At 66.9% G+C, this 111,318-nt stretch carries 111 protein-coding genes, 4 tRNA genes, 6 pseudogenes and 1 riboswitch (1 of these 122 only partly in view); of the genes and pseudogenes, 67 read left to right on the top strand and 54 right to left on the bottom strand.

From position 1 onward, the window contains the following. The 4 genes and pseudogenes from L632_RS0116205 to L632_RS25180 all read left to right on the top strand — a co-directional run. Positions 1-118 carry the 3' end of a hypothetical protein gene (locus L632_RS0116205; RefSeq protein ID WP_156933675.1) on the top strand. The gene continues 962 nt to the left of window position 1, outside the view, so only the last 118 of its 1,080 coding nucleotides appear in the window; the start codon falls outside the window, past its left edge; the stop codon is at positions 116-118. Next, positions 118-210 (top strand): annotated as a pseudogene (locus L632_RS25190) (hypothetical protein); the annotation flags it as partial. The gene L632_RS0116205 and the pseudogene L632_RS25190, both read left to right, overlap by 1 nt. Positions 211-650: 440 nt before the next feature. Next, a pseudogene (locus tag L632_RS25185) lies at positions 651-1,022 on the top strand (WD40 repeat domain-containing protein); the annotation flags it as partial. Between the two features lie 92 nt (positions 1,023-1,114). Next, complete coding sequence (locus tag L632_RS25180) at positions 1,115-1,456, top strand: WD40 repeat domain-containing protein (RefSeq protein ID WP_371255995.1); 342 nt, start codon at positions 1,115-1,117, stop codon at positions 1,454-1,456. Here the strand turns inward: L632_RS25180 and L632_RS0116195 are convergent. Both L632_RS0116195 and L632_RS22885 read right to left on the bottom strand, forming a co-directional pair. After that, positions 1,362-2,309 (bottom strand): SLATT domain-containing protein, encoded by a 948-nt coding sequence (locus L632_RS0116195; protein WP_028717130.1) that lies wholly within the window; start codon positions 2,307-2,309, stop codon positions 1,362-1,364. The two genes, L632_RS25180 and L632_RS0116195, sit on opposite strands and share 95 nt — an antisense overlap. A gap of 470 nt (positions 2,310-2,779) precedes the next feature. After that, positions 2,780-3,663, bottom strand: a pseudogene (locus L632_RS22885) (IS5 family transposase). A gap of 82 nt (positions 3,664-3,745) precedes the next feature. Here L632_RS22885 and L632_RS22880 point away from each other — a divergent pair. Then, entirely contained in the window at positions 3,746-3,997 is a 252-nt protein-coding gene (locus L632_RS22880; RefSeq protein WP_156929559.1) for a c-type cytochrome, read from the top strand. A 68-nt stretch (positions 3,998-4,065) separates the two neighbouring features. On the opposite strand, the gene L632_RS0116180 is transcribed toward L632_RS22880, so the two are convergent. The 3 genes from L632_RS0116180 to L632_RS0116170 form a co-directional block, all read right to left on the bottom strand. After that, positions 4,066-5,070 (bottom strand): ABC transporter substrate-binding protein, encoded by a 1,005-nt coding sequence (locus tag L632_RS0116180; protein WP_028714734.1) that lies wholly within the window; start codon positions 5,068-5,070, stop codon positions 4,066-4,068. A gap of 67 nt (positions 5,071-5,137) precedes the next feature. Further along, complete coding sequence (locus L632_RS0116175) at positions 5,138-6,040, bottom strand: ABC transporter permease (RefSeq protein WP_028714735.1); 903 nt, start codon at positions 6,038-6,040, stop codon at positions 5,138-5,140. Beyond that, positions 6,033-6,803, bottom strand: a complete 771-nt coding sequence (locus tag L632_RS0116170) for an ABC transporter ATP-binding protein (protein ID WP_028714736.1) — start codon at positions 6,801-6,803, stop codon at positions 6,033-6,035. The genes L632_RS0116175 and L632_RS0116170 overlap by 8 nt, the downstream gene beginning before the upstream one ends. A 566-nt stretch (positions 6,804-7,369) precedes the next feature. On the opposite strand from L632_RS0116170, the gene L632_RS0116165 reads away from it, so the two are divergent. Genes L632_RS0116165 through L632_RS0116130 form a run of 8 tightly spaced genes read left to right on the top strand, consistent with a single transcriptional unit; the run spans position 7,370 to position 13,552 of the window. Continuing rightward, positions 7,370-8,098 (top strand): succinate dehydrogenase/fumarate reductase iron-sulfur subunit, encoded by a 729-nt coding sequence (locus tag L632_RS0116165; RefSeq protein ID WP_028717128.1) that lies wholly within the window; start codon positions 7,370-7,372, stop codon positions 8,096-8,098. 1 nt (position 8,099) lies between these two features. Further along, on the top strand, positions 8,100-8,432 hold the full coding sequence (locus tag L632_RS0116160; RefSeq protein WP_028714738.1) for a succinate dehydrogenase: 333 nt from the start codon (positions 8,100-8,102) through the stop codon (positions 8,430-8,432). Then, a complete protein-coding gene (sdhC, locus tag L632_RS0116155; RefSeq protein ID WP_036698527.1) occupies positions 8,432-8,773 on the top strand; it encodes a succinate dehydrogenase, cytochrome b556 subunit in 342 nt (113 codons plus the stop codon). Before L632_RS0116160 ends, sdhC begins: the two co-directional genes overlap by 1 nt. 3 nt (positions 8,774-8,776) lie before the next feature. Further along, complete coding sequence (locus L632_RS0116150) at positions 8,777-10,540, top strand: FAD-binding protein (RefSeq protein WP_036698525.1); 1,764 nt, start codon at positions 8,777-8,779, stop codon at positions 10,538-10,540. Between the two features lie 23 nt (positions 10,541-10,563). After that, positions 10,564-11,535, top strand: a complete 972-nt coding sequence (locus L632_RS0116145; RefSeq protein ID WP_028717126.1) for a fumarate hydratase — start codon at positions 10,564-10,566, stop codon at positions 11,533-11,535. Next, complete coding sequence (locus L632_RS0116140; protein WP_028714742.1) at positions 11,532-12,200, top strand: fumarate hydratase C-terminal domain-containing protein; 669 nt, start codon at positions 11,532-11,534, stop codon at positions 12,198-12,200. The genes L632_RS0116145 and L632_RS0116140 overlap by 4 nt, the downstream gene beginning before the upstream one ends. Continuing rightward, a complete protein-coding gene (locus L632_RS0116135) occupies positions 12,197-13,210 on the top strand; it encodes a YeiH family protein (protein ID WP_028717125.1) in 1,014 nt (337 codons plus the stop codon). Before L632_RS0116140 ends, L632_RS0116135 begins: the two co-directional genes overlap by 4 nt. Before the next feature lie 27 nt (positions 13,211-13,237). Beyond that, positions 13,238-13,552 (top strand): NIPSNAP family protein, encoded by a 315-nt coding sequence (locus L632_RS0116130; protein WP_028714744.1) that lies wholly within the window; start codon positions 13,238-13,240, stop codon positions 13,550-13,552. A gap of 55 nt (positions 13,553-13,607) precedes the next feature. Here the strand turns inward: L632_RS0116130 and L632_RS0116125 are convergent, their stop codons facing one another. The 15 genes and pseudogenes from L632_RS0116125 to L632_RS0116060 all read right to left on the bottom strand — a co-directional run bounded on the left by L632_RS0116125 (position 13,608) and on the right by L632_RS0116060 (position 28,228). Beyond that, complete coding sequence (locus L632_RS0116125) at positions 13,608-14,351, bottom strand: sulfite exporter TauE/SafE family protein (RefSeq protein ID WP_028714745.1); 744 nt, start codon at positions 14,349-14,351, stop codon at positions 13,608-13,610. Next, on the bottom strand, positions 14,348-15,265 hold the full coding sequence (locus tag L632_RS0116120) for a LysR family transcriptional regulator (protein ID WP_028717124.1): 918 nt from the start codon (positions 15,263-15,265) through the stop codon (positions 14,348-14,350). Before L632_RS0116120 ends, L632_RS0116125 begins: the two co-directional genes overlap by 4 nt. 144 nt (positions 15,266-15,409) lie before the next feature. Next, positions 15,410-16,321, bottom strand: coding sequence for a LysR family transcriptional regulator (locus L632_RS0116115; protein WP_028714747.1), 912 nt, complete (start codon positions 16,319-16,321; stop codon positions 15,410-15,412). Positions 16,322-16,584: 263 nt separating this feature from the next. Further along, positions 16,585-16,833, bottom strand: a pseudogene (locus tag L632_RS25175) (transposase); the annotation flags it as partial. A 245-nt stretch (positions 16,834-17,078) separates the two neighbouring features. Continuing rightward, positions 17,079-17,984 (bottom strand): AEC family transporter, encoded by a 906-nt coding sequence (locus L632_RS0116110; protein WP_028714748.1) that lies wholly within the window; start codon positions 17,982-17,984, stop codon positions 17,079-17,081. A gap of 108 nt (positions 17,985-18,092) precedes the next feature. Further along, positions 18,093-18,668, bottom strand: coding sequence for a peroxidase-related enzyme (locus L632_RS0116105; protein WP_028714749.1), 576 nt, complete (start codon positions 18,666-18,668; stop codon positions 18,093-18,095). Positions 18,669-18,687: 19 nt separating this feature from the next. Continuing rightward, a complete protein-coding gene (locus L632_RS0116100; protein WP_028714750.1) occupies positions 18,688-19,674 on the bottom strand; it encodes an MDR family oxidoreductase in 987 nt (328 codons plus the stop codon). Between the two features lie 4 nt (positions 19,675-19,678). Continuing rightward, the gene (locus tag L632_RS0116095) at positions 19,679-20,338 is read right to left on the bottom strand and encodes a TetR/AcrR family transcriptional regulator (protein ID WP_028714751.1); all 660 of its coding nucleotides are present in this window, start codon (positions 20,336-20,338) and stop codon (positions 19,679-19,681) included. Positions 20,339-20,654: 316 nt separating this feature from the next. Then, the gene (locus L632_RS0116090; RefSeq protein WP_028714752.1) at positions 20,655-21,038 is read right to left on the bottom strand and encodes a RidA family protein; all 384 of its coding nucleotides are present in this window, start codon (positions 21,036-21,038) and stop codon (positions 20,655-20,657) included. A gap of 49 nt (positions 21,039-21,087) precedes the next feature. Next, positions 21,088-21,882 carry an ABC transporter permease gene (locus L632_RS0116085; RefSeq protein ID WP_028714753.1) on the bottom strand — a complete coding sequence of 265 codons (795 nt, stop codon included), beginning with the start codon at positions 21,880-21,882 and terminating at the stop codon, positions 21,088-21,090. After that, positions 21,879-22,739 (bottom strand): ABC transporter permease, encoded by an 861-nt coding sequence (locus L632_RS0116080; RefSeq protein WP_028714754.1) that lies wholly within the window; start codon positions 22,737-22,739, stop codon positions 21,879-21,881. Before L632_RS0116080 ends, L632_RS0116085 begins: the two co-directional genes overlap by 4 nt. 3 nt (positions 22,740-22,742) lie before the next feature. Beyond that, positions 22,743-23,795, bottom strand: a complete 1,053-nt coding sequence (locus L632_RS0116075) for an ABC transporter ATP-binding protein (RefSeq protein WP_232215771.1) — start codon at positions 23,793-23,795, stop codon at positions 22,743-22,745. 122 nt (positions 23,796-23,917) lie between these two features. Next, the gene (locus L632_RS0116070; RefSeq protein WP_028714756.1) at positions 23,918-24,940 is read right to left on the bottom strand and encodes an ABC transporter substrate-binding protein; all 1,023 of its coding nucleotides are present in this window, start codon (positions 24,938-24,940) and stop codon (positions 23,918-23,920) included. A gap of 97 nt (positions 24,941-25,037) precedes the next feature. Then, on the bottom strand, positions 25,038-26,732 hold the full coding sequence (locus tag L632_RS0116065; protein WP_028714757.1) for a thiamine pyrophosphate-binding protein: 1,695 nt from the start codon (positions 26,730-26,732) through the stop codon (positions 25,038-25,040). A 5-nt stretch (positions 26,733-26,737) separates the two neighbouring features. Next, a complete protein-coding gene (locus tag L632_RS0116060) occupies positions 26,738-28,228 on the bottom strand; it encodes an aldehyde dehydrogenase (protein ID WP_028714758.1) in 1,491 nt (496 codons plus the stop codon). Between the two features lie 296 nt (positions 28,229-28,524). On the opposite strand from L632_RS0116060, the gene hutC reads away from it, so the two are divergent. Genes hutC through L632_RS0116020 form a run of 8 tightly spaced genes read left to right on the top strand, consistent with a single transcriptional unit; the run spans position 28,525 to position 35,296 of the window. Continuing rightward, entirely contained in the window at positions 28,525-29,277 is a 753-nt protein-coding gene (hutC, locus tag L632_RS0116055) for a histidine utilization repressor (protein ID WP_028714759.1), read from the top strand. Positions 29,278-29,310: 33 nt separating this feature from the next. After that, positions 29,311-30,642 carry a UbiD family decarboxylase gene (locus L632_RS0116050; RefSeq protein ID WP_028717123.1) on the top strand — a complete coding sequence of 444 codons (1,332 nt, stop codon included), beginning with the start codon at positions 29,311-29,313 and terminating at the stop codon, positions 30,640-30,642. Position 30,643: 1 nt separating this feature from the next. Continuing rightward, a complete protein-coding gene (locus L632_RS0116045) occupies positions 30,644-31,237 on the top strand; it encodes a UbiX family flavin prenyltransferase (RefSeq protein WP_028714761.1) in 594 nt (197 codons plus the stop codon). Next, positions 31,234-31,947: an aspartate/glutamate racemase family protein gene (locus L632_RS0116040; protein ID WP_028714762.1), complete on the top strand. Its 714-nt coding sequence runs from the start codon at positions 31,234-31,236 to the stop codon at positions 31,945-31,947. The genes L632_RS0116045 and L632_RS0116040 overlap by 4 nt, the downstream gene beginning before the upstream one ends. Next, positions 31,944-33,059: an FAD-binding oxidoreductase gene (locus L632_RS0116035; protein WP_028714763.1), complete on the top strand. Its 1,116-nt coding sequence runs from the start codon at positions 31,944-31,946 to the stop codon at positions 33,057-33,059. Before L632_RS0116040 ends, L632_RS0116035 begins: the two co-directional genes overlap by 4 nt. Beyond that, a complete protein-coding gene (locus tag L632_RS0116030) occupies positions 33,031-33,354 on the top strand; it encodes a (2Fe-2S)-binding protein (RefSeq protein ID WP_371255994.1) in 324 nt (107 codons plus the stop codon). Before L632_RS0116035 ends, L632_RS0116030 begins: the two co-directional genes overlap by 29 nt. Further along, the gene (locus tag L632_RS0116025) at positions 33,351-34,733 is read left to right on the top strand and encodes an NAD(P)/FAD-dependent oxidoreductase (protein ID WP_028717122.1); all 1,383 of its coding nucleotides are present in this window, start codon (positions 33,351-33,353) and stop codon (positions 34,731-34,733) included. Before L632_RS0116030 ends, L632_RS0116025 begins: the two co-directional genes overlap by 4 nt. Positions 34,734-34,735: 2 nt before the next feature. Next, positions 34,736-35,296, top strand: a complete 561-nt coding sequence (locus L632_RS0116020) for a TIGR02444 family protein (RefSeq protein WP_084648125.1) — start codon at positions 34,736-34,738, stop codon at positions 35,294-35,296. Positions 35,297-35,396: 100 nt separating this feature from the next. Here the strand turns inward: L632_RS0116020 and L632_RS22875 are convergent, their stop codons facing one another. The 4 genes and pseudogenes from L632_RS22875 to L632_RS24705 form a co-directional block, all read right to left on the bottom strand. Beyond that, positions 35,397-35,732, bottom strand: coding sequence for an SDR family oxidoreductase (locus tag L632_RS22875; protein ID WP_028714766.1), 336 nt, complete (start codon positions 35,730-35,732; stop codon positions 35,397-35,399). After that, positions 35,713-36,036, bottom strand: a complete 324-nt coding sequence (locus L632_RS24715) for a hypothetical protein (protein WP_051416407.1) — start codon at positions 36,034-36,036, stop codon at positions 35,713-35,715. Before L632_RS24715 ends, L632_RS22875 begins: the two co-directional genes overlap by 20 nt. Next, on the bottom strand, positions 36,030-36,542 hold the full coding sequence (locus L632_RS24710; protein ID WP_051476469.1) for a DMT family transporter: 513 nt from the start codon (positions 36,540-36,542) through the stop codon (positions 36,030-36,032). The genes L632_RS24715 and L632_RS24710 overlap by 7 nt, the downstream gene beginning before the upstream one ends. A 47-nt stretch (positions 36,543-36,589) precedes the next feature. Next, positions 36,590-36,838, bottom strand: a pseudogene (locus tag L632_RS24705) (integrase); the annotation flags it as partial. Positions 36,839-37,067: 229 nt separating this feature from the next. Here L632_RS24705 and L632_RS0116000 point away from each other — a divergent pair. Beyond that, positions 37,068-37,310, top strand: a complete 243-nt coding sequence (locus L632_RS0116000; RefSeq protein ID WP_028714767.1) for a type II toxin-antitoxin system ParD family antitoxin — start codon at positions 37,068-37,070, stop codon at positions 37,308-37,310. An 8-nt stretch (positions 37,311-37,318) separates the two neighbouring features. Then, entirely contained in the window at positions 37,319-37,633 is a 315-nt protein-coding gene (locus tag L632_RS0115995) for a type II toxin-antitoxin system RelE/ParE family toxin (RefSeq protein WP_028714768.1), read from the top strand. Positions 37,634-37,834: 201 nt separating this feature from the next. Here L632_RS0115995 and L632_RS22860 read toward each other — a convergent pair whose 3' ends face one another. Continuing rightward, positions 37,835-38,356, bottom strand: a complete 522-nt coding sequence (locus tag L632_RS22860) for a hypothetical protein (RefSeq protein WP_232215773.1) — start codon at positions 38,354-38,356, stop codon at positions 37,835-37,837. A gap of 901 nt (positions 38,357-39,257) precedes the next feature. On the opposite strand from L632_RS22860, the gene L632_RS0115980 reads away from it, so the two are divergent. From L632_RS0115980 to L632_RS23950, 4 genes are all read left to right on the top strand, one after another. Further along, positions 39,258-39,902 (top strand): TetR/AcrR family transcriptional regulator, encoded by a 645-nt coding sequence (locus tag L632_RS0115980; protein ID WP_028717118.1) that lies wholly within the window; start codon positions 39,258-39,260, stop codon positions 39,900-39,902. 113 nt (positions 39,903-40,015) lie between these two features. Next, positions 40,016-40,354 (top strand): hypothetical protein, encoded by a 339-nt coding sequence (locus L632_RS0115975; protein ID WP_028714781.1) that lies wholly within the window; start codon positions 40,016-40,018, stop codon positions 40,352-40,354. Positions 40,355-40,357: 3 nt separating this feature from the next. Further along, complete coding sequence (locus tag L632_RS0115970; RefSeq protein WP_028714782.1) at positions 40,358-40,636, top strand: I78 family peptidase inhibitor; 279 nt, start codon at positions 40,358-40,360, stop codon at positions 40,634-40,636. Between the two features lie 768 nt (positions 40,637-41,404). Further along, the gene (locus L632_RS23950; protein WP_084648121.1) at positions 41,405-42,406 is read left to right on the top strand and encodes a CRISPR-associated endonuclease Cas3''; all 1,002 of its coding nucleotides are present in this window, start codon (positions 41,405-41,407) and stop codon (positions 42,404-42,406) included. 62 nt (positions 42,407-42,468) lie between these two features. Here the strand turns inward: L632_RS23950 and L632_RS0115955 are convergent. The 3 genes from L632_RS0115955 to L632_RS0115945 form a co-directional block, all read right to left on the bottom strand. Then, positions 42,469-42,542, bottom strand: a tRNA-Cys gene (locus L632_RS0115955). Between the two features lie 106 nt (positions 42,543-42,648). Then, positions 42,649-43,911 carry a class I SAM-dependent methyltransferase gene (locus tag L632_RS0115950; protein WP_028714167.1) on the bottom strand — a complete coding sequence of 421 codons (1,263 nt, stop codon included), beginning with the start codon at positions 43,909-43,911 and terminating at the stop codon, positions 42,649-42,651. A 251-nt stretch (positions 43,912-44,162) separates the two neighbouring features. Further along, positions 44,163-44,237: transfer RNA gene (locus L632_RS0115945), tRNA-Gly, on the bottom strand. A 197-nt stretch (positions 44,238-44,434) separates the two neighbouring features. Between L632_RS0115945 and L632_RS0115940 the strand changes: the two genes are divergently transcribed. Further along, positions 44,435-45,055 (top strand): DUF5671 domain-containing protein, encoded by a 621-nt coding sequence (locus tag L632_RS0115940; RefSeq protein ID WP_028714166.1) that lies wholly within the window; start codon positions 44,435-44,437, stop codon positions 45,053-45,055. Then, positions 45,048-45,482: a hypothetical protein gene (locus L632_RS0115935; RefSeq protein ID WP_028714165.1), complete on the top strand. Its 435-nt coding sequence runs from the start codon at positions 45,048-45,050 to the stop codon at positions 45,480-45,482. Before L632_RS0115940 ends, L632_RS0115935 begins: the two co-directional genes overlap by 8 nt. On the opposite strand, the gene L632_RS0115930 is transcribed toward L632_RS0115935, so the two are convergent. Together L632_RS0115930 and L632_RS0115925 are read right to left on the bottom strand one after the other, a co-directional pair. Next, on the bottom strand, positions 45,479-45,934 hold the full coding sequence (locus tag L632_RS0115930; protein ID WP_028714164.1) for a GNAT family N-acetyltransferase: 456 nt from the start codon (positions 45,932-45,934) through the stop codon (positions 45,479-45,481). The genes L632_RS0115935 and L632_RS0115930 overlap by 4 nt on opposite strands. Positions 45,935-45,991: 57 nt before the next feature. Continuing rightward, positions 45,992-47,341 (bottom strand): condensation domain-containing protein, encoded by a 1,350-nt coding sequence (locus L632_RS0115925; protein WP_028714163.1) that lies wholly within the window; start codon positions 47,339-47,341, stop codon positions 45,992-45,994. A gap of 183 nt (positions 47,342-47,524) precedes the next feature. Between L632_RS0115925 and L632_RS0115920 the strand changes: the two genes are divergently transcribed. Next, on the top strand, positions 47,525-49,144 hold the full coding sequence (locus L632_RS0115920; protein ID WP_028714162.1) for a (2,3-dihydroxybenzoyl)adenylate synthase: 1,620 nt from the start codon (positions 47,525-47,527) through the stop codon (positions 49,142-49,144). 11 nt (positions 49,145-49,155) lie between these two features. Continuing rightward, entirely contained in the window at positions 49,156-49,398 is a 243-nt protein-coding gene (locus L632_RS0115915; RefSeq protein WP_230377962.1) for a phosphopantetheine-binding protein, read from the top strand. A gap of 6 nt (positions 49,399-49,404) precedes the next feature. Here L632_RS0115915 and L632_RS0115910 read toward each other — a convergent pair whose 3' ends face one another. The 3 genes from L632_RS0115910 to L632_RS0115900 are packed head-to-tail and all read right to left on the bottom strand — an operon-like array spanning position 49,405 to position 51,985. Beyond that, complete coding sequence (locus L632_RS0115910; RefSeq protein ID WP_028717116.1) at positions 49,405-50,175, bottom strand: 2,3-dihydro-2,3-dihydroxybenzoate dehydrogenase; 771 nt, start codon at positions 50,173-50,175, stop codon at positions 49,405-49,407. Beyond that, positions 50,166-50,822, bottom strand: a complete 657-nt coding sequence (locus L632_RS0115905; RefSeq protein ID WP_028714159.1) for an isochorismatase family protein — start codon at positions 50,820-50,822, stop codon at positions 50,166-50,168. The genes L632_RS0115910 and L632_RS0115905 overlap by 10 nt, the downstream gene beginning before the upstream one ends. Beyond that, on the bottom strand, positions 50,822-51,985 hold the full coding sequence (locus tag L632_RS0115900; protein WP_232220988.1) for an isochorismate synthase MenF: 1,164 nt from the start codon (positions 51,983-51,985) through the stop codon (positions 50,822-50,824). The genes L632_RS0115905 and L632_RS0115900 overlap by 1 nt, the downstream gene beginning before the upstream one ends. Before the next feature lie 415 nt (positions 51,986-52,400). Here L632_RS0115900 and L632_RS0115895 point away from each other — a divergent pair, with 415 nt between their 5' ends. Both L632_RS0115895 and L632_RS0115890 read left to right on the top strand, forming a co-directional pair. After that, positions 52,401-53,363 (top strand): diacylglycerol kinase family protein, encoded by a 963-nt coding sequence (locus L632_RS0115895; protein WP_028714157.1) that lies wholly within the window; start codon positions 52,401-52,403, stop codon positions 53,361-53,363. Further along, positions 53,360-54,148: a metallophosphoesterase gene (locus L632_RS0115890; protein ID WP_028714156.1), complete on the top strand. Its 789-nt coding sequence runs from the start codon at positions 53,360-53,362 to the stop codon at positions 54,146-54,148. Before L632_RS0115895 ends, L632_RS0115890 begins: the two co-directional genes overlap by 4 nt. Positions 54,149-54,237: 89 nt before the next feature. Here the strand turns inward: L632_RS0115890 and L632_RS0115885 are convergent, their stop codons facing one another. Beyond that, on the bottom strand, positions 54,238-55,032 hold the full coding sequence (locus L632_RS0115885; protein ID WP_036698561.1) for a VOC family protein: 795 nt from the start codon (positions 55,030-55,032) through the stop codon (positions 54,238-54,240). A 164-nt stretch (positions 55,033-55,196) separates the two neighbouring features. Between L632_RS0115885 and L632_RS0115880 the strand changes: the two genes are divergently transcribed. From L632_RS0115880 to L632_RS0115870, 3 genes are read left to right on the top strand one after another with little or no spacing between them, the layout of a single operon-like run. Beyond that, complete coding sequence (locus L632_RS0115880) at positions 55,197-56,408, top strand: class I SAM-dependent RNA methyltransferase (protein WP_084637896.1); 1,212 nt, start codon at positions 55,197-55,199, stop codon at positions 56,406-56,408. Next, a complete protein-coding gene (locus L632_RS0115875; protein ID WP_028717114.1) occupies positions 56,387-56,902 on the top strand; it encodes a hypothetical protein in 516 nt (171 codons plus the stop codon). The genes L632_RS0115880 and L632_RS0115875 overlap by 22 nt, the downstream gene beginning before the upstream one ends. A 3-nt stretch (positions 56,903-56,905) precedes the next feature. Further along, positions 56,906-57,391 (top strand): hypothetical protein, encoded by a 486-nt coding sequence (locus L632_RS0115870; RefSeq protein WP_028717113.1) that lies wholly within the window; start codon positions 56,906-56,908, stop codon positions 57,389-57,391. A gap of 4 nt (positions 57,392-57,395) precedes the next feature. Here the strand turns inward: L632_RS0115870 and L632_RS22850 are convergent, their stop codons facing one another. Together L632_RS22850 and ribA are read right to left on the bottom strand one after the other, a co-directional pair. Continuing rightward, the gene (locus L632_RS22850) at positions 57,396-57,929 is read right to left on the bottom strand and encodes a L,D-transpeptidase (protein WP_198021836.1); all 534 of its coding nucleotides are present in this window, start codon (positions 57,927-57,929) and stop codon (positions 57,396-57,398) included. Further along, positions 57,926-58,987, bottom strand: coding sequence for a GTP cyclohydrolase II (ribA, locus tag L632_RS0115860; protein ID WP_028714151.1), 1,062 nt, complete (start codon positions 58,985-58,987; stop codon positions 57,926-57,928). Before ribA ends, L632_RS22850 begins: the two co-directional genes overlap by 4 nt. 133 nt (positions 58,988-59,120) lie before the next feature. On the opposite strand from ribA, the gene L632_RS0115855 reads away from it, so the two are divergent. From L632_RS0115855 to L632_RS0115835, 5 genes are all read left to right on the top strand, one after another. Continuing rightward, positions 59,121-59,807 carry a response regulator transcription factor gene (locus L632_RS0115855; RefSeq protein WP_028714150.1) on the top strand — a complete coding sequence of 229 codons (687 nt, stop codon included), beginning with the start codon at positions 59,121-59,123 and terminating at the stop codon, positions 59,805-59,807. Positions 59,808-60,139: 332 nt separating this feature from the next. Continuing rightward, positions 60,140-60,925 carry an exodeoxyribonuclease III gene (locus L632_RS0115850; RefSeq protein WP_028717112.1) on the top strand — a complete coding sequence of 262 codons (786 nt, stop codon included), beginning with the start codon at positions 60,140-60,142 and terminating at the stop codon, positions 60,923-60,925. Positions 60,926-61,016: 91 nt separating this feature from the next. After that, positions 61,017-61,928: a co-chaperone YbbN gene (locus tag L632_RS0115845; protein WP_028714148.1), complete on the top strand. Its 912-nt coding sequence runs from the start codon at positions 61,017-61,019 to the stop codon at positions 61,926-61,928. 1 nt (position 61,929) lies between these two features. Next, complete coding sequence (locus L632_RS0115840) at positions 61,930-62,568, top strand: LON peptidase substrate-binding domain-containing protein (protein ID WP_028714147.1); 639 nt, start codon at positions 61,930-61,932, stop codon at positions 62,566-62,568. Continuing rightward, positions 62,565-62,756: a Trm112 family protein gene (locus tag L632_RS0115835; protein ID WP_028714146.1), complete on the top strand. Its 192-nt coding sequence runs from the start codon at positions 62,565-62,567 to the stop codon at positions 62,754-62,756. The genes L632_RS0115840 and L632_RS0115835 overlap by 4 nt, the downstream gene beginning before the upstream one ends. 53 nt (positions 62,757-62,809) lie before the next feature. Here the strand turns inward: L632_RS0115835 and L632_RS0115830 are convergent, their stop codons facing one another. The 6 genes from L632_RS0115830 to L632_RS0115805 all read right to left on the bottom strand — a co-directional run bounded on the left by L632_RS0115830 (position 62,810) and on the right by L632_RS0115805 (position 73,661). Continuing rightward, a complete protein-coding gene (locus L632_RS0115830) occupies positions 62,810-63,166 on the bottom strand; it encodes a DUF779 domain-containing protein (RefSeq protein WP_028714145.1) in 357 nt (118 codons plus the stop codon). A 2-nt stretch (positions 63,167-63,168) separates the two neighbouring features. After that, positions 63,169-64,203, bottom strand: coding sequence for an alcohol dehydrogenase AdhP (gene adhP, locus L632_RS0115825; protein WP_028717111.1), 1,035 nt, complete (start codon positions 64,201-64,203; stop codon positions 63,169-63,171). 80 nt (positions 64,204-64,283) lie between these two features. Next, the gene (adh, locus tag L632_RS0115820) at positions 64,284-65,810 is read right to left on the bottom strand and encodes an aldehyde dehydrogenase (RefSeq protein ID WP_036698515.1); all 1,527 of its coding nucleotides are present in this window, start codon (positions 65,808-65,810) and stop codon (positions 64,284-64,286) included. A gap of 105 nt (positions 65,811-65,915) precedes the next feature. Then, positions 65,916-66,914: a GAF domain-containing protein gene (locus L632_RS0115815; protein WP_051416329.1), complete on the bottom strand. Its 999-nt coding sequence runs from the start codon at positions 66,912-66,914 to the stop codon at positions 65,916-65,918. A gap of 129 nt (positions 66,915-67,043) precedes the next feature. Continuing rightward, complete coding sequence (locus L632_RS0115810; protein ID WP_051476468.1) at positions 67,044-72,545, bottom strand: alpha-2-macroglobulin family protein; 5,502 nt, start codon at positions 72,543-72,545, stop codon at positions 67,044-67,046. 57 nt (positions 72,546-72,602) lie between these two features. Beyond that, positions 72,603-73,661 carry a quinoprotein relay system zinc metallohydrolase 2 gene (locus L632_RS0115805; protein ID WP_028717109.1) on the bottom strand — a complete coding sequence of 353 codons (1,059 nt, stop codon included), beginning with the start codon at positions 73,659-73,661 and terminating at the stop codon, positions 72,603-72,605. Positions 73,662-73,800: 139 nt separating this feature from the next. Here L632_RS0115805 and pqqA point away from each other — a divergent pair, with 139 nt between their 5' ends. From pqqA to L632_RS0115775, 6 genes are all read left to right on the top strand, one after another. Next, complete coding sequence (gene pqqA / locus L632_RS0115800) at positions 73,801-73,893, top strand: pyrroloquinoline quinone precursor peptide PqqA (protein WP_024843519.1); 93 nt, start codon at positions 73,801-73,803, stop codon at positions 73,891-73,893. A gap of 65 nt (positions 73,894-73,958) precedes the next feature. Beyond that, complete coding sequence (pqqB, locus tag L632_RS0115795) at positions 73,959-74,849, top strand: pyrroloquinoline quinone biosynthesis protein PqqB (protein ID WP_028717108.1); 891 nt, start codon at positions 73,959-73,961, stop codon at positions 74,847-74,849. Continuing rightward, complete coding sequence (pqqC, locus tag L632_RS22845) at positions 74,846-75,664, top strand: pyrroloquinoline-quinone synthase PqqC (RefSeq protein WP_051416327.1); 819 nt, start codon at positions 74,846-74,848, stop codon at positions 75,662-75,664. The genes pqqB and pqqC overlap by 4 nt, the downstream gene beginning before the upstream one ends. Next, entirely contained in the window at positions 75,661-75,960 is a 300-nt protein-coding gene (gene pqqD, locus L632_RS0115785) for a pyrroloquinoline quinone biosynthesis peptide chaperone PqqD (protein ID WP_028714138.1), read from the top strand. Before pqqC ends, pqqD begins: the two co-directional genes overlap by 4 nt. Next, the gene (gene pqqE, locus L632_RS0115780) at positions 75,957-77,093 is read left to right on the top strand and encodes a pyrroloquinoline quinone biosynthesis protein PqqE (RefSeq protein WP_051416326.1); all 1,137 of its coding nucleotides are present in this window, start codon (positions 75,957-75,959) and stop codon (positions 77,091-77,093) included. Before pqqD ends, pqqE begins: the two co-directional genes overlap by 4 nt. Then, positions 77,090-77,866, top strand: coding sequence for a quinoprotein dehydrogenase-associated SoxYZ-like carrier (locus tag L632_RS0115775; RefSeq protein ID WP_028717107.1), 777 nt, complete (start codon positions 77,090-77,092; stop codon positions 77,864-77,866). The genes pqqE and L632_RS0115775 overlap by 4 nt, the downstream gene beginning before the upstream one ends. On the opposite strand, the gene L632_RS0115770 is transcribed toward L632_RS0115775, so the two are convergent. The 3 genes from L632_RS0115770 to L632_RS0115760 are packed head-to-tail and all read right to left on the bottom strand — an operon-like array spanning position 77,854 to position 80,225. Continuing rightward, positions 77,854-78,456 carry an ATP-binding cassette domain-containing protein gene (locus tag L632_RS0115770; protein ID WP_036698510.1) on the bottom strand — a complete coding sequence of 201 codons (603 nt, stop codon included), beginning with the start codon at positions 78,454-78,456 and terminating at the stop codon, positions 77,854-77,856. The two genes, L632_RS0115775 and L632_RS0115770, sit on opposite strands and share 13 nt — an antisense overlap. Then, positions 78,446-79,228, bottom strand: coding sequence for an ABC transporter permease (locus tag L632_RS0115765; protein ID WP_028717106.1), 783 nt, complete (start codon positions 79,226-79,228; stop codon positions 78,446-78,448). Before L632_RS0115765 ends, L632_RS0115770 begins: the two co-directional genes overlap by 11 nt. Positions 79,229-79,235: 7 nt before the next feature. Continuing rightward, positions 79,236-80,225, bottom strand: a complete 990-nt coding sequence (locus L632_RS0115760; protein ID WP_028717105.1) for an ABC transporter substrate-binding protein — start codon at positions 80,223-80,225, stop codon at positions 79,236-79,238. 190 nt (positions 80,226-80,415) lie between these two features. Between L632_RS0115760 and L632_RS0115755 the strand changes: the two genes are divergently transcribed. The 10 genes from L632_RS0115755 (at position 80,416) to L632_RS0115710 (ending at position 90,488) form a co-directional block, all read left to right on the top strand. Continuing rightward, the gene (locus tag L632_RS0115755) at positions 80,416-81,126 is read left to right on the top strand and encodes a response regulator transcription factor (RefSeq protein ID WP_028714132.1); all 711 of its coding nucleotides are present in this window, start codon (positions 80,416-80,418) and stop codon (positions 81,124-81,126) included. Continuing rightward, entirely contained in the window at positions 81,123-82,316 is a 1,194-nt protein-coding gene (locus tag L632_RS0115750) for an FIST N-terminal domain-containing protein (RefSeq protein ID WP_028717104.1), read from the top strand. Before L632_RS0115755 ends, L632_RS0115750 begins: the two co-directional genes overlap by 4 nt. 3 nt (positions 82,317-82,319) lie before the next feature. Beyond that, complete coding sequence (locus L632_RS0115745) at positions 82,320-83,645, top strand: hybrid sensor histidine kinase/response regulator (protein ID WP_028714130.1); 1,326 nt, start codon at positions 82,320-82,322, stop codon at positions 83,643-83,645. An 84-nt stretch (positions 83,646-83,729) separates the two neighbouring features. Beyond that, positions 83,730-84,344, top strand: a complete 615-nt coding sequence (locus tag L632_RS0115740) for a hypothetical protein (protein WP_028714129.1) — start codon at positions 83,730-83,732, stop codon at positions 84,342-84,344. Continuing rightward, positions 84,341-84,679: a hypothetical protein gene (locus tag L632_RS0115735; RefSeq protein WP_028714128.1), complete on the top strand. Its 339-nt coding sequence runs from the start codon at positions 84,341-84,343 to the stop codon at positions 84,677-84,679. The genes L632_RS0115740 and L632_RS0115735 overlap by 4 nt, the downstream gene beginning before the upstream one ends. A gap of 58 nt (positions 84,680-84,737) precedes the next feature. After that, entirely contained in the window at positions 84,738-85,520 is a 783-nt protein-coding gene (locus tag L632_RS0115730; protein ID WP_028714127.1) for an SDR family oxidoreductase, read from the top strand. A gap of 89 nt (positions 85,521-85,609) precedes the next feature. Then, positions 85,610-85,698, top strand: a riboswitch (glycine riboswitch). Positions 85,699-85,830: 132 nt separating this feature from the next. Continuing rightward, complete coding sequence (gene gcvT / locus L632_RS0115725) at positions 85,831-86,943, top strand: glycine cleavage system aminomethyltransferase GcvT (RefSeq protein ID WP_028714126.1); 1,113 nt, start codon at positions 85,831-85,833, stop codon at positions 86,941-86,943. Positions 86,944-86,953: 10 nt separating this feature from the next. Further along, entirely contained in the window at positions 86,954-87,310 is a 357-nt protein-coding gene (gene gcvH, locus L632_RS0115720) for a glycine cleavage system protein GcvH (protein ID WP_084637895.1), read from the top strand. A gap of 153 nt (positions 87,311-87,463) precedes the next feature. Continuing rightward, positions 87,464-90,292, top strand: coding sequence for an aminomethyl-transferring glycine dehydrogenase (gcvP, locus tag L632_RS0115715; RefSeq protein WP_028714124.1), 2,829 nt, complete (start codon positions 87,464-87,466; stop codon positions 90,290-90,292). A 120-nt stretch (positions 90,293-90,412) separates the two neighbouring features. Continuing rightward, a tRNA-Ala gene (locus L632_RS0115710) sits at positions 90,413-90,488 on the top strand. A gap of 457 nt (positions 90,489-90,945) precedes the next feature. Here L632_RS0115710 and L632_RS22840 read toward each other — a convergent pair. The 7 genes from L632_RS22840 to L632_RS23945 form a co-directional block, all read right to left on the bottom strand. Next, complete coding sequence (locus L632_RS22840) at positions 90,946-91,338, bottom strand: H-type lectin domain-containing protein (RefSeq protein ID WP_051416325.1); 393 nt, start codon at positions 91,336-91,338, stop codon at positions 90,946-90,948. A gap of 59 nt (positions 91,339-91,397) precedes the next feature. Further along, positions 91,398-91,676: a hypothetical protein gene (locus tag L632_RS22835; RefSeq protein WP_036698507.1), complete on the bottom strand. Its 279-nt coding sequence runs from the start codon at positions 91,674-91,676 to the stop codon at positions 91,398-91,400. A 123-nt stretch (positions 91,677-91,799) separates the two neighbouring features. After that, positions 91,800-92,015 carry a hypothetical protein gene (locus L632_RS0115695; RefSeq protein ID WP_028714123.1) on the bottom strand — a complete coding sequence of 72 codons (216 nt, stop codon included), beginning with the start codon at positions 92,013-92,015 and terminating at the stop codon, positions 91,800-91,802. Beyond that, complete coding sequence (locus L632_RS0115690) at positions 92,012-92,287, bottom strand: hypothetical protein (protein ID WP_028714122.1); 276 nt, start codon at positions 92,285-92,287, stop codon at positions 92,012-92,014. The genes L632_RS0115695 and L632_RS0115690 overlap by 4 nt, the downstream gene beginning before the upstream one ends. A gap of 131 nt (positions 92,288-92,418) precedes the next feature. After that, positions 92,419-93,138 (bottom strand): outer membrane protein, encoded by a 720-nt coding sequence (locus tag L632_RS0115685; RefSeq protein WP_051476466.1) that lies wholly within the window; start codon positions 93,136-93,138, stop codon positions 92,419-92,421. A gap of 16 nt (positions 93,139-93,154) precedes the next feature. Beyond that, a complete protein-coding gene (locus tag L632_RS24980; RefSeq protein ID WP_232220987.1) occupies positions 93,155-95,341 on the bottom strand; it encodes a Hint domain-containing protein in 2,187 nt (728 codons plus the stop codon). Between the two features lie 1,013 nt (positions 95,342-96,354). After that, positions 96,355-97,149: a helix-turn-helix transcriptional regulator gene (locus L632_RS23945; protein ID WP_084648120.1), complete on the bottom strand. Its 795-nt coding sequence runs from the start codon at positions 97,147-97,149 to the stop codon at positions 96,355-96,357. A 930-nt stretch (positions 97,150-98,079) separates the two neighbouring features. Here L632_RS23945 and L632_RS22830 point away from each other — a divergent pair. Beyond that, positions 98,080-98,891, top strand: a pseudogene (locus L632_RS22830) (IS110 family transposase); the annotation flags it as partial. A gap of 91 nt (positions 98,892-98,982) precedes the next feature. Beyond that, the gene (locus tag L632_RS24975) at positions 98,983-99,258 is read left to right on the top strand and encodes a hypothetical protein (protein WP_028714385.1); all 276 of its coding nucleotides are present in this window, start codon (positions 98,983-98,985) and stop codon (positions 99,256-99,258) included. 191 nt (positions 99,259-99,449) lie between these two features. On the opposite strand, the gene L632_RS0115655 is transcribed toward L632_RS24975, so the two are convergent. Then, positions 99,450-99,539 (bottom strand) — tRNA-Ser (locus tag L632_RS0115655). A gap of 936 nt (positions 99,540-100,475) precedes the next feature. Between L632_RS0115655 and L632_RS0115645 the strand changes: the two genes are divergently transcribed. The 7 genes from L632_RS0115645 (at position 100,476) to kynU (ending at position 109,757) form a co-directional block, all read left to right on the top strand. After that, positions 100,476-101,924 (top strand): putative nucleotidyltransferase substrate binding domain-containing protein, encoded by a 1,449-nt coding sequence (locus L632_RS0115645; RefSeq protein ID WP_028714394.1) that lies wholly within the window; start codon positions 100,476-100,478, stop codon positions 101,922-101,924. Then, positions 101,921-102,166 (top strand): hypothetical protein, encoded by a 246-nt coding sequence (locus tag L632_RS0115640; RefSeq protein WP_028714395.1) that lies wholly within the window; start codon positions 101,921-101,923, stop codon positions 102,164-102,166. The genes L632_RS0115645 and L632_RS0115640 overlap by 4 nt, the downstream gene beginning before the upstream one ends. After that, a complete protein-coding gene (locus L632_RS0115635; protein ID WP_028714396.1) occupies positions 102,163-104,868 on the top strand; it encodes an ATP-binding protein in 2,706 nt (901 codons plus the stop codon). The genes L632_RS0115640 and L632_RS0115635 overlap by 4 nt, the downstream gene beginning before the upstream one ends. Then, entirely contained in the window at positions 104,858-105,223 is a 366-nt protein-coding gene (locus L632_RS0115630; protein ID WP_028714397.1) for a response regulator transcription factor, read from the top strand. The genes L632_RS0115635 and L632_RS0115630 overlap by 11 nt, the downstream gene beginning before the upstream one ends. Beyond that, on the top strand, positions 105,220-107,352 hold the full coding sequence (locus L632_RS0115625) for an exonuclease domain-containing protein (protein ID WP_028717100.1): 2,133 nt from the start codon (positions 105,220-105,222) through the stop codon (positions 107,350-107,352). Before L632_RS0115630 ends, L632_RS0115625 begins: the two co-directional genes overlap by 4 nt. A 114-nt stretch (positions 107,353-107,466) precedes the next feature. Next, positions 107,467-108,495 (top strand): substrate-binding domain-containing protein, encoded by a 1,029-nt coding sequence (locus L632_RS0115620; RefSeq protein ID WP_028714399.1) that lies wholly within the window; start codon positions 107,467-107,469, stop codon positions 108,493-108,495. Positions 108,496-108,512: 17 nt separating this feature from the next. Next, a complete protein-coding gene (gene kynU / locus L632_RS0115615; protein WP_028714400.1) occupies positions 108,513-109,757 on the top strand; it encodes a kynureninase in 1,245 nt (414 codons plus the stop codon). A gap of 3 nt (positions 109,758-109,760) precedes the next feature. On the opposite strand, the gene L632_RS0115610 is transcribed toward kynU, so the two are convergent. Next, positions 109,761-110,534 (bottom strand): DeoR/GlpR family DNA-binding transcription regulator, encoded by a 774-nt coding sequence (locus L632_RS0115610; RefSeq protein ID WP_028714401.1) that lies wholly within the window; start codon positions 110,532-110,534, stop codon positions 109,761-109,763. A 190-nt stretch (positions 110,535-110,724) separates the two neighbouring features. On the opposite strand from L632_RS0115610, the gene L632_RS0115605 reads away from it, so the two are divergent. Further along, positions 110,725-111,318 (top strand): FGGY family carbohydrate kinase (locus tag L632_RS0115605; RefSeq protein WP_028717099.1); only part of this gene is annotated, 594 nt, incomplete at its 3' end.

The raw sequence follows: 111,318 nt of genomic DNA, 5'->3' as shown, positions 1-111,318 counted from the left end.
GATCCGGCTTGGCGATACCGGCGGCGCGATCGGGCGACAGGCGGCGCTGACGGAACTGGGGCCGGAGTGGGCGGCGCTGGCCCAGCGCCTCGGCAGCGAGGAGGGGGGCGGCTGCTGATGATCCGCGAAACTTCGGCCGAGATCGCCCATGAGGCGCTGATTACCCAATGGCCATGGTTACAGGAGCGGATACAGGAAAGCGCCGGTGATATCCGGGCCTTGGGGCGGTTGATCGACTCGGCTGGTTCATGGGAGGTAGACAAGCGCAATCCCTATGCGCTGCCGCATGCGGCGATGCGGGCAGAGTTCGAGGTGCTGCGCACCCGCCACCCCCGCTGGCTGTCCGCGTCCGAGACCGGCTTCCTCGACGCCGCCGGCCGCCGGGCGCGGCGCGAGTGGCTGATGTGGCGGGCGGTCGCGGCGGCGCTGGCGCTGTTGACGGTGGGCATGGGTGCCTTCGGGTGGCGCGAGGCCATGGCGCGGCAGGATGCTGAGATGGCACGGAAGGAGGCTGTGGAGGAGAAAAAACGGGCGGATGACGCTACTGCCGAAGCACAGAATCAGGCCGCACGGGCGCAGCAGGAAGCCGAATCTGCGCGACAAGCGCGGCAACAAGCCGAACACCAGACCGCACTGGCGCAGCGCGAGGCATGGCTTTCCCGGCGGAACCAGAACAGCGTGCTGACGGCATTGTCCACCGCCGCGTCGGCAGAAGGGCGACCTGTCGAGGCGGCCAAGCTGGCACTGATGGCATGGCCACGCAATGCGGCGGGGGAGAACCTCAACTTCGGCAGGCGATTTCAGCGGCGTCTCTGGCACTCCAGCACCTTCGAGAACGCTTTCGTCTCGAAGGCCATTTGCACGGGGTCACAAGCGTCGCCTTCTCCTTTGACGGGACGCTCCTTACCACCGGGTTCCGTGACCGGACGGCACGAGTGTGGAACCTCGCGACGGGGGCAGAGTTTCCCGGTCTCGAAGGCCATACCGTGGTCCCGGGCGTCGCCTTTTCTTCGGACAGGGCACGCCTCGCCGTCGGGTCCCAGGATGGGAACGTGCAGGTCTGGGACGTCGCCACAGCTGAGCTGATCGGCCCGCCGCTTGAAGGCCATGGAGGATCGGTCGGAAGCGTTGCCTTCCGCCGGACGGAATGCGCCTCGCCACTGGGTCCAGTGACAGGACAGCGCGGGTCTGGGATATCGCCACAGCTGGGCCGATCGGCCTGCCGCTTGAAGGCCATGGGAAAAGGGTTACGAGCGTCGCCTTCTCGCCGGACGGGACACGCCTCGTCACCGGGTCTGATGACAGGACGGCGCAGGTCTGGGACACCGCGACGGGAGTCGCGATCACCCGGCTCGACGGCCTTACATGCGATTGGCGCCGATCAGTTCGCTCCCGCTGGTTTTACCGTCCTCCTTCAGCCAGCTCGCCTGCCAGCTTCGGGTTTCCGCGCCGATGATCTCCTCCGCGATTGCCGCGATATCTGCGGCGGTTGCGTCCGGGTTCAGTGTGGCCCGGAGATTCGACAGTCGGTTGGCCGTTGCCCGATAGCTGAGGATCAACTCGTCATAGCGGCTCGCCTGGAGATGGGCGATGATCGTCCCCGACAGGGTGGTGAAGACCGCCGTCAGCGCGGCCAGATCGAAGGGGATCCACTTGCCGATAGCCGCAATCGCCGTAAGCGCCGCGGCGAGTGCAAGCACGAATTCCAGCCCGTGCAGCCGGCGGGATGGGACGATCATCCTGTTCGCGGCATTCTTGTAATACCCTATCTGCCCGTCCAGCCGCGTCGACAGATAGCCGCCGCGGTCGAGGGCATCGGGAGGCCAGAGGAAGAAGCGTGGGTCGAGGCCGGCCTTCGTGAGACCGACTTTCAGCTTCGTTAGTTCCGAGTTGGAAAAGGTGACATGCGCCTCGCGCCCATCGGGCAGGCTTGCGCGGAACATCCGATGATCTGTCCCACGGGCCAGTTGAACAATCTGCCGGCTGCCGGCCAGTTCTAGCGGCAATTCGCCGGTTGTCATCTCTTGGATCAGGACGCCGAATATCGGTTTGTTCAGCCGCAGGGCCAGCGTCATTTCTTTGCGGCACCAAGTCGAGGCAAGCCAGGCGCGGCTGATCAGAAGCACGACTGCTTCGCAGCGATTGACTGCCTCGTTCAGCGCCCGTTCCCAGCGCTCGCCGGCCAGGATGCCACGTACAGGGTCGAGACCGAGAAACAGGTCGTCAAAGCCTTGGCTCACCAGCCAATCCCGCAATGCCACTGCCGCAGCGTTGTCTGAAGGGGAGTGGCTCAGAAAGATGCGCGACATGACACCGCAGTTATTAAGGTGGAAAATGTATCAACGGAGAATACCTTAAGAAAAATTAGAGGCATATGTGCGAATCGTCAAGCTGAAGCGTCTTGGTGTGGCGACAATGGCAGTCGGGCAGCAGTGCAGTTGCGAGATCGTTGATCGAATAGGTAGACCGCGTTATTTTTGCCTAGCGCGGGGCAGAGGGTATGAACTTTTATACGCTATCACCCTTGCACTGGGTTGGTTAAGGGGATCCGATGGGCTATTAGTATTGTGATATAGTTGTTTTGCTCGGCGACAACTACGCAGCAGTTCGAAACAGACCATAACTGCCATATGGTGGAAGTGAGCCTTTGGTGAGATGATTGGCTGAAGTAAGTCGCATGGATTGATGCATGCGCACACCCGCAACCATCTTTACTTGCTCCCCGGCGGCTTTGTTGCGCGAATCGGCTAATGGCGGGAGTTCCCCTTCCCAGGCGGACTTATCCCACGGCTTCCGTAACGGGCATGCCGAGCGCGGTGTAGCCGTTCAGGACTGCGATACGGACCTGGATTTCGGCGGCCTGGCGGTCGAAGTCCCGCGCCATGAGGCGCTGCCCCAGCAGTTTCACACAGTGCATCTTGGTCTCGACGCGGCTTCGGCGGTGGTATCCACTCCATCGTCGCCACAATGCGCGCCCGAGGTATTTCGATGCCCGAAGGGTCTCATTGCGCGCCACGGCTCCGGCGGTGACGGTCTTCCACGGTTTCGCATTCTTGCGGGGCGGGATGACGGCATGAGCGCCGCGGTCGGCAATGGCATCGTGGCACTTGCGGGTGTCATAGGCACCATCTGCGGTGACACTTCCGATCTGCTCATCCTCCGGGATCTGGCTGAGCAGGTCGGGTAGAACCGGTGCGTCACCGATATGGCTCCCGGTGATTTCGACAGCGCGGATCTCCAGTGTTTGCTCGTCGATCCCAAGGTGGAGCTTGCGCCAGACCCGCCGGTTGGGGCCAGTGCTGTCGATCAGCAGGTGCAGTGGCCCCGCGGACCCACGATACGGGATATCCGCAGCGAGGGTCTTCTGGCGGCGCGACAGGGTGCTGAAGTCAGGCACCGTCTAATCCAGGCGAGGAGGCGAAGCAAACTCTCGACGAAGCCTGTCGTCTGTCGTAACGTCATGCCGAACAGCACCTTCATCGTCAGGCAGGTCTGAACGGCGGTGTCGCTGTAGGTCCGCTGGCGGCCACGCCTGCCTGTCGGCGTGGCATCCCAAGTCATGGCAGGATCGAACCAGATCGTCAGCGAGCCGCGACGCTCGAGCGCTTCATTGCAGGCTGGCCAGTTCCTGGTCTTGTAGGTCAGGGAGGAAGGTCTGCTCATGAATTACAGCTATCACTCTGGATCCACAGAATGAATCCCTCGAGGGATTTGTGCAACAAAGCCGCTGAACAGTGGCAAGCCCGTGAAAACCATCGGAAGTTATTGGGCATATTCCACCACGGTCTTTGACTATATACGTCGAGCGATGCCGTTGGATTCTCCGCAAAGCCTTACGCCCGACGAAGTTTATGCTGTTACCGCTTATCTGTTGGCGGAGAACGGGATCATCGGCGAACATGAAGTCATGAACGCCGGCACTCTTGCCAAGGTGCAGATGCCCAATCGCGGCGGTTTCGTTCCCGACGAGCGGCCTGATATCCAGACGAGTCGATGAGCCCAAGCCGCCTCGTCGATATTATGACGAGGCGGTGCAAGCTTGCCGACCAAACGAGGAACTCGCTATCAGCTCCCCTCGGTATTATGGACCGTGTCGAAGAACAGATCGCGCCAGTCGTCGGTATTGTGGGAAATGAGGCCCACCCGGGCCATGAAGTTCACATAGGGCAGCAGGCGCTCGGGCGTGGTCGTCCATTTGGTTTGCGGGTCCTTGATCAGGGCCACGATCTCGTCCTGGGTCAGGTTCGTGTTCTCGGCCTTTGCCCAGATCTGCGCCGCTTCCTCGGGATGTTCCTGGATGAAGGCGATGCCTTCCTCAAGTGCGACCATCAGCGCGCCGATGACCTCGGGATTGCCTTCAACGAAATCGTTCTTGGCCCAGATGGCGGTAAAGGTATGCGATCCGTCCAGAACGTCATAGCTGTCCAGCACCTTGTGGGCGCGCGAATCCTTGGCTTCGAGGTTCTGGAAGGGCGGTGAGCCGAAATGCGCGTTCACCTCGGACTGGCCACCAAGCAGCGCAAGCTGCGCATCGGGATGACCCATCGACACCGTGAAAGTATCAAGCGCCGCATGCTTGCCCTCGCCCAGGAATTTCTCCGCGCCCATTTGCAGGGTAATGGCCTGGATCGAGGTCTTGACGGCGGGCAGCGCGATCTTGTCCCCGCGCGAGAAATCCGCAAGCGACTTGATGTCCGGGTTGGTGGTCATCAGATGCAAGGGCATCGATGCCAGCGCCGCGACGCCCTTGATCTTGATATTGCCCTGCGTGCGCGCCCAGATCGTCAGCATCGGCGTGGTGCCGCCAGCGGCGATGTCCAGATTGCCCGAAAGCAGCGCCTCGTTCATCCCCGAGCCGCCGGTGAAGCGCAGCCATTCCGTGGTGACATCCACGCCGGCCGCTTTCGCGTGCTTTTCCAGCAGGCCCTGTTCCTGCACCAGCGTCAGGGGCATGTAGCCGATGCCGAATTGGCGGGCGAGCCGGACATGGACGGTTTCCGCCCAGGACGGCACAGCCGAAAATACCGAGACGGCAAGGCCCAGGACGACGGATAATTTGACGTTTTTCATTGCATTTCCTCCTAGAACCACGGCTGCGTGGTCAAAGGGCCCGCCCCTGCCTGGGCGGGCCCTGGTTTCAGTGCTGCACGCCCCAGCGCTGGATCGTGTAGCGCTCGATGGTGCGGAAGATCAGGTTCTCGACCACCAGGCCGATGATGATGACGGTCAGCAGGCCGGCAAAGACCATCGGGATGTCCAAGAGGTTCTTGTTTTCGAAGATGAACCAGCCCAGCCCGCCCGAGCCGGAGCTGACGCCGAACACCAGTTCGGCCGCGATCAGGGTCCGCCAGGCAAAGGCCCAGCCGATCTTCAGCCCGGTGAGGATGCTGGGAAAGGCCGCCGGGATCAGGATCTTGGTGATGAAGCTGAAGCCTTTCAGGCCATAGTTCCGCCCGACCATCTTCATGGTCTTGCTGACGCCCAGGAAACCCGAATGCGTGTTCAGCGCGATGGCCCAGGTGACAGAATGGACCAGCACGAAGACCAGGCTGGCATTGCCCAGGCCGAACCAGATCAGCGCCAGCGGCAGCAGCGCGATCGCCGGCAGTGGGTTGAACATCGAGGTCATGGTTTCCAGGAAATCGGTGCCGATCCGCGACGCCATCGCCAAGGCGGTCAGCGCGGCGGCAAGCCCGATGCCGAAGACATAGCCGGTGACGAGAACCTTGATCGAGACCCAGGCCGCCGAGGGCAGGGTGCCGTTCATCAATGACTTGAAGAGCGCCCCCGCTGTGGCCGTGAAGGTCGGAAACAGCAGGTCGTTGTTCAGCACCCGGCCATAGATTTCCCAGATGCAGGCCAGAACGACCAGAATGAACAGCTTGCGCAGCCACGGCTCGCGGTAGAGCAGTTCGAAGGTCGAAAGCGGTTGCTCGATAATCTTCAACTCGCCGCCGGCAACCTCTTCGTGATAGATTTCAGGGCGCTCGGTGGTGGCGCCGGGGCGCAGGGGCAGGACGCGCGCGGTGGCTTCAGGCATGCTCCATCTCCTCCGGCTCATGGGCAAAAAGCATCTGGTGGATGTGGCGCTCCAGCTCGGCCGCTTCGCGCGGGTCGGTGGTGCTGTTCAGCTCGGCCTTGACCCGGCCCGGATGCGGCGACAGCAGCAGGATGCGGTTGCCGATCTTGATTGCCTCGGCGATGGAGTGGGTGACGAACAGCACCGTGAAGCGCGTCTCGTCCCACAGCTTCAGCAACTCGTCCTGCATCTTGCGCCGGGTCAGGGCGTCCAGGGCGGCAAAGGGTTCGTCCATCAGCAGGATGTCGGGTTCCATCGCCATGCCGCGGGCGATGGCAACGCGCTGCTTCATGCCGCCCGAAAGCATATGCGGGTGGCTGTCGGCGAATTTTGCCAGCCCGACCTTTTCGACATACTCCATCGCCTTTTCCTCGGCCTGGCGGCGCGGCATGCGCTTGGCGCTTTGCAGGGCGAAGGCGACGTTCTGCTTGACGGTCTTCCAGGGCAGAAGCTGGTCGAACTCCTGGAACACCATCATCCGGTCGGGGCCGGGCTGAGTGATCTTGCGCCCCTTCAGCGACATTTCGCCCTCGGTCGGGGTAATGTAGCCGCCGACGGCCTTCTGAAGCGTGGATTTTCCGCAGCCCGAGGGGCCAAGCAGGATGAAACGATCACCCTGGTGGACATCGAAGCTGACGCGATAGGTTGCCGTTATCAGATGGTGCGGCGTCTTGTATTGCAACGTGACGCCCCTAACGGCAAGCAGCGGATCTTGATGCTGCATGTCTCCTCCCTATGGTTTCTGGCGTGCGCCCCGTCTCCGAAACGGGCCGCCGTGATGCTGGTTGCTCCCCCAGGGGAGAGGTTCGATACTGGTTCCTGCACCTCCTCCTTGCGGAACCTGTCCGGACGGCCACCACGGTCCGGCAAGAGCCAGGTGGTTTCATGAAGAGCACTGTATTTGAAAATTTTACTGCAACAAACGCATTAATTCTTATAATTACTGAAAACTTACCTTACGCTATTTCCCGGAACAACGGCGGGAAGCCAGGGGAATAGGCGTTGTTTCCTAATGCCTTGGAGGGCGGTTGCGGAAGTGCGCGGGGCCCCTCGATCCTCGCGCCGGCCTCGGACAGGGGCGGACGGCGAAAGCCGAAATCCCGGCACAGAGCCTGCATTGCGTCTTGTTCTGCCGTCGAAAGTGAATGAGGCGCGGCATGCCGCGATGCCTGCCGCAGATCCGCCTGCCGCATGCGTAAATTAATTTTACACAACAATTTAGAATTAGTTCCTTTGTGTTAGAAAAATTGCGTCATAGGGTGCATCATCAAGTAAGCCAACAGGTGCGCTGTGAGCGAGAATACAAAGACAATGCAGGTTTCGGTCTGGCGCGGATCAGGAGATCAGGGCGCTTACGAAACCTTCTCGGTGCCTGCCCATGACAACCAGACCGTGCTTGATGTCGTCAGCTGGATCCAGCAGGCCGTCGATCCGTCGCTGACCTATCGCTATGCCTGCCGGGTGGGCATGTGCGGTTCCTGCGCGATGATGGTCAACGGCCAGCCGCGCTGGACCTGCCGGACGCATGTCAAGCGCGTGCTGGAGGACGGCAGGCTTCAGATCGGGCCACTGCGCAATCTGCCGGTGATCAAGGATCTGGCGGCGGACATGGATCCGTTCTTCGACAAGTGGATCAAGGCAGGCGGTGTCCACAAGCCCAGCCGGACCCGCTCGGAGCCGATCCAGGAGGTCAGTCCGGAGGATCCCGGCCGGGTCGTCGCCAATACGGCGATCGAATGCATCAACTGCTCGGTCTGCTATGCCGCCTGCGATACGGTGGCGGGCAATCCCGACTATCTGGGCCCGGCGGCGCTGCAACGCGCCTGGACGCTTTACAACGACGTGAAGGTCCAGGACCGCCAGTCGATCCTGGATGCCGTCACCGGCTCGGACGGCTGCATGAACTGCCACACGCAGGGCAGTTGCACGCGCTTCTGCCCGAACGAGCTGGACCCGCTCAGCGCCATCGCCGGGCTCAAGCGGGCCGCCGCGCGGTCGTTCCTGAAGGGAAGGGGGTAGCATGTTGAATCTTCGTTACTACATGGCGCAGCGGTTGAGCGCGATGGTCATGGCTCCGCTGGTGCTGGGGCATCTGGCGGTCATGGCCTATGCCATCCAGGGCGGGCTGAGCAGCGCCGAGATCCTGGCCCGCACCCAAGGCAGCATCGCTTGGCTACTGTTCTACGGCAGTTTCGTGGTGGCGGTCTCGATCCATGCCGCCATCGGCTTGCGGGTGATCCTGCACGAGGCCACCGGCCTTCGGGGTCTGGCGCTGGAGCTTTTCACCTGGGGCACGGGCCTGGTCCTGCTGGTCATGGGGGCGCGCGCCGTGGCGGCCGTGACGGTGCTGTGATGATCAAGCCGCATCGCAAGCATCCGTTGTGGCTGGCCTATATGCTGCATCGCCTGTCCGGCCTGGCGCTGGCGCTGTTCCTGCCCGCGCATTTCTATGTCCTGTCCCTGGCGCTGACGCGGCCAGAGCGGCTGGACCGTTTCCTCGGCTTTGCCGAGAACCCCCTGGTCAAGCTGGCCGAGTTCGGGCTGGTCTTCCTGCTGGCGGTGCATTTCTTCGGCGGGCTGCGCCTGCTGGCGCTGGAGTTCCTGCCCTGGTCGCCGCGGCAGAAAAGCCTGGCCGCCGGCACCATCGCGGGCGCCTTCCTGATCTCTGGAACCTTTCTTCTGCGGGCGGTGTAGACCATGGCATTGAAATTCGACGTCGAACGGGACGAAACCGACATCCTGATCCTCGGCTCGGGGGGCGCGGGGCTGTTCGCGGCGCTGCACGCCCAGCAAAGCGCGCCCGAGGGCACCCGGATCACGCTGGCCGTCAAGGGGCTGATCGGCAAATGCGGCTGCACGCGCATGGTGCAGGGCGGCTATAACGTCGCGCTGGGCGGCGGCGACACGGTCGAGCGGCATTTCATGGACACGATCAACGGCGGCAAGTGGCTGCCGAACCAGGACATGGCCTGGAGGCTGTGCGAGCAAGCCGTGGTCCGCATCCGCGAGCTGGAAAACGAGATCGGCTGCTTCTTCGACCGCAATCCCGACGGCACGCTGCACCAGAAGGCCTTTGCCGGCCAGACCGCCGACCGCACCGTCCACAAGGGCGACCTGACGGGTATCGAGATCATCAGCCGGCTGATGGAGCAGGTGCTGGCCCGACCGATCCGCAAGTTGCAGGAACACCGCGCCATCGGGCTGATCCCGACCGCCGACGGGGCCTCGCTGGCGGGAGTGCTGTTCATCGACATGCGCACCGGCCGCTTTCGTTTCGTGCGGGCGAAATGCGTGATGATGGGCACCGGCGGCGGGCCGACCATGTACAAGTATCACACGCCCTCGGGCGACAAGACCATGGACGGGCTGGCCATGGCGCTGCGCATCGGCCTGCCGCTCCGCGACATGGAGATGGTGCAGTTCCATCCCACCGGCCTGCTGGCGGGCGACCATACCCGCATGACCGGGACGGTCCTGGAAGAGGGGCTGCGCGGCGCTGGCGGGCAATTGCTGAACGCGCGCGGCGACCGCTTCATGTTCGATTATGATGCGCGGGGCGAGCGGGCCACGCGCGACGTGGTCAGCCGCGGCATTTATGCCGAGATGCGCAAGAACAACGATCCCAGCCAGGTCGGCATGTTCATTTCCATGAGCCACCTCGGCCCCGAGAACGTGCGCAAGAAATTCGCCGGCATGGTCAAGCGTTGCGCCGATTCCGGCTTTGACCTGGCCGGCGGCAAGGTCGAGGTGGTGCCGACCGCGCATTACTTCATGGGCGGCGTGGTGGTCGATCCCGATACCCGCACCGAGATGGAGGGGCTTTACGTCGCGGGCGAGGATGCGGGCGGCGCGCATGGCTCGAACCGGTTGGGCGGCAACGGCGTGGCGAACTCGACCGTCTTCGGCGGCATCGCCGGCGACGTGATGGGCGCCGACATCCGCCGCATGGCTGCGTTGCGCGATCCCGACGAGGCGGTGCTGGCCTCGGAAATCGACCGCGCCTGCCGCCCGTTCTCGCAGGCTGCCGCGCCGATCCAGCCGCTGCGCCACAAGCTGCAGGAGGCGATGTGGGAGGATGTCGGCGTCATGCGCACCGGCGCCGGCTTGCAGCGTGGCCAGAAGCGCGTCGCGGAAATCCGCGAGGAACTGATGCAGACCGGGGTGGATCCGGCAAACCTGGCCTTCAACCTGACCTGGCACGACTGGCTGAACATGGCCTCGCTGGTCGAGGTGTCCGAGGTCATCGCCCGCGCCGGCGAGCTGCGCGAGAACTCGCGGGGGGCGCATTTCCGCGAGGATTTCCCTGAAAGCGGCGATCTGGAGGGCTCGTATTTCACTCTCGCACGCAAAAAGGGCGGTGACCTGACGCTGAGCCGGGAACAGGTCGCCTTCACCATCGTCCGTCCGGGCGAGTCGATCCTGTCCGAGGATGAACCCGAAACGCTGGTGGCCGCGCAATAGCCGACCCGAGGAGGAAGCGAAACGTGATACCGATCAACCTGATCCAGTCCACGGCCGAGGAACTGATGGCCAAGGCGGCCATCGAGATCCCCGAGGATTACCTGCACGGGCTGAAGGCGGCCGCCCAGACCGAAGATGGCGACCTGTCCTCCTTCGTGCTGCAAGCGATGCTGGAGAATTACGAGGCAGCCAAGCAGGACCGCCGCGCCATGTGTGGCGATACCGGCACGCCGCGCTGGTATGTCAAGATGGGCAACGACACCCGCCTCGAGGGCGGCCCCGTGGCGCTGGAAGAAGCGCTGCGCCGCGCCACCGCCAATGCGACGAACGGAGTTCCGCTGCGGCCGAACCGCGTGCATCCGCTTTGGCGCACCGACCACAACAACAATGTCGGCATCGGCGCGCCTGAGATCGAATACGGCTATGAGCCCGGCGGCGAATGGATCGACCTGATCACCGTCCACAAGGGCGGGCTGTTCGGCACCGATTACCGGATGCTGTTCCCCTCGGACGGGATCCAGGGGATCAAGCGGTTCTACCTCGACAGCCTGGTGGCCTTTGGCAAGCGCGGCCTGGCCTGCCAGCCGGCAATCATCGGCATCGGTCTGGGCGGCTGCAAGGACACTTGCATGGTGCTGGGCAAGCGCGCCGCCTGCCTGCGCACGGTGGGCAATCGCAACAGCGATCCGCGTATCGCCGCGCTGGAGGAGGAGTTCAAGGAACTGGGCAACTCCATCGGCATGGGCGCGATGGGCTTCGTCGGCAAGAACATGGTGATCGATACCCATATCGAGGTCGGCTATTGCCATACCGGCGGCATGCAGATGTCGGTTCATGCCTTCTGCCTGTCCTCGCGTCGCGCCGTCGCGCGCATCTTTCCCGACGGGCGGGTCGAGCATCGCACCGATCCCGACTGGTTCACCCCCTATCAGCGCCGCGAGACGGTCGGCTGGGAGATGGCCCAACAGCCTGCCACCACGGAGGCTGCCGAATGAAACCGCGCGAAATCATCCTGTCCACCACCCCGACCCCCGAGGAGATCGCGGAGTTGCGGCTTGGCGACATCGTCTATCTGAACGGGTTGATGTATACCGCGCGCGAAGGCGTCTACATGCGCGCGCTGGAGGACAAGGCGAATATCCCGATGGAACTGCCGTCGCAAAGCGCGGCGAATTTCCATTGCTCGCCCGCTGCCACCATCCGCGAGGATGGCAGTTTTGACATGGGCGCCGTGACCGCGACCGCGAGTTTCCGCTTTGCGAAATGGTTGCCCGAGTGGATGGCCAAGACCGGCGCCAAGCTGATCATCGGCAAGGGCGGCATGTCGTCCAGGGACTACAAGGAATATTTCGTCCCCAATGGCGCGGTCTACCTGTCCACTGTCGGCTACGGCACCGGCGCGCTTCTGGGCCGCGGGGTCGAGAATGTCGAGGCCGTGCATTGGAACGAGGAACTGGGTCTTGCACAGGCGATGTGGGTGATCCGCTGCAACCGGATGGGGCCGTTCCTGGTGGCCTCGGACCTCGAGGGCAATTGCCTGTTCGAGCGCGAGAATGCCAAGATCGCCGAGAACCTGGAGCGCGTCTATCAAGGCACCAAGCCCGCCGTCCTCAAGCGGTTCGGCGAGACGGACGACCGCCGCGACGAGCTCATCGGATGAGGCAGCTTGCCGCCACCATGCCCGGCAGCCTGCGCATCCTGTTTCCGGGGGTGGTTTCATCCATCACCGTGGCGCTTGCCGCCAGGTTCATCTCCGAGCATTACGGCGCGCCCGTGATGCTGATGGCCCTGCTGCTCGGCATGGCCTTCACCTTTCTGGCCGAGGCCGGATCGACCACCGCGCCGGGCATCGAGTTCGCCTCGAAGAAGCTCCTGCGTTTCGGGGTCGCGCTGCTGGGTCTGGGCATCACCGTTCAGCAGATCGCCTCGGCCGGGATCGAGGTGGTGCTTGTCACCTTCGCCGGCGTCGGGCTGACCATCGCGGGGGGCGTCGTGCTGGCGCGGATCCTGGGGCGGCCGCTGCCTTTCGGCCTGCTTGCCGGCGGGGCGGTCGCGATCTGCGGGGCCTCGGCGGCGCTGGCGATCTCATCGGTGCTGCCCAGGTCCGACGCGAACCACGAACGCGACACCATCTTCACCGTGATCGCCGTCACGGCGCTTTCGACGCTGGCGATGATCCTTTACCCGATGATCGGCGCGGCGCTCGGCCTGTCGGATCACGCTATGGGCGTGTTCTTCGGCGCGACGATCCACGACGTGGCGCAGGTGGTCGGTGCGGGCTATTCAGTCTCGGAGGAGGCCGGCGCGACGGCGACCTTCGTCAAGCTGCTGCGCGTGGCCCTGTTGGTGCCCATCGTCGTCGCCCTGTCCGTCATGTTCGGCAGGAACCCCGCGGCGGGACAGGCCGGCAGTCTGCCGATTCCGTTCTTCGTCATCGGCTTTGCCGCGCTGGTGCTGATCGGCAGCGCCAATCTCGTCCCGCCCGACGTGACGGCGATGCTGCTGGAACTGTCGCGCTGGTGCCTGATCACCGCTATCGCGGCGCTTGGCATGAAGACCTCGCTCAAGAAGCTGGGCGAGGTTGGTGGCAGCGCCATCGCCATCGTCTGCGGCCTGACCGTGCTTCTGGCGGGTTTTGCGCTGGGCGCGATTCATCTGCTGAAAATCTGAACCCCACCTGACCGAAGGAAGATCGCGATGTTCATCGACATGCGGACCTATACGCTGAAGAACGGCAATGTTTCCAAGTTCCTCAAGCTTTACGAGGAAGAGGGGCTGGCGGTGCAGACCCGCATCCTGGGCAATATGGTCGGATATTACTTCACCGATATCGGGCCCCTGAACCAGATCGTCCATATGTGGGGCTATGACAGCATGGACGACCGCTGGGAACGGCGCAAGGCGCTGCAAGCCTCGGACGAATGGCAGGCCTATGCCGTGCAGATGCGGCTGCTGGTCGATCACATCGAGAACAAGATCCTGGTCCCGGCGCCGTTCTTCCAGCAGGGCTGACCAGGGCGGAGCGGGGAAACCGAAAAAGGGGCCGGCGCCATCCGCCGGCCCCTTTTCAGATCAGCTCGCGCAGCGCCAGGGCCATGCCCGATGCGAACATCACCAGGATCAGCAGGCGGCGGAACTGCGTATCGCTTAGCCGGTGAAACAGGGCGATGCCGAATTGTGCACCGATCAGCGTGCCCGGCAGGGCCAGGGCGACCAGCAGCAGGGTGCCCCGGTCGTACAGTCCCTGCATGGCGAATAGCATGACGGCCATGCCCAGAATGCCGACGTTATAGGGTTGCAGCACGGCCCGGGTTTCCCGTTTGGGCCAGGGACGCATGGCGCACCACATTGTCGGCAGCGCCCCCGAAAGCGACGCGGCCCCGCCCAGCACGCCGCCCAGAAAGCCGATGCCGGCATCCATCACCGGCGTCGGCCGGTCGAAACGGGGCAGCGCGCGGCGCAGCGTGAAAAAGCCGCCATAGACGATCATGAAGCCGGCGATGATCAGTTTCAGGGCCAGCCCGCTGATCATGCTCAGCAACGTGACCCCCATGGGCAGCCCGATCAGCCCCGGCAGCAGGAACCGTGCCAGCCGTGCGGGCTGGTCGCTGATTTCCTGCCGGGTGATCCACAAACCCTGCAATCCGCTGGCGACCGACATCACCACCACGATGGCCACCGCCTGTTGCGGCGGCATGATCTGCAACCACAGCCCCAAGGCCAGCAGCGCCGTGCCGAAACCAGCCAGCCCGTTGATGAATCCGCCGGCCAATGCGCCGGCCATCAGCATCGCAATAAATTCCAGCGTCATGTCGCTTTCGCTTTTTCCAGGTTTTCAGGCGAGAATGTGCCGCTTGCCATTGCGCAGCCCATGGCCGCCATCATCTCGTCGATGACGCGGGCCTTGGTGCTGTCCTTGCGATGCACCAGCCCCAATTCGCGCCGAGGCGCGTGTTCCCTGGCCAGCGACAGGCGGCGCAGCGGCAAGGGGGGCGAGATTTCGACGCAGGGTTGCGGAATGATCGAGACGCCCAGGCCGGCCAGGACCATGCTGTAGATCGCGTCCAGCCCGCCCAGTTCCATGGTGTTGGCGACCGGGATGCCGTTTTCCTGAAGCCAGTTTTCGATGATCGTGCCCACGACTGCGTCGCGGGAAAAGCGGATGAAGGCGCAGCCCCGCAGGATGTCCAGCGGATCGGCAAGCCTCACCTTCTGCGAGGTGATCAGCACCAGCTCCTCCGATGCCAGGGAAAGCCAGGCCAGCCCGCGCGGCAGGATCGCGGGCTTGGACACCAGCGCCGCATCCAGGATGTCGCGCTCGACCTGGTGGATCAGGTGGGTGGTCAGGCCGGGATGCAGCCCGACCTGCAATTCGGGAAAGCGATCCTTCAGCAGGGCGGTGGCAAAGGGAACCAGCGCGGTCAGCGAGGTCGGGACAGCGCCCAGGGTGAAGGGGCCTTTCAACCCGTCATCGCCCAGCACCGAGGGGACGATGTTGTCATAGGCGCGCACCACCTCGCGAGCCTTGGCCAGCAGGGCCTGGCCGGTGGGCGTAAAGACCGGCGTCCGGTTGGAGCGGTCGAAGATCGCAACCTGCCACTTCTCCTCTAGGCTGCGCATCTGCTGGCTGACGGCGGCATGGGTGACGAAGACCGCCTCGGCGGCGGCGCTGAAGGTGCCGTGGTCGGCAATGGCGATCATGGTCTTGAGCAGGCGAATGGACATGGCGGTCCTTGGCTGCAGCAATTGGCCGTTGTTGGCGTTCTGAAATTTCAACTTACACAGATGGTAAGTTTTTACTATATTCGTTATTATTATTTACAATGACTGCCTTTTCGGATTTGTGCAAGCCCCTGCACGGTTGTCTGGCTAGCCGATCTGGTCGATGGTTTCGGGCGAGAAGGTTCCCACCGCGACCGCGCGTTCCATCGCCAGGGCGATCTCGCGGATCACCCGGCCTTTGGTGCTGTCCTTGCGCTGGACCAGGCCGAGATGCCGCGCCGGACCGTCCTTGGAGGCCAGAGGAATGCGGCGCAAGGCGGGCGGATTGGCGATCTTGACGCAGGGCTCGGGAATGATCGAGACGCCCAGATCCGCCAGAACCATGCTGTAGATCGCCTCCAACCCGGCCAGTTCCATGGTGTCGTTCACGGCGATGCCCTTGCCCTGCAACCATTTCTCGATGATAGAGCCGACGACCGCGTCGCGGGAAAACCGGATGAAGGGGTGTTCCTTGAGGATCTTGACCGGATCTTCCTCAACCAGCCTTTCCGAGCAGATCAGCACCAGCTCCTCGGCCGTCACGGGATGCCAGACGAGGCCGCGCGGCAGCATGTCGGGCCGCGAGACCAGCGCCGCGTCCAAGGCGTTGCGCTCGACCTGATGGATCAGCGGAATCGACAGCCCTGGAAACAGCCCGACATGCAATTGGGGGTATTTCGCCTTCAGGATCGCCGTCGCAAAGGGAACCAGCCCAGTCAGCGAGGTGGGGACCGCACCCAGGTTGAAATCCCCCTTGAGTCCGTCGTCGCCCAGGACCGAGGGCACGATGTCGTCATAGGCGCGCACCACCTCGCGCGCCTTGGCCAACAGGGCGCGGCCGATCGGCGTCAATTCGGGCGTGCGTGTGGAGCGGTCGAAAATCGCCACCTGCCATTCCGCTTCCAGCGCGCGCATTTGCTGGCTGACGGCGGCATGGGTGACAAAGACCGCATCCGCAGCGGCGCTAAACGTTCCGTGATCCGCGACCGCGATCAGCGTCCTGAGCATCCTTATCGACATGGTCCTGTCCATCCCCATGAAAATGCAGCTTGCCTAACATTATTGGCCAGGAAAGTCATTTTAATTTAGATATTCTTTCAAATATTGGCTTCATGCGTGGCGTGCGAAGGGATTGATAGCGATGGCGCTTCATGCTCATGTACGGTCGCCGCCATACGATCCGGCAAGCAGGCTATTCTTCCTCGCGATGGTCTGGGGCTTGTCCGGCCCCTTGCGAAAGTCGACCGGCTGGCTCGCCAGAAAGACTCGCACACCAGACGGGATCATGCCGAGCGCACCGCGCGAAGAAGCCGGCGCATCGCGGCCTCACTGAGGTCGGGGGTGACCCGGATCGTGACATCGCCCGCCATGATTTCCACCAGAGGGGCTGGCGAACCCGCAGGATCACTCTCACCTTGCTTGTTCAGGAAGGCCTTGCGCCCACCGAACAGCTGCGGCGGCGAAATCCCCAGGCGGCGGGCCAGCGCGGAAACATTGACGCCCGGTTCCAGAGCGGCGGTAACCGCCTGTGCCTTGAACTCATCCCATCACCGGCGACGCTCGCTGACCGGCGCACCGTCCCGCCGCTCGACGAACTGCAAGCTACCAGTCGCAGGCATAGGCGTAGAACTAGGCGTAGACATGGAATACCAGAGATCGGATCAATGCCCGAACCCTATCCGAGACCAGCCACGCCATTAACCCATGGGGTCTCCTTCCCGCTTACCAATCGGGTGTGGGACTGATCAGCTCTTTGTCAGGAAAATCGGTAACATGATCATGCAACGACGGCCATGACCAGAATGAGACTGATCGCAGAGAACAGCGTCTGGAACGTGATGATGCCGGCCATCAGATGGCTGTCGCCTCCCAGTTGTCTTGCGAGGACGTAGGAGGTCGGAGCGGTCGGTAGAGCAAAGAACAACACGAGAATGCCAGTTTCGAGGGCGGGCAGCGCCAGAGACGAGGCACTCAGAAATGCGATGCCCGGCATGACCAGCAGCCGAAACAGGCTATTTCCGATCATCGTCCCGTATTGCCCATGAAGCTCTTTCGGCCTCAGCGCGGCCCCTACACTGAGCAGGCCGAGCGGCAGGCTGGCAGATGCGAGCATCGGCAGCAGCTTCTCGGTTCCCCATCTCAACTCGATGCCTGCGAGATTGACCATCACTCCCCCGATACAGGCGATGATGAGCGGATTCTTCGCGACCGGCAGGATCAGCGCCGAAGGGCGCCTGCTGCTGTCGACCGACAGGGCAAGGATCGACAGCAGATTCACCGACGGGATCAGAATGGCAAGGATCGCGGCGGCGAACGGCATGCCAGCTTGGCCATAAAGGCCGCCCACAGCGGCGAGTCCAAGATAGGTATTGAAGCGAAGTGCCCCTTGGAGCAACACCCCGAACCGCGCCGCCGGCCATTTCCTGCACCACCGGGCAATAAGCAGTCCAGCGGTAGCGATGCCCAATGCCAACATGACCGCCGCGAGCAGGCGCGGCAATGCGGGGTGGTCCAGCGGTGCGGAAACAAGGCTGCTGAAAAGCAACGCCGGAAAGAGGATATAATAGTTGAGGCGCTCGGCTCCCGGCCAGAACTCCTCCCCCGGAAACCTGGCCCGCTGCATGGCGTAACCGACGAGGATCAGGAAGAAGAGCGGCCATAGCGAAGTCAGTATGTCGCTCATCCGGTCTCGGGTTCCTTGGTGTGGATCAGGCCGCCCAGATGGCCGGGCAGACCCAGGATCATGCAAGGCTCTGAATATCGCCTTCCGGAGTCCCGGCAGGAATGCGGTCTACCGCCCCATGCTGTAGAATTCATCATTGGGACGCATGCTGGTGACGTTGGCGAGCCGGTTCGACATGCCGAAGAAGGCCGAGATTGCCGCGATGTCCCACGCGTCCTCCTCGGTGAAACCGTGCGATTTCAGTGCTTGCAGATCATCCTCACCCACCTCCTGCGCCCGCTGCGAGACCTTGACGGCGAAGTCGATCATCGCCTTCTGGCGCGGCGTGATATCTGCCTTGCGGTAATTCACGGCGACCTGATCGGCGATCAGCGGGTTCTTGGCGCGGATGCGCAGGATGGCGCCATGAGCCACGACACAGTACTGGCATTGGTTGAGATTGCTGGTCGCCACCACGATCATCTCGCGCTCGGCCTTGCTGAGATTGCCGGGCTTGTCCATCAGCGCGTCGTGATAGGCGAAGAACGCCCGGAACTCGTCTGGACGATGCGCAAGCGTCAGAAAGACGTTCGGGACGAAGCCCGACTTCTCCTGCACCGCCAGGATGCGGTCCCGGATGTCGTCGGGCATCTCTGCCATGGTTGGAACCGGAAAGCGGCTGATGGCGGGTTGGTCTTCGGTCATTTCATTTCTCCAGAGAGTATCAGAGATCATTGATCGGAACGATGACGCGACCACGTACGGCACCGGCGATGAGTTGTTCGGAAACGCCGATGGCATCTTCGATCGCGATGCGGTTCGTCATGGCGTCCAGCACGCTCGGGTCGAGATCCTGGCCAAGGCGCCGCCAGGCTTCGCGCCGTTCGGCGGGCGGGCACATGACACTGTCGATGCCCGCCAGCGTGACGCCGCGCAGGATGAAGGGCGCGACCGTGGCTGGGAAATCCATGCCGCCTGCAAGACCGCAGGCCGCGACCACGCCCCGGTATTTCATCGAGGCGCAGACATTGGCCAATACGCGCCCGCCCGCCACGTCTACGGCGCCCGCCCATTGCTCGCGGCCAAGCGGTTTGCCCGGTTCGCTGAAATCGGAGCGCGGCAGGATGCGTTTCGCGCCCAGACCGGCCAGATAATCTGCTTCTTCGGGGCGGCCTGTCACCGCCACGACGTGATAGCCCAGTTTTGCCAGCACCGCGACTGCGACGCTGCCCACGCCCCCGGCGGCGCCCGTCACCAGCACCTCGCCGCTGTCGGGAGTGATGCCGTGGCGCTCCAGCGCCATCACGCACAGCATCGCGGTATAGCCCGCGGTACCGATGCTCATGGCCTGGGCGGGGGTGAAGGCGGGCTCCAGCGGGATCAGCCATTCGGCCTTCACCCGGGCCAGTTCGGCCAGCCCGCCCCAATGCACCTCGCCGACGCCCCAGCCGTTCAGCACGACCTTGTCGCCGGCCCGGAAGGCGGCGTTGTCCGAATGCTCCACCACGCCCGCGAAATCGATGCCGGGAACCATGGGAAAGCGCCTGACCACCGGCCCCTTTCCGGTGATTGCCAGCGCATCCTTGTAGTTCAGCGTCGAGCAGGCAACGCGGACCGTGACGTCGCCATCGGGCAACCGGCTTTCGTCCAGTTCGGACAGCGACACTCGCTGCCCGCTGTCGTCCTTTTCTATCAGAAGCGCCTTGAACATGGTGTTACCCCTTTGAAGTTTCAGAGCCAGATCGCAGCAGGGCGAGGAAGCCCCGGGCGAATTCATCGAGCGGGCCCGGGTCTTGCTCCAGTTTGGAGCGCAGCACCGCGCCCTCCCAGCCGATCCAGAAGAACCGTGCCAGCCGGTCGCAATCCGCATCTGTCCCAACCTGGCCGGCGGCCTGCGCCGCCCGAAGGCAGCGGGCGGTCCGCGCCTCCCAATCGTGAAACACCGCCGCCAGGCGGTGGCGGTAGGATTCGGGCAAAACACCCATTTCCTGCCCCAGATTGCCGACCAGACAGCCCCGCCGATAGCCGAACCGCGCCATGCCTGCCTTGGCATCGGCGAAGAAATTGCTGATGCGTTGCAGCGGCAACTGGGTTTCATCGTCGAGCCAGCGATCCAGCTTGCGGGCAAAATACTCGGCATAGGCATCGATCAATGCCATGCCGAAAGCCTCCTTGCTGGGGAAGTAGTGGTAGAAAGACCCCTTCGGCACGCCCGCCGAGGATAGGATGTCGTCGATGCTGACCGCACTGAAACCCTTTTCCGTCAGGACCGCCACGCCCGTCCGAATGAGCACCATGCGCGGCGCATCCGGCTGGCTCTGATCCTTGCGTGGACGGCCACGTTTGCGGGGGCCGGGGTCTAGCGAATCTCCCATCAGGTTTTTCTAGACCGATCTGCTCCTAAAATCCACAATAATTAGACCGGTCGTCTTTCAAAATGTGGACAGTCTTGCAGCGCAGATCTCAATGGAATGGCAAGTGTTGATTATTGTTTGATTAATTGTCGTGCCTCCAGTTGAGAGGCCCTTGTGTCAATGTAGTGTGAACCGATCTCTTCATGCGCTGCTGGGTAGCTATGAGATTCCCGATGCGCTGATGGCCGTCGCAGTAAGCCCGCAGCCATCGGAACAACGGGGTCTGAAGGCGGTCTATGCCCTTGGTGCTGATCAGAACTTTCGGCAGGCATCGGCTCTAAGCAATGCTTCTCGAGGCGGTGATCTCGATTTCGACTCTCGCGCCAGGGGCCGGGATCTGGCAGATGAGAAATGTGCTCGTCGGGCGGATGTCGGCAAAGACTTCGCCCAACACCGGGGTGACGGCTGTCGCCGCCTCAAGGTCGCTGACATAGACCCGGCTGACGACGACATCGGCCAGGCTTGATCCGGCTTCGCGTAGGGTCGCCTGGATCGAGGCCAGCGCGTTGCGCGCCTGTTGTCCGGGATCCTCGGGGAAAAGATTGGTCAGGGGATCGCGACCGGTCGTGCCGGAGACATGGATCGTCTTGCCGTCTATGACGGCCTTGGCATAGCCGGCCTGCGTCTCTGAAGGGGCGCCGGTGAAAATGCGGTTCTTCATGGGGAACTCCGTGGGTTGGGTGTGGACGGTCAGCCCCGTCCGCTGCAGGTCAGGACCGCAGGACGCGGCGCAGACCCGCCAGCCGGTCGATGATCACCATGGCCAGCGCCGACAGCAGGATAAGCGATCCGGCCAGCGCCGCGGCTACCGCGTCGTATTGGAACTTGATGTAGGAGAAGAGTTCGACCGGAAGCGGCGTCCAGCCCGGCGGCGCCAAGAAGACCGAGATCGGGAAATCATTCCAGGACAGGATGAAGCACAGCGCAAAGCTGGAGATCAGCCCGGTGCGGATAACCGGCAGCGTGATCGAGAACAGCGTGCGGGTCCGCCCGGCGCCCACGTTGCGCGCGGCCTCTTCGTAGCTGGGATCGAGATTGTGCAGGCTGGCCGTCAGGATGCGCAGCGCATAGGGCATGACGTGGATCGTGTGTCCCACCAGCAGCGGCACGAGGCCCGAGCCGTAGCCTACCCGCACGAACCAGATATAGAGCGCCAGGCTGAAGATGGTGGTCGGGATCAGCAGCGGCGACATCAAGACGAGGTTGACGACGCCCTTGCCGCGGAAATCGTTCCGCACCAGCGCCATGGCCGCCGGCAGCGCCAGCGCGTTGGCCAGCGTGGCCGCGACAAGGCCAAGGGCCAGGCTGACGCCCATGCCGCGCAGGAAGGTCTTGGAACTCCAGGCCGCCTTGAACCAGTCCAGCGTGAAGCCGTTCGGCGGCAGAATGAACTCGCGCGGGTTGACCGCCACGACCAGTGTCACCGCGATCGGGAAGATCAGGAAGGCCATCATCAGCAGCGTGAAGAACCGCAGGGCAATCGTGCCAAGATCAAGCCGCGTCATCGCTTTGCCTCCAGCCGGTTGAGGATGACACGGCCGAAAAAGGCGGCCATGCCCACAAGGATCAGCGCATTCACCACCACCATGATCACCGATAACGCCGAGGCAAAGGGCAGGTCGTTGTTCAGCAGCGCCTCGCGATAGATGATCAGGCCGATCATCTGCGTATTGCTGTCGCCGATCATTAGCGGCACCGCGAAGGCCGAGAAGTTCAGAGAAAAGACGATGACGAGACCGGCATAAAGCCCTGGCATGGTCATCGGGAAGACTACCTTCCAGAAGGCGGTCCAGCGGCTGGCGCCGACATTGCGCGCGGCCTCGACCAGATAGGGGCTGATGCGTTCCAGACTGTCGAGCAGCGACAGCACCACATAGGGCGCGCCGATATAGACCAGCAGGATCACCACGCCCTTGATGTCCCACATATAGCGTACCGGGCGGTCATAGACATGCAGCGCGATCATCAGCGAATTGAGCAGCCCGCCGCCGCGAAAGATCACGATCCAGCCATAGACCAGGGTCACCAGGCCGATCAGCAGCGGTGCCATGATCAGCGCCATCAGGATGTTGCGCTGCAATCCCGTCGTCTTCACGATGTAGAGCGCGACCGGATAGGCACAGATCACCGAGATCACCGTCGCCACCAGCGCGATGCGGATCGAGAACCACAGCGTGTTCACCAGATACCAGGGATCGCCCAGGAAGCGGGCGTAGTTGTCGAGCGTCATCGCTTCGACGACATAGGCGCCGTCGGCCAGCTCGTTGAAGCTGGTGCGCAGCACCCAGAGCATGGGTAACGCGACGAAGATCAGCAGCGCGACCAGCGCGGGGGCAAGCGAGGGAAGCAGGCGTCGGATCATCGCTCAGCCCCGCGTGTCATGCGGGATCACCCGCAGATGTTCGGGCAGCGTACAGATCCAGACCCTGCTGCTGCCGGCGATGAATTCGTCGAAGTTATGCACTTCCGCGCGCAGGATTTCGCCGCTGTCGAGCCGGACGGTATAGCGCAGCACGGCGCCGAAATATTCCGAAAGCTCGACCCGGCCGGCCAGCACGTTCGGCCCCGAAAGCTCGGCCGGGGAAATCGTCACCCGCTCGGGGCGGATCAATGCGCGCACGGCGCCTCCTTGCGCGACCGGCATCCGCGCTTGGGCGTGCAGCACCTGGCCCGAGGGCAGCCGCACCCCGACCATGCCGCCGCCCATGTCGCTGGCGGTACCTTCCAGGAAATTGGTGATGCCCACGAAATCCGCGACGAAGCGCGTGGCCGGATTTTCGTAAAGCTCGTAGGGCGCCGCGATCTGTTCGACGCGGCCGCCGTTCATGATCACGACCCGGTTCGACATCGAAAGCGCCTCTTCCTGGTCATGGGTCACGTAGAGCGTGGTCATCTTCATGCGCGCCTGCAGCTCCTTGAGTTCCCGGCGCATGACCACCCGCAGCGCGCGGTCGAGGTTCGACAGCGGTTCGTCCATCAGAAGCACCTGCGGCTCAAGCGCCAGCGCGCGGGCCAGCGCCACCCGCTGTTGCTGCCCGCCCGAAAGCTGGCGCGGCAGCCGGTCTTCGTAACCCGAGAGGCCGGTGACGGACAGCGCCTCCTCGATCTTGTTGCGGATGACATCCCGCGGCTTGCGGCGCAGCTTCAGCCCGAAGGCCACGTTTTCGGCGACCGTCATATGCGGCCACAGCGCATAATTCTGGAACACGAAGCCCAAGTCGCGCTTTTCGGGCGGCAGGTGGGTGACCTCGCGGCCATGCACGCGGATCGCACCGCCTGATGTGTCGGTGAAACCGGCAATCATGCGCAGCGTCGTGGTCTTGCCGCAGCCGCTTGGCCCGAGGAGCGAGACGAACTCGCCCTCGGCGACGTTGAAGGAGACATCGTCCACGGCCAGCATGGTGCCGTAGCTTTTCATGACTCGCTGGACTTGAATGGCATCATCGGACATGGGCTGCATTTCATCCTGGTTCTTGCGGCCGTCGCCGGCCCTGCGGGTGATGGCGACCTGGTTCGGTCGCCACACGGATCGGCAGCCGCTCAGCGCCCAATCTTCTGGTTCAGCTGTTGCTGCCAGTCAGCCTTGTTGGCGGTGATCTTTTCCTGATCCGGCAGGTAGAGGCGCTCGAAGGCATCGCCCATCACCAGCAGGTCGCGATAGGGGGTGTCCTCGGGCACCTCGGCATTCCTCACCGTGGGCGCATAGAGGTTGCGCGTGGCAAAGGCCACCTGGACCTGGGGACTGAGGACGTAGTCCACGAATTTCGCCGCCATGTCGGGATCGGTCGCGTCCTTGTGGATATTGATGGTCGAGATAAGCGGGAAGGTGCCCTCCTCGGGCCGCACGAAGGCGATGTTCTCCGCGCCCTTCGACAACAGGTCGCGCATCCGCCCGGTGGCCAGCATCCCGATCCAGGCATCGCCCGTCTCGAACAGCGATACCATCTGGCTTTCCACGTCCAGCGCGCCGATCAGGTTGCCGTTCTTGAACAGCTCGGCCATGCGGTTCAGGCCCGGCTCGATATTGTCGATGCCGCCGCCGTTCTGTTCGGCCTCCATCACCGTCAGGCTCAGCGTGGGGATGTGGTCGATGCCGTAGATCACCACCGCGCTTCTGTAATCGGGATTCCACAGCGCGTCCCAACTGGTGGGCGGCTCGGAAATCTGGTCGGTGTTATAGGCCAGCACGTAATCGCCGACATTGGCGAAAATCGTGTGATCCGAATAGACGGCATTGTCGTAGAGATTGGCCATATTCGGGATCTTCTGGGGGTCGAGCGGTGCCCAGAGCCCCTCTTTCTCGCCGGCGATGGAGTTGAGCAGCGTGTTGGTCACGACATCCACCTGGCCAAGCCGGGCCTTGATCAGGTGATCCGGGCTTGAGCCCACAACCCATTCGATGCGGCATTTGTTTGCCTTTTCAAATGCTTCTGCCACGGACTCATAGGTGGCCTGATAGCTGCCGCCCCAGGTGGTGACGCGCAGCATGCAATTCTGGGCCGAGGCCGCACCGGCCCAGGAGGCCGAAAGGGCGAGGCCGGCGAGAAGAAGCTTGGTGTTCATGGGGGGACTCCTGTTGGGGGATGAAGGGGCGGTTGGGATGTCGCCCCGGGGGGTCTGCCGGCCCACTTCTGCGGCGGGCGCGGCGGATTTCCGATGCTCAGTCCTGCGCCCGCGACGCACGCCGGGCACGAAGATCGCTGAGTGAATAGCGGCAATGGATGGCTTCGGGGTCGATCACCATCTCGATCAGGGCGGGTCTTCCGGCTGCCAAGGCGCGTTCGAAGGCCGGGGCGAACTCCTCTGTCGTGGTCACGCGCTCGCCATGGGCGCCATAGGCCTGCGCCAGCAGCACGAAGTCGGGATTGGTCAGGTCGGTGCCGTTGGTCCGCCCGTCGAGGCGGTTTTCCTCATGGATGCGGATCGTGCCGTAAAGCCCGTTGTTGTAGAGCAGGATGACGATATTGGCGCCATACTGCACCGCCGTCGCCAGTTCCTCGCTGCTCATCTGGAAGCAGCCGTCCCCGACGAAATCCACCACGACCCGCTCGGGATGGGCCAGCTTGGCCGCGATGGCCGCCGGCAGGGAATAGCCCATGCTGCCGCTGATGGGGCCAAGCTGGGTGTGCAGGCGGTAATGGGGGAAATAGCGCTGGCTCCAGGTGGCATAGGCGCCGACGCCATTGGTGACGATGGCATCCTCGGGCAGGCGTTTGCGCAGCCAGCCCATCACGCGGGGCAGGTTGATCGCGCCGGGGCAGGGCTGGGGCTCGCGCTCGGCCAGCAGGGTCGCCCGCAGCTTTGCGGTCCATTCCGCATGTGCCGGCATGGGACGGGCATCCCGGCTTGCCAGGGCGCGGGCGGTGGCGTCGTTGTCGGCCGCCAGTGCCAGATCGACCTGGAATACCCGGTTCAGATCGCCGTGGTCGGCCATGACATGGACGATTTTCTGCTTTGGATGCGGGATCGAGAAAAGCGTGAACCCCTCCATGTAGCCCGCGCCGATGGTGTTCACGTCGCTCAACGCATCGTTGAGCATCAGTACGAAATCCGCTTGCTTGATGTGGGCAAGCAGCGCGGGATTGGCGCCGATGCCGATCTCGCCCGCATAACAGTCCAGTCGGTGGTCGATGATGTCGCGGCGCCGGAAGGTCGTCACTACCGGCAGGCCCAGCCGGCCGGCGAAGTCCTGGATATCCTCGCGCGCAGTCTCGCTCCAGTCCGAACCGCCGACGACGACCAGCGGGCGCTGGGCCTGGGCGAGCATGCCGAAGATCAGCGCCATGTCCCCATCTCGGGGCGTCCCGGCGCGCGACGGCTGGGCCGGGCGGGCCGAGGGGGGAACGTCGCTCATCTCTTCCAGCACGTCCTCGGGCACGACCAGCACCACCGGACCGCGCCGGCCCGACAGGGCCGTGGCCCAGGCGCGCTGGACGAATTCGGGAATGCGGGCGGGGTCGTCGATCTGCGCCACCCATTTCGCCATGGGCGCGAACATCGTGCGGAAGTCGTAGGACATGAAGGCTTCGCGCTCCAAGATCGCGCGTTTCACCTGGCCCACGATCAGGATCATGGGCGAGCCGTCCTGAAAGGCGGTGTGGACGCCATTGACCGCATTGGTCGCGCCGGGGCTGCGGGTGACGAAGGCCACGCCCGGCTGGCCCGTCAGCTTGCCATGCGCCTCGGCCATCTGCGCCGCGCCGTTTTCGTGGCGGCAGCTGATCGCGCGGATGCCGGGATGTCGTGTCGCCAGGGCGTCGAGCGCGACCAGAAAGCTTTCGCCCGGCACATGATAGACGATCCGCGCGCCGTTCAGCGCCAGTTCGTCGGCAAGGATTTCAGCACCTTTTCTCATGACGCTCATCCGATGACGAAGGGGTTGGCGATTTCCTCGGCGGTCGAAAGCCAGACGGCCTTGGTCTGGAGGAACTCGCGGATGCCCTCGATGCCGTTCTCGCGGCCGATGCCGCTTTTCTTGTAGCCGCCGAAGGGCGTGGTGTAGGAGACGTCGCGATAGGTGTTGACCCAGACGCTGCCCGCCTCGATCCGCTGGGACATCAGCAGCGCGCGACGCATGTCGGCGGTCCAGACCCCGGCGGCCAGGCCGAATTCGCTGTCGTTAGCGATGGCGACGGCCTCTTCGGGCTCGTCGAAGGGGATGGCCGCCAGAACGGGGCCGAAGACCTCCTCCCGGGCGATGCGCATGTCATTGTTCACGCCGGCAAAGATCGTCGGCTCGATAAAGAAGCCGCTTGCGCATTCCTCGATCTCGGGGCGCTTGCCGCCCAGGACCAGTTCGGCACCCTCATCGCGGGCGATGTCTATATAGCCCAGCACCTTTTGATATTGTATTGCGTTGGCGATGGGGCCGATCCGGGTCTCCATGTGCTTGGGATCGCCGATACGGGCCGTCTTGGTGAATGCAGCCAGCTTTTCCAGGAACTGGTCATGCACCTTGCGATGGACCAGAAGCCGCGAGCCGGCGATGCAGGTCTGGCCCACGGCGCCGAAGATGCCGCCCACCACGCCGCGCACGGCATTGTCCAGGTCGGCGTCGTCGAAGACGATGTTGGGGGACTTTCCGCCCAGTTCCAGGCTGACGCGCTTGATGTCCCTGGCCGCCAGCGAATAAAGATGCGCGCCGGTTTTGGTCGAGCCGGTGAAGCCGACATGGCGCGTCAGCGGATGGGTGACCAAGGGCTCGCCCACCTCGGGACCGTAGCCCGTGACGACGTTGATGACGCCCGGCGGAAACCCTGCCTCCTCGACCAGTTCCATCAGCTTGAGCGCCGTGGCCGAGGTATGTTCGGCCGGCTTCATCACCAGGGTGCAGCCCGCCGCCAGTGCCGGCGCGGCCTTGAGCGAGAACAGGAACAGCGGCGCGTTCCAGGGCACGATGCCGGCGCAGACGCCCAGAGGCTCGTGGCGCGAAAAGCTCAGCGCGTCCTTGTCGCAAGGATGGACCGCCCCCTCGATCTTGTCGGCGAGGCCGGCGTAATAGTGATACCAGCGCGGGATATAGCGGATCTGGTGGCGCATCTCGGCCAGCAGGCGGCCGTTGTCGCGCACCTCGATTTCGGCCAGCGCATCGGCATTCGCCTCGATCAGATCGCCGAATTTCGAGATGATGCGGCCGCGCGCGCTGGGATGCATCCTGCCCCATGGTCCCTCCCTGAAGGCGCGGTGCGCGGCCTGGACGGCCCGGTCGGCGTCCTGGGCATTGCCGCGCGGGACCAGTGCCCAGGGCTTGGCCGTATAGGGGTCCACCGTCTCGAGATACTCCCCCGAAGCCGGGGCGACCCATTGGCCGTCGATATACATGGACAGTTTCGGCAGGCTTTCGGCGGGCATGGTCACTCCATTCTTGCAGGGCTGCTGCTTGCCGTGTCGCGACCCAACGTCATGGAATCGACTCGGCTACCATATTCCTTATCATAGAAAGTAATATTGTTATTGCCTGTCAACAACAGAATCTGTGATAGAAAATGATAGTGTTATTTGCCTATAATTTAAGCAAAATATGCAGGGAAAGGCTTCTTTCGGGCGATTTCGGTCCCTGAAGCGGGTAGAATGACCAGATTCCACTTGCAATGTCGGGAGGTGTGGGATGATAACGGATCAATAATGATATCACTTTGGATGGTGCAGTGACCACGGATCAGCCCCTTTACGAACAGATCAAGAGCGCGATCGACCGCAGGATCGAGACCGAGGAATGGCCGGCGAACTTCCAGGTCCCCTCGGAAGAGGATCTGGCGGGCGAATTCGGCGCCTCGCGGCTGACCGTGCGCCGGGCGCTACGAGAGTTGCAGACCGATGGCGTGCTGCTGCGCATCCAGGGGCGGGGCACCTTCGTCATCGGGCCGCGGATGCAATGCGCGGTCTTCAACCTGCCCGACATCTCCGAGGAAATCGCCTTCTCGGGCGGCGCGCATTCCTGCCGGGTGCTTCAGCATGCGATCCTGGGGCGCGACAGTCCGGGGCGCAACATGCTGCAGCTTTCGCCGGACGACACCGTCTTTCACTCGCGTCTGCTGCATCTCGAAGACGGCACGCCGATCCAGCTTGAGGATCGCTATGTGAACGCTGCCGAGGCGCCGGCCTATCTGGAACAGGATTTCTCGCGCATCACGCCGCACAATTGGCTTTTGCGCGAGACCCGCGTGACGACCGTGGACAACACGATCCGCGCCATCCGTGCCGACGAAGAGGTGCGCAAGCATCTGCAGATCGACGAGAACCAGCCCTGCCTGCTGCTGGACCGCTCGACCTGGCGGGACGGCATTCCCGTCACGCGCAGCCGCTTCATCTATCCCGGCGACCGTTATCGCCTGCGCTCGACCCATGAGGCGCGCTCCAACCGCATCGTGCCCACGCTTCAGGGCGGAAAGACCCGCTGATCCCGTGCAGGGAAACACCGCAAGGAGTCCGATATGAGAGAGTTCGTCCGCAAGCTTGAGGCCCGTGGCGACCTGCTGGTCGTCGATCGCGAGATCGATCCCGCGCATGAGCTTGCTGCTGTCACCCAGCTTGCGCAGAAGAAATGGGCCAGGCCGGTGATGTTCACCAATGTGAAGGGCACCCGCTTTCCCGTCGTGAGCAACATCTACAGCACGCGCGAGCGGCTGGGCGAGGTGATCGGCATCGACGCCGCCGATTTCTGTCGGCAGTGGAGCAGGCTCTCATCGCTGGGCGCGGCCGACATGAAGCAGCCGCTTGTTCCTGCCGCCCCCGCCGATCTGCCGGAATATGAAGAGGTCAGGCTTTCCGACCTGCCCCTCATCACCTATTCCGACCGCGATGGCGGGGCCTATTTCACCTCGGCCATGTTCATCGCGAAGGATCCCGAGACGGGGGTGGGCAACCTGTCCTATCACCGCTCGATGTATATCGACGACGGTGAGCTGCGCTGCCGCCTTGCGCCGCGCCACCATCTGACGATCTATCACGAGAAGGCCGAAAAGATGGGTCGGCCGCTTGAAGCCGCGATGCTCATCGGACCGCCGGCCCATGCCTTCCTGACCGCGGCCGCGCCCTTGCCCTATGACGTGGATGAGCTTGAGGTTGCGGCCCGGCTGCGCGGCAAGCCCGTCGCCATGCGCAAGTGCAACCATATCGACCTTGAGGTGCCGGCCGAGACCGAGGTGGTGATCGAGGGCCGCTTCCTGCCCAATGTCCGCCTGCCCGAAGGGCCATTCGGCGAGTTCATGGGCTATTACGTGGCCGAGGCCCCGAATGCCGTCTTCGAGGTGCTGGGCGTCACCGTGCGCAAGGATGCGATGTTCCATTCCATTCTTTGCGGCTCACCCGAAGAGGTGCTGACGCTGGAGCTTTCGGTTTCGGCCAATATCTACCAGCGGCTTTCCGCGGCCCTGCCGGGGATCGTGAACGTCACCTGCCAGCCCTTCGTGAACCATGCCGTCGTGCAGATCGAGCCGCAGTTCGAGGGCCATGCCCGCCAGGTCATGTTGGCCACCATCGGCGCCGAACCGATCTGGGCCAAGCAGATCACCGTGGTCGATACCGACGTGGACATCTACGACATGGACGACGTGCAGTGGGCGATCCTGACCCGCTGCCGACCCGACAAGGACATGATGATCATCCCCGAAACCCCGTCCTTCTATCGCGACGAGCAAAAGGACCATTGGGGCCGGCTTCTGGTCGATGCTACCAAGCCATGGGGACGCGAGGCCGAGTTTGAGCGCAAGCGCCTGCGCCTGGGCGAGCAGGTCCGCGCCGAAGACTGGTTCCCGGGGCACTGAGATGGGCACGCGGCGGCTGGTCATCGGCATCTCTGGCGCCTCGGGTGCCGCCTATGGCATCGCGGCCCTGGCATTGGCACGGGAGGCGGGCGTGGAAACCCATCTGGTGGTGTCCCGCTCGGCCCTGCTGACGCTGAACCAGGAACTTGGCCTCAGGAGTGCCGACCTGGAGGGCCGCGCGGACGTGATCCATCCGGTGGCTGATATCGGCGCCAGCATCGCTTCAGGCTCGTTTCGCACCATGGGCATGCTGGTTGCGCCCTGTTCGGTCAGGACCATGTCCGAGATCGCCACCGGCGTCACCTCGACCCTTATGAGCCGCGCGGCAGATGTCGTACTCAAGGAACGCCGCCGGTTGGTGCTGATGCTGCGCGAAACGCCGCTGCACCTGGGCCATCTGGAGACGATGACGCGGCTGACGAAGATGGGCGCGATCATCATGCCGCCCGTGCCGGCCTTTTACGCCAAGCCGCGGGATCTGGACGAGGTGGTGGCCCATTCCACCGCGCGGGCGCTGGACCTTTTCGATATCGACACCGGTGCGGTGCGGCGCTGGAGCGGGTTGAAGGACGCCCTTGCTGGAGAGATGCCATGACCCCCGCGCGCCGTACGGTCCACGGGGTGATGCTAGGCATCATCGTGCTGGATACCGGGTTTCGCCGCCTGCCCGGCGACATCGCCCATGCCGGCACCTGGCCTTTTGCGGTGCAGTTTCGCGTGGTGCGGGGCGTCAGGCCGCGCGACGTGATCGAGGGCGATCCGCGCCATGCCCTGGACGCCTTTCGCGCCGCGATAGACGATCTGGCCGGGCTGGGCTGTTCGGCGATCACCACCAGCTGCGGTTTCCTCGCCGCGCTCCAGGACGAGCTGGTCCGGTATTCTCCAGTGCCCTTCCTGTCCTCGGCGCTGCTCCAGATTCCGTTGATCCAGCGCATCCTGCCCGCGGGGCGGGTGCCGGGGCTGATCGTCTCGGACCCTTCTGCGCTGGACGAGCGGCATTTTCGCGGCGTGGGTGCGCAAGCCGGGCTGCCCATGGCGGCGCTGCCCTTTGATGGGCCGTTGCTGCGCAACATGCGCGAGCAGGCGCCCGAGGTGGACCGCGCCGCGCAGGAGGCCGACATGATGGCCACGGTGGCGGAACTGCTGGACCGTCATCCCGAGGTCGGCGCGCTGGTCTTCGAATGCGCCAACCTGCCGCCCTATTCGGCGGCGGTATCGCGTCGGTTTGGCCTTCCGGTCTTTGATATCGTCACGCTCCTGCGCTGGATGCACCTGTCCTTGCAACCGCCGGACTGGCCGGGATGAGCGTGGCCGGCGAACTGGTCGTCATCGGCGGGGGCCTGATCGGCGCGGCGCTTGCCTGGGGCGCTGCGCGGGCTGGGGCCGACGTGACCCTGCTGGACGAGGGCGACATCGCCTTCCGTGCCTCGCGCGGGAATTTCGGCCTGGTCTGGTTGCAGGGCAAGGGGCTCGGCCATCCTGACTACATGCATTGGTCGATCCGTGCCGGCAGGCGATGGCCCGAGCTTGCCCGCATCCTGGGCGAGGAAAGCGGGATCGATATCGGCTGGCGCGGCGGCGGCGGGCTGCATTTCTGCTGCTCGGCAGAAGAGATGGAACAGCGCCGGGCGCTGATCGCGCGCACCCGTGCCGAAGCCGCCGATATCAGCATCGAATTGCTTGACCGCGAAGCCCTGCGCGAAATCGCGCCGGGCATTGGTCCGCAGGTGCTTGGCGCCTCGCTTTCCGACCTCGATGGCGAGGTCAGCCCGCTGTTCGCCTTGCGCGCCTTTCACGAAGGGGTGGTCCGGCACGGCGGCCGGCTGCGGACGAATTTCTCGGCACGCGAGATCCGGCGGGATCCGCATCGGGGCTTTGCGATCCGCGATGCCTCGGGGGCCGAGGTAACGGGCCGCCGGATCGTCATCTCGGCCGGCCTTGGCGCCGATGCGCTGGCGCGCCAGGTCGGGCTGGAGCCGCGTCTGATGCCCGAGCGCGGCCAGATCGTGGTGACAGACCGGGTGGCGCCCTTCCTGCACCATCCTGCCAGCGCCATCCGCCAAAGTCGCGAGGGCACGGTGCTGCTGGGCAGCACGCATGAGGATGCCGGCTTTTCGACCGCGACCGAGGTCGAGGCCATCGCCCGGCTTTGCCGCATCGGCACGCGGCTGTTCCCGGCCCTACGCGCGGCGCGCCTGGTTCGGGCCTGGGCCGCGCTCAGGATCATGACTCCGGACGGCCTGCCGATCTATGACGAATCGCCCGAGATGCCGGGGGCCTTTCTTGTCACTTGTCACAGCGGGGTCACGCTGGCGAGCCTGCATGCGCTCGAACTCGGCCCCGCCCTGGCCCGGGGCGATCTCGGCCCCGCCCCCCGATCCATGCGGAGTGCGCGCCTTGCCGTTCATTCGACTTGATCCCCTGGCGCCCGAGGCGGGTGCCGAACTGTTCTTCGAAGGCCGCCCGCTGCGCTTCCGGCCCGGAGAGACGGTCGCCGGCGCGTTGATGGCCGCTGGCGTCACGGCTTTTCGCGAAACCCCGGTTTCCGGCGCCGCGCGCGGGCCATGGTGCCTGATGGGGGCCTGTTTCGATTGCCTCGTGAGCATAGACGGCCAGGACAACCAGCGTGCCTGCATGGTGGCCGCACGGGCCGGGATGAGGGTGCGCCGCCAGATCGGTGCGCGGCGCGATGCGGCGGGGGCGGGGAAATGAGCCGCTGGGACGCGATCGTCATCGGCGCCGGCCCGGCTGGGATCGGCGGCGCCAGCCTGTTGGCCGAACGCGGCGCGCGGGTCCTGCTTGTCGACGAGTCGCCCGGCCCGGGCGGCCAGATCTGGCGCGGTATCGAGACCGTTCCCGAAAGCCGGGCCGCTGTCCTTGGTCCCGACTATCGCGCCGGTGCGGCCGAGGTGGCGCGGCTGCGGGCCAGCGGCGCCACGCTCGCCTTCTCGACCGAGGCGTGGCGGGTCGATCCGGACGGCGCGGTCTGGCTCAGGGATGCGGGGGGCCTGCGCCGCGAAGCCGCGTGGCACCTGCTGGTCGCGACCGGCGCGATGGAGCGGCCGGTCCCGCTGCCCGGCTGGACGCTGCCCGGGGTGACCACCATCGGCGGCCTGCAGATCCTGCTCAAGCGCGAGGGGCTGCTGCCCCAGGGGCCGCTTGCGCTGGTGGGGACGGGGCCGCTTGTCTATCTTTATGCCGTGCAATGCCTGACGGCGGGCAAGCGCGATCTGGTGCTGGTCGATACCGCCCGCCCGGCGGCCACGCTTGCGGCTTTGCGGCACCTGCCGCGCGCGTTGCTGGGGCACGGCCCGGCCTATCTGGTCAAGGGCGCGGGGCTCTTGTGGCAGCTGCGCCGGGCGGGGATCGCCGTCCATACCAATGCCCGTCAGATCGGGATCGAACCCGATGGGGACGGTAGCCTCGTTCTGCGCTTTCTCGGCCGCGGCCGGCACAGGCTGCGGCTGTCCCGCATCGGCCTGCACGAAGGCGTCATCCCCGAAACCCATCTGCTGCGCAGCCTGGGGTGCCGGATGCTCTGGTCCGAGGCTGCGGTCGCCTTCCATCCGGCGCGGGACCGCGATCTGCGCAGCTCGCTGGACCATGTCCATGTCGCGGGCGATGCCGGCGGGATCGGCGGTGCCATGGTGGCCTTGCTTGAAGGGCGCATCGCCGCCATCGCCATTCTGGAACGGCTTGGCCATCAGGTCGATCCTCTGCTTGTTTCGGCCACGCGCCGCGCGCGTCGCGCCCATCTTGCCGCGCGCCCGCTGATCGAACGCCTTTACCGGCCTGCACCGGAATTGCTGACGCCCCCGGACGAGGTGGTCGCCTGCCGCTGCGAAGAGGTGCGCTGCGGCGAGATCCGGGCAAGCCTTGCCGTCGGCGCTGCCGGGCCGAACCAGCTCAAGGCGTTCCTGCGCTGTGGCATGGGCCCTTGCCAGGGCCGGATCTGCGGCCCGACCCTGGCCCAGTTGACGGCCCGGATGCGCGGCGTGACCATGGAGGAGGCGGGCTGGCTGACCGTCCGGCCGCCGCTTCGGCCGGTGAGTGTGGGCGAGATCGCCGCGCTTGCGAGCGAGGGAGCATGATGATGCCTGCAAAACCTGAAGGGAAATGCGCCGCCGAGAAGGACGAGGCGACGGAACTCTGGCCCTTCATGCTGCAGGTCTATGCCGCGCCGGGCGTGGCCCCGGTCTGCCTGCGCCTGCAGGAGACATATGGGCTGGACATCCCGCTGTTTCTTGCCGTCCTTCACGGAGCGGTTCTGGGCAAGGCCCTGGATGCCGCCGCCATCCGGGCACTGGACGCCTCATGCGCGCGGTGGCGGCAAGACGTGATCCACCCCCTGCGCCGCATCAGGACGGTGATGAAGTCCGGCACCATCCTGGCCTGGAACCCGCGCATTCCTGCCCTGCGCGAGGCGGTCAAGGCGCAGGAGCTCATGGCCGAACGGATCGAGGCAGAGGTGCTGGAAGCCTTGATTCGGTCGCTTTCACCAACGATGCGGCCTGCCGGCGAGAAACCCTTGCAGGAAGCGGCAAGCCTAGTGCTGGATCTTCAGGCCCCGGACCGCGCCACGCTGCTGCCCGAAGATGCCCGGTATATTTGCGAAATCCTGGCGGGCCCGAAGAAAGGATGCGCAGCGACCTGAGCTAAGCTGTGGTATCCTTGCAAGCCGGCCCCCCAGCGGCTGGCATGTCCCGCCCGCGACATCATACAGATGCGTCACATGCAGCAGCCCTTGATGGTTGCTAGCATGTCGGAGCGATTGCGTTCCCGAAGGTCAGATGCCCGCCAGGGCTCCGCCCATCCACGGCCACTGCCTGGCCGGTAATACAGGCGGCGGCGTCCGAGGCCAGGAACACGCAGGTCCAGCCGACATCCTCGACCTCGCCGATGCGTCCCATCTGGATTCGCCCCGAGGCCTTGGCCTTGCGCGCGGGATCGGCACCCCTGGCACCCCGATAGAGGGGGATGGCGATCCACCCCGGCGCGATGCCGTTCACCCGGACGTTCTGGTCAGCGAATTCGGCGGAAAGGGCACGCACGACCCCGAGCAGGGCGGACTTAGCGACGGTATATCCCATCCATAGGGCAGGCCCATGTAGGAGGCCATCGATGCGGTGAATATGACAGAGCCGCCGCCAGGATCCCCAGAGTGGTAATTCTCTTGCCCACGGCGACGTCGATCAGGAGCGCGACCATCGGGGCGATGTAGGTCGCACCGGACACCCGCACCGGCTCAAGCCTTTCAATAATTACGTAGTAGCTCAGGAAAGCCTCACTTGCTCCCAGCATACCCAGGCCGATGATTGTTCCCGGCAAGGCATGCGCATCCATGGCAATGGTGCCAATGCCCTCGAGATCGGTCAGCAGTAGCAAGGTCACCATCGCCAGTCCGGTTTGCCAGGTGCCAGGGCCAGCGATGGCCGCTTCAGGGGCAACAGGAAGTGCCGGACATGGACGAACGACACGCACAGGCTGATCGTCCCGGCCAGCATCCGCAGCACGCCAAGCGGCGAGACGCCAGCCGTCCCTTCCCAGGGACGCGCATTCAGCACGATCCCGACAAAGCCGAGTTCGACACCCGACGCCATCGGGCGGATCGGTCGATCTCTGCACAAGAACAGGAACGCGCAAAGAAAGGCGAAGATGGGAATGGCGCTGCTGAACAGCCCGGCAATGCTGGTGGGGAACAGGGCGGTCCAGGCAACGAAACCGCAGGAGTAGAAGGTCGTCCTCGGCACCGACATGACGGCAGAATGCGGCAGATGCAAAAACTGGCTGCGGGTGATGACGTCCGACCTCCATGCGATGACCGCCAGCGGCAGAAAGCCGAACAGCACGCGCAGGAACGCAGTCTGTGCCGGCGAGGTCGGGACCGTCGCCCATTTCATGAAGAAGAAGTTCGACCCCAAGACGAGGTCGAGCGCGACAGACGTAAGATATCCGTGACCTTGAGGTTGCAAACCTCGGCGGCGCGAAGGCCGGCCCCGTAGCTGATGCCCAGGGCAGCACGGTACTTCAGTCCCCGCCCGGGCGCCGCGGCCATCAGGTCGCCCACCTCTTCGACGCTGAGGACAGCCGGCAATCTCCGCGGCTTGCTTCGGAACTGCATGTAGCGCTTCATGTTCTCGCGCCCGCAGGTGATGCCGAAGAAGAACCGCAGCGACGAAATCCGCACGTTGAACATCGCTGCCGAGATCCGCGCTCGACAGGGTGACGAAGCTGCCCGCCGAATATCCGGGCTGGATGCTGGAACGCCAGTCGCAATATCGCGCGGCGTTCGCCCCGCAGAAGGGCTGACATTTCTGCGGCGCCTCGCCCGCGCCCATGGGCGGGGTGACGCCGGTGCCGGGCGGCGTCGAACGGTTGAGACTATGCTCGAATCTGATATGATCGAGCATGAAGGAGATGTCGCCATGCCCAACGTCCATCTGACGGAACCGATGCGGGATTATGTCGAGGGCCAGATCAGGTCCGGTGCCTATGCCAACCTCAGCGAGGTCGTGCGCGCTGGGATCCGCCTGCTGATGGAGAAGGACGGCGCAAGACAGTTCTATGCGCTGAAGGCGGAACTTGAGGAAGCTGCCGCTGCAGCCGAGGCAGGGGGCTTCGCGGAGTTCGACGCCCGTGCCTTCGAGCCGGACGCCTTCCGAGGCTGACCCTCCGAATGGCGATCAGGCTATCCGACCTTGCCAGGCAGGATCTGGAGGAGATCCGCCAATATACGGTTGAACAGTGGGGCAGGGAGCAATGGCTGCGCTATTATCGGGGTCTTGCTTCTGCATTCGAGCGGATTGAGCAGGTGCCACTCTCGGGCCGGCCGCGAGATCTGTTCCTGCCGGGGATGCGTTCGCTCAATTACGGAAAGCACATCATCTTCTACGCGCCGATCAAGGCCGCAGGAGATGCGGTTGTCGTGCTGCGGATACTGCATCAGAGGCGGTATCTTCCCGCGCTGGTGTATTACGAAGACATTGAATGAAACGGGGTTTGGGCGCCTTTTCGGTCTTCGGAGCGCCCTTGGCCCGGACGGTGCCAGCACACTTGAAAGTCCGACGAGAAATGGATTTTCTGTTTTTATGCAGGGACTTCGAGCGAGTGTCGGTCTCGGTAGTTGCGGGCCCCCGCAACCAACGATAATTACGAAACCTCCGTGGCATTAAGCGCGGAGGTTTTTCCGTTTCTAAGCCTGGGCTTCCGCAAGCTGCCCGACTGCGCCAGAAGATTGTCCAGCGCCTCGGCTTCCGACAGGAAATCCGGATACTTCTTTCCCGCGGCAAAGCGCAGGATGGCGCCGAGATCGCCGCGCAGCACGATGGCCAGCTCGCCGTCCTCTGGCACCAGCGTCACGTGGTCGCGCCGCCGCCTGCGCGCGGCCGTCCTCGTGCCGCAGGTTCTCCGAAAGCTCCGCGATGCGTTGAGCATAGAGCGCCGCCATGTTCGGGTGCAGCAGGGGTGGGGGTTCGTCGGCGTTGGCCAGCTTCTCCGTCAGCTCGGCCTTGCGCGCTTCCAGCCGCTTCATGTTGTCGACGATGGCCTGGATCGGACCGCCGGCCTTCAGCGCCGCCAGCAGCTTCGACAGTTCGCGGTCGATACGGGGAAGCTCTTCGCGCACGGCGGTCAGATCGGCGCCGCGCTCCATGCGCAGCCGGTTTACCTCCCGGGTGAACTCGGCGCAGAACTCCCGAAACAGCTCCGGCTCCATCAGGTGTTTTTGAGTCCGTTCAGGATCGAGGCTTGGAGCGCGTGACCTGCCCCAGGGTCTTCCTCTCCGCCCTCGCACTCGCCGCCACCGTCATGTTCTGCCTATGACGCGAGAACGAGTCCTGACCCTATGCGGATGAGAACAAATAGCGCACAATAATGCGACTGACACGATCAATCTTCCTTTGAGGAGCCTTTTTCTCCCGTCGAAGTCGTTGAGATCCTGGGCCGCTGCGTCAGTCACGCGCCATGCCGATGGGGGCGTCTGCGTATCTGACAAGACAGCCGCAAAGCTGAGATTGTGGTGACGGTCCGCCAGCGCTTCGAATTGCTCGACAAGGTAGAGGTCACGCGGGGCGGCGTGCGCCGTCGGCACCGACCCGCCGGCGTCGCTTTCTGCGATTTCCCTCCTTCGCCGGCGCGGGCCGTTGGTCCGGATGTCGAATCGTGGCGGAGGAAGAGGCGTCCTGGCACATCGCGCTGCGGGTACCACCGAGCTTTGCGGCGGGGACGCCGCTGCCTTGCCGAATCATGGGAAATGGACTGTTCCAACGGGTCCGGCGACGCAGGACTCGGATCGTCCCCCGTCGGACGGTTCTGGCGGCGTTCTTTCCGCCCAACCGGTCATGCGCGGAAAAACGCCTGTTTTTTCGGGTTTTTTCCGCCATATCCGCCCGGTGCCCCCACGGCGGACGATTCGCTATTGATCCGTCGGGATTGCTGGGCCAATCAATGCGCGAGGTATTAGACATATTGGACTTCGCCGCGCGGAGGCTTTGCAAAGAATCCAGTTTGCCTTATGAACATGAAGGTTCGATTTGCGTCGGCGTCACTGTGTACGAGTTTTTTGTTCCGCGGGCCTTGCGGAGCAAGTTAAGGAGTAATGAGGGGGTTTCTTGCGGATGCCTAAGGCTCTTCCGGTGACGCGCGGCCGAAAATTTTTGCAGGTGCTGGAAGGCGCCCGTACGATCTTTCTGCGCGATGGGTTCGAGGGGGCAAGCGTCGACGACATCGCCCGCGAGGCGGGGGTGTCCAAGGCGACGCTCTACAGCTATTTTCCCGACAAGCGCATCATGTTCATGGAGGTCTTCCGCAACGAGCTTGCGCGCGAGGCCGCCGATGCCAGCGCGCTGATCGAGGTCGACCTGCCGGTCGAGCAGGTGCTGCCCTTCATCGTGCAGATCATCTCGGCGCATATGATCTCGGAATTCGGGCTGCGCATCTTTCGGGTCAGCGTGGGCGAGGCCGAGCGTTTCCCCTCTCTGGCGCAGGAATATTACGAATCCGGGCCGGCGCTGCTGCGCCAGCAGCTCATCGGCTATCTCGACCGTTGCGTCCAGCGCGGCGAACTCAGCATCACGGACCTGGAGCTGGCGGCCGACCAGCTGATCGAGCTGGCGGGCGTGACCATCCACGACCGCGCCCTGTTCCTGGGACCGCAATCGGTGGACAAGGAGCTGCTGCGCAAGGTGAATCGCAGCGCGGTGGCCATTTTCCTGGCCTGCTATGGCAATGGTCGCAAATCGTTGATCGAGGCTGCCGAATAGGTAGCCATGCTTTGATGCAACGCACCGGCGCTTCCTGCGGGGGGCCGCTTCTCATTCCCCTGCGGCCCGCTTATGATGCCGCGGCAGAAATTCTCTCACTGGATGATCGCCCGATGACCCGAGCCCTGATCGCGCTTCTTGCCCTTGCCCCCCTGGCCGCCTGCGCGCCGGCCTATCAGTCCGCGCCCGAGCCGGCTGCCGCCGTGCAGCCGTTGCCGCCCGTCCCGGTGGCCGGCGTCAGCGGACTGGAATCGCGCGAGCCCGATGCCTGCCATGCCAAGAATTACGTTTCGGCCCTGGGCCAACCCGGCACGATCATCCCCAGCCTGGGCGTCACCCGCGAATATCGGGTCGTGGAATATCGCGGCATCGAGCCGCAGGAATACGATCCGCTGCGCATCGTGTTCCGCCTGGATGCGGCCGGCAACATCTACAACATCGACTGCGGCTGACGGATGCGGCGTTTCCTGCTGCTCGTCCCGCTTTGCGCGCTTGCCGCCTGCGTCGAGGCCGAGCCTCCGGCGCAGGCCCCGGGGACCGAGTCCGACAGCTGCAACGCGGCATCCTTCCGCGGCCTGATCGGCCAGCCGCGCGGTGTCCTTGACGGGATGACCCTGCCCGCGGGCACGCGCGTCATTGGTCCGCGCGATGCGGTGACGATGGATTTCCGTGCAAGCCGGATGAATTTCGAGATCGGCGAAGACGGCCGGATCGCCAAGATCGGCTGCTACTGAACCAGGCCCGGCGGTGTCTTCGCCGGTTCGGGCGGCTGTATCTCCTTTGCCTCCGGCAATGCGCACCTTCAATCCTTCGTGGCGAAGTACGAGAATGGCGAGCGGCGGGTCGAGGTGGTGGAACTGGTCGAAATAGCTATAGCGATGGGATCAGACCCCCGCGATATCGTTCAAATCGTGCGAGATGCTGAGGGGCGCCGAGGCCCGTGAACTGGAACTGCGGGCATGTTTTGGGGTCTCCATAAAAATCGCTGCCATGATCGCCTGGGCCGTGGGGGTGCCGAGCGTCTTGGCCGCTGATTCCGCCCCCGTCATCGGCCTGGAGGACGTCCGGGAATATCCCGCGAATATCCCGAGGCGTGCCGCTAAGGGCGATATTGATTCGATGTGTGGCGGGCGCCTCACGGCATCGCATCTGCGTATCTCGTGAGCGCCACCGTTCGTCCATAACGAAGCGACCTGGGAGGGTCACTGTTCCAAACGGGCGAGAGCGGACTGACAACAGCGCAAAGAGCGGCGAATCCGTCGGCAATACATAATATGGCGATCGGCAGGATATCGAGATCCTAGGCAAGAGCGCGTTTGGTCGTCGGATTATGAAACGCGGTAGAGTTCGAGTTCCCGGTATCGCAATTCGCCACCTGGCCCGTTCGAATCGCCCGAATCCTAAGAAAGCCCAGGTTTGCGGGGTTGGAGCAGCTCTGCTCCCAAACGCCGATACCACTCGTTGCTCGAATCATTACCAGCCAATAGCTTGCGGCTGGAGGAATGAAGATTTTGAAATACTATGCGCATACGGGTATTCGTGAGGATCGAAACGATTGGCAATTGCTGGCCGACCATCTCGAGAATACGGCTGCTCTGGCTGCCGGTCGAGCTGCACCCCTTGGGTTGCCGGCGGCGGCGTATATGGCTGGCCTTTTCCATGACTTTGGCAAATATGACCCCGCCTTTGATCGTGTCCTGTCCGGCGAAAAATTGCTTGTGGATCATTCGACGGCTGGGGCTGCCCTGCTGCATGCCCGGACGCCTGCCGGTTTGCGGCCAATTTCTGAAGTGATCGGCTATGCCATTCTGGGCCATCACGCCGGATTGCCTGATCGCCATGGCGGCGACAGCAGTATGGAGCGCCGGCTTGAGACCTTCCGCGACCCGATCGCGCCGGAAATCTCGGCCGCGGCCAGCCCAGATTTTGGCCCGGTTGCCAGGGAGCTGGCTAAGCTGATGCGTCCGGCATCTTGCGGCTTCGACCTGTCGGTCGCGGCGCGCATGGTGTTTTCCTGTCTGGTCGATGCCGATTTCCGCGATACCGAGTCCTTCTATGCCGGGCTGAACGGCACGCGGCCGGATCGCGACTGGCCGGCCCTAGCCGATCTGTTGCCGGAATGGAGAGACGCCTTCGATGCGCATATGGCGGGATTTCGCCAGAATGGCCGCATCAACCGCCTGCGCGCCGAGATCCTGATCCATGTCCGGCAGGCTGCGGCGATGGCGCCGGGGCTTTTCACGCTGACCGTGCCCACCGGCGGCGGCAAGACGCTGGCTTCACTGGGCTTTGCGTTGGACCACGCGGCACGTCATGGGCACCGCAGGATTATCTTCGCGATCCCCTACGCGGGGGCGGGGATCGAAACGTTGCCCTTGCGCGCCTGCTCGGCGTTAATGGTCCGTCGCCCCCCTTCGCGGGGCGGGGATCGAAACGACCTGGAAAAGCGCGTTGCCAGCCTGAATTCCGGTCGCCCCCTTCAGTCGAAAGGGGGCGCAAAGTGAACGAAACTGTAAACGCCGGAATGAGGGGAAAGACCGGAACGGCACAAGCTCTTGAAAAGACTTGGAGGCGGGTACCGGAATCGAACCGGTCTTCACGGATTTGCAATCCGCTGCGTAACCTCTCCGCCAACCCGCCGGAGCCTTGCGTTTGCTAGGGTTTTCGCGGCGCGGGGTCAAGAGGGTTGTTGCGGGCCCGGCGCTTTCCGGCAGACGGCCGGACCGCCGCCATCCCGGCCGTTGGCTCAGCGATAGATATGGTCCCGCCGGAACGGATAGGCGGATTGCGCGCCGGGCAGGTCCGGGGTTGCCAGGGTGGGATCGGGGCGGATCAGCAGGATCTGGTAAAGCGCCACCCAGCCCTGCTCGAAGGCCAGCGCGCAGCCCGCCAGATACAGCCGATAGGCCTGCAGCACCTCGGAGGCGCGGTTCGGCGGCATCGAGCGCGCCAGAACCCGCTCGGCCTCGGGCAGCTGCGCTTCCAGCGCGTCGGACCAGGCCCAAAGCGTGCGCGCGTAATGCGGCCGCAGGTTTTCGGTATCGACCATTTCCAGCCCGGCCTGGGACATGCTGCGGATGGCCTGGCTGACATGGATCAGCTCGCCGCCCGGGAAGATGTATTTCTCGATGAAATCGCCCAGGCCGCCGCCGACCATGGCATCGTCCAGCCCCGAGGCGGCGATGCCGTGGTTCAGCGCCAGCCCGCCGGGGCGCAGCAGGCGGCGCAGGGTCTCGCAATAGGTGCCCATCCTGGCGCGGCCCACATGCTCGAACATCCCCACCGAGGCGAGCTTGTCGAAAGGCCGCCCCGGCTCGAGATCGCGATAGTCGCACAGCAGGATGCGAACCCGGTCGCCCAAGCCCTCCTCGGCGATGATGCGGCTGACATGGTCGAACTGGTTCTGCGACAGGGTGATGCCGGTGGCATCGACGCCGTAATGGCGCGCGGCATGCAGCAAAAGCCCGCCCCAGCCGGCGCCGATATCGACGAAACGCTCGCCCGGGCGCAGGTCCAGCTTGCGGCAGATCAGGTCCAGCTTGGCCTCTTGCGCCTGCGCCAGCGTCATCTGCGGCTCGGCGAAATAGGCGCAGGAATAGACCCGGCGCGGATCGAGCCAGAGCGCGTAGAACTCGTCCGAGACGTCGTAATGCGCGCGGATCTGCCTTGCGTCGCGGCCGCGGCTGTGGCGCAGCACCGAAAGCAGGTGATTGGACAGCCGCTGCCAGGGCTTCGGTGTGACCGGCTGGCCGTCCTGGGGCACCAGCGCCGCGACGATCCGCATCAGGTCGCGCATCGAGCCCTCGATCCGGGCGTGGCCGCGGACGATCTCGTCGCCCAGCCGCCCCAGCCGGGCCGAGGCCAGCGGTGCCAGCGCGGCCATGTCCTTGAAGGTGATGGTGACCCGCGCGTCGGGCGGGCCCAGCCGCCGCCCCGAGGGCAGGCGCACCGCCAAGGGGACCGAGAGCTGTTGCAGTTTCCGTTCGATCAGAGCTTCCAGAGCCGGCATGATCACCTCACGCTTGACTGGCCGCGATTCGGGGGTTTGTGGTTGCGAGGCGCGGCAGCTTGTTCCTGACGGCTGTCCCGGATGTGGCAGCCGGGGCAACTCCGGTGCCATACTAGCGCCGATTCGCCGAAAATGGCCAGAGCCCGGGTGAGAGGTCTGCCGCAGGTTGATCCTGCTGCGCGGAAACGGGTGCCGGAAGAACAAAAAGCGGCCCGAAAGGCCGCCTCTTCGCCGATCCCGAAGGAAGAATTTGGAGCGGGCGATGAGATTCGAACTCACGACCCTTACCTTGGCAAGGTAATGCTCTACCCCTGAGCTACGCCCGCGCTCCGTTCCGATGGCGCTTCGCCTTCGGTGAGGCGTCATTTATGGGAGCGCGCCGGGGGGTGCAAGGGGAAAAATCGCGCGGCCGGGAAAATTTTCGCGCCATGCTCCGGGCCTGCGCGAAAGCCCCCCGCAACGGGCGCGGCGGGCTTGACCGGAGGCCCGGCTTGCCGAAACCTGCCGGCCAGAGGGGACGCCGATGAAACCATCCGACCAGCTTTCCGAATTCGTCCGCCGGGCCATGGCGCAAGGCGGCGACCGCGACGGCATCGCCCGGGCGCTGGCCCATGCCGGCTGGTCCGCGCCCGAGATCGACGAGGCGCTGGAGGGCTGGGAAACCGCCCCCGGCCTGCCGCCGGTGCCGCGCCCGCGCCCCTATGCCTCGGCGCAGGAGGCGCTGCTTTACGGGCTCCTGTTCCTGTCGCTGGGCATGATCGGCTGGCATGTCTGCGAGCTGGGCATGGCGCTGATCGACCGGCTGATTCCCGATCCGGCCGACCGGCCCTATTACGGCCCCGGCAGCTCGGTGCGCTGGTCCATCGCCTCGCTGATCGCCTTCGTGCCGCTGTTCCTGGCGCTCAACCGCCGGGTGGCGCGGATCAGCCGGGGCGATGCCGGGCGGCGGCGGTCGCTGGTGCGCAAATGGTTCGCCTCGCTGACGCTGCTGGTCGCCTCGCTGGTGTTCCTGGCGGACGGGATCTCGGTGATCTATGCCCTGCTGAACGGCGACCTGACCGCGCGTTTCGCCGCCAAGGCCGCGCTGGTGGCCGGAGTCGCGGGGCTGGTCTTCGCCTATTACCGGGACGAGCTGAATGATTAAGGGCTGGGCCGCCTTTGCCATCGCGCTGCTGGCCGCCGTCGCGGTCATCGCCGGGCTGGCGCTGACCGGCGGCCCCGGCCAGGCCCGCAAGGAGCGCCGCGACCGCGAGCGGGAAAGCGACCTTTCGGCGCTGGCCCGGCTGGTGGTCTGCCTGGCGCGCGAGAACGGCGACCGCCTGCCCGCGGCGCTGGCGATCACGCCGCAATGCGACTGGCAGGTGCGGCTGGCCGATCCCTTTACCGGCGACGCCTATCGCTACGAGGTGACGGGGCCGCGCAGCTATCGGCTTTGCGCCGGGTTCGAGCTGCCGCCGCGCCGCCCCTCCGGACCGGCGGCGCGCGACGCGGTGGGCTGCAGCGCCCGCAGCTTCATTCCCGCCGGGCCGCAGCGGCCGGGGGCGGCGGCGACGATTCCCTATCGCGACTAGGCCAGGGGCTTTTCCATATAGATGCGGTGCAGCCCAGCCTCGGTCACGCGGCGGGTTTCGGCATAGCCGAGCCGGGCATAGAGCGCCTGATTCTCGACCATGGCGACATGGGTATAAAGCCGCAGCCGGGGCAGGCCCGCCGCGCGGGCGCGCTTTTCCGCGAAATCCATCAGCCGCCGGCCAAGCCCCAGCCCCTGCGCCCGGGGTGAGACCGCCACGTTCTCGACCAGCAGCGCATCGGGCTGCGGGATCAGCACGATCAGGCCCAGCACCGCGCCGTCCCGTTCCAGCAGATGCGTCCGGCCGGCGGCGATGCGCGCGGCATGGTCGTCCAGCATCGGCCCCGGCTTGCGGCCGATGCGGGGCACGTAATGCGCATAGGCGCTGTTCACCAGCGCCTCGATTCCGGCCAGATCGCCGGCCGTGGCAAGGCGCATGTCGTCGTTGTCCATCCCGTGCCCTCCTGCCTGGGCAGTCTGCGCCGGGGCGGGCGGGCCGGCAAGGGCGCGTCAGCCGGGCAGTTCGTCCAGCGGCCGCGCCAGGTTTTCCGGCGCCAGCGCCGCGGAAAGGAAGCGCGGCAGGCCCCCGGCCAGCCGGGCGAAATCCCCGGGCGGGGTCAGGGTCGGATCGGCCTCGACCAGCAGCTCCAGCCCCCACGCCTCGCCATCGCCGCGGATGGTGATGTTGAAACCGTCGCCCGGCCCGTTCGACAGCACGTGCCGCGTGGTCTCGCAGCCGGCGAAGCGCGCCTCGTCAAAGGGCAGCACGTTGATCAGCGGCGAGAAGAAGAAGCGGCTGCGCGGTTCCATGCCGTAATCCTCGGCGATCTGCTCGATGCGATAGCGGCCATGGCGGCGCAGCTTGCGCAGCCGCGCGCCCAGCCGGGCCAGCGCCTCGGCCAGCGGTTCGCCCGGATGAAGCGTCACGTCCAGCGGCAGGATGTTCACCACCAGCGCCGGGACCGAGACGGCGACGCTGCCCATGCGGCTCATATAGGGCAGCCAGACCGGCATGGCGATGCGGCCCTGCGCATCGCGCTTGTGCGCGGCCGAGCCGTCGCGCAGGCGCAGCGCCGCCCAGGCCGAGCAGAGCACCGTCAAGAGGTCCGGCCAGCCCATGCGGACCGCCTGCGCCTGCCGCATCAGCGCCTCGCGCAGGGCCGAGAGGTCATGCGCGGCCGACAGCGCCTCGGCGGGATAGTCCTCGGAGCCCTTGCGCAGCACCCGCGGGCGCGGCTCGGCTTCCAGCACCGCGGCCCAGTGCCGGCCGTCGGCGGCGTGGCGCGGGCTGGCGCGATAGTCGGTTTCCTCGTTCAGATAGTCGGCCAGCGGGCGCAGCGGCTGGCCGGGATCGGCGCCCTGGACCAGCGCGGCGTAAAGCTGGGCGCAGCGGCGCTCGATCAGGCCCATGGCATAGCCGTCCAGCGCGATGTGATGGCCGCGGTTGAACCACAGGTAATGCCCGTCGGCCAGCCGGATCAGCCATTGCGCCGCGATGGGTTGCGCCAGCAGGTCCAGCGCCGCATCGACATCGGCCTGCATCAGCGCGAAGGCGTGGTCGCGCGCATCGGCGCGGTCCGACAGGTCGATGCGGCGCAGCGCGGGCCGCAGCGCCGGATCGACCCGCTGCACCGGCTGGCCGTCGGCGTTGGTGCGGAAGCGCAACGCCATGATGTCGGTCTCGGCGATGGTGGCCTCGATGGCGCGGGCCAGCGCCTCGGGCTCGGCGACCCCGCGCAGTTCCATGGCATGGGCGACGGTCGAGACCGCCTCGCCGGGGTGAAAGCGGAACTCTTCCCAGAAATCCAGCTGGGCCAGCGTCAGGGGCATCCACAACCCCGCGGCCTGATGATGCGTCATGAAATCCCGTCCCTGTCCCAAGGCTTGACAATGCGAAGCGAGAGAGGGCTGGCTGGGAAACGCCGGGAAGGCGCGGCTGGCTTGCTTCGAGAGAGAAAGCGAGATAAAAATACTCAACTATTAACGCCCGTCAAGGTGCCGTAGGTGCCCTGAGCGGGGCTTTGCCGTCGATAAGGTATTCGCATGATTGAATTCAGCCCCTGGCCGCAGGATCTCGCGCAACGCTATCGCGAGGCCGGCTATTGGATCGACCAGCCGCTGACCCATATCCTCGACGCCCAGCTTGCCGCCGCGCCCGCAGCCGAGGCACTGGTCTGCGGCGACCGGCGCTTCAGCTATGCCGACCTGGACCGGCTGTCGCGCAACCTGGCGGCGCGGCTGGCGCAGCAGGGGCTTGGCCATGGCGACACGGCGGTGGTGCAGCTGCCCAATGTGGGCGAGTTCTACATCGCCTTCTTCGCGCTTTTGCGCATCGGCGTGGCGCCGGTGAATGCGCTGTTCAGCCATCGCCGGCTGGAGCTGACCGAATATGTGCGCCAGATCGCGCCGCGTCTGGTCATCGCCTCGCGCCAGCACGAGCTGTTCCGCGACGACGCCCTTGCCGATGAGCTGCGCGTCGGCGGGGTGGGCCATGTCCTGCTGCTGGGCGAGGACGCGCCCGAACGCAGCCTGACCCATTGGCTGGCCGATGGCCCCGAGCTGCCGGCGGGGGCTGGGCCGACGCCCGCCGATCAGGTTGCCTTCTTCCAGCTGTCGGGCGGCAGCACCGGCACGCCCAAGCTGATTCCGCGCACCCATAACGATTACGACTACAGCATCCGCGCCAGCGTCGAGATCTGCGGCGTCACCTCGGCCACGCGCTTCCTCTGCGCGCTGCCGGCGGGGCACAACTTCACCATGAGCTCGCCCGGCGCGCTGGGGGTGTTCCATGCCGGCGGCACGGTGGTCATGGCCCCCAGCCCCGAGCCGCTGACCTGTTTCGACATCATCGCGCGCGAACGCGTCACCATGGTCCCGCTGGTCCCGCCCGCCGTGGCGCTGTGGCTGCGCGCGGTCGAGGAAGAGCCCGCGCGCCGGGCGCAGATCGGCAGCCTCGACCTGATGCTGGTCGGCGGCGCCAGCTTCGCCGAGGCCACGGCGCGGCGCGTGCCGGAACTGCTGGGCTGCCGCTTGCAGCAGGTCTTCGGCATGGCCGAAGGGCTGGTGAACTACACCCGCCTGACCGACCCCGAGGAGGTGATCTTCACCACCCAGGGCCGCCCGATCAGCCCCGACGACGAGGTCCGCATCCTGGACGAGGACGGCCAGCCGGTCCCCGACGGCACGCCGGGCGCGCTGGCCACCCGCGGCCCCTATACCTTCCGCGGCTATTACCGCAGCCCCGAGCACAATGCGAAGGCCTTCGATGCCGAGGGCTTCTATCACTCGGGCGACGTGGTGGTGCGGCAGGGCGGCAACCTGTGCGTCGTCGGCCGCATCAAGGACCAGATCAACCGCGGCGGCGAGAAGATCGCCGCCGAGGAGATCGAGAACCTGCTGGTCCGCCATCCCGACATCACCCATGCCGCGCTGGTCGCGGCCCCCGATGCGCATCTGGGCGAGAAAAGCTGCGCCTTCCTGGTGCTGCGCGACGGGGCGGGCAAGCTTTCCCCGCCGGCGCTGCGCCGGCACCTGCTGGAACTGGGCGTGGCCGAATACAAGCTGCCCGACCGTTTCCGCTTCCTGCCCGAACTGCCGCTGACGGCGGTGGGCAAGATCGACAAGCGCCGCCTGCGCGACAGCCTGGTGGCCGAAACCGCCTGAAAGGACGAATGATGGATATTGCCGAAAAGACCGATCTCAGCCCCGAATGGCTGGCCGCCCGCGTGGCCGCGATGATCGAGGACGATTGCGAGATCGAGCCGGGCGAGAACCTCGTCCTTTACGGGCTCGATTCGATCGCGGTGATGACCTTTTCGTCCGAGCTGAAGCAGATGGGCATCGAGGCCAGCTTCGAGGAGCTGGCCCGCGAGCCGTCGCTGGACAACTGGTGGGCGCTGATCGCGTCGCGGCTGTAACGGGCTTCAGGCGCGCAGCGTCGCGCCGCCGTCGACATACAGGTCGGCCATGGTGACATGGCCCGCCTGGTCGGACAGCATGAACATCACCGCGCCGGCGATGTCCTCGGGCGTCGCCAGCTTCTTCAGCGGGATGCCGGTGCGATAGGCTTCCAGGCTGCCCTCGATCACCGCGCGCTCGCCGGCGCCGCCGTCCTCGGTCCACATGCCGGTCTGCATCGGCGTCAGGGTCGAGCCCGGCGCGACGATGTTGCAGCGCACGCCCTGCGCCGCCAGTTCCAGCCCCAGGCAGCGGACCAGCATGGTCGCCGCCGCCTTCGAGGCGGCATAGGCGCCCATGTTCAGGCGCGGAATCCCCGCCGCGTTCGAGCTGACCGCGACAATGGCGCCGCCGCCGTTGCGCACCATGGCGCGGCCGAAGGCGCGGGTGACGTTGAAGGTGCCTCGGGCATTGACGCCCATCACCCGCTCCCATTCCTCGGGCGCGATATCCAGCAGCGGCCCGATGCCCAGCACGCCGGCCGCATGGACGCCCAGCCCCAGCGGGCCATGCGCGGCCTCGACCTCGGCCACCAGCGTCTCGACGGCATCGCCGTCGCGCACGTCCAGCGCCCGGTTCTCGGCCCCCGCGACCGGGTTCGCGGCCAGCGCCGATTCGGTATCGCTGGCGACGACCGTCGCGCCGGCGTCCAGCAGCGCGGCGACCACGGCCCGGCCGATGCCGCCGGCCGCGCCGGTGACGATGGCGGTCCGGCCCTGAAATCCGGTCAGGCGCATGACTTCACCTCTTGCGCTTCCAGTGCGGCCAGCGCCTGCCGGGTGGACAGGGCCACGCCGCAGGTGGCGGCGATCCAGCCCATGGCCATGTCCTGTTTCTCGCGCGAGAAATCGGCCTGGGCATCGGCCACGGCAAAGACCTCGATGTCGCGCTGGAACGCCTCGACGGCGGTGGCGAGGCAGCCGATATGGGCATAGACGCCGCAGATCATCAGCTGGTCGCGGCCGCGCGCCCGCATCAGATGCTCCAGGTTGGAACGCTGGAAGGCACTGTAGCGATGCTTGACCAGCACGATGTCGCCCGCGGCCGGGGCCAGTTCGGGCAGGATCTCCTCGTGCTCGGGGACGGCGCTCATGCCCGGCCCCCACAGGTCGGCCTGCAGGCCGCGATCCGGGCGGAACTGGTCGCCCTTCTGCGCGGTGTAGAACACCGGCACGCCCGTCGCCCGCGCCGCATGGATCAGCCGCGCGATATTGCCGACCACCGGCGCCAGCGGCGCGCCCTCGGGATAGGGGCGGCAGAAATAGCGCTGCATGTCATGGACCAGCAGCGCCAGCCGGTCGCGGTCGGGCTGCCAGGGCCCGCGGGCCTTGGGCAGCTCGGCCTCGGTCGGGGGGGCATAGGGGGCGATGCCGGGCAGGGCCATCAGTTCTCTCCGTCCTTGCGCGCCACCCCGGCCAGGCCCGCATCCTGCGGCAGGCCCAAGGCGGCCAGGAAGGCGCCGAATTTCGCGCCGGTTTCGGCGGCCTCGGCCATCGGGTCCGAGCCGGGAACGATCCCCGCCCCGGCATAAAGCCGCGCCTGCCGGCCGCTGATCTCGGCGCAGCGGATGGCGACATACCAGGCGCCGTCGCCGCCCGCCTCGCACCAGCCGACCGCGCCGGCATAGAAATCCCGCGCCACGGGTTCAAGGGCCTTGATGAAGCCCGCTGCCCGCGCCATCGGCACGCCGCAGACCGCCGGCGTCGGATGCAGTGCCGAGGCCAGCACGACCGAGGGCGTGCCCTCGTCCTTCAGCCGCCCCTCGATCCGGGTGCCCAGGTGCCACATGCTGCGGGTCGAGATGACGCGCGTGCCCTCGGGGCAGCCCAGCTCGCGGCACCAGGGCGCCAGCGTGTCGAGGATGGATTCCACCACCAGCGCATGTTCGCGGTGATCCTTGCCCGAGCCGGCCAGCGCCTCGGCGGCAGCGCGGTCGGCGACCGGATCGGCCAGCCGGCGCGCCGAACCTGCCAGCGGATGCGAGGCGATGCTGCGGCCCCGCTTCTCGACCAGCAACTCGGGCGTGGCGCCGCAAAGCGTCCGGCCCTGCGGATGGTCGGGCCCGGCGGGCAGCGCCACGCGGAAGGCCGTGACGCTGCGGTCGGCGCGCAGCCGGGCCATCAGCGCCTCGACTGGGATCGGGACGGCGGATTCGACCAGCAGCGTGCGGGCCAGCACGATCTTTTCCAGCGCGTGGCGGCTGCCGGCCTCTTCGGCCATGATGCCAAGCGCGCGGGCCACGGCGCCGGCATAGTCCCCTGCCGCAGGCTCGGCGGCCAAGTGCCAGTCCGGCAGCGGCAGGCCCTGCGGCGCGATGCCCGTCGGCGCGGGTGCCTCGCCGCGCCGGCATTGCCACAGACAGTCCGCCGCCTCGCGGTCGAAAGGCAGGGCGCCGCCGATCATCTCGCCCGGCGCGGCTGCGGCAAGGGCCGCCGCGACCCGCGCCTCCAGCGTCGCCGCATTGCCGGGGGCGACCCGCCGCGCCGCGCCCCGGCCAAGGATGCGCCCCGAAGGGCCGTCGAAACCGAAAAGGACTGGATCAGGCACAGGCGACGCCGCTTTCTCAGGCGCCTCGGACAGGCGGATGTTCATGATGCATCTCTTTTCAAAGGAATTTCGCCCCGGGCCCGGGTGCCGCCCGCTGCGGGGAAAATGGCGTGGGCTGCGCAGACATGGACGATGCTGCGATCAGATATCCGGGGCAGAACTCTCCTGCGCAGGGTTGGTGACTGACGTCTCGGGTGGCGAACCGCCGCAACCCCCAAGGGGCCGGGCCGGTCGGGTGGATGTCCCGCCCCTCAGCTTCCCGGGCGCAATCTGTCAAAGCACCTCCGGAAAGGCAAGTAAAAAGATCAGGATTATTCCCGGCAGGCGAAATGTCGCAGATTTACCCTGGGGCAGGGCCGGAACCCGGCGCCGGGCAAGGGGGTTGCGGGGCGTGGCAACGGGGAAAGACGACCAGATGACCAGCCAATGCGACCCTGCGGAAGGCCCCGGATTCGAACTGGGCAATGCACGGGTCTGTGCCATCGTGAACATGGGCTCGGGCCGCGAGGCGGGCGAGGACATCGCCGGCAAGTTGCGCGGCGCGCTGCACGGGCGGGTGGCCGCGTTCGAGGTCCGCGGCACCGGCAAGGGCGCCGACCTGCCCGCCATGGCCCGGGCCGCGGTGGCCGAGGGCTTCGACCTGATCGTCGCGGCGGGGGGCGACGGCACCCAGGCCGCCGTGGCCGGAGCGGTCGCGGGCACGCGGGCGGCGATGGCGGTGATCCCCGGCGGCACCTTCAACTATTTCGCCCGCGACCTCGGCTCGGGCGAGACGGTCGAGGCGGCTCTGGCGATCTTCGACGCCCCCCGCATCCGCCGGGTCCATGTCGGCGAAATGAACGGCATGATCTTCCTGAACAACGCCAGCTTCGGGGCCTATCCCGAGATCCTGCGGCGCCGCGAAAGCATCTATCGCCGCTGGGGCCGCTCGCGGCTTGCGGCCTATTGGTCGGCGGTGGTGGCGCTGTGGACCCTGCGCCGGCCGCTGCACCTGACGGTGCGCGCGAATGGCGAAGAGCGGCATTTCACCACCGCGCTGGCCTTCGTGGCGAAAAGCGCCTACCAGCTGGACAGTTTCGGGCTGGAGGGGGCCGATTGCGTGCGCCGGGGCCAGCTGGCGCTTCTGGTGGCGCGGGCCAGGCGGCCGGGGCCGCTGGTGCGCTCGGCCCTGCGGCTGGCCATCGGCAAGACGGCGCGCTATGCCGATTTCGACCTGATCTGCGCCGATGAATTCGAGCTCGAGACCGTGCCGCGCCATGAATACGTCGCCCATGACGGCGAGAAGACCTGGATGGATTCACCCTTTCGCGTCCGCGTGCGGCACGGCGCGCTGAAGGTGCTGGTCCCGGCCGGAAGCGGCGGGCGGGATGCCGGATGACCCGCATCCTGCATCTCTCGGACCTGCATTTCGGGCTGGAGCGCAAGCCGCTGGTCGAGCCGCTGATCGAGCGGATCAACGCCGCCCGCGCCGATCTGGTGGTGGTGACGGGCGACTTGACCCATCGCGGTCGCTCGGCGCAGTTCGCCCAGGCCGCCGCCTTCCTGCGGCGGATCGAATCGCCGCTGCTGGCGGTGCCCGGCAATCACGACATCCCGCTTTATCGGCTGGCGGACCGGATGATGCGCCCCTATCGCCGCTGGCGCCGCGCCATCGCCGAGAATCTCGAGCCGGTCGGCCATGTCGGCCACCTGCGGGTGCAGGGCGTGAACAGCGTCGATCCGATGGCCTGGCAGCGCGGGATCATCACGCCGGCGCAGGTGGCGCGGGTGATCGCCGGGCTGGACCCCGACTGCATCAACATCGTCGCGCTGCACCACCCGATGCAGCAGCGCCCGCAGGTGGACAAGGCGCTGATGCAGGGCGCCCCCGCCGCCCTGGCCCGCTTCGAGGCCGAGGGCGTGCAACTGGTCCTGTCCGGCCATCTGCATCTGTGGTCGATCGGCGCCTTCCTCGGCGACGAGGGGCGGGCGATCCTGCAGGTCCAGGCCGGCACCGCGCTTTGCGACCGCCCCGGCGACCGGCAGAACGAATTCGCCGTGCTGGACTTCGCCGGCCCGGACCTGCTGGTCGAACGCCATGTCGCACCCATGACCGAACCCGGCTTCCGCCCGCCCGAACATCTGCGTTTCACGCGCCGCAGCGGGCTTTGGCGCCCGGCCTGAGATCTTTCTTGGACAAATATCCCGGGGGAGCGCCTTCCCGGCCCCGTCGAGGGGCCGGGAAGGCGCGGGGGCAGAGCCCCCGGCCTGCGTCACCGCCTGGGCTCGACGCGGATCCGGGTGCCCCAGGGATCGCGGAACTCGGTCGCCCCCAGCGCCTGCAGCCGGTCGGGATCGGCGGCCAGCACCACCTCCGCCAGCCCGGCCGCATCCGGGCTGCGCAAGCCCGCGCCGCGGCTGTTCCAGACATTGCCCGCCACATGGTGATGATACCCGCCGGTGGCGAAGAAGCTGGCGCCGAAGCGATGCGCCATGCGCGCCATGCCCAGACGGTTCATCCAGAAATCCTCGGCCGCGGCCAGATCGCCGACCTGCAGGTGCACATGCCCGACCACGCTGCCCCCGGGCGCGCCGCGCCAGGGCCCGTCCGCCGCCGCCAGCAGGGCGCGCAGGTCCAGCGCGCCGGTGTCCATCCGCACCTCGGCGCCGTCATGCTGCCAGGCCGAGCGCGGCCGGTCGGCATAGATCTCGATGCCGTTGCCCTCGGGGTCGCGCAGATAGACCGCCTCGCTGACCAGATGGTCCGAGGCGCCGTCAAGGCCGATCCCCCGGTCGGCGGCATGGCGCAGCCAACGCCCCAGCGCCCGACGGTCGGGCAGCAGGAAGGCGGTGTGGAACAGCCCCGCCTCTTGCGGGCGCGGCCGGGCGGCCTTGTCGCGATGCAGCTCCAGCAGCGGCAGGCTGCCGGCGCCCAGCACCAGCTCCTCGCCGCCGCCCGAAAGCCGTTCCAGCCCGATGGCGGACTGGTAGAAATCCGCGACCCTGTCGAGGTCGTTGACGATCAGCGCCACCCGGCCGATCTGGATCGGGGCATCGCTCGTGGCCATGTCGGTCTCCTTCATTCCCGTTATGCCCCAGATAGGCGCGGGCGGAATGGCAGGAAATGGCGCCAATCGGGAAAAACTGACGCCAATAAGGCGACAATCGGCGCGGATTGCCTTCCCTGACGCAGCGGCGCATGATGCGGGGCCCTTTCGCCTGCCGGAACCCGATGAAGCCCCGCGCCCCCAAGACCCGATCCGCCAAGACCCTGTCCCGCCATGCCGCGCCCAAGCCCCCGCCCGGACCGCAACCCGAGCCGGCGCCGCTGGCCGCCGATCCGGCGCGGATGGAGATCTTCCTGGTCGCCACCCCCGGGCTGGAGGAACCGCTGGCTGAGGAAGCCCGCGCGCTTGGCTGGGACGCGCAGGTCCAGCCCGGCGGCGTCAGCTTCATCGGCGGCTGGCCAGATGTCTGGCGGGCGAACCTGGACATCCGCGGCGCGACCCGCGTCCTCGCGCGCATCGGCGCCTTTCGCGCCATGCATCCGGCGCAGCTCGACAAGCGCGCCCGCCGTTTTCCCTGGGCGGACTGGCTGCGCCCGGACGTGCCCATCCGCATCGAGGCCAGCAGCCGCAAGTCCCGCATCTATCACGCCGGCGCCATCACCCAGCGCGTCGAGGCCGCCCTCCGCGACAGCCTCGGCGTTCCCGTTGCCGAGGATGCGCCGGTCACGCTGAAGATCCGCATCGAGGACGACCTTTGCACCCTCAGCCTGGACACATCGGGCGAATCGCTGCACCGGCGCGGCCACAAGCAGGCGGTGGGCAAGGCGCCGATGCGCGAGACCATGGCGGCGATGTTCCTGCGCCAATGCGGCTTCGACGGGCACGAGCCGGTGCTGGACCCGATGTGCGGCTCGGGCACCTTCGTCATCGAGGCGGCCGAGATCGCGGCGGGCCTGCGTCCCGGCCGGATGCGGCATTTCGCCTTCGAGCGGCTGCCCGGCTTCGACCCGCAGGCATGGCAGGCGATGCGCGCCGCCGCTGTCCCCTCTGCCCCCGCGCAGCCCCGCTGTCACGGCAGCGACCGCGACCCGGGCGCCATCCGCATGAGCCGCGAGAATGCCGAACGCGCCGGCGTCGCGGCCCTGACCCGGTTCGAAACCTGCGCCTTTGCCGACCTGCAACGGCCCGAAGGCCCGCCCGGCCTGGTCATCATCAACCCGCCCTATGGCGCCCGCATCGGCAACAAGGGGCCGCTCTTCGGCCTGCACGCGGCGTTGGGCGAGGTGCTGCGCGAGCGGTTCCGGGGCTGGCGCGTCGGGCTGGTGACCAGCGAGGCGCCGCTGGCCCGCGCCACCGGCCTGCCCTTCCGCGAGCCGGGGCCCTATGTCGCGCATGGCGGGCTGAAGGTCCGGCTGTGGCAGACGGGCCCGCTGTGAGGGGCCGCGCCGCAAGCCGGGGCATCGCCGCCCTGATCCTGGCGCTGGCCGCCGGCCCGACGCTGGCCGATTGCGCGCCGCCGGGCGAGTTGCTCTTTGCCTGCGAATTCCCCGAGCGCAAGGCGCGGGTCGAGATCTGCGGGCTGCCCGGCGGCGCGCTGGACTACGCCTATATCTCGCCCAAGGGCCGCGAGCTGAGCTTCCGGGCCGACAGCGGCATCGGCGGCGTCAAGGACCATGTGCAGGGCATCCATGGCCCGGCCTATGCCACCGCGCTGTCGAACGGCGGCACGGTCTATGCGGTCTTCGTGGACGGCGCGTTGATGAACCTGGACGGCGAGGGGCAAGAGCTGAGCTCGCCCAACCCGGCGGTATTGCAGGTCTATGGCTCGGAACAGGATTTCAACGATTACAAGCAGGACAAGCCGATCCAGCGCCGGGTCTGCTATCCTCCCTCGATCAGGATCGATCATGAAAATTTCGGGCCGGGCTAAGCGATGACGGGAAAAAGGCAGTTTCTTGCCGGATTGGGCCTGGCCTGCCTGGCCGGGCAGGCGGTGGCGAATTGCGGGCCGGGCATGATGCCGGTGCTGACCTGCGACATCCTGACCGCCGACCAGCGGGTCGAGTTCTGCGCCGAACGGCCGGACGCCGAGGGGCAGTCGAACCGCTACAGCTACAATTTCGCCGAGGCCCTCGGCGCACCCGAACTCTATTTCGAGGACACGGGCTATTATTTCTCGACCAAATATTACCAGCCCAGCCAGGATGCCGAAAATACCCAGGGCTTCGGCCTGGCGCATGGCCAGCACGTCTATGCCTTCTTCGTGACCGGGGTGGACGGCGGCCATGTCCGCATGGCGCAGCTGCATGTCTACGACAGCGTCGACGCCTTCCAGAGCGACCGGGGCGAGACCGAGAGCCTGCGGCTTTATTGCGAACCGCGCTCGATCCGGGTGAACTGGGACTTCATTCGCCCCTAGCGGCCTAGTCCTTGCCGATCCTTGCCATGCGGCGGCGGGCCGGCCAGCGCGGCAGGTCCGGCACCTCCAGCAACTCGCCCGGCCGCACCACCGAGGCGAGCCAGGTCAGTTCCCGCCGGGCCATGGCGATGCAGCCGGCGGTGGGAAAGCCCGGCCGGCGCCATTGATGCAGGAAGATCGCCGAGCCGGCGCCGGGCCGCGCCTGCGGAAAGTTCCAGTCGGTGACCAGCACGATGTCGTAAAGCGGATCGGCCCGCCGCATCGCCTCGTGGCTGGGGGCGAAGGGCGCGCGCACCGGCTGGTTATAGGCCGGATCGCCCGAGGCATCGCACCACAGGTCGCCGGGCAGGATCGGCCGCGCCCAGCCCGAGGGCCGCGCCACCCGGTCGGGACGATAGAGCAGCCCGACGATGCGGTGCCGGCCGACGGGGGTCGCGCCGTCGCCTTCGCGCTTGGCGCGCGTCAGCCCGCCGCGGCCGACCGAACAGGGCAGTAGCCGGCCGCGCGCCCACAGCCCCAGCGGCGTCAGCCGGATCACAGCAGGTGCCCCGATTTCGCGGCCTTCACGTCCAGATAGCCGGTATTGTGGCGGTTGCGGGGGGTGATCAGCGGCACGCGCTCGGCCACGCGGATGCCGTGGCCCTCCAGCATCGCCACCTTCCTGGGATTGTTGGTCATCAGCCGCACCGAACCGAAGCCCATCTTCTTCAGGATGCCGGCGCCGATGCGGAAATCGCGCTCGTCGTCCTCGAAGCCTAGGCGGTGGTTGGCCTCGACCGTGTCGAAGCCCTGGTTCTGCAGCGCATAGGCGCGCATCTTGTTGGCCAGGCCGATACCGCGCCCCTCCTGGTTCAGGTAAAGCAGCACGCCCTCGCCCGCCTGGCCCATGGCGGCCAGCGCGGCATGCAGCTGCGGGCCGCAATCGCATTTCAGGCTGCCCAGCACGTCGCCGGTGAAGCAGGCCGAATGCAGCCGCGCCAGCACCGGCGCCGCGCGCGAGGGGGCGCCGATCTCGACCGCGTAATGCTCGGCCTCGCCGGTGTCGGGGCGGAAGATGTGCAGCTTGGCGTTCTCGGCGGCCAGCAGCGGCAGGCGCGCGGCGGCGACGGGGGCCATCGCGGCCTCGGTCGCCATCTGCGCCAGCGCCGGGCCGGGGGAAAGCCGCGTCAGCCCCTCGGGCGGATCGGCCAGGGGCACCACCAGCACCGCGGGCAGCAGCTGCGCCGATTTCGCCAGGGCGATGCCGGCGCGATGCGGATCGACATCGCCGCCGCGCGGGCTGCGGAATGGCCCCTTCATCGGCGTCATCAGGTCGCCGGCCGGATCGGCCACGGCGCGCAGCCAGGCCAGATCGGCATCGTCCGGCACCGCGACCCGCGCCAGGTCGCGGTCATAGACCCGGACCTTCAGCGTCTCGGCCCGCGGCTCGGTGATCGCCAGCACGGCGGGGCCGAGGGCGCGCATCGTCTTCAGCCGGTCGGCCCGCAGCGTCTCGACCGCCGCGACCAGCTGGCCGCCGATCACCACGGGCAGGCCGATGCGCAGATCGGCGCGGGCGCGCGACAGGGTCTCGGTCAGGGTCGGGATCAGGGTCATCGGGCCAGCATGGTTGAAACAATCTGAAACATAGGGCGGATTTCCGACAACTCCATGTGAGAATTGCTGCAAACCGCTGGACGCCTGCCGCGCCGCGCCACAGTTTTCCGCCATAACGCCAAAGGAGGCAAGAATGGCCGGACTGAAAAAGATCCTGCTGGTCGACGACGAGGAAGACCTGCGCGAGGCCCTGGCCGAGCAATTGGTCGCCACCGAGGATTTCGAGGTGTTCGAGGCCGGCACGGGCCACGAGGCGGTGGAAAAGAGCAAGGGCGCCATCTTCGACCTGGTGGTGCTGGACGTGGGCCTGCCCGACACAGACGGGCGCGAGCTGTGCAAGCGGCTGCGCAAGCAGGGCGTCAAGTGCCCCATCGTCATGCTGACCGGCCACGATACCGATGCCGATACCATCCTGGGGCTGGATTCGGGCGCGAACGACTACATCACCAAGCCGTTCAAGTTCCCGGTGCTGCTGGCCCGGCTGCGCGCCCAGCTGCGCACGCATGAGCAGTCCGAGGACGCGATCTTCCAGCTTGGCCCCTATACGTTCAAGCCGGCGATGAAGATGCTGATCGACCAGAAGGACCGCAAGATCCGGCTGACGGAAAAGGAAACCAACATCCTGAAATTCCTGTATCGCGCCCAGGACGGGGTGGTGCCGCGCGACGTGCTTCTGCACGAGGTCTGGGGCTACAATGCCGGCGTGACCACGCATACGCTGGAGACCCATATCTATCGCCTGCGCCAGAAGATCGAGCCCGACCCCTCGAACGCGCGGTTGCTGGTCACCGAATCCGGCGGCTATCGCCTGGTCGCTTGATCTATGTTCATCGGCGGAACCCGCGCATGGCTGGCGGGTTCTGCCTGCGAAGCCCGGTGGTCGGAGGATGCGGCCACATGATGACCCGGCCCCGGCCCGTCCGGCGGCCGGGTTTTCCGTCGGCGCGGCCCTGCGGGGGCGCTTCGCCCCCCGCACCCCCCGAGGATATTTGAGCAAGAAAGAAGCCCGAAGGCTCGGCCCCCCGATGCGGGGGTGTCCTTCTTTCTTGTGCAAGTATCCTCGGGGGTCCGGGGGCAGACAGCCCCCGGCCGCAGCCGTGATGGACAAGCCGGCCATGGCCCCTTAGGGTCCGTCCCCGAAAAGGAGCTGCCATGTTCACCATCGCCACCTGGAACATCAATTCGGTCCGTCTGCGCGAGGCGCTGGTCGCCCGCTTCCTGACCGAGGAAGCGCCGGACATCCTGTGCCTGCAGGAGACCAAGAGCCCGGTCGAGAAGATCCCGCTGGAGGCGTTCCGGGCGCTGGGCTACCGGCATTTCGTGGCGCGCGGGCAGAAGGGCTATAACGGCGTCGCCATCCTGTCGAAGCTGCCGATCGAGGATGCGGGCGACCGCGACTATGCCGGGCTTCGCCATGCCCGCCATGTCGCCGCCCGGCTGGAGAACGGGGTCACTATCCACAACTTCTACGTGCCGGCGGGCGGCGACATTCCCGACCGCGAGCAGAATGTGAAGTTCGGCCAGAAGCTGGATTTCCTGACCGAGATGCGCGACGCCTTCCACGCCGACAGGCCGGCGCGCTCGATCATGGTGGGCGACCTGAACATCGCCCCGCGCGAGGACGACGTCTGGTCGCACAAGCAATTGCTGAAGATCGTCAGCCACACGCCGGTCGAGGTCGAGCATCTGGGCGCCGCGCAGGATGCCGGGAAATGGGTGGACATCACCCGCCAGGACATTCCGCAGGGCCTGCTTTACAGCTGGTGGAGCTATCGCGCCCGCGACTGGGACGCCGCCGACAAGGGCCGGCGCCTGGACCATATCTGGGCCACGCCGGACATCGCCAATGCGGGCCACGGCAGCCGCATCCTGCGGCCGCTGCGCGGCTGGCAGCAGCCCAGCGACCATGTGCCGGTGCTGGCCAGCTTCGATCTCTGACCCCGCCCGAAGGCCGCGCCGCCAGGCGAAACTTGCATCGCGCCGGCCGCTGCGCCATCTAGGGGGCAACCCTTTCGCATGAGGAATTCCGATGCTCGAGCTTGGCTCCGCCCCCAAAGATGCCGCCCCCGCCGATATCATCAAGGACGTGACCGAGGCGACCTTCATGGCCGATGTGGTCGATGCCTCGATGACGGTGCCGGTCATCGTCGATTTCTGGGCGCCCTGGTGCGGCCCCTGCAAGACGCTGGGCCCGCAGCTGGAGGCCGAGGTCGCCCGCCACAAGGGCCGCGTCCGCATGGCCAAGGTCAATGTAGACGAGAACCAGATGATCGCCGGCCAGTTGCGGGTGCAGTCGATCCCGACCGTCTATGCCTTCTTCCAGGGCCAGCCGGTCGACGCCTTCCAGGGCGCGATCCCGCAAAGCCAGATCAAGCAGTTCGTCGAGAAGCTGGCGGCCATGGCCGGCGATGACGGCGGCCTGGCCGAGGCGCTGGAGGCGGCCGAGGCGATGATCGCCGAGGGCGCGCCCGAGGATGCGGCCGAGACCTTTGCCGCGATCCTGGAGGAGGAGCCCGAGAACGCCGCCGCCTGGGGCGGTCTGGTCCGCGCCCATCTGGCCGCCGGCCATGCCGACCGCGCCCAGGAGGCTTTGGCGCAGGTGCCCGCTGCCATCGCCAATGCCGCGCCGGTCGAGGCGGCACGCGCCCAGCTGCAGCTGGCGCGGCAGGCCGCCGAGGCCGGGCCGCTGGACGAGCTGCGCCAGAAGGTCGAGGCCGACCCGGCCGACCAGCAGGCGCGTTTCGACTATGCCACCGCGCTGCATGCCGCGGGCGAGGTCGAGGAGGCCATCGACCAGCTTCTGGAAGCCTTCCGCCGCGACCGCGACTGGAACGAGGGCGCCGCCAAGGCGCAGCTTCTGACCATCTTCGACGCGATGAAGCCCACCGATCCGCTGGCGCAGAAGGGGCGCCGCCGGCTGTCCTCGCTGATCTTCGCCTGACATGTCGCGCGGCATCGACCTGCCCGAGACCGTCCCGCTGTTCCCGCTGCCGGGCGCGGTGCTGATGCCCCGCACCCGCCTGCCGCTGCAGATCTTCGAGCCGCGCTATCTGCAGATGGTCGAGGACGTGCTGAAGACGCCCTCGCGGCTGATCGGCATGATCCAGCCGGCCGAGGGCGGGCTGGACGCGCTGGCCCAGGTCGGCTGCGCGGGCCGGATCGTCGCCTTTTCCGAACTGGACGACGGGCGGCTGATGATCTCGCTCAAGGCGCGCTCGCGCTTCCGGCTGAACGAGGTGCGGCCCGGCTTCACCCCCTATCTGCGCGGCCAGGTGGACTGGTCTGGCTATGAAACGGACCTGGCCGTCCAGCCCGAGGAAGACCCGCGGTTCGAGCGCAAGGGCTTCATGGCGCGGCTGGGCCGCTATATGGAGCAGCGCGGCCTGTCCACCGACTGGGACGCCGCCGAGGCTTCCGAGGAGGAGACGCTGGTCAATTCCCTGTCCATGCTGCTGCCCTTCGCCCCCGAAGAAAAGCAGGCGCTGCTGGAGGCACCGACGCTGTTCAAGCGCCGCATCCTGCTGGAGGGGCTTCTGGAATACGCTCTGCACGGCGGCGACAACGAGGAGACGATCCAGTGACCGATGCGACCGAACGCGGCTATGACCGCCACATGCTCGAGGCGCTGGTCTGCCCGGTGACCCATGCGACGCTGCGCTACGACGCCCGGGCGCAGGAGCTCGTCTCGGAGGCCGCGGGGCTGGCCTTTCCGATCCGCGACGGCATTCCGATCATGCTGCTGAACGAGGCGCGGCAGATCCGCGCCTGAGGAAAGGGCGGGCGCACGGACGACTTGGGGGAGGTCGTGCGCCCGCGCCGCGGTCAGAGCCGGCAGATCTCGGACCGCACCAGGAAGCGCCGCTCGCGCCCGTTGTCCAGGCTGAACATGCCACCGCGGCCGGGCACCACGTCGATGACCAGGCGGGTATGCTTCCAGGCTTCGTATTGGCTGGCCGAGATATAGAAGGGCATGCCGCCGATCTCGCCCAGCTTCACGTCATGCGCGCCGATGCGGAATTCGCCCTGCGGGTAGCACATGGGCGAGGACCCGTCGCAGCAGCCCCCGGACTGGTGGAACAGCACCGGCCCGTGATCGGCGACGATCTCGGCCAGCAGCGCCAGCGCCGCCGGGGTGGCCTCGACCTGGTCCGGCCCATCGGGATTGGCGACGGGTTCCATGCTCAGCCCGCCATGTCCAGCACCATGCGGCCCTCGATCTGGCCCTGATGCATCTTGCCGAAGATGTCGTTGATGTCCTCGAGCTTCGCCTTGTGCACGGTCGCCCTGACCTTGCCCTCGCCGGCGAAATCCAGCGATTCCTGCAGGTCCAGCCGCGTGCCGACGATCGAGCCGCGCACGGTGATGCCGTTCAGCACCATGCCGAAGATGTCCAGCGGGAAGTCGCCCGGGGGCAGGCCGTTCAGCGCCACCGTGCCGCCGCGCGCGACCATGCCGATGGCCTGCTCGAAGGCCTTGCGGCCGACCGCTGTGACCAGCACGCCCTGCGCGCCGCCATCGGTCTGGCGCTTGATCGCCGCCGCCGGGTCCGGCTCGGTCGCGGCGTTTACCGTTACGTTGGCGCCCAGCTTGCGGGCCAGCGCCAGCTTGTCGTCGTCGATATCGACGGCGGCGACGTTCAGCCCCATGGCCTTGGCATATTGCACCGCCATGTGCCCCAGCCCGCCGATGCCCGAGATCACCACCCAGTCGCCGGGCTTGGTGTCGGTGACCTTCAGCCCCTTGTAGACCGTGACGCCCGCGCAGAGCACCGGGGCGATGTCCAGGAAATCGACGTTCTTCGGCAGGTGGCCGACATAGTTCGGATCGGCCACCACATATTCGGCAAAGCCGCCGTTCACGGAATAGCCGGTGTTGAGCTGGCTTTCGCACAGCGTTTCCCAGCCGCCCAGGCAATGCCGGCAATGGCCGCAGGCGGTATAGAGCCAGGGCACGCCGACCCGGTCGCCTTCCTTGACATGCTTCACCCCGGCGCCCACGGCCGAGACGAAGCCCACGCCCTCGTGCCCCGGAATGAAGGGCGGGTTGGGCTTGACCGGCCAGTCGCCCTCGGCGGCGTGCAGGTCGGTATGGCAGACGCCGGACGCCTGGATCCTGACCTGGATCATGCCGGGGCCGGGTTCGGGGACCGGCACCTCGTCGATGGTCAGCGGCTTGCCGAATGCGCGCACGACGGCGGCCTTCATGGTCTTGGCCATGAGAGGGGACTCCTTGCAGTTGTCATCGGGGGAGGGGAGGAACGGGCCGGGCGCGGGGTGACGCGCGCCCGGCCATTCCCTTAGAAGAAGCCCAGCTTCTTCGGGGAATAGCTGACCAGCATGTTCTTGGTCTGCTGATAGTGGTCCAGCATCATCTTGTGCGTCTCGCGGCCGATGCCGGACTGCTTGTAGCCGCCGAAGGCCGCGTGGGCCGGATAGGCGTGATAGCAATTGGTCCAGACCCGGCCGGCCTTGATGCCGCGGCCCATGCGGTAGCAGGTATTGGCATCGCGCGACCACACACCGGCGCCAAGCCCGTAAAGCGTGTCATTGGCGATCTCCAGCGCCTCGGCCTGGTCCTTGAAGGTGGTGACCGAGACCACCGGGCCGAAGATTTCCTCCTGGAAGATCCGCATCTTGTTGTTGCCGCGGAAGATCGTCGGCTCGATGTAATAGCCGCCCGACAGCTCGCCGCCCAGATCGGCCGCCTTGCCGCCGGTCAGCACCTCGGCGCCCTCCTTCTTGCCGATGTCGAGATAGCTGAGGATCTTTTCCTTCTGCTCGCTCGACGCCTGCGCGCCGATCATGGTGTCGCTTTCGCGCGGGTCGCCCTGCTTGATCGCCTGCACGCGCTGGACCGCGCGCTCCATGAACTTGTCATAGATCGATTCCTGGATCAGCACGCGCGACGGGCAGGTGCAGACCTCGCCCTGGTTCAGCGCGAACATCGTGAAGCCTTCCAGCGCCTTGTCGAAGAAATCGTCGTCCTCGCGCGCCACGTCGGCAAAGAAGATGTTCGGGGACTTGCCGCCCAGTTCCAGCGTCACCGGGATCAGGTTCTCGGATGCGTATTGCATGATCAGCCGCCCGGTCGTCGTCTCGCCGGTAAAGGCGATCTTGGCGATCCGGTTGCTGGACGCCAGCGGCTTGCCGGCCTCTAGCCCGAAGCCGTTGACGATGTTCAGCACGCCCGGCGGCAGCAGGTCGCCGATCAGATTGGCCCAGACCATGATGCCGGCGGGGGTCTGCTCGGCCGGTTTCAGCACCACGCAATTGCCGGCGGCAATCGCCGGGGCCAGCTTCCAGCAGGCCATCAGCAGCGGGAAGTTCCACGGGATGATCTGCCCCACCACGCCCAGCGGCTCGTGGAAGTGATAGGCGACGGTGTCGTCGTCGATCTGGCTGATCGAGCCTTCCTGCGCCCGCAGCACGCCGGCGAAATAGCGGAAATGGTCGATGGCCAGCGGCAGGTCGGCGGCCATGGTCTCGCGGATCGGCTTGCCGTTGTCCCAGGTCTCGGCGGTGGCGAGCAGCTCCAGGTTCTGCTCCATCCGGTCGGCGATCTTCAGCATGATGTTGGCGCGCTCGGCCGGGCTGGTCGCGCCCCATTTGTCCTTGGCGGCATGGGCGGCATCCAGCGCCAGCTCGATATCGCCGGCCTCGGAGCGCGCGATCTCGCCGATCTCGGCGCCGGTGATCGGGGTCGTGTTGGTGAAATACCGGCCCGAGACGGGCGCCACCCATTTGCCGCCGATGAAATTGTCGTAGCGCGCCTCGAAGGGCAGCGCGTTCACGCCCCGGAAGGGATGCGTCTGGTCGTTCGGCATGATCTTCCTCCTGTCAGCCCGGCTCCTCCAGCCGGTTGCACAAGAGCCTGTGCCCGGACGCCTTCCGGGTCAACGCGGGGCTTCGCGCCGCAGGGCGGATGTGTTTCAGGGGCGAGACAGTTTGCCGGGATTTTCGTCGATGCCCAGCCGCGCCATGCGGCGATAGAGCGTCGCCCGCCCCACGCCCAGGGCCCGGGCGGCGGCCGAGACATTGCCCTCGGCCCTGGCCAGCGCGCGAATCACGGCGGCGCGTTCGGCGCGCTCGAACCCGGTCGCCTCGTCCTGCCGGCCCAGCAGGTCCGAGGCCGGGCGCGGGCGCAATTGCCCCTCTTTCTCAAGGCCGAAGGCGCGGCGGGCGGCGCGGTTGGCGCCGATGGCCAGATCGTCCTTGTCCACAGCGATCAGCAGCGTGCCGTCCTCGACCCCCTCGGCAGGCGGCGCGACAATGCGCGCGCCGGGGAAGGAGACGCGGAAGAAGGCTGCCTCGATGGCGCGGGCGCTATGCGCGACCTGCGCCGCGATCAGCGCGTTCAGCCGTTCGGTATGGTCGGCGCGGGCCGAGCTGACGTCCAGCGCCGCGATCAGCCGGCCGTCCGGTCCCCAGATCGGCGCGTCCATGCAGGACAGCCCGGTATTGCTGGCATAGAAATGCTCGTCGCGGTGGATCGTGACCTGCCGTCCCTCGGCCAGGCAGGTGCCGATGCCGTTGGTGCCCTGCACTTCCTCGGACCAATCCATGCCGCGCCACAGCCCCCAGCCGCGAAAGGTGGCGGCGTCGCCCTGGCTGACGCGGTGCTCCAGCACGATGCCCTGCGCGTCGGTCAGCAGCAGGTTGCAGCCGGTCGGGCAGACCAGCTGGAACAGCTGGTCCAGCTGCGGCCGGGCGACGGCGATGAAGCGGTCCATGCGCTCGACGCGCTCGGACAGCTCGCGCTCGGTCAGGCGGCGCGGCTCGGGCGGCCGGGTCGGGTCCAGCCCATGCTTGAGAATCGAGCGCCGCCAGCTTGCCGCCAGCCGGCTGACGGCGCCGGGCGATTGCGAGGCCTGGACCACGCGATCCTCGTGGCGGATTGTGCTGGGCGTTGCCGGGCGGGTCTCGGGCAAGGCGTCCTCCCCTTCCTTACGCGATGGCGGGATTATGGCCCGGCGGGATGCGATCGGGCAAGCAATGCTTTCGTGACCCGCCTGCGGCGAAACACCCCGGCCGTCTCGCGGCCGGGGTGCCTGCGGTTTTCAGGGCGTGACGGTGACGGTGCCGCTGTCCGACCAGGCGCGGAATTCGGGACGATACATGTCCTCGACGCTGGCGGCCGGGTGGCGGAATTCGCCCGGCGTCACGGCGCGGACGATATAGGCCAGCCGGAACCGCTCGGCCGAGGTCCAGGTCAGCGCCGCTGCGAAACGGTCGGCGCGGAACTCGGTCATCTCGGCCGAGGTCTCGCCTTCCAGCCAGTCCAGCGCCGAGACGTCGCCGGCGCGCAAGAGGTTCGGGTTGTCGATCTCCCACCCCGCCGGCAGCGGATCGGCGATGACCAGCCGCCCGCCGCCCTCGGCCTGCGGCGAGATCTCCAGCTCGACCACCATGCGCGTGCCTTGCGGCAGGCTGGCGGGGTCCAGCGCCTCGCCCTGCATGCTGTAATAGCGGCGCGCGATGGCATAGCCCTTGCCGCCGGCCGCGACCGGGCCCGCGGGCTTGCCGGTCGCGGTCAGCGTCACTTCCAGCGCGCTTTCGCCGGTATTGGCGATGCTCGCATCCGCCGGCAGGCTTGCGACCGGCTGGGTCAGCGCCACGCCGTTCAGCGTCGCGGGCGGGGTCGCGCCGAACAGCGACTGCGCCGCCAGCACGGTCCAGACCGATTCCTGGGTGGACAGGCTGCGCCCGTCCTCCTCGGCCCGGGCGATGCGCTCGGCGATCTGGCTGGTCAGGTCGGTGGCGTCGACCGCCTGCGTCCTTGCCTCGGCCGCCAGTGCCAGAAGCGCCGTGGCGTCGCGCAGCCGGGTGCCGTAATCGGCGCGGAAGGCATAGGGCTCGGGCGCGCCCAGGTTCAGCAGGTTCCGCGCTTGCGTGAACAGGCGATCCGCCCGCTGCTGGTCGCCGTAAGAGGCCAGCGCCGCCCCCAGGTTGGCAGCCGCCATCGGGGTCGAGAACGACCCGGCGGCGGTATCGGCGTAATAGCGCAGATCGCCCACCGTCGCCGCCCGTTCCCGCGCCAGCACCGCCAGCGCATAGGCCAGCGCCGCGTTCTCCTCGGCCGAGGCGGCGGCGGGTTCGGTGGCGTAATTGGCGCGGTTGCGCAGGTTGTCGATGGCCATGCGGAAGCCGGTCTCGGGCACCTGATGGCCCGCCGCCCGCGCCCGCGACAGGAAGTCGGTGACATAGGCCTCAAGCCACAGATCGCCCGAATCGGCATACCACAGGCCGAAGCCGCCATTGCTGCCCTGCCGGGTCAGGATCTGGGTGATCGCCTTCTGCACCTGCTCGGCCGTATCCTCGCCCCGGACCCCCTCGGCGGCGGCCAGGCCGGGCAGGTAGAGCAGCGGCATGGCGCCCGAGGTCAGCTGTTCGGTGCAGCCATAGGGATAGCGCGCCAGCCGCATCAGCGCGCCCGCTACGTCCAGCCGGGCATAGGGGCCGATGGCGGCGGTGATCTCGGCGCCCGGCAGCAGGCCCTGGGTCAGCCCGGCGGGGATGGTGACGCTTTGCCCCGGCTCGACCACCAGCCGGTCGCGGCGCTGGATGTCGGATTCGTTCAGCGCGATGGGGATGGCGATGTCCTTGGTCAGATCCTCGCCCTCGGGCGTGGTCAGCACCAGCCGCAGGTTGGCGGTGCCAAGCGCCTCGGTCGCGGTCACGGGGATCTGCAGCTGCGCCTCGGCCTGTTCGGCAAGCTGCACCTGCGGCTCCACCGAATAGGTCAGCCCGCCCTCGCCGCCGACCTGCGACAGCGCCAGCCGCATCTCTCCGGCGGGGCCCGAGGTATGGGTCAGCCGCAGGCCCAGCCGGGCGCTGTCGTTCGGCGCCAGGAAGGCCGGCGCGGTCACGGTCATCACCACCGGATCGCGCACCAGCACCGAGGCATCGGCCTGGCCCAGGCCCTTGGCGGACCAGACCACGGCCATCATCCGCACCTCGCCGTTGAAATCGCCCACCGGCACCTCGACGGTGGCGGTGCCGTCCGCGCCCACGGTCAGCGGACCCGAGAACCAGCTCATCAGCTTTTCGGTCGGCGGCGGCGCCTCGGCATTGCCGGCAAGGCTGGCGTCGCCCCCCTCGCGCAGCGCGCCGTCCGGGGCACCGGTCGGCAGGATCAGCCGCCCGTAAAGATCGCGCAGCGCCACGCCCAGCCGGCGCTGGCCGAAATAATGCTGCGAGGGGTTCGGCGGCTGGAAGCGGGTCAGGTTCAGGATGCCCTGATCGACGGCGGCGACGGTGGCGTGCACCGTCTCGCCCGCCGCGCCCTCGACCTTCAGCGTGACGGGGATCGTGCCGCGCGGGCGGGTCTCGGCCGGGGCCTCGATGCTGGCGGCAAGCCTGCGGTCGCCGGGATCGACGGCGGCATGGGCCAGACCCAGCGCCCGCACCGGCTGGCGGTCGCCGGGCCGCGCCTCGCCCAGCGGGCGGATGGCGCTGACGGTGACATAGACCCCGGCGCCCCAGTCGTCGGTCACCGGCAGGTCGATCTGGTTCTCGCCCGCCTTCAGGGCAACGGTCTGCATGGACACCAGACGGTTCGACAGCACCGAGACCAGGCCCAGCCCCTCGCTGGCGGCCTCGACCCGGACGCGGGCGACATCGCCGCTGCGATAGGCGGGCTTGTCCAGCACCACCTGCAAGCGGTCGGGCGTCTCGGTCCCCGAATTGGCGACCGCACCCCAGCCGGCATAGAACCGCACCGAGCTTTGCCCGCCCTGACCCGAGGCCGGCTCGGCCACCAGCTCATACTGGCCCCATTCGACGGGGGCGGCGATCTCGGCCGGGGCCTGGCCCGGCTCGACCACGCCCTCGGTGATGCGGGTGCGGGTGGTGATCGCCTCCCAGTTCCATTGCCCGCCCAGCGAATACCATTGGTAGTCGGTGTCGATGCGGTTCAGCACCCAGCGCAGCGGCTCGGCCGCCGGTTTCAGGTCCGGGCCGACTGCGACCAGCGCAAAGCGCGCGTCCGAGCCTTCGGACACGGTGTCGCCCTCGAACAGCGGGCGGATGCCGGCGACCGGCGCCTCGGGCATGACCACGCGCGTTTCGCTGCGCTCGACGGGGCGGCCGGCGCCTTCGCGGATGTCCAGCACCACCTCGGCCGCGACCGGGCGGGGGCCGAGCCGGCCGGCCGGCGGCAGTTCGATCTGCGTCTGGTAATGGCCCTGCGCATCGGTGGTGCCCGGCGGCAGGCTGTCCGTCACGGGCGCGCTGTCGTCATCCTCGCGTCCGAAGACATAGCCGTCGAAGCCGGTCAGGCTGCGGGTCGGGGACAGGCGCAGCTGCCCCTCGACCGGCAGGTTGGCGGCCGGTGCGCCGAACAGCCAATGCGCCGAAAGCGACAGTTCCAGCGTGCCGCCGGCGCGGGCCGGGCCTTCGGGCAGGCGCGGGGTGAAGTCGATGCGCTCGGGCAGGAAATCCTCGACCAGCAGGCGCGCCGTGGCCAGCGCCGGGCCGTCCGCCTCGGTGCGCAGCTCCATCCGCCAGGTGCCGCGCGGGGCGTTGCCGGGGATCTGCCAGTTGACGACGCTGCCGCCGGCGCCGGCATCCTGCGCGGGCAGGCGCGTCGCCTCGACCCCGTCGGGACGCAGGATCACCGCGGTCAGCGGCAGGTTCTCCAGCGCCCGGGCCTCGGCATTGCGGGCCAGCACCGTCGCGTTCACCGTCTCGCCGACGCGATAGGCGCCCCGGTCGGTGGTCAGGAACAGGTCGATGGGCGGGGCGGGCGGCTGGCCCTCGACCCCGCGGTCGGAAAGGTCGAATTCCGGGTCCGAGAGCGACAGGAAGGCCATGTCCCGGGGGCTGCGCTCGGCGCCCTCGCCCTGCCAGTCGGTCACCGTGACCAGCGCCGGCGCGGCGCCGTCCTTGCCCATGGCGAGGCCCGGCGCGAAATGCGCGATGCCCTCGGCATCGGTCGCGGCCTTGGCCAGCACCTCGTTCGAGCGGCTGACCAGCGCCACCTCGGCCCCCGCCTTGGCCGAGGTGTCGGCCAGGCTGCGCACCGCCACGGTCAGCCCGTCGGCGCCCGAGAAAGTGGAGATCCCGAAATCCGAGATCACGAACCATTGCGTCGCCAGCCCGGTGTCCTGGACGTTCTCGTTCTCGATCCCGGCCTCGGCGATATAGATGCCGGGCTCCAGCGGGCCGGCCTCGGCGGGAAGGGCGAGGCTGGTGGTCAGCTCCTGGTTCAGGCTGTCCTGTCCCATCGGCTTGGCGACCTGCGCCGTGCCTTTCCAGATCTCGCGCGCCATGCGGTCGCTGAAATAATCTGCGCGCCAGCTGTCCAGCGGCGTCGCGAACATGTCCTCGGCCATGGCGCGGATCAGGTTGCGGTCGGAAATTCGCAAGAGGCGCAGGTTGATCGTATCGGCATTGACCGTGACCATGGACAGACGCTGGTCGCCCGAGGCGGGCAGCACATAGGCGCGGCCGGGAAAGCGGACCGAGGGCGCGCGGTCGCGGACATAGCCCTTGACCGTCACGTCGCGGGCCAGCACCTCGCCGTCGGCGGCGGGCAGGCCGGCGCGCAGGGTCAGTTCCACCTCCTGGCCATGGGTCAGGCCGGCGACGCAAAGCCGGTCGCCATCGGCCTCGACGGTCAGGTCGCGGCCGGGCAGGCGCAGGAATTGCGCGTAATCGGTGCCCGAGGACAGGTCGCGCGACATCACCGCGCAGAACCGCGGCAGCTTGCCTTCGGATTCGACCTGGGTGTCGGTGACCCGCAGCCCGTTGCGGGCCTGCGATTCCTCCAGCGCCTGGGCGATGGCATTGTCGCCGGGCGCCAGCCGCGCCGCCAGCCGCAAGGCCGCCAGCGCGTCGCGGCCGCGGTCCAGCCGCTCCCACGCCATGGCAAGCCAGGACAGCGCCCGGGCGGCCACCGCGTTCTCGGCCCCGCGCAGATAGCCGTTGATCGCCATCGACGCGATGGCGTTCGACGCATCGCGGTCGCTCTGGTCGCTGGTATAGAGCGTCAGCCGGGCCAGATTGGTCCAGTCCTCGGCCCGGTCGTAGCGCGCGGCCTCGGCGGCGAGGATGCGGGCGGCCAGCACCAGCTCGCCCGTGTTCTCGGCGTCCTGCGCGCTGCCCTGCGGGTAATCCGCGCCCAAGGGCGGGTGCAGGGCGGGGAAGCTGCGGGCCAGCGATTGCGCGGCGGCCAGGTCCTGCGCGGCAAGGAAGGGCGCGGCACCGGCGCGGGATTCGGCGCGCAGCCGCTCCTCGGCCGTCGAGGCGACGACATGGCCCGACAGCGCGCCGGCAAAGGGCGCCGCGGCCCCTGCGCCCTCGCCCTTGGGGAAGCAGGCGCGGGACCGCTGGTTGTAGGTCAGCGCGCGGCAGTCGTCATTGCCAAGGCAGGCCTGCACGCAGGCTTGCAGCGTGGTGTCGAAGACCGGCCCCAGGTCGCCGCCCGGCAGGTCGGTATCGGCCTGCAGCGACAGCCGCCGCTCGGGCAGGGGCGCGTCCTGCGCCAGCGCGCCGGTGCCGGCGATGAGAAGCCCGCCCAGGGCCGCCGCGATGAAACCGTGCCAGACGGGATGTGCCATGACCTTCCTCCTTCCGCGCTCGGCATAGTTGTGGCACCGGGGCGCGGGCGAGGCAATCTATTCCCATTCCAGCTGCGTATAGGCCGCCGCGGCGTTGCGGGCGGTGGTGGCCCGGAAATCCGCCCAGCCTTCCGAGACCGGCTGCATCGCCGCGACGATGGCCGGGATCGCCCGCGACAGCGGCAGGCCGGCGCCGATCGCCTCGCGCGTGGCGTCGCGCAGGGCGGTCAGGTAATGGCGCTGCGGCGTCACCGCCTCGTCCCAGCTTTCCACGACCGGGCCGTGGCCGGGCGCGATCAGCGCCGGCTCGGGATCGGGCTTCCGCCCGATCCAGTCGAGCCAGCCCGCCAGCGAACCGTCGAGTGACGGCGTCAGTCCCAAGAACACCAGATCGCCGGCGAACAGCGTGGCGGTTTCCTCGTCCAGCACGGTCATGTCGCTGCCGGTATGGGCCGAGGGCACCGGCGTCAGCCGCAACTGCCGGTCGCCCAGCGACAGCGTCTGCGTCGCCTCGACGGTCTGGTCCACGCTGGCGATGCGCGTGCCGGCGAAATTCGCCGCGCCGATCTGGCGCGGGACCGAGGCCATCCAGCTGTCCGCGCGCCGCGCCACCGCCTCGGGCAGGCGGGCATCGGCGACGACGGTGGCGCCGGCCTCGGAAAACACCTCGGCGCCCAGGATGTGGTCGGGATGCATATGGGTCAGGATCACATGGCTGACCGGCCTGTCGGTCACCTGCCGGATCGCCGCGTAAAGCGCCTCGCCCTCGGCCCGGCTGCCGCCGGCATCGATCACCGCCACCGTCTCGCCGATGACGAAGGAGAGATTCGCGATCCGCCCGCGGTTTTGCGGCGAGATCTGCGCCATCGCCCCCTGATGCACATGCACGCCCGGCGCCACCTCTTGCACGGTCAGGGCGGGCAGGGCGGCGGTTTCGACGCAGCGGGCGCCGTCGCTGCCGGTCAGTTCGGGGTGCCGGGCCAGCCAGTCGCGGGCGATGGGCGCGGCGCGCGCCTCGCATTCCTCGCGCGTGGGCGCGTCGCCGGCGGGCAGCAGGCGGGGCTGGCAGGTGGCGGGCTGGGCCGCCAGACAGGCGGCAAGGACCAGATGGAACATCCGCTCTCCTCTCGGCCCGACAGGCTAGCACAGCGATGCCCCTCGCGCCATCTACGACCTTTGGCGCGTTGACTGCCGGCCCGAGCGGCCTAGCATCGACCTGCCCGCACCCATGCGGCGGCCTTGAGGAGGAGACCATATGGCCTGGACCAAACCCGCGCCGAAGGAAATCGCCTGCGGCATGGAAATCAACATGTATGCCCCGGCCGAGGACGAGCCGGTCCTGTTCTAACCCGCCGGCGACAATCCGGGACCGGTCCCCGCCTGCCGGGGGCCGGGCCTGCCGGAGCCTTTCCCATGCGTATCGTGATTCTCGGCAGCGGCGCAGGCGGCGGCGTGCCGCAGTGGAACTGCGGTTGCCGCAACTGTGACGCCGCGCGCGCAGGACGCATTCCCGCGATGAGCCAGAGCGGGATCGCCGTTTCCGCGAATGGCCGGGACTGGGCGCTGGTCAACGCCTCGCCCGACCTGCGCCAGCAGCTGGCCGCCACCCCGGCGCTGCGGCCCGAGGGGCTGCGCGGCTCTCCGATCCGGTCGGTGCTGGTGACGAATGGCGACATCGACCATGTCGCGGGGCTGTTGACCCTGCGCGAGGGGCAGGGCTTCGACCTGTTCGCGACGCCCGCCATCCATGCGGTGCTGGCCGGCAATCCGCTGCTGTCGGCGCTGGACCCGCGCTTGGTCGCCCGGCGCGAGGTGGCGCTGGACGCCGCCTTCGACCTTGCCCCCGGCCTCACCGCCACGCTGTTCGCGGTGCCCGGCAAGGTGCCGCTGTATCTGGAAGGCGAGCGGGTCGAGACCGGGCTGATGGGCGAGCAGACCGTGGGGGTCGAGTTGGCCGCCAACGGTCGGCGGGTGTTCTACATTCCCGGCTGCGCCTCGGTCCCGGACTGGCTTTGCAACCGCATCTCGGGCGCGGATGCGCTGCTGTTCGACGGCACGCTCTGGACCGATGACGAGATGGTTCGCGCCGGGCTGGGCGCCAAGACCGGGCGGCGCATGGGCCATGTGCCGGTCTCGGGTCCCGGCGGCAGCCTGGACGGGCTGCGCGCGGTGCCTCTGGGCGCCCGCATCTATGTGCATCTGAACAATTCGAACCCGCTGGTCGATCCCGCCAGCCCCGAGCGCGCAGAGGCGCAGGCGGCGGGCTGGCAGATCGGCCATGACGGCATGGAGATCGCGCCATGAAGCTTGCCGACCACCGCGCACAGACCCGCGCCGAGTTCCACGAACGCCTGAAGCGCATCGGCGCCGAACGCTATCACGACCGCCACCCGTTCCACAAACGCCTGCATGGCGGGCAATGCACGCCGGACGAGGTGCGGGCCTGGGTCATCAACCGCTGGCATTACCAGTCGCGCATCCCGATGAAGGACGCGGCCTTCCTGTCGCGCGTCGAGGACCCGCAGCTGCGCCGCATCTGGCGCCACCGCATCGAGGATCACGACGGCGGCGCCGAGGCGGGCGGCGGCATCCGGCGCTGGCTGGCCCTGGCCCGCGCCGTGGGCCTTGATCCCGATTACGTCGCCAGCGGCGCGGGGGTGATGCCGGCGACGCGCTTCGCCGTCGATGCCTATGTCCGCTTCGTGCGCGACATGCCGCTGCTCGATGCCGTGGCCGCCAGCCTGACCGAGATGTTCGCGCCCAAGATCCATGCCGAGCGCATCGAGGGGCTGCTGAAGCATTACGACTTCGCCGACGAGACCAGCCTCGCCTATTTCCGCAACCGGCTGAGCGAGGCGCCGAAGGATGTCGAATTCGGCCTGACCTATGTGCTGGACCATGCCGACACGCTGGAAAAGCAGGACGCGGCGGCGGCGGCGCTGGTGTTCAAGACCGATGTGCTCTGGGCGCAGCTCGACGCGCTCTGGCACGGCTATGTCGAGGGGCGGATTCCCCCCGGCGCCTGGCGGCCGGGCGAGGGGCTGCTGGATTCGGCGATCCCCGAGCCGGGTCCGGAAGCGACCCCCGCCCCCGCCCCCGATGCGGCGGCGGCCTCATGACCGGGCCGCGCATCAGCGGTGCCGCGGTGCCCTATCTGCCGCGCGGGGTGCGGCTGCAGGACGACCGCGTGCGCGGCCTGCGCGTGCTGCTGGCGCCCGAGCGGGTGATCCAGCTCGATCCGGTGGGCCATGCCATCCTGTCCGAGCTGGACGGCAAGCGCAGCCTGGCCGAGGTGATCCTGACGCTTTGCGCCCGCTACGACGCGCCGCCCGAGCAGATCGAGGGCGATGTGCAGGATTTCCTGCGCGACCTGATGGAGCGGCGCATGGTGTTTCTGGACGGGGATGCGGCATGAGAGACCATCCCGTTCCCCGCGACATCGACGGCAATCCGGTCCGCGTCGGCCTGCCCATGGCGATGCTGGCCGAGCTGACGCATCGCTGCCCGCTGGCCTGTCCCTATTGCTCGAACCCGGTCGAGCTGACCCGCGCCAGCGCCGAGCTGAAGGCGGCGGAATGGGCCGACGTGTTCCGGCAGGCCGCCGATCTGGGCGTCTTGCAGCTGCATCTGTCGGGCGGCGAGCCCGCCTCGCGCCGCGACCTGGCCGAGATCGCCGCCTCGGCCCGCGACGCCGGGCTTTACGTCAACCTCATCACCTCGGGCATCGGGCTGACCGAGGCGCGGCTGCGCGAACTGGACGGCGCGGTCGATCACATCCAGCTGTCGCTGCAGGGCATTGATGCCGAGATGGCCGACTGGATCAGCGGCTATGGCGGCAGCTTCGCCCGCAAGATGCAGGTCGCGGAATGGGTGCGGGCCATCGGCTTTCCGCTGACGCTGAACGCGGTGGTGCATCGCCAGAACCTCGACCGCCTGCCCGAGATGATCGACCTTGCCGAACAGCTCGGTTGCCGGCGCATCGAGGTCGCGACCGTGCAGTTCCACGGCTGGGCCGACCTGAACCGCCGGCCGCTGATGCCGACCCAGGCGCAGGCGAGCCGCGCGCGCGCGGTGGTGGACGGGGCCCGCCAGCGCCTGCGGGGCCGCATGGTCATCGACTACGTGCCCGCCGACCACCTGTCGGCCTTTCCGAAAAGCTGCATGGGCGGCTGGGGCTCGACCGGGCTGAACGTGGCCCCGGACGGCACCGTGCTGCCCTGCCATGCCGCCCAGACCATCAAGGGGCTGGCGTTCGAGAACGTGCGCGAGGTGCCGCTGGCCCGGATCTGGCATGACGGGGCGGCGTTCAACGCCTTTCGCGGCACCGGCTGGATGCCCGAGCCCTGCGCTTCCTGCGAGCGGCGCGAGATCGATTTCGGCGGCTGCCGCTGCCAGGCCATGGCGCTTGCCGGCGACGCGCGGGCGACCGATCCGGTCTGCTCGCGCTCGGACCTGCACGCCCGGCTGCGCGCCGCGGCCGAGGCCGAGGCGGCGAGCGATTCGACCGTGCTGGTCTATCGCCGCATGACACGGGAGAAACGACCATGAGACTGGCAGCCCTGCTTGCCGCCCTTGCCCTTGTCCTTGCGCCGGCGGCGATGGCGACCGAGGTGGCCAATCCCCTGCAGCCCTCGGCCCTGTGGGATGACATGCGGCTGGCGGTGATCGGCACCGAGGAGGAGCCGCCGGTCGATCCGGCGATCTTCGACCTGGACGCGCCGCCGCGTGCCGACAATCCGGCGCTGGTGCCGGTGCGCATCACCCAGCCGCCCGGCGCGCCAGCGATCCGCGCGCTGGCGCTGGTGGTGGACGGCAATCCCGCGCCGGTCGCGGCCGAGTTCACCTTCGGCGAGGCGCTGATGCCGCTGGATTTCGAGGTGCGGGTGCGGGTGGACAGCTATTCCGACCTGCGCGCCATCGCCACGCTGGCGGACGGGCGCAAGGTGATGGCCGGGCGCTTCGTGAAAGCCTCGGGCGGCTGCGCGGCGCCGGCCGGGAAAAGCATGGAGGAGGTGCGCGCCACCATGGGCGAGATGCGCTTTCGCGCGGCCGAGGAGGACGGGCGGCAGGTCGGCACGCTGATGATCCGGCACCCGAATTTCTCGGGCCTGCAGCGCGATCAGGTGACGCTGCTCACCATCCCGGCCGAGCTCATCCAGGTGCTGGAGGTGAAGCGGGGCGAGGAGCCGCTGTTCACCATGGAGGCCGGGATTTCGATCTCGGAGGACCCGGTGTTCCGCTTTGCCCATGCGCCGGGCGAGGGGCCGGTCACGGTCCATGCCGAGGATACCGAGGGCCGGGTCTGGGATCAGTCCTTCTGAAGCCGGGTCTGAAGTCGGGCCGGCTGGCCGGCCAGCAGCAGCGGCCGGGCGTGCAGCGCCTCGGCCTCGCGCGGGTCGTGGGTGACCAGCACCAGCCCGGCGCCGGTGCGGGTCAGCAGCGCATCGGTCAGCGCCAGCATCCGGCCCGCCGTCCCGGCATCCAGCGAGGCGAAGGGTTCGTCCATCAGCAGGATGTCGGGGGCCGCGGCGAAGGCGCGGGCCAGCGCCAGCCGCCGCTGCTGGCCCAGCGACAGCTGGCGGGGGAACTTCGCCTCGTGCCCGGCCAGTCCGACCTGCGCCAGCCAGTCCCGCGCGGTGGCCGCGTCGCAGCCGGTCGGGATGATGATGTTCGCCACTGCGTCGCGCCAGGGCAGCAGCACCGGCTCCTGGAACACCACGGCGAGGCGGTCGGCGCCGTCAAGCCGGCCGCGATAGGCCCGGTCCAGCCCGGCCAGGATGCGCAGCAGCGTCGATTTCCCGATGCCCGAGGGGCCGAGGATCGCCACCCGCTCGCCGCGCGCGACCGAAAGCGTCAGCGCCCCCAGCACCTCGCGCGGGCCGAAGGACTTGCCGTCGAGTTCAAGCCGCATCCTGCCTCCAGCGATTGGCACGCCGTTCCCACGGGCGCAGCAGGAACAGGTCGATGGCCAGCATGACCGCGACGAAGGCCAGCGCCCAGGCCAGCACGCCGGTCACGTCGAAGCTGGAGAACAGCAGGTGAATCTTGAAGCCGACGCCGTTCGAGCGGCCGAGGAACTCGACCACCAGCACGATCTTCCAGATCAGCGAGATGCCGGCCCGGGCCGCGGCGGCGATATGCGGCGCCAGCTGCGGCAGCACGACATGGCGCAGCCGCGCCAGCGGCGCCATGCGGAAGGCGCGGGCCATGTCGTCGAGGTCGGGCCGCAGCGCCCGCGTGCCCTCGCGGATCATCACCGTGACCACCGGGATCTTGTTCAGCGCCACGGCAAGGATCGCCGCGGTCTCGTTGAGCCCGATCCAGATGTAGCACAGCACGATCACCACCAGCGCCGGCACGTTCAGAAGGATGATGACCCCGGGATTGAACCATTGGTCCGCCCCACGGCTGCGGCCCATCCACAGGCCCAGCGCCATGCCCGCCGCCATGGCCAGGGCAAAGCTGGCGACGACGCGGAACAGCGTCATGCCGGCGTTGAACCACAGTTCGCCGCTGGCGCTCAGCCGGGCGATGCGGGCCGCGACATCCCAAGGCGCGGGCAGGGTCTGCGGCCGGTCGGTCAGCTGCGAGGCCAGCGTCCACAGCAGCAGCATGGCCAGGATCGACAGAACCCCAGGCACCAGGCCGGGGCGGGACGAGGGGGGCTTGGGCGTGCCGGTCAATGCGGGGCTACTCCGGCCACCAGAACAGTCCCTCGGGCAGGGTGGCGACGCCGCCGGTCAGTTCCTCGCCGCCAAGCTCGGCCATGGTGGCGAACATCTGCTGCGCGTTCTCGGCATCGACCGGGCCATGGGCGGGGATGCCGGCGCGCCAGCCGGCCTTCAGCGCCTCGAATTCGGCATCGTCGGCGGCCTCCATGATCGGGCGCAGCTCTTCCCAGGCGGCATCGTCCTTGGCCAGCAGGTCCTTGGCGGTGCGCGAGGCGCGCGCCAGCCCTTCGGCCAGCGCCGGATTGGCCGCGATCCAGTCGTCGCGCAGCACATAGCCCAGAAGCGGCGTCGAGGGGTCCAGCCCCAGATCGCTGGCCGCCGTCTCGACCGACATGATCTCGCGCATGCCCCGCGCCTGCATCTTGGCCTGGAAATGCCAGAAGTTGATCGCGGCATCGACCTCGCCGGTCTCGGCGGCGTTCAGGATCATCGGCGGTGCGCCGAAGACCTGCTGCGTCACGTCGGCGAGGTCCTCGCCCAGCCTCTCGCGCGACCAGGCGCGCAGGATCAGCCAGCTCTTGTCGACCGGCCCGCCGGCGATGCCGATCTTCTTGCCCTTCAGGTCGGCGAGCGACTGCGCCGGGCTGTCGCCGCGCACCATCACGCCGCCCACGGCGGTCGAATAGGGCAGGAAGCGGAAACCGGCGCCGCGCGCCCGCTGCTGCGCCACCCAGAGGAAGTCCGAGACGATGGTATCGACCTCGCCGCCCTGCATGGCGACCTGGGTGGCGGGATTGCCGGCCAGGATCAGCGGCTGCAGCGTGAAGCCGTTCTCCTGGTCGAGGCCGCGCTTGCGGATCGTCTCGATCTCCCAGTTGACGGTGCCGTTCTCCAGCGTGCCGATGCGGATCACCGGGGGCTCGTCGGCGCCCTGGGCATGGGCGGGCAGCGCCAGCCCGGCAAGCGCGGCGGCTGCGGCCAGCAGGGTGATTCTGCGGCTGAATGGCATGGTGATTTCCCCCCTTGGACCAGCTGAAAGTGACATGTGCCCGATTTGCGGCCAATACAACCGAAGTCGTAGCCGCGGCGCGGTTTTCCGGTCCAACGGGCTTGCGCCGGCGGGCGGCGGTCTTAAGATGGTTGCGCAAAGGCCGGCGCGCCGAAACCCCCGGCCCTGTCGTTTCTTTGGGAGGAGAACGATGGCCTCAGCCGAAATGCAGTCGCAAGACCGCGCCGCATCGCCAAGGCTTTCCGCAGATCGTGTCCGCGAAATCCTGATCGTGGACGACCATCCGCTGATGTGCGACGCGCTGGCCCTGACGCTGAAGATCAGCTTCGGGCTCAGGAACGTGCGCACCGCCCGCAGCCTTGCCGCCGCGCTGGAACAGATCCGCAGCCAGGGCGCCCCGGACGCGGTGATCCTGGACCTGAACCTGCCCGACGCCAAGGGCGCCGAGGGGCTGGTGACGCTGCGCCGGCAGATCCCGGACGTGCCGATCACCATGATCTCGGCCGATCTGGAAAACGCCATGATCTCGGCCGCGATGGCGGCGGGGGCGCAGGGCTATATCAGCAAGTCGCTGGGCCGCGAGGCGCTGGTCGACAGCCTGCGCCGCATGTGGGAGGGCGAGCGGGTGACGCCCGACAGCTACCAGCCCGAACATGCCGGCGAGGAGGACGCGGCCCGCGCCGAGCTGGCCCGCCGCTTCGCCACCCTGACGCCGCAGCAGATGAAGATCCTGCGGCTGATCTGCCAAGGCAAGGCCAACAAGGAGATCAGCTACGAGCTGTCCATCGCCGAGGCGACGGTCAAGACCCACATCACCGCGATCATGTCCAAGATCAACGCCCGCCGCCGCACCCAGGCGGTGCTGCTGGCCAATAGCGTGAGGCTGTTCGAACCGGCATGAGCCCCGCCTTGCCCGAAGCCCGGCCCGAGCCCTGGCCCGGCGGCGTCCGGCCCCAGGCGCGGCCGGTCCTGCCGCCGGCGCCCGTCGCCGTCTCGGTCCCGGCCGAGGGCGAGGACACCGCCCGGCGCATCGCCGAGGCCATGGCGCCGCTGGACCCGGCCTTGGTGCTGCTGTTCGGCATGCCGGCCGAGGGGCTGCCCGCCCTGGGCACCGCGCTGCGCGAGGCGCTGGGTGAGGGCTGTCGCGTCGTCGGCTGTTCCTCGGTGGGCGAGATCGGCCCCGGCGGCTATTGCGCCCGGACGGTGACGGCGCTGGGCTTTCCCTCGGCCAGCTTCCGGGTCGGCGTCTGCGTGCTGCGCGACCAGGCGCTGGTGCCGGTGTCGGAATGGATGGCCACGCTGCGCCGCTTTCACGCCGATTTCCGCCCCGACCTGCGGCGCTCCAGCTTCGGCGTGCTTCTGGCCGATGCGCTGGCCCGGCAGGAGGACGTGCTGACCGCGACGCTGGACGCGGCCATCCCTGGCCTGCCGATCGTCGGCGGCTCCAGCGCCGAGGGCATGCGCTTCGAACCGACCTGCCAGATGGTGGACGGCGCCGCCCATCCCGGCGCGGCGCTGTTCCTGCTGGTCGAGACCGATCTGGCGGCGGCCGAGGTCTCGTTCTCGCATTTCAGCCCGACCGACCGGCGCGCCGTGGTGACGGCCGCCGACCGGCACAACCGCGTCATCCTGGAGCTGAACGGCGAGCCGGCGGCGCAGGAATACGCCCGGCTGGCCGGCATCCCGGTCGAGGCGCTGACGCCGACGGAATTCGCCCGCCACCCGTTGCTCTTGCGCACCGGCAAGCGCCACCATGTCCGCGCCATCCGCGCCATTACCCCCCAGGGCGGGCTGCAATTGCTGTCCGGGATCGAGGCCGGCAACATCCTGACGCTGGGCCGGGCGATGGACATGACCCGCGGCTTTGCCGAGGTTCTGGACGCCTTGCCGCGCCCGCCGCTGATGGTGCTGGGCTTCGACTGCGTGCTGCGGCGGCTGGCGCTGGAACGCGCCGGCATGGACGGGCAGATGTCCGAATTGCTGGCGCGCTATCGCGTCGCCGGCTTCAACACCTATGGCGAGCAGCACAGCGGCATGCATGTGAACCAGACCTTCGTCGGCATGGCGCTGATGCCCCCCGAGCCCGGCTGAACCATGTTCCTGCGCGACGACGATCCCCCCGCCCGACGGGTCGAGAAGCTGACGCGCATCGCCGATGTGCTGGTCGAGCGCATCGACCGGCTGGAGGAAAGCCGCGGCTCGGCCTGGTCGATGTTCCAGGCCGCCGTGGCGCTGGAGCAGGAGGTGCAGGTCCGCACCCGCGAGCTGGAGCAGGCGCTGGCCGACCTGTCCGAGCGCAATCGCGAGCTGGCCGTGGCCCGCGCCTCGGCCGAGGAGGCGAACCGCTCCAAGACCCGCTTCCTGCGCGCCGCCAGCCACGACCTGCTGCAGCCGCTTTCGGCCGCCAAGCTGTTCCTGTCGGCGCTGAAGGACACGCCGCTCGACCCCTTGCAGCGCGAGCTGACCGACCGGCTGTCGGGGGCCTTCGAATCGGTCGAGGAGCTGATGCATGCGGTGCTGGACATCTCGCGCCTCGACAGCCAGCGCATCGAGTTCCAGCGCAAGCCCGTCGATCTGGGCGAGCTGTTCCGCCGCCTCGCCGTCGAATACGCGCCGATGGCCGAGGCCAAGGGGCTGCGGCTCAGCTTCGCGCCGACCACGGCCGCGGTGGAAAGCGACCCGACATTCCTGCGGCGGATCGCGCAGAACCTGGTCTCGAACGCGATCAAGTATACCGACCGGGGCGGGGTGCTGGTGGGCGTGCGCAAGCGCGGCGAGCGCGCCTGGCTGGAGATCTACGACACCGGCATCGGCATCGCCGCGCCCGACCGCGCCCGCATCTTCGACGAGTTCCAGCGCATCGGCCGCGAGGGCGGCGGCGTGCCGGGCATGGGGCTGGGCCTGTCGATCGTGCGCCGCGCCTGCGCCAAGCTGGGCCATCCCATCGCCATGGACAGCGAGCCGGGGCGCGGCACCGTGTTCCGCGTCAGCCTGCCGCTGGTCGCGCCGGGGGTCGAGCCGGCGCGGCCCGAGGGCGCCGGCCACGGCCCGTATCTGCGCGGCCGGGTGGCTCTGGTGGTCGAGAACGACGACGCCATGCGCCGCGCCCTGCAACTGGTGCTGCAGGACAAGCTGGGCATGGTCGCCCGCGTCTCGGGCGGCATCGCCGAGGCGCTGGCGCAGATGGGCGACGAGCCGCCGGACGTGGTGATCGCCGATTACAATCTCGACAACGGCGATACCGGGCTGGAGGCCATCGCCGCCCTGCGCGAGGCTGCGGGACAGGCGGTGCCGGCCATCGTCGTCTCGGCCCGCCGCGCGCCGGAACTGGGCGCAAGCCAGCGGATGGGCGTGCCGGTGCTGGAAAAGCCGGTCCGTCCCGAGGATCTGCAGGCCATGCTGCAGCAGATGCTGGCCTAAGACCAAAGCACGAAAGTGCCGCCGGCAGGCTTTCGTCCCGACCCCGGCGGGGGCAGGGTCGCAAACAGGAAAGGGAGGATCGGGATGAGGATCTTGCGCGGCTTGGCGGTGATCGGATTGCTGGCTTCGCCGCTTGCGGCGGGCGAGGCGGGGGATCTGGTCTTTGCCGAACGCGGCCCCTGGGACCTGTCTCAGGGCCCGCTGGTCTGGGCGCTGCGCCAGACCGGGCCCGAGGTCGAGGGCTTCACCCCGCTGGGCGAGGGCACGATCTCGCTCAGCCAGGTTGCCGATCCCTCGGACGGCCAGCCGGTTCTGGAACTGGCCGAGGAAACCGAGCGCATCCAGCGCAGGATCGGGCCCTTCCCGGTCTCGGGCGGCGATCCGGCGCTGACCTTCTTTCTGGAAACCACGGCGCGGGACATGGTCGCGCTGACCGGCGGCAGCCCGTTCTATATCCGCAACCGGCTGAAGGATGCGCTGTTCCGGGGCGGCGAGGTCCGGCGCGAGGGCGAGGCGACCGTCGCCGTCTTCGCCCCCTTCCGCGAGGATGAGAACCGCGAGCGCATGTTCGGCTTCGACACGCTTGAGCTGCGCTTCACCCTGGGCGATCCGAAGCGGCCGATCCGGCGCATGCTGGCCGAAACCGGCCCGCTGGCGGGCGGCCGGCCGGCCTATCACAGCGAGATGGTGTTGAAATGATCCGGGCAACCCTGACGGCAGCCCTGACGCTTTCGGCCGGCATGGCCGGGGCGCAGGCGGTGAACGACTATCCGACCAATGCGCGCGCCGATTACGTCTTCGTCTGCATGGCGACGAACGGCCAGACCCGCGAGATGCTGGAGCGGTGCAGCTGCGCCATCGACCAGATCGCCGAGATCCTGCCCTATGACGATTACGTCAAGGCCGAGACGGTGCTGGCCATGCGCCAGACCGCCGGCGAGCGCGCCGGCATGTTCCGGCAGGGCGTCGCCGTCAACGAGATGATCGCCAATTTCCGCCGCGCCGAGGCCGAGGCCGAGATCCTCTGCTTCTGAACTGGACAATCCGGCCGCCCCGCGCTTCCTTGTCGGCAAGCTGAACAGGAGGGAAGCCATGGATCTGGGGATCAGGGGCAAGAAGGGCCTTGTCTGCGCCGCGTCGAAGGGCCTGGGCCGGGGCTGCGCCGAGGCGCTGGCCGAGGCCGGGGTCGATCTGGTCATCAACGCGCGCGGCGCCGAGGCGCTGCAGGCCACGGCCGAGGAGATCGCGGCGAAACACGGCGTTTCGGTCACGCCGGTCGCCGCCGACATCACCACCGAGGCAGGCCGCGCCGCCGTGCTCGACGCGCTGGGCGGGCAGGCCGACATCCTGGTCAACAATGCCGGCGGCCCGCCGCCCGGCAGCTGGACCGACTGGTCGCGCGAGGATTTCATCAAGGCCATCGACGCCAACATGCTGACCGCCATCGCGCTGATGCAGGCGCTGGTGCCGGGCATGATGGAGCGCGGCTGGGGCCGGGTGGTCAACATCACCTCGCAATCGGTGCGCACGCCCATCGCCATCCTGGGCCTGTCGAACACCGCCCGCGCCGGGCTGACCGGCTTTGTCGCCGGCATGTCGCGGCAGGTGGCGCCGCATGGCGTGGTGGTGAACAACCTGCTGCCCGGCATCCATGCCACCGACCGCGCGGACAGCCTGGATTCCGGCGTCGCCAAGGCCGAGGGCATCGGCGTCGACGAGGCCCGCCGCAGGCGCGAGGCGACCATCCCGACCCGCAGCTACGGCCTGCCCGAGGATTTCGGCGCCACCTGCGCCTTCCTGTGCAGCCAGCATGCCCGCTTCATCGTCGGGCAGAACATCCTGCTGGACGGCGGCGCCTCGAACATCTCGATCTGAGGGCGCGGCGGCGGGCCGGTCGGCCGGGCGGTCGGCGCGTCGGGCGCAGGAAGGCTCTTGCCAGAACCCCGCGGCCCGGCTACGACAAAAGTCGGAAATCGGGAGACATTGGCGCAAGCCAGGGCCGAAGGAGCAACCGCCCCGGGAATCTCTCAGGCAAAGGGACCGTTTTCCAATGTACGCTCTGGAGAGAGGCGGCAGATGCCGTCCGCCGAAGGGATAACGATCTCAGGCGCCCCCGTTTCGGGGTAGGGACAGAGGGGGCATCTAACCGGGCGGGATCGGTCCGTCCGCAAGACAGGGGATGCCCATGGCCGAGCTTCGGCGCACGATGCTATACGACCTGCACCTTTCGCGCGGCGCGAAGATGGTGCCCTTTGCCGGCTGGGAGATGCCGGTGCAATATCCGATGGGCGTGCTGAACGAGCACCTGCACACCCGCGCCCATGCCGGCCTGTTCGACGTCAGCCACATGGGCCAGGTGATCCTGCGCGGCCCCGGCGCTGCCGAGGCGCTGGAGAGGCTGGTGCCCGCCGATATCGTCGGGCTGGCCGAGGGCCGGCAGCGCTACGGCCTGTTCACCAATGACGCGGGCGGCATCCTCGACGACCTGATGATCGCCAACAAGGGCGACCACCTTCTGCTGGTGGTGAACGCCGCCTGCGCCGAACAGGACATCGCCCATCTGCGCCGGCTGGAAGCCGCCGGCATCTCGGTCGAGCCGGTGACGGATCGCGGGCTGCTGGCCCTGCAGGGTCCCGAGGCCGAGGCGGTGCTGGCGCGGCTGGTGCCCGGCGCCCAGGCGATGAAGTTCATGGACGTGGCCGAGTTCGACTGGCAGGGCGCGACGCTCTGGGTCAGCCGCTCGGGCTATACCGGCGAGGACGGGTTCGAGATTTCCGTGCCCGGGGACCGTGCGGTCGCGCTGGCCGAGGCGCTGCTGGCCGAACCCGAGGTCGCGCCCGTCGGGCTGGGCGCCCGCGACAGCCTGCGGCTGGAGGCGGGGATGCCGCTTTACGGCCATGACATGGATGCCTCGACCCTGCCGGGCGAGGCCGGGCTGGGCTGGTCGATCCCCAAGGTCCGCCGTGCGGGCGGCGCGCGCGCGGGCGGTTTCCCGGGCGCCGAGGCGATCCTGCAGGAACTGGCCGAAGGCCCCGCCCGCAGCCGCATGGGCCTGCGCCCCGAGGGCCGTGCGCCCATCCGCGAGGGGGTCGAGATCTTCGACGGGGCCGAGGGCGGCGCGGCGATCGGCACGGTCTGCTCGGGCGGCTTCGGCCCCTCGGTCGGCGGGCCGGTCGCCATGGCGGTCCTGCCCGCGGGGCTTGTCCCCGGCGCGACCCTTTGGGCCGAATTGCGCGGCAAGCGCATTCCGGTGACGATTACTCCGCTTCCCTTCCACAAACCGAGCTACAAGCGCTGAGAGGCCAGGCATGCTGAAATACACCGAAGACCACGAATGGCTGAAACAGGACGGCGACGAGATCGTCGTCGGCATCACCGCCCATGCCAGCGAGCAGCTGGGCGATGTCGTCTTCATCGAACTGCCCGAGGTCGGGCGCGAGGTCGAGGCGGGCGAGGAGATCGTGGTGATCGAATCGGTCAAGGCCGCCTCGGACATCGTGGCCCCGGTCGCCGGCGTCATCACCGCCGTCAACGAGGCGCTGCCCGACGCGCCCGGCGCGGTGAACGAGGACCCGATGGCGGCCTGGTTCTTCCGCATCAAGCCGGCCTCGGTCGACCTGTCCGGATTCATGGACGAGGCGGGCTATCAGGCGCTGATCGGCTGAAGCTGCCGGGCCTTGCGGCCCGGCGGAAGCCGGGGGCGCTTCGCCCCCCGGACCCCCCGAGGGTATTTGGAAAACGGAGAAAGGCGGGGCGTTCCCGGCCCGTGCGATCCCGAAGGCAATGCTTGTGAACATTCTGACGCATCGAGGCCAGTGATGGGTAAATGGACCCCGACCGACTATAATCCCGACGATTTCGCCAATCGCCGTCACATCGGGCCTTCTCCGGCCGAGATGGCGGCGATGCTGAAGGTCGTGGGCGCCAAGACGCTGGAGGAGCTGATCGGCCAGACCGTCCCGGCGAGCATCCGGCAGGCCGAGGCCCTGGACTGGCCGGCGCTGTCCGAGGCGGAGCTGCTGCAGCGCATGCGCGAGGTGGCGGCGAAGAACCAGGTCATGACCAGCCTGATCGGGCAGGGCTATTACGGCACTGTGACGCCGCCGGCGATCCAGCGCAATATTCTTGAGAACCCGGCCTGGTATACCGCCTATACCCCCTATCAGCCCGAGATCGCCCAGGGCCGGCTGGAGGCGCTGCTGAACTTCCAGACCATGGTCGCGGACCTGACCGGGCTGCCGGTGGCCAATGCCAGCCTGCTGGACGAGGCGACCGCCGCCGCCGAGGCCATGGCCATGGCGCAGCGCGCGGCGAAGTCCAAGGCCCGCGCCTTCTTCGTCAGCGAGAACCTGCACCCGCAGACCGTCGCCGTGATCGAGACCCGCGCCGCGCCCTTGGGCATCGAGATCGTCCGCGGCCGGCAATGCGACCCCTCGCAGGTCTTCGGCGCCATCTTCCAGTATCCCGGCACCTTCGGCGAGATCCGGGACTACACCGCCGAGATCGCGGCGCTGCATGCGGCGGGCGCGGTGGCGATCATGGCCACCGACCTTCTGGCGCTTTGCGTGCTGAAGGAGCCGGGCGCCATGGGCGCCGACATCGCCATCGGCTCGGCCCAGCGTTTCGGCGTGCCCATGGGCTATGGCGGGCCGCATGCCGGCTTCATGGCCTGCCGCGACGAGATGAAGCGCGCCATGCCGGGGCGGATCGTCGGGGTTTCCATCGACGCCAAGGGCAACCAGGCCTATCGCCTGTCGCTGCAGACCCGCGAGCAGCATATCCGGCGCGAGAAGGCGACCTCGAACGTCTGCACCGCCCAGGCGCTGCTGGCGGTGATGGCGAGCTTCTATGCCGTGTTCCATGGGCCGGTGGGCCTGCGCGCCATCGCCCAGCGGGTGCATCTGAACGCGGTGACGCTGGCCGATGCGCTGCGCGCCGCCGGGGCCGAGGTTCAGCCCGAGGCGTTTTTCGACACCATCACCGTGCGGGTGGGCGTGGGGCAGGCGGGCATCCTCGCCGCTGCCCGGCATCGCGGCATCAACCTGCGCAGGGTCGGGCGCGACCGGGTCGGCATCTCGGTCGACGAGACCACGGATGCGGATGTGATCGCCCGGGTGCTGGACGCTTTCGGCATCACCGATCCGGCCGCGCCGGCCAAGGTGCCGGCGATCCCCGAGGCGCTGATCCGCGAAAGCGACTACCTGACCCATCCGGTCTTTCACATGAACCGGGCGGAATCCGAGATGATGCGCTATATGCGCCGCCTGTCGGACCGCGACCTGGCGCTGGACCGGGCGATGATCCCGCTGGGCAGCTGCACGATGAAGCTGAACGCGGCGGCCGAGATGATGCCGATCACCTGGCCCGAATTCGGCGCGCTGCATCCCTTTGCGCCCGAGGACCAGGCCGCCGGCTATCACGAGGTCTTTGCCGACCTGACCGAGAAGCTGTGCGCCATCACCGGCTATGATGCGTTTTCGCTGCAGCCGAACAGCGGCGCGCAGGGGGAATATGCCGGGCTTCTGACCATTGCCGCCTATCACGAGTCGCGTGGCGAGGATCGCGATATCTGCCTGATCCCGGTTTCCGCGCATGGCACCAACCCGGCCAGCGCGCAGATGGCGGGGATGAAGGTCGTGGTGGTGAAATCGGCCCCGAACGGCGATATCGACCTGGAGGACTTCGCCGACAAGGCCGCGAAGGCCGGCGACAGGCTGGCGGCGGTGATGATCACCTATCCCTCGACCCATGGCGTCTTCGAGGACACCGTGCGCGAGGTCTGCCGCATCACCCATGAGCATGGCGGCCAGGTCTATATCGACGGCGCCAACATGAACGCCCTGGTCGGTCTGGTGAAGCCGGGCGAGATCGGCGGCGATGTCAGCCACCTGAACCTGCACAAGACCTTTGCCATTCCGCATGGCGGCGGCGGTCCCGGCATGGGGCCGATCGGGGTCAAGGCGCATCTGGCGCCCTTCCTGCCCGCCGACCCGCGCGAGGGTTCGGGGGCGGTCTCGGCGGCGCCCTGGGGCAGCGCCTCGATCCTGCTGATCTCTTGGGCCTATATCCTGATGATGGGCGGGGCGGGGCTGACCCAGGCGACGCGGGTCGCGATCCTGAACGCGAACTATGTCGCCAGCCGGCTGGCCGGGGCCTATCCGGTGCTGTTCATGGGCAATCGCGGCCGGGTGGCGCATGAATGCATCCTGGACACCCGGCCGTTTCAGGAGCATGGCGTGACCGTCGACGACATCGCCAAGCGGCTGATCGACAACGGCTTCCACGCCCCCACCATGAGCTGGCCGGTCGCCGGCACGCTGATGGTCGAGCCGACCGAATCGGAGACCAAGGCCGAGATCGACCGGCTGATCACCGCCTTCCTGGCGATCCGCGACGAGATCACCGAGATTGCCGAGGGCAGGATCAGCGCCGAGGCCTCGCCGCTGCGCCATGCCCCGCATACGGTCGAGGACCTGGTCGCCGACTGGGACCGGGCCTATTCGCGCGAGCAGGGCTGCTTCCCGCCGGGAGCGTTCCGGGTGGACAAGTACTGGCCTCCGGTCGGGCGGGTGGACAATGCCTATGGCGACCGCAATCTGGTCTGCACTTGCCCGCCGCTAGAGGATTACGCCGAGGCGGCCGAGTGACCCTGTGCCCCCGCCGCTGTGGCGGCGGGGCAAGCTGCCCGACGGGGCTGCAGAAAGCTGCGTGCGGGGTCTTTGCGGCTCTTGACAAGGCGCGGCGCTTCGGCGAGATAGCACGCCGATGGGGCCGTAGCTCAGTTGGTAGAGCGCATCGTTCGCAATGATGAGGTCAGGGGTTCGATTCCCCTCGGCTCCACCAGTTCACTCACACATTCAGATTGATTATCAGCCGGTTAGGCGAATGCCGCTGTGCATCACCTCACGCTAGCCCCACAGCTGAAAAAAGATGCTGCTGGATTTCACCGGACGTTCGGTGGCCGCGGAACATAGAAATCGCGCCGGATCGGCGCGCCAGATTCGGGGTGTATCCGGGAACCGTCCCGCCAGTTTCGACCGTTAGGGTGGCCGGCATCAGTTGGGGCCCGGATCGGGATGGTATCGCTGGCGGGGAGACCAGCTCGCTCGCCTCTGCCATTTGCCGATACGAGCGGGTCGCTTCGTGATATCCAATCTTCAACGCCCGGGAATACGCTCGCCACCGAAAGGAACATGGCTCTTGTAATGGCTTATCAGGCCACGCTCCTTCAGGCGGAGCAGCATTTCATGAACGCCGTCCGCACAGTCGTTCGCTACCGCAACGGTCCAATCATCGTCGATCAGGAACGTCGCTTGCTGCTTTTCTGGCCCGCCCGGTCAGTCGAGGGACCGATGGCTTGCCAATTGACCGATGCCCGCGCGATATGCGTATCGCCCCAGGTCGCGAACTCGATGATAAAACCGTACCGGGTCACCTCGACTGCCTCCAGCCTGAAGCGCAGGTTCTGGTCATGCGCGGCATCGAGGCCGGTCAACCCCAGGGTGATTGAGGGAATGGCTCCGAAAGGTGCAAGGAAGGTCGTCCTGACCCGCAAGCTCCGATCACCGTCGCCCGCCCACATCGGCAAGCCAGCGTCCACGTGATTGAAAAGCTCGCCAAACGCACTGATCATCTGCAATTCGCTGGTCCAGACCAGGTTTTGCAAAAAGGGCGAGCACGCTTCATCCAGCATATTGTTGATCTCTGAATCTGATCGTTCCCGACCGCCGCCGCGATTGGCGACATCTGACTTCACAACGCCAGATCGCTTTCCGAAGCGCCGCCGGGCCTTGGGGACCCGTTCTTCTCGCGCAGCCCTTCATTGAGACAGATCTGATCTGCGGTTTCGACGCTCATTGTGCTTGGGCGCTGGATGGCGCGGTCCCAGCGTACGATATTCTTGGTGTAAAGCTGGCAAACGACCGGGCCGGCTGCCGTTTCTACCGTCACCGGTTCGCTTTCGTAATCCTTTGGGTCGATGGAGCAGGCGGCCAAGAACACGAGCGCCGCTGCGGGGATAAACTTGATCATCCTGTCACCTTTTCGTTTCACATTTCAAAACGGCGAAGTCTTTCGGACTTATGGCTGTTCTATTTGGATGGCGCGTCCGCGACACGCCATGCCGATCAAGATCTGGCTCGCACCCCGACTCTCTCACTGGTGGGGCTCTCTTTCATCGGCGGAACTTTGCACAAGAGCCACCAGGAGGGCGGTCGAAAACAATCCGAACCCGGCCGAGACATATATCGCGAAAGCCCAGCCGATCCCCAGGCCGAGCAGCAGGGAAATCATGGCAATCACAAATGCCAATACGCCGCTGATGATCGCCAGCACGCTCGCGGTCACGGGCTTGGTCCCGGCGCGCTTCATGAGAGCCGCCCGATCGAGGTGCGGCCCTCATGGCCGTCCGATGCCATGAGCGCAGTAATCGACGCCAGGTTGGTCACGATTTGGCGCGTCTCATGGCTCGGAGTGGCGTTCGCCGTCGCGGAGAGAATTTGAGAGACCTCTTGCAACGCCTCACGCTGCCCATCCGCATAGCCGGCCTCATAACAAAGCTGCCGCCTGTCGAAATCCAGATGAAGATCGACGAGAACACGCCACTCAGCGTCCGAAACAAGAGGAGCGTCGCGATTCCTCATCGAATGATCTCCGGATTTACGAACGAAATTACTCATTAGCATGCCACCAGCTCACTCATTGACTTGTCCTAGGTCAGGTAGGAAGAAGCACATCATAGAACGGAGCAAGCCGAGTTCGGCTTGCCCAAGCGTCAGAAGCTGACATTCATACCAAGGCGAACATGATGATGTTCCGGGGTCGCCCGGGTCGAATATCCGGTCGCATCGGTCAGAGGGGTTTTCCCAAATTGACGGAATTCCCATTCACCGAACAGCGAGAAGCGATCATTGAGCTTCTTTTCCAACCCCAGGCCGACCGTCCAGGCATTGTCCTTGAAGTCGCCCTTGTAGGCCATCCCGGCCCCTTCGGTGGAATAGCCGAACTTGCCGCGCGCAAAGCCGACGCTGCCGTAGAACAGCGTATCTTTCGCATCGTTCAGGATCCCGGTTTTCCAGCGCAGGGATAGCAGCCGATCCAGCTCGCTGGACGCCACCACGCCGCCCTTATCGAAGCTGTCATCGGCACTTCCGCCTTCATAGGCCAGTTCTGGGCCCGTCACGATCTGCCGGTCGCGAAGCGCCCGCTGCCAGCGATAGCCGAGATGGACCGAATAGGTGACACCGTGGATATCCACCGAGCCGGGCGAATAGGTCGCGCCGCCGCCCGGTTTGGCGATGCCGACACGGTCATCGGCCCCCAGCGCGTAGCCTATCGCTCCTCCCAGATAGGGCCCTTGCCAATTCCTCGGGGCGGCAGGCGGTTCTTGCGGCACAACGGGGGCGGCGATCACCGGGGCGACGTAGCCCCCCGCGAAGGCCGGGGCGAGGCTCGCGAGCAGCATGCCCGCGAAGATCGGGATATTCTTCAACATCTTGCCTATTCCGAGGTCAATTTTCTGCAACGAGGGGGCGGTTGTTCTGCAGATGCCGGATGCCCATCTTGCGGGCCTGCCTGCCCGAGGCCAGGTAGCGGGCCGGCTGCGAGACATGGGTCGGGTCCGCCAGGTCCGGGAAAAGCGCGAAGATTTCTTCCGCGGCGGCCTTGCCGACCGATTTCAACGCCTCGGGTCCGGTATACAGGGACTCCGTCTCGGCGCCGTTCGAGATCACCACCTCGTGGCGATCGAACAGAATGTGGAAATACTCCACTTCCACGAGATCGGTCGCGATATCGATCCCGTCCAGCAGGACAAGCTGCTTGGCGGCCACCAGGACCTCGGCCGTACCGAACATCTTCTGCGCGATTCTCGAGCGCACCAGAACCCGGTGCTGCGGGGAAACCAGAAGATTGCGATCCGGAACTCCCGTCCCCAGCGCCCCTGCCGCGATCCGGATAGGACGAAGATGCGGCATCGCCTCAAGCTCGCCCGCACCCAGCTTTCGCGATCCCAGCCAGCGAACGGGCTGAAAACCGTGGTCAAGAGTCTCGACCAAATCACCGACTGAAATGCTGTCTATGCGTTTATCGCCATCCATCGTCTTGATATACGTGCCGCCGGCAAAGCAAATAAAATCAATACGATCCCAGTATCCGATATGCATATTGTTGTACGAGAACGGATTTCCGCCGCTCAATACATCATTCTCGCTATCATAAGACCAGCCATTATTCTGCGCAACGGCAATGAAGCCAGGCCTTTGTTCGTGCAGAAGATTCACCTGCAGAATATCTCCATCCATCTGCAGATCGAGATCTCCCCAATGCATCTGGAGGTTGTTTGAATCAACGGGCTTGATCAACTTGACAACGTTAACCCCTCCGCTTCCATAATTGTAGGTGAAGGGAGTGTAGCCTTCCGACGTCAACTGGTCCGCGCCGCTATAGGAATAGATGTATCCCGACACCGTAGAATCGGTCCCAATAGAAATGACATCCTTCCCGAGCCCTCCTTGTACATAGCCACTGATGCTGCTATTCGGCCCAATCGAGATAAGCGTCTCTGCGCCCGGATTTGCAACAAAAGTAGACACAACGGATACATTGGCTCCGGAGCCAATTATAATCGAACCGCCCCGAGCATCGGGATCTACGCTTCCAGGGTCGACGGGTTCAGTTGCAGGCGGGGGAGGAGTTACGCTATCATAATCATAAGCCAGGACCCAGGTGGCGGTAAGGTTATCGCCAATTACATAGTTGTTTTCACCAAGGCCACCTGCAATGAACCCTGGGATAGTCGCATCGTTTCCAATATTTATCGTGGAACTTTCCGATGATGCGAGATGAATGTTTGAAGTTACAGTCAGGCCGTCACCTGCGGTAAGGCTATCATTTTCACCCGATGTAAGAATCCATAGGGCTTTCGCATCGTTTCCAAGAACGATATCCGCTGAATTCCCCGCGCCTGGCGCAATACTGAGTGCTCCAGTGATGTTAAGGCTATCGCCGGCGGTAAAGCTGGTGTCCCCTGACAGAGCAACAACTGACCCGGATATGCTGGCCTGATCTCCAAGTTGAATATCGTTAATTTCTGTCCCTTGTAGCGTAATTCCACCACCAACCGACAGACCGTCTCCGGCTGTCAGGCTGGCATTCTTGCCGCCAGCAACGATATTTGTAGTAACAGAGACGTTCTCACCAAAGGTGATGTTCTCGTCTCCGCCACCAGCGCCCTGGATTCCTCGAATTTTCGAGCCATTGCCGATATCAATATTATTCACCGCCCCATCATTGCCGTTCCCGGTATGGATGGTGCCTAGTTCTGTATTTTCCCCGGTGCTCAGATCAAGGCCTGACGCACTTGTAGCGTTGATTATCAAAGCGGAGGCATCCACGCCATCTGCAACGTTCACGGTTGGTGAAGAGTTGCCTCCAAATGAAAACTGATACAGATCTTCATTCTGCCCGTAGGGCAGGTCCTGGTTGATGTTGATATCAAAGTTTACCGGGTGATTTCCCGTACCTGCATTAATGATCGTAGGGAGAAGCGCCGATGGGTTAATGCTGCTGGACTCCACATTCAGCACGTCGCCCTCATTCAACGAGAACGTCGTTCCTTGCATTTTTGTGCCGGGCGGCCAGGCTGCCGGGTTATTCGCAATGAGCGGATCATATGCAATCAGTGTGTATGTAGCCATGAGTCAAACCTCGAAGAAGCTGCAGGTCGGCGACGCCGTATGCATCGCCGATTGGAAAGCAGAAGATGGTTAAGCCCTGTGCGAATATGTATCTTCTGCTTGATCCATGAAAAACGACATCGCTTGGATGCCGGAAAAGCCTCGCGTCAGCCTTCTGGACGTAGCTTGTTGGATTCAATCATCCATATCCGAGGCTCATAAAGGCAACTTACGATATATAGCAGCCGCATCTGGTCGACTTCCTTTCATTCGCCGCTGTGCGAGCCCCTTTCAAAGACGCGGAAGGGGCAATCTCAGCCAGTTAACGCAACTGCTCTAAAATAGATAAAAGGCGGCGCCGGCCAAGGAAGCTACCGTGCTGCATGCTGGCGCTATGGATGCACGAATCTCGACCTTGAGTGATCCTCAACAGATGCTGCCGTGCTTGCATTGGCGCCACTCCAAGCACGCGAGCGGCGGCCGTTGGAGCTGACGGCATTGATGTGCCAAGGTGGCGGGCGTTGAAGCACCTCGAACAAGGTGAACTGGCTTCCATGCGATCACACGAAAGCTAGGCAGGTGTCCCAACGGTGGCGCGGGGTTGTGACAGTGCGCGTGGCAACTCCCTGGGGGCAGCTTCGCTTGCCGCGCCGACAGGGCGCGATGGCGTATTGAGTGTGATTGTCGCTGCAATTACGAGCGCTGCAGCCCTCAGGAGCGGCCGGCCAACGCGCTCGGCCGATCACCAATTACGCCTGCAGAACGCAGTCACGAAAACCTCTGCGAAAACGGCTTTTGAATACCTTGGCGAAGAAGCCCTTCCGGGGCTGTCGGGCGAATCGGTTATGCAGAGTCTTGCAGGACTATAGCCCGTGGCCGGGCTGATTCTTGAACTGGCGGTGGGCCCAGCCCTTCGGCCTGCTACCGGAACCCGTCACCAATTGTTTAGCTACATGCAGACTTCTCACTGTGCCTGCGGTTTCCAGAAGGGCTTTCTCTAGTCAGATTGGGTGGGCGGCGCCCGCCGGGAAAAATCAATGCACTTCTGATAATCTTAACAACTCTTCTTCTGTCAACCTTGGGTCTTCTTTATCGAATATTCCGCATGCTAAAAGGTCGGCGCGTTTGATGCTCCCGCCATGCAGCCTATTAAGAACAAATGGAATACTGAATATTTTCCTTGCTCCCATATCGGATACCGAAAGAGCCTGGCCCTGCAGGAAGCCATAGCCGGGAATCTCTTCAGGATAGGCAATCATGAGCATGATTCTGCTTGAGCGCGAGGCATCGACAAAATAGATTCTGTCTCCATGAAGCAAAATTAAAGCATGAAGCTTTCGCATGTGTCTCGGATCGGAAAAAGGAGAGCCCCGTTCGGAAAAAACCTCTACGGTTGTGGCGTATGTAAGGCCATCTCTTTGGTAAATTCTTGTTACGGCTCGCATAATTTTCCTGGGCGTCATGGGCATGGCGCACAGCCTGTGATAAGTGCCGCAGTATAATGCAAGCTTATCTTGAATGACCGGACTGCTCCCCAGCATCCGAGTGATGGTATCAGATACGTCCGCAGGAATATTCGCTCGCATGATCGCATTGTTGCGCGCTTCCTGAAAATCTTGCGGGGGAAGAAAAAGATCTTCGACTGGAACTTTAAATCTTGCAGCGATGTGCGAGAGTGATCGTAAGGATGGGGTTGAGGTTCCGCTAAGATACTTGTTTAGTTGCTGCCTATTGATTCCTAATGCAGCTGCCGCAAAAGAGATCGATTCCATTTCTGAGATAAGGTTTCTCAGGTTGCTTCGGGGATTATAGATATTTTGGTTTCTCATACTCGCTATCCTGGATAGGCGCTAGCTGGTAACAGATATGGATGGGCCAGTGTTGGCGAAGAGAGGCGAATTGCTCATCTCTTCATGATGTTCTGCCCAAGATATTCACCTGCATTTGCTAGGCCTGAAGCTCACAGTTCACTTGTCGCCTAAGGGTTGTGACCTTGCGGAGTTACCTGTTTCGGTATCGCTGGGCGACGGATCAGTGCTTCAATGTTGTCAATAGTATAGCACGATGCGGTGCCCTTCGCGATTAGAAAGCATTGATCCTAGTGCGTGCGCCAGATGGCACACTGCTCCTAACTACATTGTTGCGAAACTACCTCAAAAGGCAGCAACGGGGCGTCGCTTGCGGCATTCTATGAAGCCCTGTAGCGGCTGATATGAAGCTCCACAGCTCTCTTGGGGCGAGGGGCGGTTCTCTGGAAGTTCGCAGGTTTATGGGGTAGTGCAGCGCGCGCTGATCTGCCCTCTCTGGATGGGGCCCTGTTGTTCCGGATCTTGGCGTCAATGGCATGGAGTTCGGAGGTACAGACCATCGGGAGCTTCTCGGAGCCATTGCGGCCAGATCTCTCTGGATTTGCTTCCGGCATGCGCCGAATGTCCCCACACCAATGGCGCGCCGCCCGCACGTGAGGGCCGGTCGGCGCATTGCAGCCAAGATGTCGGCTTTTAGAATTTCCTCGAAGTCGCTCAGGAAGGCTTCGGCATTCTCGCCTGCGCGGCGGCGGGCGTAGAAATAGACCATGCTAGGCGGGCTGAGCCTCGCCGGGTTACGCGGCCCTGGGTTCATGTTCCAGAGCCGCTTAGAAGTTGGTCTCGGCTTCTGCCGGGGGTGCTCGCGATCGGTTCGAGCAGACGGCGATTGTTGAATCTGTCGATCCATTCCAGCGTAGCATATGCGACGGCCCCAAACTGCCCCGGTAATCGATGGGGTGGACGCCCCCGGCGCACGGCGCTGGATCGGATGGGTCAGTGGTGTTCCGCCGCAAGCTGTCGCGGGTGCAGTTGCTAAGTTCATGGCAGCGCAGGCGCCCTGTGTGGTGGCGATGGAAGCTTGCGCCAGTGCGCCTCATTGGGCCCGGGCAATCGGCGGCTTGGGTCACAAGGCGCGGTTGATCCCGCCGGCCTATGTGAAGCCGTTCGTGAAGCGGCAGAAGAACGACATGGCCGATGCCGAGGCGATCGCGGAAGCGGCTGCGCGCCCGACCATGCGGTTCGTGGCCGTGAAGAGCGAGGTCCAACAGGCCACGGCGATGGCCTACCGAGCCCGAGGCCTTCTGGTTCGCCAGACCCCGCAGACGATCAACGCCCTGCGCGCGCATCTGGCAAACAGGGCATAGTTGCCCCACCGGTCCAGCGCATGTCGGGCGTCTCGCGGCGATCATCGACGGAGATGATGGCATGCTGCCAGCGGCGGTGCGCGATCTGGCGCGCTTCCTGCTGCACCAGATCGCCGGGCTGGCTGGAAGATCATGGGCCTTGACGCTCAGCTTCGCAGGCGCGCGAACGCAGACGACACGGCACGGCGACTGATGACGATCCCAGGAGTGGGCACGGTGACAGCCGCAGCGATCACCGCCTCTGCGCCGCCAATGGAAACCTTCTCCAAAGGGCGGGACTTCGCGGTCTGGGTCGGGCTCACGCCGCGACAACATTCCAGCGGCGGCAAGGATCGGCTGGGCCGGACCTCGAAGATGGGCCAGTGCGACATTTGCCGGTTGCCGATCGTCCGGGCCGTCGCGGCGGGCTCGGCCCGAGATCGAGGGCTTTGGCATCTTCCTGCTGCCAGCGCCGCTGCTGGTGCGTGCCGCTACCGAACGAGCAGCGCCGGTGTCGATCTACGCCGATGGGCTGCACCTGCGCGGGGCGGTCTATCCCGCGCCCGGCAACCGGACCAATAATGCGCTGGCGCAGATGATCCGCATGGCGCTGACAGGGCGGCGCATCGATGACGATCCGGCCTGGGATGCAGAGATACTTGCGCTGGTCGAGACGGCCTGGCAGTTGGTCCGCGATCACGTCTGCACCGGTCTCGGCGGGGTGGTTCAGATCGAGCCCTGGCCGATCACAGGCGACCCACTGCCCGAGCCGATGATGCCGGCGTGAACGGGGCGTTTAAGGTGGGCGTTTCGCGAAACTCGCTTGCTGCAAATCTTGCTGTCACGCCGTGCAAAAATTGGTGTCACGCTACACCCCCGCAGCCGCAATCCGTAGCAGTCAACCGCAAATATAAAGGCGGGCACGAAGGTGGGTAAGTCGCCAAAATTTAGAAATTACATAGATATTTCAAGTGGCAGTGGCGGAGACGAAGGGATTCGAACCCTCGAGGCGGTTTCCCGCCTGCACCCTTAGCAGGGGTGTGCCTTCGACCACTCGGCCACGTCTCCGTCGCCCCGTATATGGATCGGGCATCGCGGAAACAAGGGCTTTTTCGCAAGCAGAACCGGCGCCGGTCGCCCGCATTGAACCGCACCGGGCTTGCCGGAGGCTGATTTTGGTGAGTTACGGGACCATGGTTCAGTTCCAGGGTCGTAATGAGCTTGAATCATAGGTCGCCGACCAGAGGAAGCCCTTTTGTCAACACGACCTAGATCGCGCCCATCTCCCCGGACAGGGCCTGGTACATCGCTGGCCGGATCTGCCGGCGCGTTCTCCAAGACCTTCAGGCTTGCCGGCCCCTTCGGCGCCACCAGTCCGGACTGGGCCAGATGCCCGCGGAGGGCGTTGATGAGTTGCTTGCGCTGCCGGACCAGGCGTTGATGCGTCCGAAACGGTCGTCCATCAGGGCGCCATCGGTTCAAGCCCGATGGACGACGCGCGACCCTGTGTGTCGGCACTCTTGACCGCCACGAACCGCATGGCCGGGCGCAGGGCTGCCTCCGCCATGGCCTCAGCATCAGCCCGGCCATGCTTCCGGCGCTTTACGAACGGCTTCACATACACAGCACACCAGACGTATTTCGTGACCGTGGGATTGCGCAACGCGGCCCCGGTGATGCGACGTGGCGCAGGCTTCCATGGCCACCACGCAGGCGGGTTGCTCCGCCAGTAGCGCTGCAAACCATCATGGCATACAAGATGCCGGCGGGTGGGGGCATCCGCCGCATCGGTTCACATCACCTCTCGTCATGCGCCGGGTGTTGTGAAGGCCCCGCGCTTGGGCCTATCAATGGAACGCGAGCAGGAGGAACGCCGGTTGGCGCCGGGCAGCGCCCGCAAGGGCCTGGCACGGCGCGGTTACAGGGTTGGGAGGGGCAGGGGGCCATGCGTGATTCCTCTGACGGCAAGGTTTGGTCCGCATCCGGCGCGCAGGAGGGCGGGCGGTGACGGGGGCCGACGATCCGCTGCGCCACGAGCAGCGCGAGATGGTGACGCTGGTCACCGCGCGGGTGCGCGACGCCATCCTGCGCAAGCCGCATTTCGTCGATGCGGATACCGATCTGGTCACGCTCTGCGGCGAGCTGGCGGCGCGCGGCATCGCCGATGCGCTGGTGCGCGACGGCGACAGGCTCGGCATCTTCACCACGACGAACCTCGTGCAGGCGATCCTGCGCGATGCGCCGCCCGCGGCGCTGAAGGTGCGCGACTTCACCAGCTTCACCCCCCGCTCGGTTTCGGTCGAGGACGACCTTTACGACGCGATGATGCTGATGCTGCGGCACCGCATCCACCGCGTGCTGGTGCGCAAGGGCGATGAGGTGGTCGGCATCCTCAGCCAGATGGACCTGATGGGCTTCCTGGCCAACCAGTCTCATCTGGTCTCGGCCGAGATCGCGCGGGCGACCAGCCCGGCCGAACTGGCCCGGCCCGCAGCCCAGGTCGAGGCGCTGATCCGCGTCCTGCACGGCGACGGCGTCCGCATCGAGGTCATCGCCGGGCTGGTGGGCGGGCTGAACCGGCAGATCTTTCGCCGGCTGTGGCAGATGCTGGCGCCGCAGGCGCTGCGCGAGAACAGCTGCCTGATCGTCATGGGCAGCGAGGGCCGGTCCGAACAGATCATCCGCACCGATCAGGACAATGCGCTGATCCTGCGCGAGGGTTTCGCCTTCGACGGGCTCGACCGCGTGACGCGGGCCTTCACCGAGGCGCTGATTTCCTTCGGCTATCCGCCCTGTCCCGGCGGCATCATGCTGAGCCGGCCGCTGTGGTGCCAGGACGTGCAGGGCTTCGGCGACACGCTGCGCGACTGGATCCATGGCGACGACCCCGAGGGGCCGATGAACCTGGCCATCTTCCTCGACGCCGCCGCCGTCGCCGGGGACGAGAGCCTGCTGGCCGCGCTGCGCGAGCGGTTGCGGCGCATGCTGACCGGCAGCGACAGCTTTCACGCCCGCTTCGCCGCCGCGGTCCGGCAGTTCGACAGCGGCGCCGAGGGCGGCTGGTGGCGCCGCCTGCCGGGCCTGCGCGGGCCCGAAGCGGCCGAGATCGACCTGAAGAAGCTGGGCATCTTTCCGGTGGTGCATGGCACCCGGGCGCTGGCGCTGGAGCATGGCGTGGCCGCGACCGGCACCGCCGCCCGGCTGCAGGCGCTGTCCGCGGCGGGGCGCATCGACGCCGGGCTGGCCCGCGACCTGGCCGATGCGCTGCATTGCATGATGGCGCTGAAGCTGGACAGCAACCTGGCGCAGATCGCCCGCGGGCAGGCGCCCGACAACAGCATCCGCCCGGCCGAGCTGGGCCGGCTGGACCGGCAGGCCCTGCGCGATTCGCTGAACATCGTGCGGGACTTCAAGCAATGGCTGGGCCAGCATTACCGGCTGGACCTGCTATGAGGCGGCGCGACGGACCCCCGGCGCAGGTGCTGCTGGCGCTGTGCGGCGCCGGTTTCCTGCTGTTCAACTTTCCGCTGCTGCTGATCTGGGACCAGCCGCTGACGGTGCTTGGCCTGCCGCTTCTGCCGGTGGCGCTGTTCGTGATCTGGGCGGGGCTGATCGCGGCGCTGGCCTGGGTCAGCGCGTCGCGCGGCGGGCGGGGCGGCAAGGAGCCGGAGAAGCCGAAGGAGCGGGACGGATGATCCAGCCCGGCCTCGTCCTTGCGGTCTCCTTCGGCTATCTGCTGCTGCTGGTGGCGGTGGCGGCGCATGGCGACCGCCGCGCCGATCAGGGGCGCTCGCTGATCGACAGCAGCTTTGTCTATGCGCTGTCCTGGGGGGTCTATTGCTCGGCCTGGACCTATTTCGGCAGCGTGGGCCGGGCGGCTTCGGGCGGGGTGTGGTTCCTGCCGATCTATCTGGGGCCGATGCTGGCCATGCTGCTGGCCTGGCTGGTCCTGCGCAAGATGGTGCGGATCGCGCGCAGCTACCGCATCACCTCGATCGCGGATTTCATCGCCAGCCGCTACGGCAAGAGCCCGCTGCTGGCGGCGCTGGTGACGCTGATCACCGTGGTCGGCATCCTGCCCTATATCGCTTTGCAGCTGAAGGCGGTCTCGGCCGGCTACGAGGCGCTGACCGGCGGCTTGGGCCAGTCCGATGCCGCCTGGTGGCGCGACGGCACGCTTTACATGGCGCTGTCGCTGGCCGGCTTCGCGGTGGTCTTTGGCACCCGCCACCTCGACCTGTCCGAGCGGCACGAGGGCATGGTCGCCGCCATCGCCTTTGAATCCGCGGTCAAGCTTGCGGCCTTTCTGGCGGTCGGCGTCTTCGTCACCTACGGGCTTTTCGGCGGCATGGGCGACATCTGGGCGCGCGCGCAGGCCCAGCCCGACATCGCCGGCCTCCTGCGCCTGGGCGGGGAGGGATTCGAGGGCTTCCAGGGCGCGCAATGGTTCGCGCTGACGCTTCTGTCCATGCTCTCGGTCCTGATGCTGCCGCGCCAGTTCCAGATGATGGTGGTCGAATGCGTGAACGAGCGGCACATCCTGCGCGCTTCGTGGCTGTTTCCGGCCTATCTGCTGCTGATCAACATCTTCGTGCTGCCCATCGCCATCGGCGGCATGCTGATCCTTGGCGACGGCGGGGCGGGGGCGGAAAGCTACGTGCTGACGCTGCCTCTGTCGCAGGGCATGGAATGGCTGGCGCTGCTGGCCTATCTGGGCGGGCTTTCGGCGGCGACCGGCATGATCATCGTCGAGACCGTCGCCGTCTCGACCATGGTCTGCAACGACCTGGTGATGCCGGCGCTGCTGCGCGGCGGCCGCTTTGCCCGCACCGGCGGCGACCTGACCCGGCTTTTGCTGAACATCCGCCGCGCCGCGATCCTTCTGGTGCTGCTGCTCGGCTATCTGTATTTCCGCATCGCGGGCGAGGCCTATGCGCTGGTCTCGATCGGGCTGATCAGCTTTGCCGCGGTGGCGCAATTCGCCCCGGCGCTGCTGGGCGGCATGTATTGGCAGGGTGCGACGCGGGCCGGGGCGCTTGGCGGGCTGATCGGCGGCTCGCTGGTCTGGGCCTATACCCTGATGCTGCCCTCGCTGGCGCGTTCGGGCTGGATCGGGGCGGGCTTCCTCGACGGTCCCTTCGGCCTGGCCTTCCTGGCGCCGCAGCGCCTGTTCGGACTGACCGGCTTTGACGAGCTGACCCATTCGCTGTTCTGGAGCCTGACGGTCAATATCGGGCTTTACGTCGGCCTGTCGCTCATGGGCCGCGCCTCGGCGCGCGAGGCCAGCCAGGCGCTGCTGTTCGTCGACGTGTTCGAGCGCGGAGAGGCGCAGCCGGTGTTCTGGCGCGGCCGGGCGCGGCTTGAGGATCTGCGCCGGCTGGCGGGCCGCTTTCTGGGCGCCGCGCGGGCCGAGGCGCTGTTTCGCGACCACGCGCGCGAGACCGGCACCGCGCTGGACAGCCTGACCGCCGATGCCCGGCTGGTCGATCGGATCGAGCGCCAGATCGCCGGCGCCATCGGCACCGCCTCGGCCCGGGTCATGGTGGAATCGGTGGCGCAGGAGGAGCCGCTGAGCGTCGGCGACGTGCTGGAGATCATCGACGAGGCCTCGCAGGTGCGCAACTACGCCCGAGAGCTTGAGGAAGCCACGGTCGAACTGCGCGCCGCCAATGAAAAGCTGAAAAGCCTCGACCAGCTCAAGGACGACTTCATGTCCTCGGTCACGCATGAGCTGCGCACGCCGCTGACCTCGATCCGGGCGCTGACCGAGCTGATGCTGGACACGCCCGACATCCAGCCGCAGGAGCGCGAGGAGTTCCTGAACATCATCCTGTCGGAAAGCGAAAGGCTGAGCCGGCTGGTCAACCAGGTGCTGGACCTCGCCAAGATCGAATCCGGCATGGCGGAATGGCACAATACCGAGGTGGACATGAAGGCGCTGGTCGCGGCGGCCCTGCGCTCGACCGCCGAGCTGTTCCGCGAGCGCGGCGCCGAGGTGCTGGCCGACCTGCCCGACCGGGTGCCGGCGGTGCTGGCCGATCCCGACCGGGTGACGCAGGTTCTGGTCAACCTGCTGTCGAATGCCGCGAAATTCGTCCCCGAGGGCCGCGGCCGGGTCGAGGTGGCGCTGCGCCAGCGCGGCGACGAGCTGGTGGTCACGGTGCGCGACAACGGCCCCGGCGTCGCGCCCGAGGACCAGGCCGCCGTCTTCGACAAGTTCCGCCAGGGCGGCGAGGCCGGAAACCGCCCGCCCGGCACCGGGCTCGGGCTTCCGATCAGCCGGCAGATCGTGGTTAATCTGGGGGGCAGGATGTGGCTGGACAGCCAGCCGGGGCAGGGCGCGTGCTTCGCCTTCAGCCTGCCGCTTCACAGCAAGGGAGGGTCCGATGACGGATAGGGTGCTGATCGCGGATGACGAGCCGAACATCGTCGTGTCGCTGTCCTTCATGCTGAAGCGCGAGGGTTACGAGGTGATGGTGGCCCCCGACGGCACGCAGGCGCTGGCGATGATCCGCGGCGAGCGGCCCCGGCTGGTGCTGCTGGACGCCGCCATGCCGGGCATGACCGGATTCGAGGTCTGCGAGGCGGTGCGCGCCGATCCCGACCTCTCCGGCATCCGCATCATGATGCTGACCGCCAAGGGCCGCGACACCGACATCGCCCGCGGCATGGGCGCGGGCGCCGACGCCTATGTGACGAAGCCCTTCTCGACCCGCGATCTGATCGTCCGCATCCGCGAGATGCTGGCATGAAGCCCGGCCTGCGCCGCCTGTTGCTTGTCGCTGCGCCGGGACTGGCCCTGGCGCTTTGGGCGCTGGCCGGCGCGGTGCTGTTCGGGGCAGCGTTGCCGCCGGATCAGCGCGCCGGGCTTGGGGCGGCGCTTGCCCCGGCGCTGCAGGGCAGCGGCGCGATCCTGTTCGGCTGGTGGCTGGCCGGCGCGGCGCTGGCCGGCTGGCTGGCCGTGCGGCTGCATGCCCGCCATGTGCGGGCCCCGGCGCGGCTGGCCGATGCGGCGCGGCTGCTGGCCGACAATGCCGACGCCCCGCTGCTTCAGGCCGACGCCCCCGGTGCCCCTGCCGCGCTGGCCGAGGCGGTGAACCGCTTGGCCGGTCAGCGCCAGACCCTGCGGACCGACATGGCCCGGCTGGTGGCCGAGGCGCAGCAGAAGGTGGCGCAGGAACGCGACCAGCTTGGCGCGCTGATGGCCGAGCTGCGCCAAAGCGTCGTGGTCTGCAATCTCGACGGCCGCATCCTGCTTTACAACGACCATGCCCGCGGCCTGTTTCATCGCGTCTCGGGCGGCCAGCCCATCGCCGGCGGGGCCGAGCTGATCGGGCTGGGACGCTCGATCCACGCGGTGATCGACCGGGCGCTGATCGACCATGCGCGCGAGACGGTGGACCGGCATATCGCCCGCGGCGACATGGCGGTTTCGGCGCAATTCGTCACCACCACGCCCTCGGGCAGCCTGCTGCATGTGGTGCTGGCCCCGGTGCGTCCGCAAGGCGGCGCACCCGATGCGATCAGCGGCTATGTGCTGCTGCTGGACGACATCACCCGCGACTACGCCGCCCAGTCCCGCCGCGACCGCAGCCTGACCGAGCTGACCGAGGCCAGCCGCGCCTCGCTGGCCAACATGCAGGCGGCGCTGGACATGCTGGACTATCCCGACCTGGAGCCGGCCGAGCGCGACGGTTTCCATGCCATCGTCCGCGACGAGGTGGCGGCCATGGGTCAGCGGCTGGCGGCAATGACGGCGGATGCCTCGCAAGAGATCCTGACCCGCTGGCCCCTGCAGGAGATGCTGGGCGACGACCTGCTGGCGGCGGCGGCCCAGCATGTGCTGGCGCAGACCGGGCGGGTGGCCAAGGTCGAGAATGCCGACGGGGAACTCTGGCTGCGGCTGGATAGCTTTTCGCTGATCCAGGCGCTTGGCGCGCTGGCGGAATCGCTGTCGGGGCCGCAGGGGATGCCGTCCCTGACGCTGCGCCTTGCGCCTGCCGCGACGCCGGGCTGGGCGCATCTGGATCTGGTCTGGCCGCTTGATCCGGCCGCGCCGCCCGCCGGCGCCAGCGGCGGCGCGCAGGCCGCCGCCCGCGACATCGCCGAGCGGCACGGCGGCGAGTTGTGGCTGGAGCAGGACCGCCCGGCGGGCCTGTCCTTCCTTCGTTTCCTGCTGCCCACCGCCGAGGCCGGACCCGAGGCCGCGGCGCTGGAGGCGCGGCCCGAATTCTACGATTTCGACCTGTTCGCGGCCAGCGATTCCAGCCGCTCTCTGGACGACCAGCCGCTGGAGCGGCTGGCCTATACCGTCTTCGACACCGAGACGACCGGGCTGAACCCGGGCCAGGGCGACGAGATCATCCAGATCGGCGCGGTGCGCATCCTGAACGGCAAGCTTCTGGGGGGCGAGCGTTTCGACCAGCTGGTCGATCCGGGCCGCGAGATCCCGCCCGAGTCGATCCCCTATCACGGCATCCGCCCCGAGATGGTGCGGGGCCAGCCCCGCATCGCCGAGGTGCTGCCGGCCTTCCACGCCTATGCCTCGGACACGGTGCTGGTCGGCCATAACGTCGCCTTCGACATGCGCTTCCTGCAAATGAAGGAGGCCGCGACCGGGCTGCGCTTCGACCAGCCGGTGCTGGACACGCTGCTTCTGGCCAGCATTGCCCAGCCGCACGAGCCCTCGCATTCGCTCGAGGCCATCGCGGCGCGGCTGGGGGTCGAGATCACCCACCGCCACAATGCCGCCGGCGACGCGCTGGTGACGGCCCAGGTCTTCCTGCGGCTTCTGCCGCTGCTCGGGGCGCGCGGCATCGTCACGCTGGGTCAGGCCCGGGCCGAGGCCGAGCATTCCTATTACGCCCGGCTGCGCTATTGACCCCCTGCCCGCGCCGGCGGGCCGGGCCGCCGCTATGGACCGGTGCGGGCGGATGCTCTAGACATTGCGGGGGCGGCAGGACTGCGGCCCGGGCTTTCCGGAGGAGCTGGGGAATTGGCCACGCTGAAGGATGTCGCGCGCGCCGCCGGGCTGTCGATCACCCAGACCAGCCGGGCGCTGAACGACCATTCCGACGTGAACGAGATGACGCGCAAGCGGGTCAAGGCCGTGGCGCGTTCGCTGAACTATCAGGCCAATATCTCGGCGCGCAAGCTGGTCACCGGGCGCTCGGGCATGGTGGCGCTGGTGGTGCCGCAATCGACCAATCTGGCCCAGGACGGGCTGTTCATCGAGGGCGTTGCCGGGCTGTCGGCGCAGTTCTCGGGCCGCGGCATGCAGTTCGTGCTGCATGTCGCGCGGCAGGACGCGCCGATCGTCGAGGTCTATCAGCGCCTGATCGGCAACGGCATGCTGGACGGCTTCGTGCTGTTCAGCCCCTTGGACGACGACCCGCGCGCGGCCTTCCTGCGCCAGAACGACATCCCCTTCGTCGTGCATGGCCGCATCGGACCCACGCCGGACCACGCCTATTTCGACATCGAGAACGAGGGCATCCTGCACCAGATGGCCAGCCACCTGACCGGGCTTGGCCACCGGCGTATCGCGCTGATCAACGGCCGGCAGGGGCTCAGCTTCGCCTCGGCCCGGATGCGCGGCTATCGCCGGGCGCTGGACGAGGCCGGCATCGCCTTCGACCCGGCGCTGACCCGGCACGGCGAGATGACCGAGGCGCTGGGGCTGATCTCGACCGTCGAGATGTTCCGCCTGGGCGGGCCGCGGCCCACCGCGATCATCTGCAGCCATGTCCATATCGCCAAGGGGGTCTACAAGGCGCTGGAGGCGCTGGAGCTGTCGATCCCCGGCGATGTCTCGGTCATGGCGCATGACGACCACATGCCGGCGCTGCGGGCCTCGGCCTTCTTCCCGGCGCTCAGCGTGACCAAGGCGCCGCTGCGCGACAGCTGGGAGCCGCTGGCCGATTGCCTGGCCGGCCTGCTGGAGGGCCGGCCGCTGAAGGAATTGCAGCGCGTCGGCCCGCATGAGCTGATCATCCGCAACTCGACCGGCCCGGCGCCGGAATGAACAGCCAAGGACGGACCATGACCCTTCCCGACCGTGCCGCGATCGAGGCGATGGACGCGCAGGATCCGCTGCGCCATCTGCGCGACGCCTTCATCCTGTCCCCGGACGAGATCTATCTGGACGGCAATTCGCTGGGCGTCCCGACCCGCGCCGCGCAAGAGGAACTGCTGCGCGCCGCCCGCGACGAATGGGCGGGCGGGCTGATCCGCAGCTGGAACGGCGCCGGCTGGTTCGACCTGCCGGTCGAGCTGGGCGACCGCATCGGCGGGCTGGTCGGCGCGGCGCCGGGGCAGGTCGTGGTGGCGGACACCACTTCGGTCAACATCTACAAGGCGCTGCATGCCGCCATGGGCCTGCGGCCGGGGCGCTGCACCATCGTCGCTGAAAGCGGCAGCTTCCCGACCGATCTCTATATCGCCGAGGGCGTGGTCTCGACCCTGCCCGGCGCGCGGCTGCGGCTGGAGGGCGTGGACGGCCCGGCCATCGAGGACATGCTGGACGCCGATGTCGCCGCCGTGCTGGTCAACCATGTGAACTACAAGACCGGCGCATTGCGCGACATGGCCGCGCTGACCGCCCGCATCCAGGCGGCGGGGGCCGTCGCCGTCTGGGACCTGTGCCATTCGGCCGGGGCCCTGCCGGTCGAGCTGGACGCGGCCGGGGCGGATTTCGCGGTCGGCTGCACCTACAAATACCTGAACGGCGGGCCGGGCTCGCCCGCCTTCGTCTATGTCGCGCGCCGGCATCAGGGGCAGGCGCGCCAGCCGCTCAGCGGCTGGTGGGGCCATGCCCGGCCCTTCGCCTTCGAGACCGGCTACGAGGGCGATCCCGGCATCCGCCGCTTTCAATGCGGCACCCAGCCGATCCTGTCGATGCGGGCGCTGAAGGGCGCGCTGGCGATCTGGGACGGGGTGGACATGGCGGCGCTGCGGACGAAAAGCCTGGCCCTGACCGACCTGTTCATCCGGCTGGTCGAGGCGCGCTGCGCCGGGCTGGGGCTGGCGCTGGAAAGCCCGCGCGACGGCGCCCGCCGCGGCAGCCAGGTCGCCTTCCGCCACGACCACGCCTGGCCGGTGATGCAGGCGCTGATCGCGCGCGGAGTGATCGGGGATTTCCGCGCGCCCTCGACGCTGCGCTTCGGCTTCGCGCCGCTTTACCTGCGCCATGTCGACGTGCTGCGCGCGGCCGAACTGCTCGAGGAGGTCCTGCGCGGCGAAAGCTGGCGGGACCCGCGCTTCGCCCTGCGCGCGGCGGTGACCTGAAGCCTAGCCGCCGGCCGGCGGGCAGACCCGCACTGCGGTGCCCCATTCGGCGCAGCGCCGGGTCAGGTCCTCGGGCAGCGGCCGGTCGGTGAAGATCGTGTCCAGCTCGGACAGGCTGGCGATGCGGGCCGGGGCGGGGCGGCCCAGCTTGGAATGGTCGGTGACCAGGAAGGCCCGCCGCGACTGGCGCAGGATGGCGCGGCTGACCCGGACCTCGGCCAGGTCGAAATCCAGCAGGTCGCCGTCATGGTCCAGCGCCGAGGTGCCGATCACCGCGTAATCGACCTTGAACTGCTCGAAGAACTGGGTGGTCAGCTCGCCCACCAGCCCGCCGTCCGAACGCCGCAGCGCGCCGCCCGCCACCATGATCTCGCAGCCCGGATTGGCCAGCAGGATATTGGCGACGTTCATGTTGTTGGTGACGACGGTGATGTTGGAATGGTGGATCAGCGCCCGGGCCACCGCCTCGGTCGTGGTGCCCAGGTTCAGGATCAGGCTGCAATTGTCGGGAATTTCCGCCGCGCAGGCGGCGCCGATGGCGGCCTTGGCCGCGGCATTCATGCGCCGCCGCGCCTCATAGCCCAGGTTCACCGCGCCGGCGCGCGGCACCGCGCCGCCATGCACCCGGTCCAGAAGCCCGGCGCCCGCCATTTCGCCCAGGTCGCGGCGGATGGTCTGCAAGGTCACGTCGAAACGCTGCGCCAGGTCCTCGACCAGAACCCGCCCCTCGGCGCGGGCAAGTTCAAGGATTTCGCTCTGGCGTATGCTGAGGGCCAAGGGCGCTCTCCATCGGCTGGACCGCGATCACTGTAAGCGATCCGCCCCCGCGCGCAAGCGTTCCCTGCCGGGCCGGGAGCCGTCGCGGATGTTCGGATCGCCGGCGCTCCGCCCGGAAACGAAAGCCGCTCTTGACCGCCTGTTTGCCGCGGTGCAGCCTGCGCATCACCCCGAAGCCAGCAGGCCGCCGATGACCCACATTCTTGCCATAGATCAGGGCACCACGTCCTCGCGCGCGATCCTGTTCGATGCGGGGCTGCGCGCGGTGGCAAGCGCCCAGCACGAATTCCCGCAGCATTTCCCGTCTTCTGGCTGGGTCGAGCACGATGCTTCGGATCTTTGGGTCAGCGTTGCGGGGGTGGCGCGGGCGGCGGTCGAGAAGGCCGGGCTGCATGCCGGCGACATCGCCGCCATCGGCATCACCAACCAGCGCGAGACCACGCTCCTCTGGGACCGCAGGACCGGCCGGCCGCTGCACCGCGCCATCGTCTGGCAGGACCGCCGCACCGCNGNNCTTTGCGACCGGCTCAGGGCCGAGGGGCACGAGCCGATGATCGCCGCCCGCACCGGGCTGCTGCTCGACCCGTATTTCTCGGGCTCGAAGCTGAAATGGCTCCTGGACAATATCGACGGCGCCCGCGATCGCGCCCGGCGCGGCGAGCTCGCCTTCGGCACCGTGGACAGCTGGCTGATCTGGAACCTGACCGGGGGCCGCACCCATGCCACCGACGCCACCAATGCCGCCCGCACCCTGCTTTTCAACATCGCCGAGAACCGCTGGGAC

Origin of the sequence: Paracoccus sp. J39, assembly GCF_000518925.1 — a bacterium.
GTDB lineage: Bacteria > Pseudomonadota > Alphaproteobacteria > Rhodobacterales > Rhodobacteraceae > Paracoccus.
The sequence above is the reverse complement of the archived record's forward strand: the minus strand, read 5'-3'. Positions and strand labels throughout refer to the sequence as shown.

Coding starts and splice junctions, on each gene's coding strand:
- L632_RS0115840 (WP_028714147.1), top strand. CDS start 61,930: ATGTCGCGCGGCATCGACCTGCCCGAGACCGTCCCGCTGTTCCCGCTG.
- L632_RS0116050 (WP_028717123.1), top strand. CDS start 29,311: ATGAGAGAGTTCGTCCGCAAGCTTGAGGCCCGTGGCGACCTGCTGGTC.
- L632_RS0116075 (WP_232215771.1), bottom strand. CDS start 23,795: ATGAAAAGCTACGGCACCATGCTGGCCGTGGACGATGTCTCCTTCAAC.
- L632_RS0116105 (WP_028714749.1), bottom strand. CDS start 18,668: ATGACCGAAGACCAACCCGCCATCAGCCGCTTTCCGGTTCCAACCATG.
- pqqB (WP_028717108.1), top strand. CDS start 73,959: ATGCGTATCGTGATTCTCGGCAGCGGCGCAGGCGGCGGCGTGCCGCAG.
- L632_RS0115755 (WP_028714132.1), top strand. CDS start 80,416: ATGGCCTCAGCCGAAATGCAGTCGCAAGACCGCGCCGCATCGCCAAGG.
- L632_RS0116085 (WP_028714753.1), bottom strand. CDS start 21,882: ATGACGCGGCTTGATCTTGGCACGATTGCCCTGCGGTTCTTCACGCTG.
- adh (WP_036698515.1), bottom strand. CDS start 65,810: ATGCCGAACGACCAGACGCATCCCTTCCGGGGCGTGAACGCGCTGCCC.
- L632_RS0116095 (WP_028714751.1), bottom strand. CDS start 20,338: ATGGGAGATTCGCTAGACCCCGGCCCCCGCAAACGTGGCCGTCCACGC.
- L632_RS0116070 (WP_028714756.1), bottom strand. CDS start 24,940: ATGAACACCAAGCTTCTTCTCGCCGGCCTCGCCCTTTCGGCCTCCTGG.
- L632_RS0116125 (WP_028714745.1), bottom strand. CDS start 14,351: ATGACGCTGGAATTTATTGCGATGCTGATGGCCGGCGCATTGGCCGGC.
- L632_RS0115850 (WP_028717112.1), top strand. CDS start 60,140: ATGTTCACCATCGCCACCTGGAACATCAATTCGGTCCGTCTGCGCGAG.
- L632_RS23950 (WP_084648121.1), top strand. CDS start 41,405: ATGAAGATTTTGAAATACTATGCGCATACGGGTATTCGTGAGGATCGA.
- L632_RS0115855 (WP_028714150.1), top strand. CDS start 59,121: ATGGCCGGACTGAAAAAGATCCTGCTGGTCGACGACGAGGAAGACCTG.
- gcvT (WP_028714126.1), top strand. CDS start 85,831: ATGGCCGAGCTTCGGCGCACGATGCTATACGACCTGCACCTTTCGCGC.
- L632_RS0116065 (WP_028714757.1), bottom strand. CDS start 26,732: ATGAGAAAAGGTGCTGAAATCCTTGCCGACGAACTGGCGCTGAACGGC.
- L632_RS0115935 (WP_028714165.1), top strand. CDS start 45,048: ATGATTAAGGGCTGGGCCGCCTTTGCCATCGCGCTGCTGGCCGCCGTC.
- pqqA (WP_024843519.1), top strand. CDS start 73,801: ATGGCCTGGACCAAACCCGCGCCGAAGGAAATCGCCTGCGGCATGGAA.
- L632_RS0116175 (WP_028714735.1), bottom strand. CDS start 6,040: ATGCCTGAAGCCACCGCGCGCGTCCTGCCCCTGCGCCCCGGCGCCACC.
- adhP (WP_028717111.1), bottom strand. CDS start 64,203: ATGGCCAAGACCATGAAGGCCGCCGTCGTGCGCGCATTCGGCAAGCCG.
- L632_RS0115950 (WP_028714167.1), bottom strand. CDS start 43,911: ATGCCGGCTCTGGAAGCTCTGATCGAACGGAAACTGCAACAGCTCTCG.
- L632_RS0116025 (WP_028717122.1), top strand. CDS start 33,351: ATGAGCCGCTGGGACGCGATCGTCATCGGCGCCGGCCCGGCTGGGATC.
- L632_RS0116150 (WP_036698525.1), top strand. CDS start 8,777: ATGGCATTGAAATTCGACGTCGAACGGGACGAAACCGACATCCTGATC.
- L632_RS0116000 (WP_028714767.1), top strand. CDS start 37,068: ATGCCCAACGTCCATCTGACGGAACCGATGCGGGATTATGTCGAGGGC.
- L632_RS24715 (WP_051416407.1), bottom strand. CDS start 36,036: ATGGTGACCTTGCTACTGCTGACCGATCTCGAGGGCATTGGCACCATT.
- L632_RS0115830 (WP_028714145.1), bottom strand. CDS start 63,166: ATGGAACCCGTCGCCAATCCCGATGGGCCGGACCAGGTCGAGGCCACC.
- L632_RS0115915 (WP_230377962.1), top strand. CDS start 49,156: ATGGATATTGCCGAAAAGACCGATCTCAGCCCCGAATGGCTGGCCGCC.
- L632_RS0116180 (WP_028714734.1), bottom strand. CDS start 5,070: ATGAAAAACGTCAAATTATCCGTCGTCCTGGGCCTTGCCGTCTCGGTA.
- L632_RS0116130 (WP_028714744.1), top strand. CDS start 13,238: ATGTTCATCGACATGCGGACCTATACGCTGAAGAACGGCAATGTTTCC.
- L632_RS0116170 (WP_028714736.1), bottom strand. CDS start 6,803: ATGCAGCATCAAGATCCGCTGCTTGCCGTTAGGGGCGTCACGTTGCAA.
- L632_RS0116115 (WP_028714747.1), bottom strand. CDS start 16,321: ATGTCGATAAGGATGCTCAGGACGCTGATCGCGGTCGCGGATCACGGA.
- L632_RS0116040 (WP_028714762.1), top strand. CDS start 31,234: ATGACCCCCGCGCGCCGTACGGTCCACGGGGTGATGCTAGGCATCATC.
- L632_RS0116135 (WP_028717125.1), top strand. CDS start 12,197: ATGAGGCAGCTTGCCGCCACCATGCCCGGCAGCCTGCGCATCCTGTTT.
- L632_RS0115630 (WP_028714397.1), top strand. CDS start 104,858: ATGACGGATAGGGTGCTGATCGCGGATGACGAGCCGAACATCGTCGTG.
- L632_RS0115685 (WP_051476466.1), bottom strand. CDS start 93,138: ATGTTGAAGAATATCCCGATCTTCGCGGGCATGCTGCTCGCGAGCCTC.
- L632_RS0116060 (WP_028714758.1), bottom strand. CDS start 28,228: ATGCCCGCCGAAAGCCTGCCGAAACTGTCCATGTATATCGACGGCCAA.
- L632_RS0115770 (WP_036698510.1), bottom strand. CDS start 78,456: ATGCGGCTTGAACTCGACGGCAAGTCCTTCGGCCCGCGCGAGGTGCTG.
- L632_RS0115920 (WP_028714162.1), top strand. CDS start 47,525: ATGATTGAATTCAGCCCCTGGCCGCAGGATCTCGCGCAACGCTATCGC.
- L632_RS0115930 (WP_028714164.1), bottom strand. CDS start 45,934: ATGGACAACGACGACATGCGCCTTGCCACGGCCGGCGATCTGGCCGGA.
- L632_RS0115885 (WP_036698561.1), bottom strand. CDS start 55,032: ATGGCCACGAGCGATGCCCCGATCCAGATCGGCCGGGTGGCGCTGATC.
- L632_RS0115760 (WP_028717105.1), bottom strand. CDS start 80,225: ATGCCATTCAGCCGCAGAATCACCCTGCTGGCCGCAGCCGCCGCGCTT.
- L632_RS0115980 (WP_028717118.1), top strand. CDS start 39,258: ATGCCTAAGGCTCTTCCGGTGACGCGCGGCCGAAAATTTTTGCAGGTG.
- L632_RS0115940 (WP_028714166.1), top strand. CDS start 44,435: ATGAAACCATCCGACCAGCTTTCCGAATTCGTCCGCCGGGCCATGGCG.
- L632_RS0116160 (WP_028714738.1), top strand. CDS start 8,100: ATGTTGAATCTTCGTTACTACATGGCGCAGCGGTTGAGCGCGATGGTC.
- L632_RS22860 (WP_232215773.1), bottom strand. CDS start 38,356: ATGGAGCCGGAGCTGTTTCGGGAGTTCTGCGCCGAGTTCACCCGGGAG.
- L632_RS0115895 (WP_028714157.1), top strand. CDS start 52,401: ATGACCAGCCAATGCGACCCTGCGGAAGGCCCCGGATTCGAACTGGGC.
- kynU (WP_028714400.1), top strand. CDS start 108,513: ATGACCCTTCCCGACCGTGCCGCGATCGAGGCGATGGACGCGCAGGAT.
- pqqE (WP_051416326.1), top strand. CDS start 75,957: ATGAGAGACCATCCCGTTCCCCGCGACATCGACGGCAATCCGGTCCGC.
- L632_RS0115750 (WP_028717104.1), top strand. CDS start 81,123: ATGAGCCCCGCCTTGCCCGAAGCCCGGCCCGAGCCCTGGCCCGGCGGC.
- gcvH (WP_084637895.1), top strand. CDS start 86,954: ATGCTGAAATACACCGAAGACCACGAATGGCTGAAACAGGACGGCGAC.
- L632_RS0115640 (WP_028714395.1), top strand. CDS start 101,921: ATGAGGCGGCGCGACGGACCCCCGGCGCAGGTGCTGCTGGCGCTGTGC.
- L632_RS0115910 (WP_028717116.1), bottom strand. CDS start 50,175: ATGCGCCTGACCGGATTTCAGGGCCGGACCGCCATCGTCACCGGCGCG.
- L632_RS0115970 (WP_028714782.1), top strand. CDS start 40,358: ATGCGGCGTTTCCTGCTGCTCGTCCCGCTTTGCGCGCTTGCCGCCTGC.
- L632_RS22875 (WP_028714766.1), bottom strand. CDS start 35,732: ATGGGATATACCGTCGCTAAGTCCGCCCTGCTCGGGGTCGTGCGTGCC.
- L632_RS0116045 (WP_028714761.1), top strand. CDS start 30,644: ATGGGCACGCGGCGGCTGGTCATCGGCATCTCTGGCGCCTCGGGTGCC.
- L632_RS0116120 (WP_028717124.1), bottom strand. CDS start 15,265: ATGTCCATTCGCCTGCTCAAGACCATGATCGCCATTGCCGACCACGGC.
- L632_RS0115775 (WP_028717107.1), top strand. CDS start 77,090: ATGAGACTGGCAGCCCTGCTTGCCGCCCTTGCCCTTGTCCTTGCGCCG.
- L632_RS0115805 (WP_028717109.1), bottom strand. CDS start 73,661: ATGTTCCATCTGGTCCTTGCCGCCTGTCTGGCGGCCCAGCCCGCCACC.
- L632_RS24710 (WP_051476469.1), bottom strand. CDS start 36,542: ATGAAATGGGCGACGGTCCCGACCTCGCCGGCACAGACTGCGTTCCTG.
- L632_RS0115635 (WP_028714396.1), top strand. CDS start 102,163: ATGATCCAGCCCGGCCTCGTCCTTGCGGTCTCCTTCGGCTATCTGCTG.
- L632_RS0116195 (WP_028717130.1), bottom strand. CDS start 2,309: ATGTCGCGCATCTTTCTGAGCCACTCCCCTTCAGACAACGCTGCGGCA.
- L632_RS22840 (WP_051416325.1), bottom strand. CDS start 91,338: ATGCTGGATGAAGCGTGCTCGCCCTTTTTGCAAAACCTGGTCTGGACC.
- L632_RS24980 (WP_232220987.1), bottom strand. CDS start 95,341: ATGGCTACATACACACTGATTGCATATGATCCGCTCATTGCGAATAAC.
- L632_RS0115925 (WP_028714163.1), bottom strand. CDS start 47,341: ATGACGCATCATCAGGCCGCGGGGTTGTGGATGCCCCTGACGCTGGCC.
- L632_RS0115845 (WP_028714148.1), top strand. CDS start 61,017: ATGCTCGAGCTTGGCTCCGCCCCCAAAGATGCCGCCCCCGCCGATATC.
- L632_RS0116035 (WP_028714763.1), top strand. CDS start 31,944: ATGAGCGTGGCCGGCGAACTGGTCGTCATCGGCGGGGGCCTGATCGGC.
- L632_RS0115995 (WP_028714768.1), top strand. CDS start 37,319: ATGGCGATCAGGCTATCCGACCTTGCCAGGCAGGATCTGGAGGAGATC.
- L632_RS0116020 (WP_084648125.1), top strand. CDS start 34,736: ATGCCTGCAAAACCTGAAGGGAAATGCGCCGCCGAGAAGGACGAGGCG.
- L632_RS0115695 (WP_028714123.1), bottom strand. CDS start 92,015: ATGAAGCGCGCCGGGACCAAGCCCGTGACCGCGAGCGTGCTGGCGATC.
- L632_RS0115625 (WP_028717100.1), top strand. CDS start 105,220: ATGAAGCCCGGCCTGCGCCGCCTGTTGCTTGTCGCTGCGCCGGGACTG.
- L632_RS0116140 (WP_028714742.1), top strand. CDS start 11,532: ATGAAACCGCGCGAAATCATCCTGTCCACCACCCCGACCCCCGAGGAG.
- L632_RS0115690 (WP_028714122.1), bottom strand. CDS start 92,287: ATGAGGAATCGCGACGCTCCTCTTGTTTCGGACGCTGAGTGGCGTGTT.
- L632_RS0116080 (WP_028714754.1), bottom strand. CDS start 22,739: ATGATCCGACGCCTGCTTCCCTCGCTTGCCCCCGCGCTGGTCGCGCTG.
- gcvP (WP_028714124.1), top strand. CDS start 87,464: ATGGGTAAATGGACCCCGACCGACTATAATCCCGACGATTTCGCCAAT.
- pqqD (WP_028714138.1), top strand. CDS start 75,661: ATGACCGGGCCGCGCATCAGCGGTGCCGCGGTGCCCTATCTGCCGCGC.
- L632_RS23945 (WP_084648120.1), bottom strand. CDS start 97,149: ATGAGAAACCAAAATATCTATAATCCCCGAAGCAACCTGAGAAACCTT.
- L632_RS0115975 (WP_028714781.1), top strand. CDS start 40,016: ATGACCCGAGCCCTGATCGCGCTTCTTGCCCTTGCCCCCCTGGCCGCC.
- L632_RS0115730 (WP_028714127.1), top strand. CDS start 84,738: ATGGATCTGGGGATCAGGGGCAAGAAGGGCCTTGTCTGCGCCGCGTCG.
- L632_RS0116090 (WP_028714752.1), bottom strand. CDS start 21,038: ATGAAGAACCGCATTTTCACCGGCGCCCCTTCAGAGACGCAGGCCGGC.
- ribA (WP_028714151.1), bottom strand. CDS start 58,987: ATGACCCTGATCCCGACCCTGACCGAGACCCTGTCGCGCGCCCGCGCC.
- L632_RS22835 (WP_036698507.1), bottom strand. CDS start 91,676: ATGATCAAGTTTATCCCCGCAGCGGCGCTCGTGTTCTTGGCCGCCTGC.
- L632_RS0115880 (WP_084637896.1), top strand. CDS start 55,197: ATGAAGCCCCGCGCCCCCAAGACCCGATCCGCCAAGACCCTGTCCCGC.
- L632_RS0115870 (WP_028717113.1), top strand. CDS start 56,906: ATGACGGGAAAAAGGCAGTTTCTTGCCGGATTGGGCCTGGCCTGCCTG.
- L632_RS0115810 (WP_051476468.1), bottom strand. CDS start 72,545: ATGGCACATCCCGTCTGGCACGGTTTCATCGCGGCGGCCCTGGGCGGG.
- sdhC (WP_036698527.1), top strand. CDS start 8,432: ATGATCAAGCCGCATCGCAAGCATCCGTTGTGGCTGGCCTATATGCTG.
- L632_RS0115735 (WP_028714128.1), top strand. CDS start 84,341: ATGATCCGGGCAACCCTGACGGCAGCCCTGACGCTTTCGGCCGGCATG.
- L632_RS0115905 (WP_028714159.1), bottom strand. CDS start 50,822: ATGGCCCTGCCCGGCATCGCCCCCTATGCCCCCCCGACCGAGGCCGAG.
- L632_RS0116100 (WP_028714750.1), bottom strand. CDS start 19,674: ATGTTCAAGGCGCTTCTGATAGAAAAGGACGACAGCGGGCAGCGAGTG.
- L632_RS0116110 (WP_028714748.1), bottom strand. CDS start 17,984: ATGAGCGACATACTGACTTCGCTATGGCCGCTCTTCTTCCTGATCCTC.
- pqqC (WP_051416327.1), top strand. CDS start 74,846: ATGAAGCTTGCCGACCACCGCGCACAGACCCGCGCCGAGTTCCACGAA.
- L632_RS0115740 (WP_028714129.1), top strand. CDS start 83,730: ATGAGGATCTTGCGCGGCTTGGCGGTGATCGGATTGCTGGCTTCGCCG.
- L632_RS0115890 (WP_028714156.1), top strand. CDS start 53,360: ATGACCCGCATCCTGCATCTCTCGGACCTGCATTTCGGGCTGGAGCGC.
- L632_RS0115745 (WP_028714130.1), top strand. CDS start 82,320: ATGTTCCTGCGCGACGACGATCCCCCCGCCCGACGGGTCGAGAAGCTG.